Genomic DNA, 112,941 nt, shown 5'->3' on the forward strand with positions numbered 1-112,941 from the left:
CCCTTCTCCAATGTCGCACATTTTCCTGACACCACCCCCGGAGAGACTCCCTCCGGAACCCCTGTGCGCCGATCTCCGTATACGCACACGAGACGTTCCCGACACCCAGGCGCTCTTGCACAGGGTTCGCAACAGGTCAATCATCGCCCTGTGCATGTACCTGACGGATTCATCAACGCCCCCACCTCCGCGGTGGCGGGCGTCGTCGCGGCGGGCGCCGTCGCCGTGTCCCTGCGCGGGGCGCGCAAGGAGTTGGACGAGCGGACCGCGCCGCTGGCCGGGCTGGTCGCCGCGTTCATCTTCGCCGTGCAGATGCTGAACTTCCCGGTCGCGGCCGGGACCAGCGGGCATCTGCTGGGCGGGGCGCTGGCCGCGATCCTGGTCGGGCCCTACACCGGGGCGCTCTGTATCTCCGTGGTGCTGCTGATGCAGTCCGTGCTGTTCGCGGACGGCGGGCTGACCGCGCTCGGCGTGAACATCTCCACGATGTCGGTCGTCGGGGTCGTGGTGGCGTACGTCCTCTTCCGCACGCTGGTGAAGGTGCTGCCCCGGCGCCCCGGCTCGGTGACGGCCGCCTCGTTCGTGGCCGCGCTGGTGTCCGTACCGGCCGCCGCGCTCGCCTTCGTCGGGTTCTACGCGATCGGCGGCACGACCGATGTCCCGCTGGGGACGGTCGCGGCGGCCATGGGCGGGGTGCATGTGCTGATCGGGATCGGGGAGGCGGTCATCACCGCGCTCACCGTCGGCGCGGTGATCGCCGTCCGGCCGGACCTGGTGTACGGGGCGCGGGATCTGCGGCAGCCGCTGAAGCTGCGGGTGGGCGGGGAACTGGTCGACGCGCCGGGCCGGGAGCCCGAGCCGGTGGCGGCGGCGCCGCGCGCGTCCCGCCGCACCTTCCTGCTCTCCGGGCTGGTGGTCTCCCTGCTCCTGGCCGGTGTCGTCTCCTTCTACGCGTCCGCGAACCCGGACGGGCTGGAGCGGGTCGCCGAGGACAAGGGTTTCGCGGACTCCGCCGAGGAGCACGCCAACGCCGATTCGCCGCTGGCCGACTACGGCGTCCGGGACATCGACAACGCCCGGCTCTCCGGCGGTCTCGCGGGCGTGATCGGCGTCGGCGCCACGGTCGTCGCGGGCGGCGCGGTCTTCTGGGCGATCCGCCGACGGCGTACCGGTGACGACTCCGCCACCGCCACCTCGGCCGCCGGAAGTTCCTGACCCGATGGGAGCGGGACACGCGCACCGGCTCTACCGGCCCGGGCACTCGCCCGTGCACCGACTGCCGCCGCACACCAAGATCGCCGCCACCTTCGCCTTCGTGGTGGTCGTGGTGTCCACCCCGCGCGAGGCGATGTGGGCGTTCGGGCTGTACGGGGTGCTGCTCGCGGCGGTCGCCGGGTTCGCCCGCGTCCCGGCCGGGCTGCTGCTGCGGCGGCTGCTGATCGAGGTGCCGTTCGTGGCGTTCGCGGTGCTGCTGCCGTTCGTGGCGCGGGGCGAGCGGGTGGACGTCCTCGGCCTGTCGCTGAGCGTGAACGGACTGTGGGGCGCCTGGAACGTGCTGGCCAAGGGCACCCTCGGCGTCGCCGCCTCCGTCCTGCTCGCCGCCACCACCGAACTGCGCGCCCTGCTGCTCGGCCTCCAGCGGCTGAAGCTGCCCCCGCTCCTCGTCCAGATCGCCTCCTTCATGATCCGCTACGGCGATGTCATCACCGATGAGATGCGGCGGATGCGGATCGCCCGTGAGTCCCGGGGCTTCGAGGCGCGCGGCGTCCGCCACTGGGGGGTGCTGGCGAAGTCGGCGGGCGCGCTGTTCATCCGCTCCTACGAGCGGGGCGAGCGCGTCCATCTGGCCATGATCAGCCGGGGTTACACGGGGACGATGCCGGTCATCGACGAGGTGCGCGCGGACCGCGCCCAGTGGTCGTCGGCGCTGGCCCTCCCCCTGACGGCGCTGGTGGTCTGTCTGCTGGGATGGACCCTGTGACGGACCCTGCAACGGACCCTGTGACGGACCTTGTGAGCGACGACGACAGCACGGCCCCCGCCTCCCCGGCCCCCGCCTCCCTGGAGGTCTCCGGCCTCGCCTTCGCCTACCCGGACGGGCATCAGGCGCTGTTCGGCGTGGACTTCCGGATCGGGCGCGGCGAGCGGGTCGCGCTGCTCGGCCCGAACGGCGCCGGGAAGACCACCCTGGTCCTGCATCTCAACGGCATCCTGACCGGCGGCACCGGCACGGTCCGGGTGGCCGGGCTGCCGGTCGGGCGGGCGCATCTGGCGGAGATCCGGCGCCGGGTCGGGATCGTCTTCCAGGACCCCGACGACCAGCTCTTCATGCCGACCGTGCGCGAGGACGTGGCGTTCGGACCGGCGGCGGCCGGACTGACGGGGGCGGCGCTGGAGGCCCGGGTGGACCGGGCACTCGGGCAGGTCGGCATGGCGGAGTACCGGGACCGTCCGCCGCACCATCTCTCCTTCGGCCAGCGGCGCCGGGTGGCGGTGGCGACCGTCCTCGCCATGGAGCCGGAGATCCTGGTCCTGGACGAACCGTCGTCCAATCTGGACCCGGCCTCCCGCCGCGAACTCGCCGACATCCTGCGCGCCCTGGACGTGACGGTCCTGATGGTCACCCATGACCTCCCCTACGCCCTGGAGCTGTGCCCGCGCGCGCTGATCCTCAGCGAGGGCGTGATCACGGCGGACGGCCCCACCCGCGACCTGCTCTCCGACGAGGACCTGATGCGGGCGCACCGGCTGGAGCTGCCGTACGGTTTCGATCCGCGGTCGGTACCGGCGGCGGGGCGGGGCTGAGCCCAGCGAGCCCTGCGGGGGAATCGGTCGGCGGGGCGGGGCTGAGCCCAGCGGGGGAATCAGACGGCGGTGGGGGGCGGTTGCACCCACTGTCGACGGCGGCGAGGGCCGGGAACGGGAATCGGAACGGGGTGCGGGTGTGAGCGAGGGTGTGGAGATACAGGGCACGGTGGCCGAGGGGTTCGAGCCGGTCCGGGACGCCTTCGTCCGCAACTTCTCGGCGCTCGGCGACCGGGGCGCGGCCGTCGCCGTCTACCGGGACGGGCACCGCATCGTCGACCTGTGGGCCGGGACGCGGGACATCGACGGCACGGCCCCCTGGGAGCGGGGCACCGCCCAGATCGTGCGGTCGGCGACCAAGGGCGTGGCCGCCGCCGTCCTCCTGCTGCTGCACCAGCGCGGCGAACTGGACCTGGACGCGCCGGTCGGCGCGTGGTGGCCGGAGTACAAGGCGGCCGGCAAGGAGCGCACCGCCGTCCGGCACCTGCTGGCGCACCGGGCCGGGGTGCCGGTGCTGGACCGGCCGCTGACCCCGGAGCAGGCGGCGGACCCGGTGCTGGGGGCGCGGGCGGTGGCGGCGCAGGCACCGGCCTGGGAGCCGGGCACCGCGCACGGCTATCACGCGCAGACCTTCAGTTGGCTGACGGCGGAGCTGGTGCGCCGGGTGACCGGGCGGGGCATCGGGGAGTGGATCGCCGAGGAGATCGCCGGTCCGGTGGGCGCGGACTTCTGGCTGGGGCTGCCGGCGGCGGAGGCGGCCCGGGTGGGCCGGGTCGGGCGCGGCGACACCCCGGGGACCGGCCCCGGCGGGCTGCGCACCCGCCCCAAGCGGGCCGTCTCCGACGCCTACGCCGACCCGGACTCCCTCACCCGCCGCGCCTTCGCCGCGATCACCCCGCTGCCCGACGAGAACGACCCGGCCTACCGGGCCGCCGCGCTCCCCGCCTCCAACGGCATCGCGACCGCCGACGGACTGGCCCGGATCTACGCCTCGCTGATCGGCCCGGTGGACGGCGGGAAGCGGCTGTTCACCCCGGAGACGGTGGAGCTGGCGCGCGGGGAGCGCTCCGCCGGGCCGGACCGGATCCTGGTCGTCGGCACCCGCTTCGGCCTCGGCTACATGCTGCACGGCAGCGCGTCCCCGCTGCTGTCGGACGGCTCGTTCGGGCATCCGGGCCGGGGCGGCGCGCTGGGCTTCGCCGACCCGGAGTCGGGGATCGCCTTCGGCTATGTCACCAACGGTTTCCGCAAGAGCGTGACGGCGGACCCGAGGGCGCAGGCCCTGATCCGGGCGGTGGGGGTCTGCTCGACGGGCCGCTGACGGCCGCCCCGCATCTCGGGCCCGCCCCCGGCCCGCCTACTCCGGCGGCTACCCCGGCGGCTACTCCAGCGTCACGAACTCCGGCTGGTCCAGCACCCGCAGCCAGCTCCCGTCCGGCTGCCGCCGCGCCACCTGCGCCCGCGCCCCGGCGCCGTCCGCCGGAGGGGTGGCGGTGAGCGCGAGATCGCCGCTGACGAGGGTGGGCAGGGGCGGTTCGGGGGTGAAGCGGGGCCGGTCGGCGAGCACCTTCTCCCACAGTTCCCGGATCGCCGCCCGCCCCACGGTCGTCCGCCCCGGCGGATACGCCAGCACCGCGTCCTCCTCGTAGAGCGCGGCGACCCCGGCGGCGTCCCCGGCGTTGGAGCGCTCGACGAACAGCCGGGTGAGGTCCTCGGGCCGCATGGCCTTCTCGTAACCGATCTTCTCGTTGCCGGTCTTCTCGTTGCCGGTCATGGCCGTCACTCTGCCTCTCTGGAGGGGACTTCGGTCCCTCCAGCCTCCGCCCCACCCGATCAGAAGTCCAACAGCTACTCCTTCCGGAAACTAGAATCCCCAGTCATGGAACTGAGGCAGTTGGAGTACTTCGTCGCGGTCGCCGAGGAGCGGAACTTCACCCGGGCCGCCGAGCGGGTGCACATCAGCCAGTCCGGGGTCAGCGCGCAGATCCGGCGGCTGGAACGGGAGCTGGGCGCCGAGCTGTTCGACCGCTCGGGCCGTACGGCGACCCTGACCCCGGCCGGAAAGGCGGCGCTGGAGCACGCCCGGACCGCGCTGGCGGCCTCGGCGGCGGTCGGGGTGGCGGTGGCGGAGGTGTCCGGGGTGCTGCGGGGCCGGCTCACCGCCGGGATGGTGGTCGGCTGCACGGTCACCCCGCTGTTCGAGGGGCTGGCGGCGTTCCACCGGGCGCATCCGGGGGTGGAGATCGAGCTGCTGGAGGACAACTCGGAGAAGCTGGTGGAGCGGGTGTGGGCGGGCGGGTTGGATCTGGCGCTGGTCGGTACGGCGTCGGCACCGCCCGAGGGGCTGGAGTCGCTGGTCATCGTCAGTGAGCGGCTGGTGGTGGCGGTGCCGCCGGATCACCCGCTGGCCGCCCGCCCCGGCGTCACCCTCGCGGAAGTGTCCGCCCACCCGCTGATCTGCATGCCGTCGGGGACCGGGGTGCGGACGGCGTTCGACCGGGCCTGCGCGGCGGTCGGGCAGGCCCCCGCGATCACCCTCCGGGCGGGCGCGGCCGACGCCCTGGCGGATCTGGCGGCCCGGGGCCTCGGGGTGGCCGTACTGAGCGAGTCCCTGGCCGCGCCCCACACCGACCGGCTCGCCGTCCGCCCGATCGAGGACGCCCCGGCCCCGGCGCTGCTCTCCCTCACCTGGCAGGACGCCACCCGCAACCCGGCGCTGGCCGCCGCGCTCCCCCACCTCGGGCGGGCGTTCGGGACAGGGACGACACGGACGACAGGGACGACAGGGACGCCCTGAGGACGCCCTGAGGACACCCGTCAGTCATCTCAGTCATCTCCAGTCGCCTCAGTCGTCGAACCGCTGCCGGGCGCTCTCGATGTGGGTCAGATGCTCCTGGGTCCAGCCGCAGAGGGTGTCGACGGCGGCGCGCAGGGCGTGGCCGGGCGGGGTGAGGGTGTACTCGACGCGGGGCGGGACGGTGGGGTGGACCTTCCGGTCGACCAGGCCGTTGCGCTCCAGCATGCGGAGGTTCTGGGTGAGCATCTTGTGGCTGATGCCCTCGACCTCCTGGCGCAGCGCGCTGAAGCGGAGGGTGCCGTCGCCGAGCGCCTCGATGATCAGGAGCGCCCATTTGTTGGCGACGTCCGAGAAGATCTCGCGGGCGAGCGAGTCGGCGCGGCGCAGATCGGCGTCGGCCGGGAGGTCGTTGAGGAGCTGCTTGGTCGCCATCGGGTCCCCCGTCGCCAGAAAGTGCGTTCTTCCAGGTCAGGCTTCACTCTCTTACAGTTCCCGAGTAACCACAAGAGAGGGTCGAGGCGCCTGCTCTAACGGGGGGGTGTGTGCGGGGCCGGCTAGGCGTGGATGGGGCTGGAGATCCGGCCCGAGTCGGCGTCGATCTCGCCGTGCGCCTTGGTGAGCAACTGCATGGCGATCTCGTTGAGGGCGCGGGCCCCCGCGATCTCCTCGCCGACGCGTGGCTGCTGGGAGTCGGCGTGGTGGCGGGTGGCCCGGCCGTGGCCGCGGACCTCGGTGCCGTCCGGCAGCCGGACCAGCGCGGCGGCCCGGGTGTGCTGGTCGTCCTCCATGAACTCCAGCTCGACATGCCAGCCCACGGTGGTGTGCATCGCGGTCGGCGGGGTGGTGCGGGTCGTGGTGTGCGTCATGACGGTCACCTCCGGAAGACCTGCTTCCAGAGTGCTCCCGGCCGCCCGCGCCCGCATGCCCGTACGGCCTGGCCTGTACGACCCATGCGGCCCTCACGCCTCAGACGGCGTTGGCGGCGTCCTCGATCAGATCGGTGACCGGGCCCGGCTGCGAGGCGAGCGAGGCGTGGCTGGAGTCCAGCTCGATGGTCTTGCGGGGGTTCATCCGCTCGGCCATCCGGCGTTCGTTGTCCGGGTGGATCATGCGGTCGCTGCTGGAGACCTGGTACCAGACCGGCTTGGCCCGCCAGGCGGGGGCGCTGATGGTGTCGCCGAAGGTGGAGGCGAGCGGCGCCTTCTGGGTCACGCCCATGACGAGCCCCTCCTCCTCGGTCAGGTCCTGGCAGAAGCTCTCGTGGAACTTGTCCTGCTTGACCCAGAGGTAGCCGTCGGAGTCGGGCGCGAGGTTGTCGAAGGCGGCCGGGGGCTTCTCCTGGCTGATCCCGCCGGGGCTCTCCCCGGCGTCCGGCGCGAAGGCGGCGATGTAGACGAGCGCGGTGACGTTGGGCAGGTCACCGGCCTCGGTGATGACGGCTCCGCCGTAGGAGTGGCCGACGAGGACGACCGGGCCGTCGATCTGCTTGACCATCTTGCGGGTGCGTTCGGCGTCCTCGGCGAGCGAGGTGAGCGGGTTCTCGACGGCGTGCAGCTCGGTGAAGCCGCGGCGGTGCAGCTCGGGGATGACCTTGGACCAGTGGGCGGCACCGCCCCAGAATCCGTGGACCAGGACGACGGCGGGCTTGGCAGCCATGGGGGTTCCCTCCGGGGGGTGGGTTCCGCGCCGCGCGCCCGGCCACCGTGTCGGTTGTCGGTTGCCGGTGGTGGCGGCGGCGCAGACGGACGATCCCCCCTGGTCGGTCAGGATCAGGACACCCCGTGGCGGGTACGCCCGCAACCGGAGGCGCCGCGGACGGCCCGCGCGTACGGCCGCCCGGGGACGGGCCCCGGCCGACGGCGCGGCGCCCCAACTCCCGCCGCCCCGCCCGGAGTCATCCCGCACACCCCCTTCCCACCCCCACCCCATTTGCGCATGTTTAAAGTATTCCGGTGACTTTTGGAATGCTCTGCGCCCTGGGTGCCGCGCTCTGTTTCGGCACCGCGACCGTGCTCCAGGCGATGGCGGCCCGCCGGGTCGCGTACATGGGCCGGGGCGAGGACGTCGGCCGGGGCGGGGATGTCAGCCGGGGTGGGGACATCGGCCGGGGCGGGGACGCGGCGCTGCTGCTGCGCGCGCTGCGGCAGTGGCGGTACCTGGCCGGACTGGCCCTGGACGGACTCGGTTTCGTCCTCCAGATCCTCGCCCTGCGCTCGATCCCGATCTACGCGGTGGGCGCGGCGCTGGCGTCCAGTCTGGCGGTCACGGCGGTGGTCGCGGCCCGGTTGCTGGGGGCGCGGCTGACCGGGGTGGAGCGGGGCGCGGTGGCGGCGGTGTGCGCCGGGCTGGCGATGCTGGCGCTGGCCTCCGGCCCGGAGGGCGGCCGGCCCGGTCCGGCGGCGCTGCCGTACGCGATGGTGGTGACGGCGGTGGCGGTGGCGGTGCTGGGGATGCTGGGCGGGCGGCTGCTGCGGGGCCGGGTCAGGGGGCCGGTGATGGGGCTGGGGGCGGGGTTCGGGTTCGGGGTGGTGGAGGTGTCCGTACGGCTGATCGACGACCCGGCGCCGGAGGCCCTGCTGACCGATCCGGCGGCGTACGCCCTGCTGCTGGGCGGGGGCGCGGCGTTTCTGCTGCTGACGTCGGCGTTGCAGCGCGGTTCGGTGACGACGGCGACGGCCGGGATGGTGATCGGGGAGACGATCGGACCGGGGCTGGTGGGGGTGGTGTGGCTGGGGGACGGCACCCGGGCGGGCCTCACCTGGCTCGCGGTCCTGGGGTTCGCGCTGGCGGTGACGGCGGCGCTGTGCCTGGCGCGGTTCGGCGAGCCGCCGCCCGACACCCTTTGAGGCACTGAGGCACCCTGCGGCTCCCTGCGGCCCCTACGGCCCCTGTGGGCCCCTCTCACCCCGATCCCAGCATCAGCCCGGTCCCCAGCACCAGCAGCCCGGCCGCCACCACCCTCGGCAGTCCGAACCGCTCCTTGAAGAGCACGGCACCGAGGGCGGCGCCGACAAGGACGGAGGACTCCCGCAGCGCGGCGACCGGTGCCAGCGCGGCCCGGGTCTGGGCCCAGAGCACCAGCCCGTACGCGGCGACCGACAGGGCCGCGCCGATCAGTCCCAGCGCGGCGAACGGCCGCAGCCTCGCCATCGTCTCCCCGCGCCACCGCCACCAGGCGTACCCCGGGAGCACGGCCCCTTGCAGAAGCAGCAGCCAGCCGATGTAGCCGAGCGGGGAGCCTGCGGCGCGCACCCCGAGGCCGTCGACCACGGTGTACGCGGCGATGGCGACGCCGGTGCCGAGGGCGGCGCCGAGGGCGGGCCAGTCGGGGCGCCGGCCGCGCAGCCCCCACAGGGCGACGCCGGTCAGCCCGGCGCAGGACAGGGCGATCCCGGCGGCGGCCGGGCCGTCGGGCACCTCGTGGGCGAAGAGCGCGGCGAGGCCGGTGACGAGGAGGGGCGCGGTGCCGCGGGCGAGGGGGTAGACCTGCCCGAAGTCGCCGAGCCGGAAGGAGCGCATCAGCAGCAGGTAGTAGGCGAGGTGGAGGACCGCGGAGACGACGAGGTACGGCCAGGCCGCGGCGGCGGGGAGGGGCGCGAACGGCACCAGGGCGAGGCCGATGAGCAGCCCGCCCCCGGAGATGAGGCTGAACCCCACCAGCTTGTCGGTGATGCGGTGGGCGATGGCGTTCCACCCGGCGTGGGTGACCGCCGCCGCGAGCACGGCGGCGACGACCAGCGGTGTCACGCGCCCGGGTCGGACTCGCGCACGTCCACCAGTGTGGCTCCGGCGTGCGCGATCAACTCCTTGGGCTCCATCGGGAAGACGGTGTGCGGGTCCCCGGCGGCGGCCCACACCACGTCGTGGGCAAGCAGCGAGCGATCGGCGAGGACCCGGGTCCGGCCGCGGTGCCCGAAGGGCGGTACGCCGCCGATGGCGTACCCGGTGGTCTCGCGTACGACGTCGGCCTTGGCGCGGGTGACCTTCCCGGCGCCGAGTTCCTCCCGGACCCGCTCGACATCGACCCGGGACGCCCCGTCCATCAGCACCAGCACCGGGACGCCGTCCGCCGCGAAGATGAGCGACTTGCAGATCTGGCTCAGCTCGCAGCCGATCGCCGCGGCGGCCTCGGCGGCGGTGCGGGTGGCGTCCGGGAAGCGCCGCACCCGGCCCGCCACCTCCCCGAGACCGAGCGCGTCGAGGGCCTCGGCGAAACGGGGGTGCGCGGCGGAATCGGGGGAGGGGGACGGAGAGGGGGACGGGGAGGGAGGAGGGGAGGTCATGGGGGGCACGCTAGCGTCGCGTGCGGCGGACACGCGACCGGGTTGCCGAGGCCGTTTCCGGCCTTCCCCGGGCGCCGGGCATGCTGGACCATCTCCCCATGACAAGCCAACTGGGCCCGGCGGCAGGCTACTTGGCGGGGTTGCGAGACCGGCTGGCGGCCGACGGCTGCGAGGTGACCTCGATGCGGTGGCACGGCCACGAGGTGGTGGTGGGCATGCGGACCGACCGCAAGGCTCGCTGGCTGGGCAGCAGGGCACAGCTCTTCGTCCACGCCGCCGCCGTGCCCTCCGTGGACGACGTCGCACTCGCCGAGTTCACCGGCTGGGCCATGACCGCCGCCAGGAGCCGGATCCGCGGCCGTCTGCTCAACCGCAGCGCGGGGCTGGTGCTGCCGGCGCTGATCAGCGAGGATGTCCGGCCGTCCGCCGTCACCTGGGCGACGGCGGACATCCGCACGCTCGGCTTCACGATGACGGGCCGCCCGGTCACGGTCACCGTGACTGCGGACGGCCCTCGGACCGACATGTTCCGGGACTGGGTCAAGTGGGCCGGTTCCTTCACCGGCCATGTGCTGAAGAAGGCGGCGCTGTACTTCCCGTAGCCCGACCGGAAGAGCACGGCGCGCCGCCTCCTGCGACCGACCGGCCGACCGGCGCCAGCCGCCCCGGCGGGGACGGCCCCAGCCATACCGGCGACCGCCCTCAGCCCCCCCGGCGGAGGGCCCCAGCCCCCCCACCCGGCGACCGGCCTCAGTCGTCCTGGCGGACGGCGGAGCCGCTCCCCCGGCCCTCGTCCATCCCCAGATCCCGGTCGAAGGACGGCGGGGTGTCCGTCCACCGCCGCTCGACGATCGTGGTGTACGAGGTGGTCTCGCCCTCGGCCCAGCCGTCGTGGGCGCGGGTCGCGACGGTGAGGGTGCCGAGGGGGGCGCCGGTCGAGCGGTCCAGGATCAGCCGCAGCTCGGACTCGCCCTCGCGGGCGGGCAGGGCGACGCCGTTCCCCTCGCGTCCGCTCCGGTCCTCGACCACCCCGAGGTCCCGGACGCCGGGCTCCTGCGAGAGCAGCCGGTAGGCGGCGGCGCGGAGTTCGGCGTCGGCGGGCAGCCGGACGGCGATCTCGATGGCCTGCCAGACGACGATCCGGTCGGTGAGATCGTCCGGCGAGCCGTCGGCCGCCCGGAACCTGGCGTTCGCCAGTTCCACCAGCCGCTCCCGCAGCGCCCCCGGCTCAGTGGGCAGCGACTTGAGCTGATCGGTCGTCAGCTCCCCGATCGGGACGACATCGACGCCGTCCCCGGGGGCGTCCCGCTTCACGACCCCCGAGGGCTCGCGCCGTACGACATCACCGCCGGCCGATTCCGGCAGCGTCCACTCGTCCGGGGACCCGGCGGCCCGCCAGGCCCGCTCGTCGGCGGGGGACGCGGGGCCGGTCCCGGTGTCCTCGTACTCGGACCAGCGCCGGTCAGACCCCGAAGCGAGCCACTGCCGCCCGGTCTCCCGCTGATCGATGACGTACGCCCCCTCACCCTCACCCTGATCCCCATCCCCGTCCCCGGGAACGCGGTGCAGGGCGCCGAGGCGCTCCTCCTGGAACCAGTAGTCGCCGCCGGACCCGTCCCCCCGGGCCTCGACCTTCGCGGCGGCGGCGAGCAGATAGTCACTGGCGGTACCGCCCCCGGACCCGTCCCCGGACCCACCCCCGCCCCCCTGCACCAGGGTGACGGTGACGGCCACGGCGACCGGCAGCGCGGCCAGCGCCCACCGGGGCCGCCGCACCGGCCGCCACGGCTTCCTGCTCACGGGAGGAGTGTCGTGCCGTACGGCGGCGGCGAGTTCGCGCGCCCTGGTCACGGGGTCGGCCATCGCCCCGTCGTCCAGCGCGGCGGGCCGGGCGGCGGCCAGCCGCGCCATGACGTCCCGCTGCGCCGCACCGCCCCTGTGCCCGCGAACGTCCCCGTACCCACGATCCTCGCCCTGCCCTTTGCGACCCATGTCCCTCACGCTTCCTCTCACGCTTCCTCCTGCACGAACCGAACCCGGGGCCGGACGGGAGAGACGGGCGGCGGGGACGCACTCCCCAGCGCCTTGGTGAGCCGCTTGCGCGCCCGGTGCAGCCGCACCCGCATGGCGGCGGCCGAACACCCGACGACCTCGGCCGCCTGAGCGGGGCTGAGCCCCTGCCACGCGGCGAGAATCAGCACGTCCCGATCCTCGTCGGCGAGCGAGCCCAGGGCCGTCAGCAGGTCGTCCCGCTCGGCCACGTCCTCGGCGATGTCGGCGTCCTGCGCGGTGGTCCACACCCGCATCTCCGCCGCGAACGACTCCCGTCTGACCTCGGCCCGCACGGTGTCGCGCAGCACGTTCCGGGCGACACCGAGCAGCCAGGGCAGCGGGGGTTCGGGGACATCGGCCCGGCGCCGCCAGGCGATGGCGAAGGTCTCGCTCACCACTTCGTCGGCGACCTGCCGCCCGGCCCGGCTGACCACATAGGCCCAGACCCGCGCCCGGCAGTCGTCGTACATCGCGGTGAAGCGGGCCGACGCTCCATCGGCCTCCTCCGCACCGGCCATCCGATCCCCCACCGCCGCACCTCCGTCTTCCCGGTGTTCTCTGTCATGGAGAAGTGGTGGGGGGAGGGCCATCGTTACAGGGTGATCGGCTCGATGCTCAGTCGATCACCCGCACGGCATCCGGTCTGGGGAACGGCAGCATGGCCCAGCCGGAGGGCCAGCCCCGCTCGCGGCGGTCTCCGGCCTCGATCTCCAGCAGCCGGGGGAGGCGCCCTCTCCACCACTCGCCCGCCTCCTCCTCACCCCGGCCGGGCCACGGAATCGTTGCCGCGCGGAAACGCCGGTCGGTCTCCCACAGCTCCGCTCGCCGGACCGACCGGACGCGCGGGGGCAGCAGAGGCCAGACGCGTGCGAGCGCTCCGCGGCACCAGAGGTCGTTGCCGAGTTCCGGCGCGCCCCACGGGTAGCCCTCCTCCAGCTCTGTCACGACCGAGCGCCACCTCTCGAGCAGCCCGTTGAGCGTGCAGGGCCGGCCGTCGGCCCAGCATCCGGCCCCGGCCGAGACGGCGGCCCGCACCGCCGCGTACTCCCCGGGGGAGAGGGGCGTGTCATCGGCGGGCGAAGGCGTTCGGTCCATGCGGCGACTATCCACTGTTCGCGCGCATCGGGCACCGATTCCGCCCGGTCGGGCATCGCGTCCCGATCGCCCGGCGGGACGCACCCCGCCGCGCCTAGTTTCGTCGTCGTACGGAGCCCGCCGCCGCAACCGGCGGACGGCGGACGGATCCCGAGGGGGGAACCCATGCGTCCGAAGAAGACCCTGGCAGGAATCGGCCTCGCCGCCCTGTTCACCATCGGAAGCCTCGCGGCGACCGCGACCCCGGCGGCGGCCGAGCCCGGGACGAACACGGTCGTGGCGATCTTCCACGCGCCCACGTCCATCGGCGTCCAGCTCGAGTGCGGCATGGCCCGTACCAACTACAGCGGCCAGGACCCGTACGGGTACTACTGGTGCGACAACCTCCGGCAGGACAACAACGGGTGGGCGATGAACCTCTGGGTGACGCGCTGAGGTGAGCCCGCGCCCCCTGTCCGCACGCAGGGGGCGGCAGGCGGGGCTATGCCTCGCCCTTCTTCATCAGCTCCACCAGGGCGGAGAAGCTGTCAGCGGCGTGCCCGGCGTCCATGCCGCGCCGGAACAGCTCCACGACCGAGGCCGGGAGCGTGGTGTCGACTCCCGCGTCGGCGTGGGTGTGCCGGACGTGCTCGACGCTGGCCGTCCCCATGGCGAGGCGGTCCACGTCGCCGGTGTGCCGCCCGGCGTCGACGCGCTCGGCGTAGAAGGAGAAGAATCCCGGCAGCGAGTGCGCGGTCTCCACGGCGTGCGGCAGGATGTCCGCCGCCGACAGGCCGTTGGCGTCGGCGAGGGCGATGGCCTGCCAGTAGCTCAGCATGGAGGTCCAGAACATGCCCATGCCGATCTGGTACATGAGCGCCGCGAGCCCGGGGTCCTCCCCCCGGTGGTCGGTCCGCCCGGTGATGACTTCGAGCGCGGGCCGGTGCCGGTCGAAGACCTCACGCGGGCCGCTGTAGAAGGTCGCCGATTCGGCCCGGCCGATCCCGGACGGCGGCACGGTGACGCCCCCGGTCAACTGCACGGCACCCCGCTCGGCCGCCCAACGGGCCGCGGTCCGGGCCCTTTCGGGCGTGTCCGAACTGAGATTCACCAGAACCCGGCCGGTGAGCGCGGCTTCAGCCGGACCGAGTGCGGCGTACATGGCGTCGTAGTCCGTGAGGCTGAGGATCACCAGCTCATGGGAGGCAAGGGCCTCCGTCACGTTCGGTGCGAGCACCGCCCCGCGGGCGACCAGGTCGTCCGCGCGCGAGGCGGTGCGGTTCCAGACGGTGACGTCGTAGCCGCGGTCGAGGAAGGCACCGGCCATGGCCTGCCCCATGGGCCCGAGACCGATGACGGTGACCGACTGGGACTGGGACTGGGACTGGGGCTGCTCGGTGCTGCGCATGCTGGGTTCTCCATCCGTCCATCACTAAAACGAGCGCTCTATTTAGAGAGCACGGCAAGAAGGTACCACGGCTCTAGAACGAACGCTCTACCCAACGGGCCGCTACGGTGGCTGCATGCAGACCAGCACACGGGACCGGATCGTCGTCGCCGCCGCACGCCTCCTGCAACGGCAGGGCTATGTCGGCACGGGCATCAAGCAGATCGCCCAGGAGGCGCAGGCCACCCTCGGCTCCGTCTACCACTTCTTCCCGGGCGGCAAGGAGGCGGTCGCGGTCGCCGCGATCAAGCACAGCACCGAGGAGTTCGCGACGCTCCTGCGCAAGGCGCTGGACAGCGAGGAGGACCCGGCGGAGGCGGTGACGGCCTGCGCCCGGCAGCTCGGCGACGAGCTGCGCGAGTCGGGCTGGATCGACGGCTGCCCCGTCACGGCGGCGGCTCTGGAGACCCTCGGCACCGACTCGGAGATCCAGCGGGCGTGCGCCGACGCCCTGCGCGACTGGGAGCAGTTGGTCCACGACAAGCTGCTGCGCTCCGGCTTCCCCGCCGAGCACGCCCGGGAACTGGCGACCACTGTCATCTGCACCCTGGAGGGCGCCGAGGTCACCGCCCAGGTCAACCGAAGCGAGCAGCCGCTGGAGGTGGCGGGCCGACAGCTCGCGCGTCTTGTGCGGTCGTACGAGGGCTAGCCACTGCTAGGGACACGCCGTGGAAGTGCCGGTCCTCCGGGGGAGGTGCTGCGCCCGCCGTGGGAAGGCTGAAGGGCGAGGCCGACTGTCTCAAGCTGTCAGGCAGGGGTCGAAGTACCCCGGCGTCCGGAACAGGCCCGAGAAGGTGCCGGGTCCGTGTCGTTCGTCCAGCCATGCCCCCAGTTCGGTCAGGTGCCCGCTGATGACGGCGGTGAGAAGGCGTGTGTGGCAGTCCTGCTCCTCGCCGGGAGCGAATTCCGCGAGGAAGCGGGCGTACCGGCGGTTGACACCCTTCTCGTAGGCGGCGAGGGCCGCCATGTACTGCGCCTGCTCCCTGTCCTCCGGCCCGGCCACCGGGAGCCTGATGTCGGCTTCCGCCAGCGTGCCAGTCACGTCCCGGAAGGCGACGGCGTCGAGCGGGTCTCGGGGTTCCGCCACGCCGAGGCGTTCGACCGTCTCCCGGGTGAGGGTGCGGGCCTCTCTGTCGCAGGCGCCTTCCATGACGGTGCCGATGTTCCGGGTGTGATGGCTGCCCTGGCTGTCTGCGGCCGAGTAGGACTGTCCACCGGGGCGGCGGTAGTTGATTCCGTACTGGGTCCGTACCGGCGTACCCGCCACCTCCACGTACCGCCGGCGCGATCCGTAGTGGAGGCAGTCATGCGCGTAGGCGCGCAGCAGATCGAGCAGGACCAGCCGGGACGGCTCGGGATCCCGGCGGTGCAGGGGTCCGTACAAGGTGATGACGGCCGCCATCTGAAGGTGCCGGTATCCCTGATCGGGATGGTGGAATCCGCCGAAGGCCCCGGGACGCGAGGATGCGCAGCCGACCAGTACCCGTTCGAGGGGGAGCAGCTTCGCCAGCCCGAGTTCGGCGCAGCGCCGACCCGCCGCTGCCACGCCCGAGCGGAAGATCGTGGTGTCGATTCCGGCCGATTCCCATGCGGTGAGGACGTCCGCGAGGGGCCGGAACAGATGGGCGGGGTGCCTCGCCGTGAGCGGTGAAGGGTCGGCGCGCAGGGCTGCCAGCGCGGTTCGCGCCCGAGCGCCGGTCACCGACTCGTTCGGGGCGAGTCCCGCCAGGTCGGCGCCCCGGACCTGATGAGCCGGATGTGAGACTCCTGCATCCCCTCCGGGAGTGCATCCGGGCTGAACCATTTCGCCTCCAGGATCTCGAAGCCGTCGAGCTTGAGGGTGCCGCCCACGTGCAGAGCCTCGTAGGCGATCTCCACGCGGAGCTGGTAGCCGCTGGTCACCTGGACCAGCCGTCCGGGTACGACGTCGAGGCCGGTTTCCTCCCGGACCTCCCGGACGACGGTCGTCGGGAACTCCTCGCCCTTCACGGCGTAGCCGGTGGGCAGTCCCCAGGGGCGGTCGGCGGGCCACATGCGGTGCTTGAGCAGAAGCACCTGCCCTTGCTCGTTCCGCACGACACCGGTCACGCCGATCATGAACTTGGCGTGGGCGAACCAGAGGAGACGCCATTGCAGCGGGCCGCGCAGGAGTTTCCACACCCGGGCCACGATTCGTTTCATACGCGTTCTTTCAATGAGGGCGGGCGCGTGAACGGCGCCTGCGGTCCACCGCCTACGTTAGGGAGCGGGGGCGTCCGTCTCCCAGCGACGTGCACGGGGTTGCACGTCATCACCCGAGGGTGTCCATGGCCGAAGCGATCAGTTGCCGGGCCGGTCGGCCGTGCACGGCCAGCGCCGCCAGTTCCGCGAACGCCTCGGCGTACAGGGCCACATCGCTGGGCTGGGTGAGGGTGAGGTAGCCCGAGATCAGTTCGACGTTGACCTGGATGCTGTCGTAGATCCAGAATCCCTCGGCGGGCCAGCGTTCCCGTTCCGGGGACATGGGCACCACTCCCAGGCTGACATGGGGGAGCGAGGCGACCGAGAGCAGATGGTTGAGCTGTCCTGACATGACGCCGGTTCCGCCGATCCCGGACCGCAGCACCGACTCCTCGACCAGGAAGGCGAACCGGCGCCCTCTCTCGTGCAGGACGCGCTGCCGCTCCATGCGCGCGGCCACGGCGCCCGCCACGTCGTCCACCAGGCCGCGCCGCTTCTGCACCGCCCGCAGCGCCGCCGTGGTGTACGCCTCGGTCTGGATCATGCCGGGCACGAGCCAGGACGAGTACGAGCGGAAGCGGCGGGTGCGCCGGTACAGCGGCAGGCGTGCCTCCTGCGCCGCCCTGAGCCCGGCCCGCTCCATACGCCGCCAGCCCACCCACATACCCTCGGCCGTCCGCGCCATGGCGAGCAGGTCCTCCGTCTGGTCCTCGGCACCGCACGCCCGGCACCAGGCGCGGATGTCGTCGGCCGACGGAGGGGTACGGGCGTTGATGATCCGGGACGACTTCGACCGGCTCCACCCGCACCGCTCGGCGAGTTCCAGCCCGGACAGGCCGGCGTCCCGGCAGAGTTCCGCGAGACGGTCCGCGAGAGCCTGCCGGGCCTGCTGAGCACTGGAGGACGCGGATACGGCCATGGGGGGGTGCCCGGTGGCGTCAGCCAGGCCGGTATTCCGCGTGCGGAATCGCCCGCCCCCACGCCGCGTCGTACGCCGTCACGTACTGCGTCGCCAGCTCCGGGTCGTGGACGACCTCCATGCGCGGGCCGACCCACTGTCCGTCGCCGCTGAAGTGATGCAGGATCACGGTCTCCTCGTCCACCACCCAGCCGTCCAGTACGGGCAGCAGCAGGCCGCGCGCCCGCGAGCGCGGGAGCCAGCGGACGTTCTCACCCGCCGCGACATTCGTGAAGGTGCCGTCGTACTCGTAGCGGACATAGTCGCTGAGCGGCTCGGACACGACCCTCAGCCGTCGCATGGCCACACCCCGGCGGGTCGTCCCGGCCACCACGTCCAGCCACGGGCGCCACCACGCGTCGCGGTCGGCCGGGTCGTAGCGGTGCCCCTGCTGCCAGCGGATGAACTCCGGGTCGTCGCGCATATAGCCATCGCGCAGCTCAAGGTGCAGGGCGGAGCGCTGGGCCTTGGCGAGGGCCTCACGTACGGGTGTTGCCATGACCTGCCTCGCTGTCCGGGCGGGGGGCGAGTCTTGGGTCACCTATTGACCTGCGGCTGCGCCCCCTGTGCGGACTTGCAGGGGGCGCGGGTGGTCAGCGGGCGCCGGTGTGCGCGACGAACGCCGTCCAGGTGGACCGGGTGACGGTGAGGTGCGGCTCGGTCGGGGTCTTGGAGTCGCGGACGTGGATGGTGGCGGAGGTTATGGCGACCTCGACACACTCTTCAGGGCCGGTGTCGCTGAAGCTGCTCTTGAACCAGTGCAGTTCGGTGGCGCTCATAGTTCTCCTAGTCTGCGCTCAATGAAGGCTCGCGACTCCCTGGGCGGAAGCGCCTGGGATCGGATCACGCCGAGCCGCAGGTCCAGGATCCGGATCTGCTTGAGGTCGGAGACAAAGCGGCGATGACTGTTGGTCCAGGAATCGGTGCGCCCCAGCGAGGTGCCGTCCTCGAACTTCAGGACCTCGATCAAGCCCTGTGTCCCGGCGTGCTCTTCCCTGTCGGTCGGCATGACCTGAAGGGTCACATTCCGTAGCTGAGCCACCTCCAGAAGGTGTTCGAGCTGAGCCCGCAGCACCTTCCTTCCTCCCAAAGGCCGCTCCAGCGTGACCTGTTCCTGGATGAACGTGAGCGTCGGAGCGGGCTCCCGCTCGAAGATGGACTTCCGGGCCATGCGCCCTGTGATCTCCCGCTCGACCACGTCTTCCGGGTGCACGGGCTGCCTCATCTCGTACAGCGCCCGCATATAGTCCTGTGTCTGCAAGAGGCCCTGGATGTTGTGCGTGCTGTACTGGGTCAGTTCTGCGGCCCTGTCCTCCAGCGCCTTCAGCTCGCGTTCCTTCCTCGGATACTCCGCCTTCTCCATGTCCCCCATGAACGCCCGCAGATACCCGTGCGCCTGAAGGACGTCATCGGCCCGGTCCAGGAACTCCGGACGGGGAATCCGCACCCCCCGCTCGATCTTGCGGATCATGTCGGCGGTGTATCCCATGGCCTTCGCGAACTCCTCCACCTTCATCCCGGCCCGTCGCCGGGCCACCTGCACCAGGCGGCCGACCATCAGGACCAGCGAGGCGACATCGTCCTCCGGCTCCCGTCCGTCATCGGCTTCCGCCGCAGCTTCGTTGCTCATGACCCCCACCTTCGAGACGGGACGAGACAGCACGAGACAACGGTGAGACAGCACCGATACGCACCGCCACATCCGCACCTCAAGGCAACCACATCCCGCCACGCTGGGTGACATGAGCCACCAAACCGCCCCTTCCCCTCCGCAACCGACCGGCACCTTCCCCCACTTCACCACCCTCCACCCCCCAACCCCCCAAGCCGCCCGGGAAGCCCGCCTCCTCGCCCGTGCTCAACTCCTCTCCTGGGGCTGGCCCCTCGACCCCGCGGAGAACATCGTCGGAGAGCTGACCGCCAACGCCGCCACCCATGGGCGCGTCCCCGACCGGGGCTTCCGGCTCACCCTCTACACCGTCGGGGACACCCTCCGCATCGAGGTCACCGACACCCTCGGCGACCATCTGCCCAGGCTCACCCACCCTCGCCTCGACCATGTCTCCGGGCGGGGCCTCTTCCTCGTGGAGGCGCTGGCCGACACCTGGGGTGTCAGTGGTGGGCCGTATCCGCGGAAGACCGTCTGGGCCGAGGTCCGGGCAGAAAGAAGCCGGTGAGGGCAGCCCCGTCCCCACGGAAGCCCTCACCGGCTGGTCTCAAGCAGAGCCGTACGGCGTCGTCAGACGCGCACCAGCTCCTTCTCGTCGTCGGAATCGGAGCCGGTGGCGGCGGACAGGGTCTTAAGGCCCTCGCCCTCGACGTCGACATTGGGTACCGCCCGGTCCAGCCAGCGCGGCAGCCACCAGGCGCGCTTGCCGAGGAGGGCGAGGACCGCCGGGACGATGGCCATGCGGACCACGAACGCGTCGAAGAAGACCGCGATGGCGAGGCCGAAGCCGATCATCTTGACCATGGAGTCGGAGGAACCGATGAACCCGGCGAAGACCGCCATCATGATCACGGCCGCCGCGGCGACGACCCGCGCCCCGTGCTTGAAGCCGGTCACGACAGCCTGCGTCGGGTTCTCGCCGTGGACGAACGCCTCCCGCATCCGGGTCACGAGGAACACCTCGTAGTCCATGGCCAGACCGAACACCACGCCCACCATGAAGATCGGCATCATCGACATGATCGGGCCGGTCCCCTCGACCCCGATGACGTTGGCGAACCAGCCCCACTGGAAGACGGCTACGACCGCGCCGAGGGCCGCGAGGACGCTCAGGAGGAAGCCGAGCGCCGCCTTCAGGGGGACCAGGATCGAGCGGAAGACGAGGATGAGGAGGAGGAAGGCGAGGCCCACCACCAGCGCCAGATACGGGATCAGCGCGTCGTTCATCTTCTGCGAGAAGTCGATGTTCATCGCGGTCGTGCCGGTGACCAGGACGTTCGCGCCCGTGTCGGTGGCGATGTCGCCGCCCGCGTCACGGATCGCGTGGACCAGGTCCTCCGTCTCGACGGACGACGGCTTGGAGTCGGGGATGACGGTGATCGTGTAGGTGTCGCCCGCCTCGTTCGGGGTGGGGGGCGTGACCGTGACGACGCCGTCCAGGGCCTCGATGCGGTCCACGACCTGGTTCGCCGCCGCCTCCGGGTCGTCGCTCGCGCGGGCGTCCGTGACGATCATCAGCGGACCGTTGAAGCCGGGGCCGAAACCGTCGGAGAGGAGGTCGTAGGCGCGGCGCTGGGTGGTGTCGGTGGGCTGGGAGCCGTCGTCCGGCAGACCCATCTGCATCGAGCCGACCGGGATCGCGGCGGCACCGAGGCCGACGATTCCGACCAGCAGGACGGCCAGCGGGCGGCGGACGACGAAGCTCGCCCAGCGGGTGCCCATGTTCGGCTTGGCCTCCGCGGGGGCGGCCTCGGCCTTCTTCCGGCCCAGGAGCTTGCCCTTCGCGCCCGCCGGCTGGACCTTGCGGCCCGCGTAGCCGAGCAGCGCCGGGATCATGGTGAGGGCGATGACGACGGCCACCACGACCGTGCCCGCCGCCGCGAGACCCATCTTGGTCAGCATCGGGATGTTGACGACCGCGAGACCGGCGAGGGCGATGACGACGGTCAGGCCCGCGAACACCACCGCCGAGCCCGCCGTACCGACCGCCCGGCCCACCGCTTCCTCACGGTCGCGGCCCTCGGCGAGTTCCGCGCGGTAGCGGGAGACGATGAACAGGGCGTAGTCGATACCGACCGCGAGGCCGATCATCATCGCCAGGGTGGAGGTGGTGGAGCCCAGGTCGAGCGTGCTGGCCAGCGCCGTGATGGAGCCGACGCCGATCCCGACGCCGATGATCGCGGTGAGCAGCGGGAGCCCGGCGGCGATCAGCGAGCCCAGCGTGATGACCAGGACGATGGCCGCGACCGCGATACCGATGATCTCGCCGGTGCCGGTGTGCGGCATGGCCTGGAGGGCGTCACCGCCGATCTCCACCGTCAGGCCGGTGTCCCGGGCGTCGGCCGCCGCGGCTTCCAGGGCGTCCTTGGTGGAGTCCGCCAGCTCCATGCCGGAGACGTCGTAGGCGACGGAGACATAGGCCGTCGTGCCGTCCTGGCTCACCGCGTTGGCGGTGTAGGGGTCGGTGACCGAGGTGACCTCGGCACCGTCGGTCAGCTCCCGGACGGTGTCCTCGACGACGGACTTGTGCCCGGCGTCGTTCATCGACTCGCCCTCGGGGGCCTTGAAGACCACCCGGGCGGTGGCACCGTCGGCGGCGGAGCCGGGGAAGCGCTCTTCCAGCAGGTCGAAGGCGCGCTGCGCCTCCGTGCCGGGTATCGAGAAGGAACCGGAACCCGCGGCGGGGGCGCTCGCCGCGCCCACTCCGACGAGGGTCAGCATCGCCACCCATATCAGGACGACGAAGTGCCGTCGCCGGAAGGCGAGACGGCCGAGTTTGTAGAGGAACGTGGCCACGAGGGCGTACTCCCGGTCATGGTCGTGGGGAAAACATCGGGGCAGGGGTGATCAGCCCGGCGGCGACGCAGGGGTGATCGTCCCGACGACATGAGCGGGTGACGTCAGGTGCGGGGTGGGTGGTGTGAGTGGTGGTGAGTGGTGTTGGGTGACTGGAATCCTCGGCCCGGGGCTGCGGCCGGAGGCTCAGTCTTCGGTGGTGCGCAGGCCGAGGGCGGGGAGGACCACGGCGTCGATGTACGAGACGAGGAAGCTCTGCGTGGGCGGTTTGTCGTCCATCAGCGTGGTGGTGGCGAAGCCGCCGACCATCATGTGCAGCATGAACTTCAGCGCCGGGCAGTCCTCGCGGATCTCACCGCGGTCGATGGCCCGCTGGAAGATCTTGCGGAACTCGGCCATCTCGGGCTCGATGAGCTGCTCCCGGAACGCCTCGCGCAGATCCGGGTTGGAGTGGATCGCCATGGCGATCCCCCGCATCAGCGCCGCGTTCTGCTCGATGGAGCAGTCGTCCTCCGTGAGGGCCATCGCGTGCAGGTCACCGCGGAGCGAGCCGGTGTCGATCTCGTCCAGGTGATGGGGTTTGCCGTGCCGGAGCGCCCGGACGACCAACTGCGCCTTGCCGCCCCACTGGCGGTAGAGGGTGGCCTTGCTGGACCGGGTGCGGGCGGCCACGGCGTCCATGGTGAGGGCGTCGTAGCCGACTTCCCGGAGCAGATCGAGCACGGCCTCGTACAGCTCGGCCTCGCGCTCGGGCGTGAGCCGACTGCGACGCGCCGTTGCGACTTCAGTCATGTCCCTCGCCTTTCCTCTCCGGTGACGGACAGCGGTGTTCGTACACGACGAATATAGCGGCGCAACAAGCGAAACGAAACCGTTTCGTACGTGTGTTGGGTCACTTTCGTAAAGAATATCTAAAGAGGGCGACGGGCGACCCGCCCCGACACGGCCCGCATGGACGAGTTGCCCGCCCCCTCCCCCCGGAAAAACATGGGGAGGTGAGCTATCTGCGCATGCCCCATCTCCACGGCGATCTGCTGTGCTTCGTGACCGAGGACGATCTCTGGCTGGCCCCCCTCGACGGCACCGGGCGGGCCGGGCGCGCCTGGCGGCTGACCGCCGACCGGACCAGGGCCGGTCACCCCCGCTTCTCGCCCGACGGCCGCCACCTCGCCTACACGAGCTGGCGCAGCCTCGCCCCGGAGATCCATCTCGTCCCGGTCGACGGCGGGAGCCCCGCCCGGCAGCTCACCTACTGGGGCAGCGCCGACACCCGGGTCCGCGGCTGGACCCCGCCGGGGCCGGACGGCGAGGAGCCCGAGATCCTCGCCGTCGCCTCGCACGGCGAGCCGTTCTCCTACTTCACCTGGTCCCACCAGCTCCGCCCCGACGGCGACCCCGGCCGCAGACTGCCCTGGGGCCCGGTCTCGGACATCCAGGTCGCCGGTCTCGGCGCCGAGCGCCGCACCCTCCTCCTCACCGGCACCCCGCCGCACGAACCCGCCTCCTGGAAGCGCTACCGGGGCGGCGCCACCGGCCGCCTCTGGCTGCACGGCCGCCGTCTCCTCGAAGACCTCGGCGGGCATCTCGCCGACCCGGTGTTCCTCGGCGACCGCATCGCCTTCCTCTCCGACCACGAGGGCGTCGGCAACCTCTACTCCTGCGCCCACGACGGCACCGGCCTGCGCCGCCACACCGACCACGACGCCTTCTACGCCCGCAACGCCGCCGGTGACGGCACCCGCGTGGTCTACCAGTGCGCCGGTGACCTGTGGCTCGTCGACGACCTCTCCCCCACCGCCGTACCGCGCCGCCTCGACATCCGGCTCGGCGGGCCCCGCACCGGCCGCCGCCCCTACCAGGTCCCGGCCGCCCAGCACGTGGACGGGCTGTCGGTGGACGAGACCGGGCGGGCCGGCGCCGTCGCCGTGCGCGGCAGCCTGTACTGGCTCACCCACCGCGACGGCCCCGCCCGCACCCTCGCCGACACCCCGGGCGTCCGGGTCCGGCTGCCGGAGATGCTCGGCGCGGGCGGCCGGGTCGCCTATGTCACGGACGCGGAGGGCGAGGACGCCGTCGAGATCGCCTCCCTGCCCCGCGCCAGCGGCGACCGGCCCGCCCGGCGCCTCGCGTCCGGCGCGCTGGGCCGGGTCCTGGAACTCGTCGCCGACCCCCAGGGCGAACGCCTCGCCCTGGCCACCCACGACGGCCGCCTGCTGCTCCTCGACGCGAGAGAGGACCCCGACGACGGGGGCTCCGGCGGAGAGGTCACCGAGCTGATCCACTCCCTCAACGGCCCCGTCCGCGATCTCGCGTTCTCCCCGGACGGGGCCTGGCTCACCTGGTCCCACCCCGGTATCGGCCGCTCCCTGCGGCAGATCAAACTCGCCCGCATCAAGGACCGGCTGATCACCGACGTCACCAATGGCCGCTTCGAGGACGAGAACCCGGTCTTCACCCGCGACGGCCGCTATCTCGCCTTCCTCTCCTGGCGCGGCTTCGACCCGGTGTACGACGTCCACACCGGCGACCTCTCCTTCCCGCTGGGCTGCCGCCCGTATCTGGTGCCGCTCTCCTCCGCCACCCCCTCCCCCTTCGCCCTCTCCCCCGACGGCCGTCCGGCGGCGGGCGGCTGGGACCCGGTGGAGTCGGCGGAACCGGCCGTCGCGGAGGGCGAGGGCGAGGCGGACATGGGCACCGGCACGGGCCCGGTCGTCGCCGTGACCGTGGAGATCGAAGGGCTGGAGAGCCGGGTGACGCCGTTCCCGGTCGCCGCCTCCAAGTACTCGGCGCTGAGCCCGGTCGCGGGCGGCGGGCTGATCTGGCTGCGCTGGCCGATCTCGGGCGCCCTCGGCGAGACCTTCGCCAACCCCGCCGACACCACCGGCCGCCCGACCCTGGAGTACTTCGGCATCGCCAAGGCCCGCAAGTCCCCACTGGTGGACCATCTCGACTGGTTCGCGCTCAGCGGCGACGGCTCACGGGTGGTGGTGATGGACGAGGACGAGCTGCGCGTCGTCCCCGCGACCGAGGCGGCCGACGGCGAGACCACCACCTGGATCGATCTGCGCCGCATCCTGCACGAGGCCGACCCGGGCGCGGAGTGGCGCCAGGCGTACGCCGAGGCCGGGCGGCTGACCCGGGACTACTTCTGGGACCCCGGCATGAGCGGCATCGACTGGCCGGGGATCCTCGCCCAGTACCGGCCCCTGGTGGACCGGGTGGCGACCCCCGACGAGTTCGCCGACCTGCTGCGCGAGGTGCTCGGCGAACTCGGCACCTCCCACGCCTATGTCACCCCCGCCCGCCGCAACGAGGGCCCCCCGCACTACCAGCGCCGCCAGGGCCTGCTGGGCGCCGATCTGGTCCCCCGGGACGGGGCGTGGCAGGTCGGCCGGATCCTGCCCGGCGACTCCTCCGACTCCAAGGCCCGCTCCCCGCTGGCCGGGACGGGGATCCGCGAGGGCGCGGTCCTCACCCATGTCGACGGCAGGCCGGTGGACCCGGTGACCGGCCCCTACCCGCTACTCGCCGGGGCGGGCGGGACGACGGTGGAGCTGACGTTCACCCCGGCGGAGGGGGCGGCGGGTCCGGCCCGCCGGGTGGCGGTGATCCCGCTGGTGGACGAACGCCCGCTGCGCTACCAGGACTGGGTGACCAAGCGCCGGGCGGTGGTGCGGGCCCTCAGCGACGGCCGCTGCGGCTATCTCCACATCCCCGACCTGGGCGGCTCGGGCTGGGCCCAGTTCAACCGCGATCTGCGGATGGAGATGTCCCGCCCGGCGCTGATCGTCGACGTCCGGGGCAACTCCGGCGGCCACATCAGCGAACTCGTGGTGGAGAAACTGACCCGGACGATCCTGGGGTGGGACCTCACCCGGGACGCCCAGCCGGTGTCGTACGCGTCCACCGCCCCGCGCGGCCCCCTGGTCGCCCTCGCCGACGAGGCGACCTCCTCGGACGGGGACATGATCACGGCCGCGTTCAAACTCCTCGGTCTCGGCCCGGTGGTGGGCCAGCGGACCTGGGGCGGAGTCGTCGGCATGACCGGCCGCCACCGCCTGGTCGACGGCACGGTGATCACCGTCCCGATGAACGCGGCCTGGTTCGACGCGTACGGGTGGGGTGTGGAGAACCACGGCGTGGAACCCGACGTCCCCGCCCTGCGCACCCCCCTGGACTGGGCGGAGGGCCGCTACGCCCAACTCGACGACGCGGTGGCCCTGGCCCTCACCGCCCTGACCGAATCCCCACCGGCAACCCCCCCAACCTACGAGAACGTCCCGAACAGAGCCCGCCCCAAGCTCCCGAAGAGGGGGGACGCCTAAAGGCTTTTAGGGGCGCTGGGGACTTCCGCTTTTAGGGGCGCGGGGAACTGCGCGACCAGCCCCCACCCACCCGCACCCGGCAACGCACCCCGCACCCCCCTCACCCCTCCCGCCCCCGTTCATCCGCAACCCCACCCGCCCCCACCAACCCCGTCCCCACTCCCCCCAACCGCCCCGCGACCCTCCGCACCTCACGCAACCCCACCACCCCCACCACCCCCGGCAAGTACCCCCGCACCCCCTGCATCCCCCGCAGCCACCCCTGCGCGTACACATGCGCCCCCCGCCGCTCGATCCCGGCGACGATCCGGTCCACCGCCGGACCGAGCGGGTACGTCTTCCGCGCCGGCCACGGCAACCGCTGCCGCAGCTCCCGCAGCACCGCGTCCTGATCGGCCCCGCGCACCATGTCCGTGTCGGTCCAGGACAGATACGCGACCCCGACCCGCACCCCCTGATGCCCCACCTCGGCGCGCAGACAGTGCGCGAACGCCTCCACCCCCGACTTGGACGCGCAGTACGCGGTCATCAGCGGCGCCGGGGTGATCGCGGCGAGGGAGGCGATCTGGAGGAGATAGCCCCGGCTCTCGGTCAGCAGCGGCAGGAAGGCGCGCGCGGTGACCGCCGAGCCGATGAGGTTGACCTCTATCACCCGCCGCCACGCCCCCGGGTCGGAGCCGGTGAAGGGTCCGCCCGCCGCGACCCCGGCGTTGGCGACGACGATGTCGACCTTCCCGAACCGCTCCCGCACCTCCGCCGCGACCCGTGCCATGGCCTCGTCGTCGGTGACATCGGCGTACCAGTGGCCGCCCTCGCCGGGCAGTCGGTCCGCCACCCGCTTCAGCTCGTCCGGCTCCAGTCCGACCAGCGCGACCGTCGCGCCGCGCGCCGAGAGCCTGCGGGCGAGGAGTTCCCCGACGCCCCGCGCCGCCCCGGTGACGACGGCGACCTGTCCTTCGAGACCGACCCTGTTCATGCGCTGCTCTCCTCGGCGGGTACCGGACGGGGGGTGAGGTGGGCGGACACCAGCTCGCGGAGCCGCTCCGTGACGAGGTCGGGTGCCTCGACGGGGGTCATGTGGCCGACCCCGGGCAGTTCGGTGAGCCCGACGCACCGGGGCAGCCCGGCGGCCAGGGCCCGCGCGTGCACGGGCGGGGTGAGCCGGTCCCGGGTGCCCACCAGCACCGCGACCGGCAGCCGCAGTTCCGGTACGGCCGCGTCGAGGTCGAGGGCGGCGAGGACGTGGGACCAGTCGGCGCGTACCCGGCGGGGGCAGGCGTGCACGATCCGGGCGGCGGCGTCCACCATGGCCGGGGTGGCACCGGCACCCATGGCGGCGTACCTGAGCACCGCGCGCGCCACCGGCGTGACCGGTCCCAGTGGGGCGCGCGAGCCGAGGACGCGCCCGGTGAGTGCCGTGCGCAACCGGCCCGGCCGCAAGGGCAGGACCGTCGACCCGGCGACCAGCCGCCCGCTGCCGGTGCTGCACAGCAGGACCGCCGCCGTCCGCTCCCGGAAGCCCTCGCGCCCGGCCGCCGCCAGTACCGTCATCCCGCCCATGGAGTGCCCGGCGACGACGGCCCGCCCGCCCGGGGGCAGCGCGGTGCGCAGGACCGCCTCCAGGTCGTCGGCGAGTTCCGCCGTGCCGCAGCGCGGGTCGGCCGGGGAGCGGCCGTGGCCGCGCTGGTCGTAGGCGATGACGTGGTGGTCGGCGCGGAGGGCGCGGATCTGGGCGGCCCAGAAGGCGGCCGAGCAGGTCCAGCCGTGCGCGAGGACGACGGCGGGGGCGTCCTCGGGGCCGTGCGCCTCGACATGGAGCCGGGCGCCGTCCGCCGAGACGGCGGTCAGCTCGCGGGCGGGGACGGGGGCGTCGTACGGGCCGGGGGGCGTGCGGGTGGTGAGGCGGGTGGTGAGGCGGCTCACGCGGCGCTCACCTCCTCCCCCCGGGCACCCGGCGCGACGGCACCGGCACCGGCACCATCCCCGATCACGGCCCCGTCCCCGGCCCCGTCCCCGTCCCCGACAACCCCATCCCCGGCGCGCAGGACCTCGTACTCGGTGAGGTCCACCCGGCGGGTCGCCCGGCGGAACTCTGCCGTGGTGCCCGGCCAGACCGTGGTGTTGCGTCCGGCGGCGTCCAGGTACCAGCTCGTGCAGCCCCCGGTGTTCCACACCGTCCGCCGCATCCGCTCCTGGACCCGCCGGTTCCAGGCGGCGACCGCGCCGGGGCGGGCGTCGAGGGCGACCCGGCCGCCCAGCACGTCGAGCCGGCGCAGATAGTCGGCGAGGTAGGCCAACTGGGACTCGATCATCAGGATCATCGAGGAGTTCCCGAGGCCGGTGTTGGGCCCGATGATGCTCAGCCAGTTCGGGAACCTGGCGGCCGAGGCGCCCCGCAGCGACTCCATCCCGCCCCGCCACGCCTCGGCGAGGGTGCGCCCGCCGACCCCGACCACGCGCTCGGCGATCGGCAGATCGGTGACATGGAAGCCCGTGCCGAAGACGATCGCGTCGACCTCGGCCTCCGTCCCGTCCGCCCCGACGACCGTCGGGCCGCGCACCTCGCTCAGTCCGCTCGCCACCACCTCCACATTGGGGCGGGCGAGGGCCGGGTAGTAGGTGCTGGAGAGCAGGATGCGCTTGCAGCCGATGCGGTAGTCGGGGGTGAGGCGGGCGCGCAGGGCGGGGTCCTTGATGGCGCGGGCGATGTTCCGCCGCGCCAGGTGCTCCACGATCCCCAGTTCGTCGGGGTGCTTGGTGAACGCCTGGACCTGCATCTCCCGGATGCCCCAGAGCAGGGCGCGCCGGGCCCGCGCGGTCAGCGGCAGCGTCCGGTGCAGGCGGCGCTCGGGGCCGCTGATCACCCGGTCGACGCGGGGCATGACCCAGGGGGGCGTCCGCTGGAACAGCACCAGTTTCGCCACCTCGGGCTGGATCGCGGGGGCGATCTGGATGGCGGAGGCGCCGGTGCCGACCAGGGCGACCCGCTTGCCGCGCAGGTCGTAGCCGTGGTCCCAGCGGGCGGAGTGGAAGACCTTCCCGGGGAAGGTGCCGAGGCCGGGGATGTCGGGGACCTTGGGCTCGGACAGCGGCCCGGTCGCGGAGACGACGACATCGGCGGTCAGCGTCCCGGCGCCGGTCTCGATGACCCACCACAGCTCGGCCGCGTCCCAGGTCAGCCGCTTGACCTCGGCGCCGAACCGCAGATGGGGGCGGAGCCCGAAGACATCGGCGACCCGCTCCAGATAGGCGCGGATGTGCTCCTGCCCGGAGAAGGTGCGCGGCCAGTCGGGGTTCGGGGCGAAGGAGAAGGAGTAGAGGTGGGAGGGGACGTCGCAGGCGCACCCCGGGTAGCTGTTGTCGCGCCAGGTGCCACCGACGGAATCGGCGCGCTCCAGCACCACGAAGTCGGTGACACCCTCGCGCCGCAGTCGTACGGCCGCCCCGAGCCCGCCGAAGCCGGACCCGATCACGGCGACGCGCACATGCTCGCGCGGCGCCCCCTCCGGGATGTGCTGAGCCATCGGCCGCCTCCACTCATCACCGAGAACCACGCCAGTGAACACTGGCGCAATGGGGAGGGTAGGGGAGGAACGTACCGACGGGTAGGGGGCGGGAAGGGGAAAGTTACCCGGGGTACGAATTAGGGTGCGGGCGTGGCAGCAGATACGGAGACGGGGGCGGCCCCCCGGGAGTACCGCATGGCGGAGCTGGCCCGGCTGGCCGGGATCACCGTGCGCACCCTGCGCTTCTACCGCGAACGCCGGCTGATCCCGCCGCCCCGCCGCGAGGGCCGCATCGCCTGGTACGACGACCACCATCTGGCCCGGCTGCGCACCATCGCGGCACTGCTGGAGCGCGGCCACACCCTCAGCGGCATCGCGGAGCTGGCCGAGGCGTTCGAGCACGGGCGGGATGTCGCCGATCTGCTGGGCGTCGGCCCGCCCAGCGAGGAGACGCCGGTACGGCTCACCCCGGAGGAACTCGCCGACGCCTTCGCCGGCCAGGCCACCCCCGAGAACCTCGCCGCCGCCCTCGACCTGGGCTATCTCGGCACGGACGGCGAGGAAATCGTGCACATCAGCCGCCGACTGCTCGATGTCTCCCGGGCACTGGTCGCCGAGGGCATCCCGCTGTCGGAGGTGCTGGCGGCGGGCCGCCTGGTGCGCGAGCACGCCGACGCCCTCGCCACCCTCTTCGCCGACCTGATCCTCCGGCACGCCCCCGAGGAGGACCTCCAGCGCCTGCGCCCGCTGGCCAAGAGCGTGGTGGAGGCGGAACTGTCCCTGGCGATGGACCGCCGGGCGGCAGCGACCGAGAAGAGCCGACCCTAGAACCTACCGGTCGTACACCACCGTCACCGGCGCGTGGTCCGACCACCGCTCGCCATGGCTGGCCGCCCGCTCCACATACCCCTTGACCGCCTGCCCGGCGAGCCCCGGGGTGGCCACCTGGTAGTCGATCCGCCAGCCGGTGTCGTTGTCGAACGCCCGCCCCCGGTACGACCACCAGGAGTACGGCCCCTCCGCCTCCGGATGCAGCGACCGCACCACATCCACGTACCCGGCCCCCTCCGCGTCGAACACGGACGTCAGCCACTCCCGCTCCTCCGGCAGGAAGCCGGAGTTCTTGGTGTTGCCGCGCCAGTTCCTGAGGTCGGCCCGCTCGTGCGCGATGTTCCAGTCACCGCAGACCAGCACCTCGCGCCCGTCGGCGGCGGCCCGCTCGCGCAGCTCCTTCAGATAGGCGGCGAACTCGGCCATGAACCGGTACTTCTCGTCCTGCCGCTCGGTGCCCACATCGCCGGACGGCAGATAGAGCGAGGCGACGGTCACCCCGGGCAGCTCGGCCTCCGCGTAGCGCCCGCTGCTGTCGAACTCCGCCGACCCGAACCCGATCCGCACCCGGTCCGGCTCACGCCGGGTGTACAGGGACACCCCCGCGCGCCCCTTGGCGGCGGCCGGGGCGTGCAGCGCGTGCCAGCCCCCGGGGTCACGGACGTGCTCCGGCAACTGCTCCGGCTCGGCGCGCACCTCCTGGAGGCACAGCACATCGGCGTCGGTGGCGGCGAGCCACTCCACGAAGCCCTTCTTGGCGGCGGCACGCAGCCCGTTCACATTCACGGAGGTCACAGTGAGCACCCCGGCACCCTACCCGCACAATGGACCGAGTCCATTCACGCCGCGAAAGCCGGATGCCGCCCCCGCCCCACCTGAGGCACCCTTTCCCGGTGAGCAGCACCCCTGACGTCCCTGACACCCCCTACAGCCCCGACAGGACAGGCATGACCGACCTCATCGAGATACGGCCCCTCCCCTTCGACCACCCCGACGCGGTGAAGCTGAACGACGAGGTCCAGGCCGAGTACCACGAGCGCTACGGCGACGGCGGCGACGCGACCGTCCTGACCCCGGCCGACTTCCGGCCCCCGTACGGCGTCTATCTCATCGCCTACGACGGCACCGGCCGCCCCGTCGCCACGGGTGGCTGGCGCCGCCAGGACAGCAACGGCGAGGGCAACGAGGACGGCGACGCGGAACTGAAGCGAATGTTCGTGGTCCGCGACCTGCGCGGCCGGGGCCTGGCCCGCCGGATCCTCACCGCCCTGGAGGACGACGCCCGCGCGGCCGGACGCGTCCGCATGGTCCTGGAGACCGGCACCGAACAGCCGGAGGCCGTCGCCCTGTACGCGTCCAGCGGCTACGAGCCGTGCGCCAAGTTCGGCTACTACCGCCACTACGCGTCCAGCCTCTGCTACGCCAAGCCGCTGTAGCTCCGCCTCATGGGTGACGGGTCTCCTCGGCGAGCGCGGCCCGGCGCAGATGCGCGGCGAGCGCCTCCGCGGCCTCCGGCGCCGGGCGCCCCTCGACCCCCCGGGCCAGCAGATGGTGGCGGCGCGCCCAGGGCTCCCGGAGAGCGCGGACGTCGAGCGACTGGAGCGGGTCGACGGCCCGGCGGGGCACGACCGCGAGCCCGGCCCCGGCGGCGGCCAGGGAGATCAGGACATTGAGATCGGCGACGGTGGTGCGGTAGCGCACGGCGGGCGCGTGCGGTCCGAGGTGGCGCTCCATCCAGCGCCGCAGGGACGACCCGGCGTCCAGTCCGACGAGCGGATGCTCGGCGACCTCGCTGTAGGTGAGCGAGGTCCGCCCGGCGAGCACGCCCCCGGCCTGTCCGACGACCACGAGCGAGTCGTCGCCGAGCGGCTCCCGGCGCAGGGTGCTGTCCTGGGCCTCGTCGTCCAGGACGACCCCCAGGTCGGCCCGGCCCTCGGCGAGCATCCGCAGGGTGTCCGGGGTGCGGCTCTCGGACACGGCGACATCGACGTCCGGGTGGGCGCGCAGGAACGAGACCAGCGCCCTGGGCACCAGCCGGTGCAGCGAGGAGCCCCCGGCCAGCAGGGTGAGGCGGGCGGTGGGCGAGGCGGTGTAGCTGGCGACGGCGCTCTCCAGTTGGGCCGTGCGGTCCAGGACGTCACGGGCGTGCCGGGCGAGGGTGGTCCCGGCGGGGGTGGGGCGCACACCCCGGCGACCGCGGATCAGCAGGGTCACCCCGGCATGGTGCTCCAGGGCGCGGATCCGGGCGCTGGCGGACGGCAGGCTGAGGTGCATGAGCCGGGCACCGGCGGTGATGGAGCCCTCGTTCACGATGTGCACGAAGAGCCGCAGGTCGTCGAGGTCGTAGCGCACGCGGTCAGCGTAGCCCGGCAGCCTCAGTCCCTGACAGAGGCTGGGTGCGCGGATGGCACATGATGAACCCCTTGTGACCGGCGCCCGCGCCCGGCGATGCTCGGCGGATGTGGGAGCTGGTGCTGGTCGGTCTGACGGGTGTCGCCGCGGGCGTGCTGAACGCCATGGGCGGGGGCGGCACCTTCGTCGCCCTGCCCGCGCTGGTGGCCTGCGGGCTCTCCCCGGTGACGGCGAACGCGGTGTCCCGGATCGCCCTGGTCCCCGGCGCGGTGGCCTCCACCTGGGTGTACCGCCGGGAACTGACCCGGGTGGGGCCGGTGCCGACACCCCGGCTGACGGCGGTGAGCGTGGCGGGCGGCGGGGTCGGCGCGGTGCTCCTCCTCACCCTCCCGGCGTCCTCGTTCGACGCGGCGGCCCCCTGGCTGCTGGCCTTCGCCACCCTCGTCCTGGCCTTCGGCCGCCGCCTCTCCCGCGCGGTGGGCGGCACCCGGGACATGGGCGCGAGATCCCTCCTGGCCGGACAGTTCGTCCTCGCTGTGTACGGCGGATACTTCGGCGGGGCCGTAGGCATCATGATGCTGGCGCTGTGGAGCATCGGCCTGGGACTGGACGCGGCGACCACCAATCCGATGCGGATCGCCCAGCTCGCGGCGGTCTACCTCAGCGCGACGGCCCTGTTCCTGGCCGCGTCGGACGCCCTGCGCACCCCGCTCCTGCTGACCGCGATGCTGACCGGCGCGGTCCTCGGCGGCTACGCCGGCGCCCACCTGGCCCGTGCCCTTCCGTCCCGCGCCCTGCGAGCGGTGATCCTCACGACGGCGGTGGTGATGACGTGCCTGTACTTCTGGCGGGGGTGAGACGGGGGATGGGTGCGGTCGGGCCGGGCGCTCCCGTGGGAGGGGGCATCCTCACGCCGGGCACGGCCACCTTTACGCCGGGCGCGACCGAGGGAGGGGGCACCCTCACGCCGGGCACGGCCACCCTCACGCCGGGCGGGATCGTGGGAGGGGGCACCCTCACGCCGGGCGCGACCGTGAGAGGAGGCCGGTGGCGGCCATGACGGACAGCCCCGACGCCGCCCACGCCCGCGTCCTGATGTCCTACGCCGCGTGCGCGCTGTCCGACCTGGCGCGCGCGTCGGTCCCGTTCGCGCCGGACGACCTCGCTGCGGACGGCACCGCGACGGCCCCGGGCGCCGCCCTCGCCGACGCGCTCCGTGTCCTCGCCGCCGCGCATCGGCTGGTGGAGGCGACGGTCGTCTTCGAACGCCGGGCGGGCTCGGACTGGCCGTTCCTCGGCGACGCCCTGGACCTCCCCGCCCACGCGGCCCGCACCCGCTTCGCCCCGGCCGAGGCCACCTTCGTCACGGACCTCCACACCCCCCGGCCCCCCTCCTCCCCCGAAACCCCGCCCCTGCGCGCCCACATGACCCGCGAACCCCTGGAAACGGCCCTGGACCTGGACGACTGGCTCCACCACCACACGGACGACGAGGGGACGGGGCTGGGGACGGCACCGGTGTCGGGCGGGCTGCTGGGCCGGGGCTGAGGGACGGAAACCCCCGGGAACGACGAAGGTCCCCACCGACCGGAGTCGGTGGGGACCTTCGTCAATGTGCTGTGGACCTGTGGGGATTTGAACCCCAGACCCCCTCGATGCGAACGAGGTGCGCTACCGGACTGCGCCACAGGCCCTTGCAACGAGTGAAACCTTAGCACCCCGATCGGCGTGCTCGGAAATCCGTTCCGGGGCCGCCGCGAGGGCCCGGGTGGGCCCTTCCGGACCCGCGTGAGCCGGCTGCCTGCGTCGGCTATTCGTTGGCCGCGCGCGGCCGGTCGCCGTCCTCGTAGGGGTCGTACTGGTCGAACAGCGGGGTCCGGCCCCGCTCCCGGGCGCGGCGCGCGGACGCGGCGCGGCGGGCGTCGCTGCGGCCGTCGTCGTCGCTCCGGTCCTCGGCCGCGGGTTCCGGAGCCGGCGGTTCGGCGCCCGGCTCCCCCTCCTCGGCGCCCGGCTGCTGCTCCTGGTCACGGGCGACGGAGCTGGACCGGGCCGAACTCCACGCGTCCGGCGCGCCGAGGTCCACGTCGGAGGTGGCGCGGGGCGCGACCGGCGCGGTCACATAGGTCGGCAGCGGCACCGGCACCGGGTCCCAGCTCTCGCCCCGGCCCGGCCCGCGCTGCCGTTCCCGCTGCTGGTCGACCCACTCGGCGTGGTCGGTCTGCTCCACCAGCGCCCGGCGGTCCGCCGCGAGCGCCGAGAGGCCGGGGTCGGTGGCAGGCTCGGGGTCGGCCTCCGGTTCGTCGGGGTCGACGGCGGTCGCGGACGCCGACCGGCGCGGCAGCCGCTCGCGTTCCCGCAGCCGCTGCGCGGCGGCCTCGGCCCGCTGCCGGTCCATCTGGTACGCGAACCGGCGGCGCTCCTGGGAGCGCAGATAGGCGATGTACGCGCTGAGCATCACGGCGGGCACCCCCGGCGCCCACAGGAACGCCAGCCCCCCGACGGCCGCGACGATCGCGCCCACCGTGAAGGCGAGGAACAGGACGACGGTGGTACGGCGACGGCGGGCCAGCACCTTCGAACGCCGGGCGCGGGCGGCGGCGGCCTCGGCGGCGGGGGTGCGGGGGGCATGGGCGGCGCGGGCGGCACGGGGGGTGCGCCTGGCCTCGGCCGGGCGGGCACCGGCGGACGCCGGTCCGGATGCGGCCGGTGCCGGTGCGGTGGCCTGTGCGGGGGGCTTGGGCTGGGCCTGGACGCGGGCCTGCGCCTGCGCCTGTGCCTGGAGCCGGGCCTGCACCTGGGCCTGCACCCTGGCCTGCGCCTGCGCCTGCACCCGGGCCAGGGATTGCGCCTGAGCCTGGGATGGCGCCTGGGCCTGCTGGGGCGGGGCGGGGCGGTGGTTCCCGGCGGGGGGCATGGCGGGGGGCATGGCGAAGGCCCGGACGTCCACCGAGTCGGTGGCGTCGCCCGGGGCGGGGCCCGGCTCCGGCTCGTCGGCCGAGCGGGTCCGCAGGTCCTTGGCGTACCGGCGCTCCATGCCCGCCCGTCCGGACAGCAGCCGGATGGCGGTGCTGAAGCGTTCCGTCGGACGGGCCTCGTTCAGCTCGTCCTGCCTACGGAGCCACATAGGCACCAAGTAGGCGGCCCAGGCCCCGACAATGACTGCGTAGATGAGGCCGCTGCTGCTCACGCCTCACACGGTAGAGGGGTTTGTGTGAGGCCATCCGCCAATTGGGCCGGTGTGTCGCACGATCCGGCTGATGTTTCGAACTTTTTTTGTGATCGATGTGATCAGCGGCTCACAGGGAGCGCCGAATTCATTACCCCGATGTGATCTAATTCGAACATTTATTCAATTAGTGGTGGGGAAGGTGCCTGCGGGGGGGGCACCGGCGATCGCCCGGGGTGTTCAGGGGGATTCCCTGGGGTGTTCAGGGGGGATTCCCCGGGGTGTTCTGCCGGTCCCAGGGTCTGCTCGGCCGGTCCGGGGGCGTGCTCCGCTGGTCCCGGGGGGCCGTCCGCTGCTGGTCCGCGGGCCCGTCGTGCCGGTCGCGGGCCGCGCTCTCGGCGCGGGAGCGCCGCCAGCGGGTGAGGAGGCCCTCGGGGACTTCCTCGGCGGTGAGCGCGAAGACGAGATGGTCGCGCCAGGCACCGTCGATGTGCAGATATCGCGGGCGCAGGCCCTCCTCGCGGAATCCGAGTTTCTCCACGACCCGGCGGCTCGGGCCGTTCTCGGGGCGAATGCACACCTCGATGCGGTGCAGCCCGATCGTGCGGAAACAGTGGTCGGCGACGAGGGCCACGGAGGTCGGCATCACCCCGCGTCCGGCCACCGACTGGTCCACCCAGTAGCCGATGTGGCCGGAGCACATGGAGCCCCAGGTGATCCCGGCGACGGTCAACTGCCCCACCAGCCGCCCCTGGTACTCGATGACGAAGGGCAGCATCCGCCCGGCGGCGGCCTCGGCGCGCAGATGACGGACCATCTGGCGGAAGGTGGGGCGGTGGGTGACCGGGCCGCCGGGGGTGGGGGGCGGGATGGTGGCCTCCCAGGGGCGCAGCCAGTCCCGGTTGCGCCGGTTGACCTCACGCCAGGCCCGCTGGTCGCGCAGTTTTATCGGCCGGAGGACGACATCGCCGTCGACCAGCTCCACCGGCCATGACGGACTGTTCAGCGGGCACCCCCGGGGGGTCTGGATGTGTCGTCGGCCCGCGCGTGGTCCGCGGTGGGCCCGGGGTGGTCGCCGCCGCGGAGCTGGTCCACGGCGTGCCGCAGCAGGGGTTCCAGGACGGCCAGGCCGTCCCGTACGCCGCCGGTCGAGCCCGGCAGGTTGACGATCAGGGTGGCGCCCGCGACCCCGGCCAGGCCCCGGGACAGGGCGGCCGTGGGGACCTTGTCGCGGCCGTGGGCGCGGATCGCCTCCGGGATGCCGGGGACCTCGCGGTCGAGCACCGCGCGGGTGGCCTCCGGGGTGCGGTCGGTGGGCGAGACGCCGGTACCGCCGGTGGTGACGATGACGTCGTACCCGGCGCCGACGCCCGCGCGCAGGGCGGCCTCCACGGGGTCGCCGTCCGGCACCACGCGGGGGCCGTCCACAGTGAAGCCGGAGGCGGTGAGGGCCGCGGCGATCAGCGGGCCGCCCCGGTCCTCGTAGACACCGGCGGCGGCGCGGTTCGATGCGGTGACGACCAGGGCGGTGTAGGGCGGGGGCCCCGCGGGAGGGGTGCTCATGCCCGGCTCCAGTCGCCGGACATGCCGCCGGTCTTCTCCTCGACCCGTACGTCCGTGATGACCGCTCCCTTGTCGACCGCCTTGACCATGTCGATCACGGTGAGCGCGGCGACGGAGACCGCGGTGAGGGCCTCCATCTCGACGCCTGTGCGGTCCGTGGTGCGCACCGTGGCGGTGATCTCCACGGCGTCGTCCGCGACCGACAGGTCCAGTTTCACACCCGAGAGGGCCAGCGGGTGGCAGAGCGGGATCAGGTCGGGGGTGCGTTTGGCGCCCATGATGCCCGCGAGGCGCGCGGTGGCGAGCGCGTCGCCCTTGGGTACGCCCTCGCCGCGCAGCAGCTCGACCACCCGGGGCGCGACCAGGACGCGCCCGCTCGCGCGCGCCGTGCGCGCCGTCACGGCCTTGTCCGAGACGTCGACCATGCGGGCCGCGCCGGTGTCGTCGAGGTGGGTGAGTCGGTCCTGCGTGCTCATGGTGTGTCGCGCTCCCGGTCCGGGCCCGCCGCGCCGCAGGGGCCTGTTGTGCGCGACACGGTACCCCCACCAGGGGCGCCTCAGCCGAGCAGGACCACGTCGACCTCGGCGCCCGGCTCGACGCGCTCGGTGTCCTCGGGGACGACGATCAGCGCGTCGGCGTGGGCGAGGGCGGCGATCAGATGGGAACCGGATCCGCCGACCGGGGTGACCGTGCCGTCGGCGCCATGGGTGGCGCGCAGGAACTGTCTGCGGCCCTTGGGCGAGGTCAGCGCCTCGGGCGCGGTCACCCGCGCGCGGGTGCGGGGCCGGTGGACGTCGGGCAGGCCCATGAGCGTGCGGATCGCGGGGCGGACGAACAGTTCGAAGGAGACGTACGAGGAGACCGGGTTGCCGGGGAGGGCGAGCAGGGGGGTGTGGTCGGGGCCGATGGAGCCGAAGCCCTGGGGCTTGCCGGGCTGCATGGCGAGCTTGCGGAAGTCGATGCCGCTGCCCGCCTCGTCCTCGTCGGCCACATGGGAGAGGGCCTCCTTGACGACGTCGTAGGCGCCGACGCTCACCCCGCCCGTGGTGACCATGAGGTCGGCGCGGACGAGCTGGTCCTCGATGGTGGTGCGCAGGGTGTCGGCGTCGTCGGCGACGGCGCCGACCCGGTAGGCGATGGCTCCGGCGTCGCGGGCGGCGGCGGTGAGGGCGAAGCTGTTGGAGTCGTAGATCTGGCCGCTGCCGAGCTGTTCGTCGGGCTGGACGAGTTCGCTGCCGGTGGACATCACGACCACCCGGGGGCGGGGGCGGACCCGGACGGTGCCGCGGCCGATGGCGGCGAGCAGGGCGATCTGCGGTGGCCCGAGGACCGTACCGGCCTCCAGCGCGCGGGCGCCCGCCCGGACATCGCTGCCCTGGGCCCGGACATGGGCGCGGGGCGGGGCCTCGCGGTGGACGGCGACCTGGCCGGTGGCGCCCTCGGGGCCGAGGCTGCGGGCCCGCATCTGGGTGACGGGGCCGCCGCCGAGCCCGCCGTCGGTCCACTCGACGGGGACGACGGTCTCCGCGCCGGGCGGCAGGGGGGCGCCGGTCATGATGCGGGCGGCCTGTCCGGCACCCACGGTGAGCGGGTCGGCCCGGCCCGCCGCCACATCGCCGACGACCTCCAGGACGGCGGGGAACTCCTCGCTCGCGCCCGCGACATCCGCGACCCGGACCGCGTACCCGTCCATCGAGCTGTTGTCGAACGGCGGGAGCGACAGCGGCACGGTGATGTCCTCGACCAGGACGCAGCCCTGGGCGTCGAGCAACTGCAACTCGATGGGGTCGAGCGGGCGGACCGTGGCGAGGATGTCCTCCAGGTGCTCGTCCACCGACCAGAGGTGGTCCCGGCCGGCGGGGCGGGGCGCGGCGGTGCTCAAATGCCTACATCTCCTCGGTGACGTAACTGCGGAGCCAGGTCCGGAAGTCCGGTCCCAGATCTTCACGTTCGCACGCGAGTCTGACAATGGCACGCAAGTAGTCGCCGCGGTCGCCGGTGTCATAGCGGCGGCCCTGGAAGACGACGCCGTGCACGGGGCCGCCGACCTTCTCGTCCTGGGCGAGCTGCTGGAGGGCGTCGGTGAGCTGGATCTCGCCGCCGCGGCCGGGCTCGGTCCGGCGCAGTATGCCGAACACATGGGGGTCGAGCACATAGCGGCCGATGATGGCGTAGTGCGAGGGGGCGTCGGCCGCGGTGGGCTTCTCGACCAGGTCGTGGACCTTGACGACATCGCCCTCGTCGGTGGCGTCGACGGCGGCGCAGCCGTAGAGGTGGATCTGTTCGGGGGCGACCTCCATGAGGGCGATGACGCTGCCGCCGTGCTGCTCGCGGACGTCGATCATGCGCTGGAGGAGGGGGTCGCGGGGGTCGATCAGGTCGTCGCCGAGGAGGACGGCGAAGGGTTCGTCGCCGACGTGCGGGGCGGCGCACAGGACGGCGTGACCGAGGCCCTTGGGGTCGCCCTGGCGGACGTAGTGCATGGTGGCGAGGTCGCTGGACTCCTGGACCTTGGCGAGCCGCGCGGCGTCGCCCTTCCTGCCGAGAGCCGACTCAAGCTCGTAGTTGCGGTCGAAGTGGTCCTCCAGGGGGCGCTTGTTGCGTCCCGTGACCATGAGGACGTCGTCGAGTCCGGCGGCGACGGCCTCCTCGACCACGTACTGGATCGCCGGCTTGTCCACGACCGGCAGCATCTCCTTGGGAGTGGCCTTGGTGGCCGGCAGGAACCGGGTGCCCAGACCTGCTGCGGGAATGACAGCCTTGCTGATCCTGGGGTGCGACTGAGTCATGGCCGCAACCCTATCCGGTGCCTTTGTGCTGAATCTGTGGCTCCGGTTAATTGGCTCTCATATGAGCACAATTATTACAGTATGGGAGCAGGAATGAATCACTTCGAACGTACGCGTGACACTGGCAAACGAACATTGCGCAGGCATCTCCTGACGGTGAGGGAGAGGTTGCCGGGAGATGTCGTACGGGACGCGGGGCGGGCGCTGGCCGAACAGGCGCTCGAACTGCCCGAGCTGGCGCGGGCGCGCACGGTGGCGGCGTATGTCTCGGTGGGCAGCGAGCCCGGCACCATCGCCCTGCTGGACACCCTGCGCGCGCGGGGCGTGCGCGTCCTGCTGCCCGCCCTGCTGCCGGACAACGACCTGGACTGGGGCGCCTACGACGGCGAGGGCTCCCTCGCGCGGGTGCGGCGCGGCGGGCGGATGACCCTCTTCGAGCCGTCCGGCGAGCCCCTCGGCCCGGACGCGGTGACCGGCGCCGAGGTGGTGCTGCTGCCGGGTCTGGCGGTCGACGCCCGCGGGATGCGCCTGGGCCGCGGCGGCGGCTCCTACGACCGGGTCCTGGCCCGGCTGGACCGCGCGGGCGCCCGGCCCGCCCTGGTGGTGCTGCTGTACGACACGGAGGTCCTGGAGCGGGTCCCCACCGAGCCGCACGACCGCGCGGTGCAGGCCGTCGTCACCCCGTCGGGCGTACGCCGCTTCGGCGGATCCGCGCCCCAGTAGATCCGCACCCGAGTGATCGGCGCCCGAGACCGAAGGGCCCTCCACGCGCGCGTGGAGGGCCCTTCGGGAACCCGGGTCAGGGGTGGTGGCTCATGGCGTGAGGACCAGCGTGTCGCTGGTGGCGTCCGCCACCGCCTGCTCGGTGAACGCCCAGTCCAGCAGCTCGCCGTCGGCCCACATCTGGGTCTGGTCGGTGTAGTGCGCGTTGAAGGCGTGGCCGGAGGCGCCGGTGAGGTTGATCCACTTCGACTTGTCGAGGTCGTCGAGGTTGACCACCATCCGCATCGACGGCACCCAGACGACGCCGTAGCCGCCCGCCGCGTTCCAGCCGGTGGCGTTGACCGTGGCCTCGCCGCCGCCGAGCTTCCAGGGGCCGCGGTTGAGGGCGTACTGGAGGAAGCCGGGGCCCTCGGTGCCCAGGGTCTGGTTCTTCAGGAACAGCCGGTGCAGCCGGCCCCAGCTCCAGGTGTCGATGTCCTTGCCGAGCTTGGCCGTCAGCTCCCAGCGGGCGTCGATCATGGCCCGCCGCAGCAGTTCGTCACGGTTGTCGGCGGCCGGGCGGCCGTTGCCCGACTCCGGCGTGGTCCACCACTCGCTGTCCGGCTCCTCCATCAGATTGCGGACCACCTCGAACCAGCGGTCGCCGCCGTCGGGCTGCGCCTGGTCGGCGTCGCGCCGGCCGCACTCGCGGACCTTGGTGTCGTCGTCCACAGGACCGGTGTTCGCGATGGGGTCGACCCACAGGCACTGGCCCTCGACCCGCAGCTCCTTGGGCAGCTTGTTGCCGAAGGCGAGCTTGAGGATGTTGCGCCACACCGAGTTGAAGTAGGCCGCCGCCGCCGAATCGGCGTCCTGGGTGTAGTCCCAGCCCTCCAGGAGCTTCTGCGCCTCGCGGACGTCCTTGTCGTCGACGTCGATCTTCAGCAGCACCGGGACCAGCAGCCGGGCGATCTCACTGCTGTTGTCGAGCTGCATCTGGCGCATGTCGTCGGTGGAGACCTTGCCGCCGTCCTTGATCTTCGACTCGATCAGATCGGTGATGCGCTGGCTGCGGGTGCCGTATCCCCAGTCGGTGGTGAGGGTGTGCGGGTAGTCGTCCTCGTCCACGACGGCCTGGTTGGCGGTGACGAGGTAGCCGCGCTCCGGGTCGTACTCGTAGGGCAGTTCGTCCTGGTCGACCCAGCCGGTCCACGCGTAGTCCGGGTCCCAGCCGGGCTGCGGGATGGAGCCGTCGGCGTCCTCCCCGCGGGTGGGGATCTTCCCGGGCAGGGTGTAGCCGATGTGGTTCTCGGTGTCGGCGTAGACGAGGTTCTGCGAGGGCACCTCGAAGAGGGTCGCCGCCTCGCGGAACTCCTCCCAGTCGGACGCCTTGTTCATGGCGAAGACGGCGTCCATGGAGGTGCCCGGGTCGAGCGCCGTCCAGCGCAGGGCGACCCCGTAGCCGTCGCCGCGGTCCGGGGCGGAGGTGTCGACCCCGGCCCTCTTGCCGACCTGGACGAGTTCGTCGGCGCGGTCGGAGAGCAGGGGGCCGTTGTTGGTCTCGCGGACCACGATGGTCTTGGGCTCGCCGCCGACGACCTCGATGGTCTCCTCGCGGGTGGTGAACGGCTTGACCTTGCCGTCGTAGAGGTAGCCGTCGCCGGTGAGCTGCTCCAGGTAGAGGTCGGTGACATCGACACCGGAGTTGGTCATGCCCCAGGAGATGTCCTGGTTGTGGCCGATGACCACACCGGGCATCCCGGCGAAGGTGTAGCCGCTGACGTCGTACTGACAGGTCTCGGAGACCTCGCGGCAGTGCAGGCCCATCTGGTACCAGACCGAGGGCAGCGACGCCGACAGGTGCGGGTCGTTGGCCAGCAGCGGCTTGCCGGTGATGGTGTGCTCGCCGCCGACGACCCAGGAGTTGGAGCCGATGCCGTTGCCGTTCACCCCGACGGCCTCGGGGACGTTGTCGAGCAGGTCGTACAGGCCCGAGAGCTGGCTCTGGAGGCCCGAGGACCCGGTGGAGGTGCCGGTACCCGTCCCGGTGGCGTCGGAGGCGCCCGAGGTGCCGTCGGTGCCCGTGCCGAGGCCGGTGGCGGGGTCGGTCAGGCCGGTGCCGCTGCCGTCGGTGCCCGTGCCGGTGCCGCTGCCGTCGCCGGTGGTGGCGCCGTCGTCGCCGCCGTCGAAGGTCCCGGTCAGCTCGTCGTACTGGCCCTCCTGGACGATCGCCTGGTTGCGGTCGTAGGGGTACTGCGGGTACAGGTCGGCGATCTGCTGCGGGCCGAGCCTGCTGGTCATCAGGGCCCGGTCGATCTCGTCCTGCATGTTGCCGCGCAGGTCCCAGGCCATCGCCTTCAGCCAGGCCAGCGAGTCGACCGGGGTCCACTCCTGGGGCGCGTAGTCGTTGGTGAAGCCGAGCGCCGCGTACTCCAGGGAGATGTCCGCGCCGTCCTTGCCCGCGAGGTAGGCGTTGACCCCCTTGGCGTACGCCTGGAGGTACGACTTGGTCTCGTCGCTGAGCGTGGAGTCGTACTCCTCCTTCGCCACCCGGTCCCAGCCGAGGGTGCGCAGGAAGGCGTCGTTCTCGACCTGGCTCTCGCCGAACATCTCCGCCAGGCGCCCCGAGGTCATGTGGCGGCGCACATCCATCTCGTAGAACCGGTCCTGCGCCTGCACATAGCCCTGGGCCATGAACAGGTCCTCGTCGGAGGAGGCGTATATCTGCGGGATGCCGTTGCCGTCGCGTTTGACGTCCACCGGGCCCGCGAGACCGTCCAGGGTGATCTCGCCCGTGGTCTGCGGGAAGGAGGCGCGCACGGTACTGATGGTCCAGTACGCCCCGTAGGCGAGGCCGCCGATGATCGCCAGCACCAGGACCAGGACGAACAGCCGGGCCTTACGTCCCTTCTTCCTGCCGGATGTGCGACCCGTGGTGGCGGTGGTGTTGGGGGGCATCGCTGTCCTTGCTGTCCTCACGCGAGCGGCAGGGCGGGCTGTGCTTTTGACTGAACGCTGGAGCAACCATAGGCGCAGGGCCTGAGGGCACTTGACGCGGACCGGGGAACCGGCGCGCACGAGCGTTCGATCTTGTCCCGGATCCGCGTCAAGAAAGCGTCAAGAGTTAGGTAAGGTAACGAAGTAATAGGACCGGAGGGCGTTACGCCCGCCCCGTGTCCGGTGTACGGGTCTGCTCATGCGCGGGACACGCGCGTGGGCCAGGGAAGGGAACGGCCGCTGACTGTCCACGACCTCAACGAACTCCTGCTCGTCTGCTCGCTCGTCCTGCTCGTCGCCGTCGCGGCCGTCCGGATCTCCTCGCGCAGCGGGCTCCCCAGCCTGCTCGTGTACCTGGGCATCGGCGTCGCGATGGGACAGGACGGCGTCGGCGACATCCAATTCGACAACGCCGAACTGACCCAGGTCATCGGATACGCGGCCCTGGTCGTGATCCTGGCCGAGGGCGGGCTCGGCACGAAGTGGAAGGAGATCAAACCGGCCCTGCCCGCGGCCTCCGCGCTGGCCCTGGCCGGGGTCGCGGTGAGCGTCGGGGTCACGGCCACGGCCGCGCACTACCTGGTCGGGCTGGACTGGCGGCAGGCGCTGATCATCGGGGCCGTGGTGTCCTCCACGGACGCGGCGGCGGTCTTCTCGGTGCTGCGCAGGATTCCGCTGCCCGCGCGCGTGACGGGCACCCTGGAGGCCGAGTCCGGCTTCAACGACGCCCCGGTGGTCATCCTGGTCGTCGCCTTCTCCACCGCCGGGCCGATCGACCACTGGTACGTCCTGCTGGGCACGATAGCGATGGAGCTGGCCATCGGCGCCGCCATCGGCCTCGCGGTCGGGTTCCTGGGCGCCTGGGGGCTGCGCCACATCGCGCTGCCCGCCTCCGGTCTCTATCCGATCGCCGTCATGGCCATCGCCGTCACCGCCTACGCGGCCGGCGCGCTCGCCCACGGCAGCGGCTTCCTCGCCGTCTATCTGGCCGCCATGGTGCTGGGCAACGCCCGGCTGCCGCACGCGCCCGCCACCCGCGGGTTCGCCGACGGGCTCGGCTGGATCGCCCAGATCGGCATGTTCGTGCTGCTCGGCCTGCTGGTCACCCCGCACGAACTGGGCGACGACATCATCCCGGCCCTGCTCATCGGGCTGGTGCTGACCATGGTGGCGCGTCCGCTGAGCGTGGTGCTGTGCCTGGTGCCGTTCCGGGTGCCCTGGCCGGAGCAGGCCCTGATGTCCTGGGCGGGGCTGCGCGGCGCGGTGCCCATCATCCTGGCGACCATCCCCATGGTGAACGGCGTCGAGGGCAGCCGCACGATCTTCAACGTCGTCTTCGTGCTGGTCGTCGTCTACACCCTGATCCAGGGGCCGACCCTGCCCTGGCTGGCCCGCAAGCTGAAGCTCGGCAAGGGCGCCGAGGCGGCCGACCTGGGCATCGAATCGGCCCCCCTGGAGCGGCTGCGCGGCCATCTGCTGTCGGTCGCCATCCCCGAGGGCTCGCGGATGCACGGCGTCGAGGTCCATGAGCTGCGGCTCCCGGCGGGCGCCGCGGTCACCCTGGTCGTCCGGGAAGGAAAATCGTTCGTTCCCTCGCCGACCACGGTGCTGCGACGCGGCGACGAGCTCCTCGTCGTCGCCACCGACCCGGTCCGCGACGCCGCCGAGGCCCGCCTCCGCGCGGTCGGCCACGGCGGCAAGCTGGCGGGGTGGCTGGGGCAGAACGGGGTGCGCCCGGGGGCGGGGCCCGGGACGGGCCCGGGAGCGGGAGCCGGGCGCGGGCCGGGGTCGGGGTCCCGGCCGGGGCCGGGCTCCGGGGCGACGGGGGTGCGGCGGCGGTAGGGGGCACCTGCCGGTGGGGGTGTGTGTCTGGGCGGGGCGCCTGTGGGTGGGGTGCGTGCGTGTGGGCGGGGGCCCGCGGGTGAGGTGCAGGTGTCTGGGACGGTGGCCCTGGATGGGGTGCGGGTGTCTGGGACGGTGGCCCGCGGGTGGGGCGCGTGCCTCTGGGCGGGGCCCCGCGGGTGGGGGTCTGTGTTCGGGCGGGGTCTCCGCAGGTGGGGTACGTGTGCCTGGACGGGCCCGATGGGCCGGTGGGCGGCCGATCGGTCCGCACCCTTGTACGATGGGGACGGATCTGATCGAACCGACTCTGCCTGACGCAGAGCTGGCGCGACGACCGTATGGCGGCCGGAAGCACCTCGCAGTGGATGCCGGTATCTACCGCAGTTCCGCGCAAGAGGACAGCTCTCGGCGCCCCCCGCACGGGCGCGCTACCAGGCGGCAGAAAGGCACGGGGCCGTGGCATCCACGGTCACCGGCGAGCCGTCCGAGGACTCGCCGAACCTTTCCCGTCCGGGCTACGGACAACTGCTGCGCACCCGGGGCGCCTGGACGTTCCTGCTCCCCGGCTTCGCCGCGCGGCAGCCGTTCGCGATGCTCACCCTCTCCATCGTGCTGCTGGTGCAGCACACCACCGGCTCCTACGGCGCGGCGGGCGCCGTCGCGGCCGTCACCGGCGTCTCCATGGCGCTCTTCGCGCCCTTCACGGGCCGCCTCGCCGACCGCCACGGACAGCGCGCGGTGCTGCTCCCCGGGGTCCTGGCGCACGCCCTGTCCGGTGTCGCCCTGACCGCGCTGGCGCTGTCCGGCGCGCCCCTGTGGGCGCTGTTCGCGGCGGCCGTCCCCACCGGCGCCTCCGTGCCGCAGATCGGCCCCATGGTCCGGGCCCGCTGGGCCGCCCGGCTCCAGGGCACGCCCCTGATGAGCACGGCCGCCGCCTTCGAGTCCGTCACGGACGAGCTGACCTTCGTCGTCGGACCGCTGCTGGCGACCGCCCTGTGCACCACCGTCGACCCGGCCGCCGGGCTGCTCACCGAGGCCGGGCTCACCCTGGTGGGCGGTCTGCTGTTCGCCGCCCAGAAGAAGAGCCAGCCCCCGGTGTCCGCCACGCTCCACGCGCGCGTGGAGCACGCCTCCGCGCTGCGGGTGCCCGGCGTACGCGTCCTGATCGTGGCGTTCCTGGGCATCGGGGCGGTCTTCGGCGGGATGCAGGTCTCGCTGGCCGCGTTCAGCGAGTCCATCGGCGAACCGGGACTGAACGGCGTCCTGTACGGCGTCTTCGCGGCGGGCAACATGATCGCCGGCCTCGTCTGCGGCGCCGTCGCCTGGAAGTCCGCCCCGCAGCACCGGCTGGTCGTCGGCTACGCGGCGCTCGCGCTGACCGCGTCGGGTCTCTGGGCGGCGCAGTCGGCGCCGGTCCTGGCCGGGGTCGGCCTGCTGGTCGGCATGTCCATCGCCCCTGCCCTGATCACCGGGTACACCCTGGTCGACGGCCTGGTACCGGCCGGGGCCCGCACGGAGGCGTTCACCTGGCTGACCGGCGCGGTCGCCCTGGGACAGGCGGCGGCCGTGACCGTCGCCGGACAACTGGAGGACCGCTTCTGGGACGGCGCCGGGTTCCTGGTGCCGATGGGCGGGACCCTGCTGGCCCTGGTGACGCTCCTGGCCCTGCGCTCCCGGCTCACTCCGCGCCCCCGGGGCCGTACGGTGGCGCGTGGCGTGGGTCACCGCGCCCCGGTGGCGGTGGACTGATCCCGAGGAATACGTCACTATGGACCGTCGTTAGCACTCATCGAGTGAGAGTGCCAGGAGGAAGACAGTGCCGACGTACCAGTACCAGTGCACCGAGTGCGGCGAGGGCCTCGAGGCGGTGCAGAAGTTCACCGACGACGCCCTGACCGAGTGCCCCACCTGCGGTGGCCGCCTCAAGAAGGTGTTCTCCGCGGTAGGCATCGTCTTCAAGGGCTCGGGCTTCTACCGCAACGACAGCCGCGGCTCCTCGTCGAGCAGCGCGCCGGCGTCGAAGTCGGCCGCGAACGGGGACGCGAAGTCGTCGTCGTCCTCCGACTCCAAGTCGTCGACCTCGTCGTCTGAGTCCTCTTCCGCTGCCTCGTCTTCCTCTTCGTCGTCCTCCGACGCGAAGTCCTCGAAGCCGGCCGGCTCGGGCAGCTCCACCAGCAGCTCGGCGGCCTGACCGCCGCCCACCGGCTCCGCCCGCCCCGCCGTCCGCGCGACGACGGGGCTTTCGGCGTTCCGGGGCCGCGGGGTTGCCCGTGACGGGGTCCGACGGTCTCCCGCGTCCACCGCGCACGGGCCGCCCTCCGACTAATGTGCTGGGCATGGCGAACGCAGAGATCGGTGTAATCGGCGGCTCCGGCTTCTACTCGTTCCTCGACGAGGTGACCGAGGTCCAGGTCGACACCCCGTACGGGCCGCCCAGTGACTCCCTCTTCCTCGGCGAGATCGCCGACCGGCGGGTCGCCTTCCTGCCCCGGCACGGCCGCGGACACCATCTGCCGCCGCACCGCATCAACTACCGGGCCAACCTCTGGGCGCTGCGTTCCCTCGGGGTGCGCCAGGTCCTCGGCCCGAGCGCGGTGGGCGGCCTGCGGCCCGAGTACGGCCCGGGAACCCTGCTGGTCCCCGACCAGCTCGTGGACCGCACGAAGGGGACCCGGCCCCAGACGTTCTACGACGGGCTGCCGCTGCCCGACGGGTCCGTGTCCAACGTCGTCCATGTGTCCTTCGCCGACCCGTACTGCCCCGTCGGCCGGGCGGGGGCGCTCAAGGCGGCGCGCGGCCGGGACTGGGAGGCGGTGGACGGCGGGACGCTGGTCGTGATCGAGGGACCGCGCTTCTCCACCCGCGCCGAGTCGCTGTGGCACACCGCGCAGGGCTGGTCGGTGGTGGGGATGACCGGGCACCCGGAGGCGTCGCTCGCCCGGGAGCTGGAGCTGTGCTACTCGTCGCTGACGCTGGTCACGGACCTGGACGCGGGCACCGAGAGCGGCGAGGGCGTCTCGCACGACGAGGTGCTGAGGGTGTTCGCGGCCAATGTCGACCGGCTGCGGGACGTGCTCTTCGACACGGTGGCCGCGCTGCCGTCGAACGAGGCGCGGGACTGTCTGTGCGCGAACGCGCTGAACGGGGCGGATCCGGGGATCGCGCTGCCGTAGGCGGAGAGGTGGGGCGGGGATCACGTTGCCGTGGGTGGGGCGGGGTCAGGTGGGTTATGGAGGACGCGCGGGGGGGGCGGAACTCCTCGTTCGGGTGGCGGAGTTGTCCACAACCGGCGAGTAGGACACGGGCTCCGGCGGGGATCGGCGGAAAGCCTCATCGTGGGCTGAGCAGCCGATTCCGCTCGCTCTCCCTCCCGCTCACAGGTGGTGACCGCCGTGCCCGTTCCGCCCTCTCCCCTCTCCCTTCCTTCCCCTCACCGCCTCCCGGGTGACCCGACCCCGGAGCCGTGGCCGTCCGGCGGTGAGGTGCCGCCGCCCCGGGCGGTGCCGCAGTTCGCGCCCGTGCGGGTACGTGGTGTGCGGTACGGGCCGTGGCGGCGGCGGTGGGTGCGGCGGGGTGGGCGGGGGCTCGCCGCCGGGCTGGCGCTGATCGCCGCCGCCGTGGTCGTGATCGTGGCGGACACGGGGGGTGGTGGTGGGCGGGCGCGGGGGCATCCCGCCCCGGCCGGGGCGGGTGAGGAGCGGCGGGCCGAGCGGGTGACCGCGCCGGTACGGATCGCCGACGGTGCCACGGTCCGGTTGCTGCGGGCCGGTGACCGGGTCGATGTGGTCGCGGCCCAGGAGTCGGCGGCGGGCGGGGACGCGCGCGTGGTGGCGCGGGGCGCGCTGGTGACGGAGGTGCCGGAGCCGGAGCCGGTGGACGAGTCGGCCGGTGCCGGGGCGCTGGTGGTGCTGTCGGTTCCCCGGGCCACGGCCGCGCGGCTGGTCGGCGCGAGCACCACGGGACGGCTGGCGGTGACGCTGTGCTGAACCCGGCGGAGCGTCGGCGGCCGACGGGCTCCCCCTCGCCCCCACCCTTGACTCCGCCCTCGGATCACCTGTCAAGTCCCTCGTTTGGGGGAGGGGATTGGACAGAACGGCCGCGCCCTGACGTAGGTTGCGGACCGATCTGTTCCACCACTTCCCCTCTGCACGAAGGAAGGCTCCGAGGTGAGCGAGAAGAAGGAACCGGGCGTCTGGGACGGCTTCAAGGCCTTTCTGACACGCGGCAACGTCGTCGATCTGGCAGTAGCGGTGGTCATCGGCGCCGCCTTCACCAATGTCGTCAACTCGGTGGTGAAGGGCGTCATCAACCCGCTGGTCGGCGCGATCGGCACACAGAACCTGGACAGCTACAGCTCCTGTCTCAAGGGCCCCTGCGAGAAGGCCGCGGACGGCACGGTCAGCAGTGGCGTGATGATCCTGTGGGGTTCGGTGCTCGGCGCCGCGCTCAGCTTTGTGATCACGGCGGCGGTGGTCTACTTCCTGATGGTGCTGCCGATGGCGAAGTATCTGGCCCGGGTGGAGGCCCGCCGCAAGGCGAAGGAGGGCACCCAGGAGGTGATCGAGGTGAGCGAGCTGGAGGTGCTCAAGGAGATCCGGGACGCGCTGGTCGCCCAGCGCGGGTCGGGCCACGACGAACGGTAGGACAAGCGGCAGGACGGCCGACAGGACGGGCCGCGGCGCGGGCGATGGTGCGGGCGGTGGCGCGGAGGGTGTCCCGCTCCGCCGCCGCGCTTCACAGGTGGTGGGGCGGCTTCTCGTCCAGGAAGCGCTTGAGGTCGTCGGCGGCGCTCTCCGAAGGGGTTCGCTCGCCCCAGCCGCGGTCCGTGTCGTCCGAGGACCGGGTGTCCAGCGGATCGTCGAAGATCAGCGGGGGCTTCGGGGCGCGCGGCTCGGGGTCGGAAGCGGTACTCATACCTCCAGCGTACGGCCCCGGACCGGGGACCCCCGTGGGAGCGTCGGCGCAAGATTTCCGATCCGATGTGGGCTGTTATGGGAGGTATGACCTCCAGCCCGACACCGACTCCCCCGCCCCCGACCCCGCCTCCACCGGGCGCGCTGCGCCCGCTCACCGCGCGGGGCCGTGGCGAGGCGCACCGCGCCTCCACCCCCCTCGAACTCTTCTTCGACCTCTGCTTTGTGGTCGCGGTCGCCCAGGCGGGTGTCCAACTGGTGCACGCGCTGGCCGAGGGGCAGGTCGGCAAGGGGATCCTGAACTACGCCATGGTGTTCTTCGCCATCTGGTGGGCCTGGATGAACTTCACCTGGTTCGCCTCGGCGTACGACAACGACGATGTGCTGTACCGCGTGGTGACGCTGGTCCAGATCGCGGGCGTCCTGGTGCTCGCCGCCGGGATCTCGCGCGCCTTCGAGCAGCACGAGTTCCTGCTGGTCTGGCTGGGCTACGCGATCATGCGGGTGGCGATGGCGTCCCAGTGGCTGCGGGCGGCGAGGAACGCCGAGGGCCCGGAGCGGCGGTGCGCCCTGCGGTACGCGACCGGCATCCTGGTGTGCCAGATCGGCTGGCTGGGGCTGGTGGTGCTGCCGCCGGGGGCGCGGGGCTGGGTGTTTCTGGTGATGGTGGTCGCCGAGTTGTGTGTGCCGCTGCTGTCGGAGCGGGGTTTCGCCACGTCCTGGCATCCGCGGCACATCGCGGAGCGCTATGGGCTGTTCACCATCATCGTGCTGGGCGAGTCGATCGCGGCGGCGACGGTGGCAGTGAAATCGGGGGTGGACGAGAACGAGGCGGTGGGCGATCTGCTGCCGATCGCGGCGGGCGGGCTGCTCATCGTGTTCTCCGCCTGGTGGATCTACTTCGTGGTGCCGATCCACGGGCATCTGCGGAGCAACCGGCAGTCGTTCCTTTGGGGCTACGGCCACTATCTGATCTTCGCGTCGGCGGCGGCGATCGGCGGGGGTCTGGAGGTGGCGGTCGAGCAGGCCGTGCACGAGGCGCACATCTCCAGGCTGGCGGCCTCGGCGGCGGTGACCCTGCCGACGGCGCTGTATCTGCTGGCGGTGTGGGCGCTGCACTCACGCCACTTCAAGGCGGGCATCACCCAGCAACTGGTCCTGCCGACGGCGGCCCTGCTGGTGATCTGCTGCACCTTCCTCGGTCACTGGGCGGTCCTCGCGGCCGGGGTGGTGTCGGCCCTGACGGTGGCGGCCGGGGAGACGCTGACCGCGCGGGGACGGGGAAAGGGGCGGGGACGCACAGCAGGGGCTCCGGCGTCGGCAGCCTGAGACCGCCGGGACGAGACCACCGGCCTCCCCAGCCCACCTCACCCCGGGCCACCTCACCCCCGCCCACCTCTCCGCCGCCCATCCCTCCCCATCCACCCCTCCCCCATCCACCTCACCCTCATCCCGCCCTCACCTCCACCTCCGCCCCAACCCCCACCCGCACGCCCACCCTCACCCGCACCCGCACTCCCACGCGCATCCGCATCCCCACCCGCCAGACTGGGCGGTATGACAGTTGACGCTCTGACGGATGTGGCCGGTCTGCGGGTGGGGCATGCGACCCGGGCCGGGGACGGCCGGCTGACCGGGACGACGGTGGTGCTGGCGCCGGAGGGCGGGGCGGTGGCCGCGGTGGATGTGCGCGGCGGCGGCCCCGGCACCAAGGAGACGGACGCGCTCGACCCACGCAATGTGGTGCAGAAGGTCGAGGCGATCGTCCTCACCGGCGGCAGCGCGTACGGGCTGGACGCGGCGGCCGGGGTGATGGCCTGGCTGGAGGAGCGGGGGCGCGGGGTGCGGGTGGGCCCGGACCCGGCGCATGTGGTGCCGGTGGTGCCCGCGGCGTGCGTCTTCGACCTGGGACGCGGGGGCGTCTTCCGGGCCCGCCCCGACGCGGCGACCGGACGGGACGCCGTGACGGCGGCGGCGGCCGAACCGCTCGGGGCGCCGGTGGCGGAGGGCTGTGTGGGCGCGGGGACGGGCGCGGCGGTGGGCCATGTGAAGGGCGGGGTGGGCACGGCGAGCACGGTGACGGAGTCGGGGTTCACGGTGGCGGCGCTGGTGGTGGCCAACGCGGCGGGCGAGGGGGTGGATCCGGAGACGGGGGTTCTGTACGGGGAGTTGTTCGGCGGGCGGGTGACCTATCCGCCGGCGGAGGTGCACGAGCGGGCGCGCGCCAGGCTGGCGGAGGCGGCGGCCCGCAACTCCCTGCCGCCGCTCAACACCACGCTGGCGGTGGTCGCCACCGACGCGGTGCTCTCCAAGGCCCAGGCCCAGAAGCTCGCCGGGACGTCCCACGACGGCATCGCCCGCGCGGTCCGCCCGGTGCACCTCCTCAACGACGGCGACACGGTCTTCACCCTGGCGACGGGCGCGCGCCCGCTCCCCCCGGAGGAACCCCTGATCCTCAACGAGATCCTGGCGGCGGGCGCGGACACGGTCACCAGGGCCATCACCAAGGCTCTCCGCGCGGCCCACTCCGTGGAGACCGGGGGTGGCCTGTGGCCGTCGTACGGGGAGTTGTACGGGGCGGGGTGAGGGGGTCCCGCCCTGCCTGCGGGGACGGCGCCTGGCGCCGCGCGGAGGGGTGATCGGCCGATGGGTGCCGCCCTCTGTCCGGGGTCTGCCCGTTCCCCGGACAGAGGGCGCGGGTACTACGGGGTGCCGCGCGGGCTGCTCTCCGCGGAGGGTGCGTACCCGTCCGTCTCGTGGTCGGGGTCCCTGTACTCGAAGGTGTGGCAGCCCTGGTGACCCTCGTAGAGGATGCAGGCCATGTCCTCCGGGGTGGGGCCGCTGAGGGTGTTGCAGTCCGGCAGGACGGCGACGCGTTCGGGCACGCCGTCGTTGGGCCATTCGGCCCAGACCTCGCCGTGGCTGGAGTCGTCCAGTTCCCAGTGTCGTTCCTTGCGCAGGGCCATCTCGTCACGCCTCCCGTACGGCGAACCCGCGAACGTCGGGCTGTGCGCCCACGTCGGACAGGCAGCGCAGGCAGCGGCACGGTGGCCAGCGGTCCGAGACCAGCATCAACGGCCCCGGAACACCGCAGAACACCCGCCGCACGACAGGCCCCTTCCGCCTGCCGTCCGGGCCGACCCGGTACATCTCGATCGTCATCCGTGAGTCGCCCGACTCGGGGCGAGTACCGACGTTCACCGAGCCTGCTCCCCGCGCCGGGAACGGCAAGGGCAGGTGCAGCAGGGTGGTAGAGCGCTCAGGGACCTCGCAGAAACCCGGCGGACAATGTAGTGCATGTTGGCGCTCCTTTGCGGCGTCCGACCATGCCCCGGGGCCCTGCCAGGCCACCGGGGTCTTGTCTGAGTTGCCGACGCTAGGAGCGCGGAAGACAGGAAGGGGGCAGAGGCTCTACCCCCTTTCTGAGGGGTACGTTTCCTACCCCCGTTGTGTGGTCACACGGGCACGCACACGTCCCGTGCCAGTTTTTGCGCGTCCTCGCGGACCATGCGAGGACCGGACCTTGCGAGTTCCGGCAGCACGGCACGGGCGTGGAGGTTGTATGTGATCGTCTCGGGCGATTCTTCGTACGCCTTCTTCAACAGAGAGACCGCTGCGAGCCGCTCGCCGGACATTCCGTAGGCGCGTGCGGTTTCGATCAGGTGGTAGGAGCGACGCGTGGCCGACGGAATACGGCTGAGGTCGAGGGCATCCGCGACTTCAAGGGCCTTTGCAGGCTGCACCAGGTCGTTGTGCATGGTGATCGCATAGGCGTCGACGATGCCGCGCCCGAAGACCAGCCAAGGGTGGGAGTAGTCGTCGCCCAATGTTCGTGCGGCGGCATCGGCTTTGTCCCAGTAGTGCCATGCGTCTCCCGTCTGCCCTGTTTTCGCGAAGGACAAGGCGACCGCCAGATAGAGAAGTCCCTGGCGGGCGAGATGCTCCGGGTCCTCGCCGTCCGGCAGGAGCGCCACTGCCTGTTCGGCCAGGTCCACCCTGGCTTCCGCGGCTTCCCCCGCATCGCGGTGGACGTGGTTGACATACCACGCCGCTCCGGCGATCGCTCGTGGGCTGTCGGCATCCTGAGCTGCGGTCATGGCTCGATCGCTGGTGAGGGTGATCAAGTCCGGTACCGGCTGGAAGGACAGGAAGAGTTGGGAGAGGTGGTAGGTCTCGGTCAGGGCGACGAGCGCGCGTCGGCGTTCTGTCCCTTCCAGGACGCGCGCGCTGTGCTGTGTATCGCCGAGGAGTGAGGGCAGCAGGGCTCCGATGCGCGTGCGGTTACCTTCGGACCTGTCCCGGATGCCGGTGCGGCGGTCGGCCGAATGCCAGAGTTTCCATGCCTCGCGTACCCGGGCACCCAGGACCGCGACCGGCTCCGGCTGCCGGTCGGCGGGCTTCAGGCGGAAACTCGTCAGCGCCTGCTTGACGAGAGGGAGCGTGGCGTGTTCCGCCTTGGCATATGTGGTGGCGATGATCCTTTCGTCGCCGGTGAGTTCGGTGATGTCCTCGACACCCAGGGCATGGGCGAGACGGAGCAGTTTGGGAAAGCGCGGTATGCCGATACGGCCGGACTCGATGGCCTTCACCCATTCCGTCGACTGACCCATACGATCGGCAATGATCGGCCGAGTCTTCCCCGCTCGTATCCGTGCGCGCCGGACGCGCTGTCCAAAGGTGAGTGATGATGCGCTGTCGGTGGACTCAGACATGCTGATCTCCGTTCTGCGTCGACATCAGAACGGTACCCCTGGCACGGGGAGGGGAACGGCTATCGCTCCCTGCCGGGCAACCGCCCCGTCGCGGGCACGTTCCGAGAGAGCACCCCGCTCGCGGTGGGGATCGGAGTATTCGCAGGTTCGGTTCGTCGTACGGGGGCATCCCGTCCGACGAACCCGGGAACGTCCGGCTGTGCGCCCACGTCGGACAGACAGAGCGGGCAGCGGCACGGCGGCCAGCGGTTCGAGACCGGCGTCAGCGGCCCCGGAGCGGCACGGAACACCCGTCGCAGGACAGGCCCCTTCCGCCTGCCGTCCGGGCCGACCCGGTACGTCTCGATCGTCATGCGCGACTCGCCCGGCTCGGGTCGGGTACCGACATTCACCGGGCCCTGACCCCGCTCATGCCGGTACCGGGCGATAAGACGCCCAGCGGTCCGGCCGGAAGTGGGCGGATAGGCTTCACCATGTTGACCTGCTCTCTCAGGTTGGCCACGCCCCCGGACGTTCGCGCGTCGCGGGGGTCTTCTGTGTTCACCTCAGAGTGCCGATACAAAAGGGCCGGAACTATCAGACTCCATTGATAGCCCCGGCCATTGAATAACGTTACGTCACGTCACACTCCCAGCCATGCACCGAAATTGCCGAAGGTCTCCGGCATCCGGCGCTTGGCCGCCTCCAGTCCGGCGTATGTCTCGCGCACGGTCGGGTGGTAACGCGTCTGCTGCGGAGCCAGTTTGCGGGCCCTGAGAAGACTTCTGAACGCCGCGTCGGTGCGACCGGTCCACATTTCGGCCCGAGCGATTTCCGCGTGATGGTGCGCCAGACGGGAAACGGGCCAGTCATCAGGGGGCGTGATCTGCTGGGCCTCATGAACCGCCTCGGGATAGAGGTCGAGTTCCGCCAGCACACTCACTCGGTGCACACCGACATTGGTCGGGCCGAAGGACAGCCAGTGCACCTTCTCCGCCGGTCCGGTCTGTGCCGCGATGCGCGCCGCTTCGCCGAGATGGCCCTCGGCCGTGTCCCTGTCCTTGTCACGGCCCGCGAGCACCGCTGCCCCGAGGTGGAGTTGCCCCGTCACGACATCGCGTTCGCGGCCCGGCTCCGCCTGCTGCAAGGCGGCTGCGCCCAGCGCCACGAGGCGCTTTCCCGTCCGGTAGTCGCTGGCCCGCAGGTAGGCCAGGGCGCGGAGATACTGCCGCATGCCGCCGAGCAGTGGATCGGACGCCCGTTGCGCGGCCCAGTCCATGCGGTCCAGCGCCACGGTGCACAGGTCGGGGAACCCGAGCTTGGTCGTCACGTCGTAGGCGGTCCGATAGACGCTTGCGAGTACCCGCCAATTACGGGCGCCGGGGTGCACATGTGCCGCCGTCGTGGCCTCGCAGATCAAACCCGGGAGTTCGGCGGCCACCCGCTTGATGTTCGTCGCGCGCACCAGTGCGCAGAGATTCTCGGCGTGCTCCTCCAACTCCTCGACAGTACGCGGGGCCACGTCCGGATCGGGGCCGAGATCGTAGACGTTCAGCGCCTCGCGAATGGGATTGATCAGCCCGTCGAGATGGTCCTGCCGCAATTCCTCCAGGTAGGGCTGCCCGGTCAGTTCCGTGACCGGCACCGAGAGAGTCCGGGCGAGTGCGCCCATGACCGATGGGCTGGCGGGTATGGCGCCCTGTTCCACTTTTGTGAGCGTGCTGTAGGACACGTGCGAGAGATCCGCCAATTCCCGCTGGGTGAGATGGCGATTTTTGCGCACACGCGCAATGCGCGCGCCTGCGTGGTCTGCACCGTGCTGGGGCATACCGGTCTCCGTTCTGCGTCGACCTCAGAACGGTACCCCTGCCGCAGGGGGGCACAACGGCGCTCGTCCCGGCCGGTCAACCGCCCCCGGCGCGACCCCGTTCCGTGAGATTGTCCCGGTTCTGTCACGTGAGCGCCTTCGTTCCGGTCGGGCGGAACCCGGGGGCGGTGCCCGGCCCTCTCTCCTTGCGCAGGGGAGCGGATCACGGACATCACCGGAAAATGGAGTCACTCGTGGCAACGTCGGACATAGCAACGCGACGCGGAATCGTGGCCGTCGCGGCCCTGGTGGTCGGTGGGCTGGTGCTGACCGCGTGCGGGGGCAGCGCCAACGCCGATGACGACAAGGGGGGCAGCGGCGGGAAGGAATCTGCGCGGCCCGCCGGGGCGCGGATCGTCATCTCGGCGAAGGACGGTTCGACGGGGGCGTCGATCAACTCCACCGGGGTCGAGGTGACCGGCGGCAAGCTGACCGAGGTCACCATGACCGATGTCGGTACGGGCGAGGCGGTGGCCGGGAAGGTCGCGGGCGACGGGGGGAGCTGGAAGCCGGAGGAGCAGTTGGAGCGCGGCACCAAGTACCGGATCTCGGCGAAGGCCGAGGGGACCGACGGGCGGGCCACCGCCTCCGACTCGGTGTTCACGACCGTCACCACCGCCAACAGCTTCATCGGGACCTACACCCCGGACGGCGGGACCACCGTCGGCGTCGGCATGCCCGTGTCGTTCACCTTCGACAAGGCGATCAGCGACAAGAAGTCCGTGCAGTCCGGCATCTCGGTCACCTCCAGCAGCGGTCAGGAGGTCGTCGGGCACTGGTTCGGCGACCAGCGGCTCGACTTCCGGCCGGAGGAGTACTGGAAGGCCGGGTCGAAGGTCACCATGAAGATCGACCTGGACGGCGTCGAAGGCGCCAACGGTGTCTTCGGGGTCCAGAAGAAGAGCGTCACCTTCACCATCGGCCGCTCCCAGGTCTCCACCGTCGATGTGAACACCCAGACCATGACCGTCGAGCGCGACGGCAAGACGGTGAAGTCGGTGCCGATCTCCGCGGGCAGCGCCGAGAATCCCACCTACAACGGGCAGATGGTGATCTCGGAGAAGTTCGAGGAGACCCGGATGGACGGGTCGACGGTCGGCTTCGGCGGCGAGTACGACATCCCGGACGTCCCGCACGCCATGCGGCTCTCCACCTCCGGCACCTTCGTGCACGGCAACTACTGGTACCCCAAGGGCAACCCGCCCTTCGGCGTCCAGGGCACCAGCCACGGCTGCGTCGGCCTCGCGGACGTCCAGGGGGCGCAGGGCGCCACGGACGGCAAGTGGTTCTTCGACAACTCCCTGATCGGGGACGTGGTCGTGGTCAAGAACTCCCCCGACGACACCATCGCCCCCGACAACGGCCTCAACGGCTGGAACATGGCCTGGAGCGAATGGATCGCCGGCAGCGCGAGCTGATCATCCGGATCTCCAGCGCGGTCCCCACCATCCCCAACCATCCCGGACCGCCCCCAACTACCCTCAACCGCCCCCGGCCGTCCTCAACCGCCCCCGGCCGCCCCTGGCCATCCTCAGCGGTCCCGCGGCGATCCCCAGGCGGTTCCCCGGCGATTCCCAAGGTTGCCCCACGTTCCCCAACGATCCGCAAAGATACCCCCCAACCCCTTTCTGACCAGCCCTTCTTGAGGGACCATCAGGCCGCGCGGGAACTTCCCGCGCGGCCCGTGAGTTTTCTCTGCGTACGTTTTCTCGGTTCCCGGACATGATGTCCGACCGAGGGGCTACGGTATGCACCCACAAGGTGACACGCAGCAACGCCGGGAGAAACCTTGAGCGTTCCGTACGAGACCGCAGCGTACGAACCACCTGAGTCGCCGGAGTCTCCGGAGGAGCATCTCGCGCGACTGCTCGGCCGTGCCCTCAACTCCTTCGAGCTGCCCGACGACACCATCAGGCAGCTCGACTGCGCGCTGGCGCACGACACATCCCTGCACTCCGCGCACCACAGCGCGGGCCTGCACCGGGAGACGTACCGGCACACCTGGCTGCTGGCCGACGGTTCGGCCCGCACGCTCTGGGAGCTGGTGCACAACACCAGACCGGGCAGCGGCCCGCAGCACGAGGTGTATGTCGACGAGGAGGAGCTGCGCGCCGCCACCGGCCGCCTCCCGCTCCCGCCGGACACGCCCGATTTCGAGCTGCCGGTGCAGGTGCGGCTGCCGCCCGTCCCCGGACCCCGGCACGCCTATGTGCCGGACGACTCCGCGGACCACGCACGCCGGGTGCTGCGCCGCGCGGAGAACGCGGACCGGCCCGACCCGGCCACGGCGACGCTGCTCACCACGGCGTTCGCCCACCAGATCACCCAGGCGTTCGGGCGGCCCTGCCGGGCCGGGCGCGCGGGGCTCTGCTTCTCGCTCTACGAGCACGCGTTCCTGCTGCGCGACGGCCGGGAGATCTCCCTGTGGGAGGTCGAGCACACGGCCACCCCGGACGGCCGGCACATGTGCGAGGTCTATCTCACCGAGGAGGCCGCCCGGGACGCGATGGAGCGGCGGGCATCGCATTTACCCTGAGCACGGGCACGGGCACGGGCACAGATACAGGCGTGGGCACGGATACGGGCACGGGCACGGGCACGGATATGAGCACGGATACGGGCACGGGCACGGTTCGCGCTTCGGGGCGGGACGCCTCCGCCCCACCCCCTCACCGTGACTCCTCCAGGCCCCGTACCAGCCCCGCGAAGGCGTCCTGTTCGGCCGGTGTCAGTTCCACGGACTCCAGCGGCGGAGCGGACTGACGCCCCTGCGGAAGCGCCGCCAGGGTGTGCGCCCCGACCGGGCCGGAGTGCCAGAGGGCGTAGCCGGAGCGGCCGTCGCGCAGGATCCGCACCACGGCGACGACCCAGACGACCGCGCACAGCACGAGGACGGCGGTGCCCGCCCACTGGAGGGGCGTGAAGTTCTCGGGCATGCACCCCAGTAGACAGCACGGCCCGGGACTTGTGCCCCGGACCGTGATCTATCTCGCAGGCCACGCGAACGACTCACAGCAACCCACAGCCACTCACAGGTGCTCACAGTCACTCACAGCCACTCATAGGAATTCACAGGCTGCTCAAAGGGACGTATCTCCGTCCCCGCCCCGCGCTCCCCGCCTACGCCGCCACCGGCCGCTTCACCTCACCCGCCGCAGCCGCCGCACCCTCGCCCGGCGCGGTACCCGCCGCCCCCGGACCCACCGGCCCCCGCAGGCTCTTCAGCACCACCACCAGCACCGTCGTCACTCCCACCCCCGCCGCCAGCGCGATCAGGTACAGGAACGGGTTGCCGATCAGCGGTACGACGAAGATCCCGCCGTGCGGAGCGCGCAGGGTCGCGTCGAAGGTCATCGACAGCGCACCCGTGACCGCGCCGCCCGCCATGGACGCCGGGATCACCCGCAGCGGGTCGGCCGCCGCGAACGGGATCGCCCCCTCGGAGATGAAGGACGCGCCCAGCACCCAGGCGGCCTTGCCGTTCTCCCGCTCGGTCGGTGTGAAGAGCCGGCCGCGCACGGTCGTGGCCAGCGCCATGGCGAGCGGCGGGACCATCCCGGCGGCCATCACCGCGGCCATGATCTTCATCGCGGAGTCACTGGGCGCGGCGACCGCGATCCCGGCGGTGGCGAAGGTGTAGGCGACCTTGTTGACCGGGCCGCCGAGGTCGAAGCACATCATCAGGCCGAGCAGGGCGCCCAGCAGGACGGCGTTGGTGCCGGTGAGGCCGTTCAGCCAGTCGGTCATCGCGCTCTGCGCGGAGGCGATCGGCTTGCCGATCACCACGAACATCAGGAAGCCGACGACCGCCGAGGAGATCAGCGGAATCACCACCACCGGCATGATCCCGCGCAGCGAGGCCGGGATCCGGACCCGCTGGATCGCCAGCACCACCGCCCCCGCGATCAGACCGGAGGCGAGACCGCCGAGGAACCCGGCGTTGATGGTGAGCGAGATGGCACCGCCGACGAAGCCGGGCACCAGACCGGGGCGGTCGGCCATGCCGTAGGCGATGTACCCGGCCAGCACGGGGACGAGGAAGTTGAAGGCCACCCCGCCGATCTGGAAGAGCAGCGCGCCCCAACTGTCCGCCTGGGTCCAGGAGAAGTGGTCCATCACCGAGGGCGCCTGATTGATCTCGTAGCCGCCGATCGCGAAGCCGAGGGCGATCAGCAGACCGCCCGCGGCGACGAACGGGACCATGTAACTGACCCCGGACATCAGCCAGGTGCGCAGCCTGCTGCCATAGCCCTCGCCCGGCGCACCGGCCCGCGCGACCGGCGTACGGCCACCCGGGGTGCCGCCACCCGGGATGCCGCCGCCCGGCGCACGGCCCGGGTCGGACGCCCGGGTGCCGGTCCCGCCGCGCGCCGCCTTCTCGCGGGCCTCGGCGATCAGTTCGGCGGGGCGGTTGATGCCCGCCTTCACCCCGGTATCGACGGTGGGCTTGCCCGCGAAGCGGTCCTTCTCCCGGACGGGGACGTCATGGGCGAAGATCACGGCGTCCGCCGCCTCGATCACCGCCGGGTCGAGGCGGGTGAAACCGGCGGAGCCCTGCGGCTCCACGACCAGTTCGACGCCCGCGTCGCGCCCCGCGTTCTCCAGGGCCTCGGCGGCCATGTAGGTGTGGGCGATACCGGTGGGGCAGGAGGTGACGGCGACGATCCGGAAGGGCCGGTCACCACCGGAACCCTCATCGGCACCGGAACCCTCACCAGCAACGGCACCAGCATCGGCATCTGCGCCGCCCGGCTCCGGCTCCGGTGCCGGCTCCTCCCCCCGGATCAGCGCCGCCGCGCCCGCCGGGTCGCCCACCGCCCGCAGGGCCGCCGTGAACTCGGCGTTCATCAACTGGCGGGCGAGGGAGGACAGGATCGTCAGATGGTCGTCGTCGGCCCCGGCCGGGGCGGCGATGAGGAAGACCAGGTCGGCCGGGCCGTCCGGCGCGCCGAAGTCGATGCCGGTGGCGCTGCGGCCGAAAGCGAGGGTCGGCTCGGTGACATGTTCGCTGCGGCAGTGCGGGATGCCGATGCCGCCGTCCAGGCCGGTCGGCATCTGGGCCTCGCGGGCGGCCACGTCGGCGAGGAAGCCGTCCAGGTCGGTCACCCGGCCCAGCGCCGCCATCCGCTCGGCGAGGGAGCGCGCGGCGGCTTCCTTGGTGTCGGCGGACAGGTCGAGGTCGACCAGGTCCGCGGTGATGAGGTCGGTCATCGCGGGCTCCTTCGCACGCGTATCACCCGGGAGGCGGGCGGGGCCGGACGGAAGTCGGAGGAGAGGGAGAGGAAGAGGAGGAAGAGGAGGAACGGGTGGAGGGGGACGAGGAGAGCGAGGATCACGGCACCGGGCCCCTCGGCTCACGGCAGGCCGGCCCCTTCGGCTCACGGCAGATAGAGATCACGACACCGGCTCCCTCAGCGCGCGCCCCGTCGGGACATCCCCCGTCACCGTCACCGCCCCCGGATCGAGGTCCGCCGGGGACGGCATCACACTGCCGGGGAGCTGGACGGCCGCGGCGCCGTGGGCGACGGCGGAGGCCAGCGCGGCGGGGCCGGTGCCGCCCGCGATGAGGAATCCGGCGAGGGAGGAGTCCCCCGCGCCGACATTGGACCGTACGGCGGTGACCGGCGCGGACGCGAACCACGCGCCCCCCTCCGCCACCAGCACCTGCCCGTCGGCGCCCAGGCTGGCCAGCACCGCTCGGGCGCCCATCGCGCGCAGTTCCTCGGCCGCCTTCAGTGCGTCGCCGACGGTGGCGAGGGGGCGGTTGACGGCGGCGGAGAGTTCCTCGGCGTTGGGCTTGACCACATCGGGGCGGGCGCGCAGCGCGTCGAGGAGGGCGGGCCCGGAGGTGTCCAGGGCGATCCGCGCGCCCCCGTCGTGCGCCCGCGCGACCACCTCGGCGTACCAGGAGGGCGCGAGGCCGCGCGGGAGGCTGCCGCAGCAGGCGATCCACGCGGCGCCCGCCGAGCGCTCCCGGACGGTGGCGAGCAGCGCCTCCCGCTCGGCCGCCGACAGTTCGGGCCCGGGTGCGTTGATCTTCGTCAGGACGCCGTCGGACTCGGCCAGCGCGATATTGGAGCGGGTGGCTCCGGCGACCGGCACCGGGGCGACCTCGATGCCCTGCGCGTCGAGGAGTTCGGCGACCAGCGCGCCCGGGGCGCCGCCCAGCGGCAGCACGGCGACGGTACGGCGGCCCGCGGCGGCGACCGCCCGCGAGACGTTCACACCCTTACCGCCCGGGTCCATGCGCTCCCCGCTCGCGCGGATCACCTCACCGCGTTCCAGCGCGGGGACCTCGTAGGTGCGGTCGAGGGAGGGGTTGGGGGTGACGGTGAGGATCATGCCCGGACCACCTCCGTGCCGCCGCGCTCGATCGCGGCGGTGTCCTCGGGGCTCAGCGCGCTGTCGGTGATCAGCAGGTCCACCTGGTCCAGGTCGCCGAAGCGGGCGAAGTGCTCCTGGCCGTGCTTGGCGGAGTCGGCGAGCAGCACCACCCGGCGGGCCGCCGCCATCGCCGCCCGCTTGACGGCGGCCTCGGCGAGGTCGGGGGTGGTCAGGCCGTGCCCGGCGGAGAAGCCGTTGGCAGCCACGAACAGGACGTCCGCGCGGATCTCGGCGTACGCCCGCAGCGCCCAGGCGTCCACGGCGGCACGGGTACGGTGCCGGACCCGGCCCCCGACCAGATGGAGCTGGATGCCGGGGTGGTCGGCGAGCCGGGCGGCGATCGGGAGGCTGTGGGTGACGACGGTGAGGGAGGTCTCCAGCGGGACGGCCCCGGCCAGTTGCGCCACCGTCGTACCGGCGTCGAGGATCACCGTGCCGTCGGCGGGGAGTTCGGCGAGGGCGGCCCTGGCGATGCGGTCCTTCTCGTCGGCGGCGGTGGACTCGCGCTCGGTGAGGTCGGGTTCGAAGTCCAGCCGACCGGTGGGGATCGCGCCGCCGTGCACCCGGCGGACCAGTCCGGCGCGGTCGAGGGCCTTGAGATCCCGGCGGATCGTCTCCGCCGTCACCCGGAACTCCTCGGCCAGCGACAGCACATCCACCCGTCCCGCGTCCCGCGCGAGCCGGAGGATCTCCTGCTGCCGCTCCGGTGCGTACATGTCCGCCTGCCTCCCCTGCCTCGATGCCCGATGCCCGATGCCCGATCGTGTGGTTTTGGTTCCGTTACGCCGGAGAGTACGGGGCGATTTCCGTAAAGTAAACCCGTTCGGATCTCAAACGGACATGAACGGGCATTCGGTGCAGCGTTCGCGAGCACCCGCCCACGCCGAAGGACCCGGCGCCGATCACTCGGACGCCGGGCCCTTCCGGAGGAAACATGACAGACAGCGAGCCGCCCCTCAGGCCCCTCACACCCCTCAGGACACCAACTCCGGCTCCCGCTCGGGCTCCCGCTCGACCGCCACCGGCGCCCCGGCACCCCCCGCCCCCGCCCGACGCCCCGGCAGCGCGAACATCACCAGGAAGATCAGCACCAGCAGCCCCGCGACCCAGCCCAGCGCGTTCTGGAAGCCGTCCAGATAGGCGGCGCCCAGCCCCTCGGCGCCCGGCCCCCCGGCACCCGGCTCCACGGCGGCGCTCCCCCCATCAGCCATCCGCTCGTCGACGATCCCGAAGAACACCACCGAGACCAGCCCGAGCCCCAGCGCGTTGCCCATCTGCGTGACCGTGTTCATCAGCCCGGACGCGGCGCCCGCGTGCTCGCGCGGCACCTCGGAGAGCACCGCGTCGGTCAGCGGGGCGACGATCAGCCCCATGCCCGCGCCCATCACGATCAGCGGCAGCGCCATCTGCCAGGACGCGATGTCCATCCCGTACCGCCCGGACTCCCAGAGGTAGAGCAGCACGCCCGCCGCCATGATCGCCGCGCCCGCCTGGAGCACCTTGCGCCCGAACCGCGGCACCAGCTTCTGCACGGACACCCCGGCCGCCACCGAGACCGCGACCGAGAACGGCACCCCGGTCAACCCCGCCCGCAGCGCCGACCAGCCCAGCCCGATCTGCATATAGAGCGTCCAGACCAGGAAGAACACCCCCATCACCACACCGAACACGGTCTGCACGGCGATCCCCGCCGCGAAGCTCTTCACCTTGAACAGCGACAGCTCCACCAGCGGCGACCCGTCCCGCGCCGACTTGCGCCGCTCGTACGCCACCAGCGCCGCGAACACCCCGAGCGAGCCCGCCATCGAGACGAAGCCCCAGACCGGCCAGTCGTTCTCGCGGCCGTGGGTGAGCGGATAGACCAGCATCAGCAGCGCGGCGGTGACCAGGACGACCCCGACCAGGTCCAGGCGCAGCGCCCGCGGCGCCTTCGACTCGGCGATGAACCGGCTCCCCAGGATCAGCGCGGCCACACCCACCGGCAGATTGATCAGGAAGATCGGCCGCCACTCCAGACCGAACAGGTTCCACTCCGTCAGCAGCGCGCCCAGCAGCGGCCCGGACACCGCGCCCAGCCCCACGATCGCGCCGAACAGCCCGAAGACCTTGCCGCGTTCGTGCGCCGGGAAGGTGGCGTGCACGATGGCCAGCACCTGCGGCACCATCAGCGCGGCCGTGCCGCCCTGGAGGATCCGGGAGGCGACCAGCACCTCCGGGTTCGCGGCGAGGCCGCAGAGCGCGGAGGCCAGGGTGAAGCCGCCGACGCCGATCAGGAAGATCCGCTTGCGGCCGTAGATGTCACCGAGCCGTCCGCCGGTGATCAGCCCGGCGGCGAAGGCGAGCGCGTATCCGGCGGTGATCCACTGGATCTGGCTGAAGCTGGCGCCCTCGTCCCGCTGGATCGCGGGGACGGCGATATTGACGATGGTGACGTCGACGAGGTCCATGAAGGCCGCCGTCATCACGATGGCGAGCGCGAACCAGCGCCTCCGGTCCCCCGCCCCGCCCTGCTCCCGCCGGGTGTGCATGTGCGTTGTCTCGCTGGAAGTCATGAGAGCACGTTAGGACCCCAATAGGCCAGATCGTGTCCTAGTGATACGGCATGCTCGTCGGTATGACGACGGACACCCCGGCACGGCTGCTGACCCTGCTCTCCCTCCTCCAGACGCCCCGCGAATGGCCCGGCGGCGAACTCGCCGGCCGCCTCGGGGTCTCCCGGCGCACCATCCGCCGGGACATCGACCGGCTGCGCGAACTCGGCTATCCCGTCCAGGCCACCAAGGGCTCCGACGGCGGCTACCGGCTGGTCGCGGGCAAGGCGATGCCCCCGCTGGTCCTGGACGACGAGGAGGCCGTCGCCATCGCGGTCGGACTGCGGGCCGGGGCCGGGCACGCGCTGGAGGGCGTGGACGAGGCGTCGGTGCGGGCGCTCGCCAAGCTGGAGCAGGTGCTGCCGGGCCGACTGCGCCACCGGGTGGCCACCCTCCAGGCCGCCACCACCCCGCTCACCAGCGGCGACGGTCCCACCATCGCCCCCGAGACACTCACCGCCATGGCCGCCGCCGTGGCCGGGCACGAGCGGCTGCGGTTCGCCTACCGCTCCGGCGACGGCACCGAGTCCCGCCGCCTCACCGAGCCCCACCGCCTGGTCTCCACCGGCCGCCGCTGGTACCTGGTGGCCTACGACGTCGACCGCGCGGACTGGCGGACCTTCCGGGTCGACCGGGTCGGCGACCCCTTCGCCACCGGGGCCCGCTTCACCCCGCGCGAACTGCCCACCGGCAGCGCCGCGGAGTACCTGCGGCGCTCGATCAACCGCCGGAGCGCCTCCTACGACTTCGCCATCGTCTTCGCCGCCCCCGCCGCCGAGGTCGCCGCCCGGCTCCCGGCGTTCCTGGGCACCCCGCAGCCGCTCGGCGACGACCGCTGCGAGCTGCGCGGCACCACCGAGGACCCGGTGGAGTGGTTCGGGGTGCGGCTGGCGATGCTCGGCTTCGAGTTCACGGTCCGCGAACCGGCCGAACTCGTCTCCTACGTGGGGGATTTGGGGGCGCGGCTGGTGCGGGCGGCGGCGGGGGGGCGGGTGAGGGGCGGGCGAACCAGTGACAGGCGGACCGGTAACGGGCGGACTAGCGAGGGGCGAGTCGGCTCACAGCTCCTCCCAGCGGAACTCCCGCAGGGCCGCCAGGTTCCCGAGGGCCAGCGCGGCCGGGCCGCCGGAGCCGCCCGCCGGGGCATCACCGGCCGCCCACGCCTCCACGGCCACCCGGACGGCCACGCTGGCGACGGCTGCGGCGAACCGCAGCGCGGGGGAGGGGGGTGCCGGGGCCGCCGCCTCGTCGGCAACGTTGTCGGCAGCGTCGCCGGGGCCGCCGTGCCCGCCATCACCAGCCCCGGCCCCGGGGCCGGCGCCGGGGCCACCGTCGCCGTCCCCGCGTGCCGTCCGGGCCGCGAGCACCTCGGCGAGGTCCCGTTCCGAGGTCCGGCCCACCTCGGCCCAGACCCGGCCCAGGGAAGGGCTCGTCTCGGCCAGCCGGACCAGCGTGCGCACCCATTCCCAGGACGCGGCCGACACCCCGGCACCCGGGGTGAAGGTGTGCCGCACCGCGTACTCCAGCGCCTCCGGCACCGTCAGCCCGGCCGGGGCGTCCCGGACCGCCTGGGCCCAGCGCTGGGCTCCGGCGGCGTAGAGCGGGGCGACGGACTCCTCCTTGGTCGCGAAGTAGCGGTAGAAGGTGCGCGGGGCGATCCCGGCGGCCTGCGCGATGTCCTCGGCCCGGGTCGCCCTGAGCCCCTGTCCGGCGAAGAGCCCGGCCGCCGCGCGGGCGATCTCCATCCGGGTCGCCGCCTTCCGCCGCTCGGTCAGCGACCCGGCGGGGGAGGCCGGGGCAGCCGCACTCGCCGGAGGGGCGGGAGAAGCGGACGGCACGGGAGGGGAGGACAGCGCGGGAGGAACGGAGGGCTCGGGAGAAGCGGAAGGCGCGGGGGACGACGGGGAATCGGGGCGATTCTGTGCGGGGGTGGTGCTGCTCACTTCGGCAGGCTATGCCGCTGTGGCAGAATCTGCCATCCGGCGGGCCACCCCGGGGTTCAGGTTCGGGGTGCCCCGCCTTTCGCGTTTCTGCGGGTGCGGACAGAGAGGGAGCCGGGCTCCGACGCCAGGGGGGAGGCGCCGAGAGCCCGGCTCTGGGAAAGTCCCGGCGCCGGGGGGGGTTGTAGCGTCGGGACGTGGTCTCAGTTGTTGTCGTTGCCGTCGTCGTGGCCGCCGTATGGCCGTCTTCGTCGGGGTCGTGCGGTGCTGCCGTCAGGCGGGGCGGCCCGGTGACAGCGTCGACACCACCTCATGGTGAACTCGTGTGCCCGGAAGTTTGGTTCCCGATGCCACCCGATTCACCGCCGTGCCTCAGGCGACCGCGTCGAACCCGGTGTCCCGGGCCAGCTTCTTCAGCTCCAGCAGGGCGTGCTTCTCGATCTGCCGGATGCGCTCCCGGGTCAGCCCGTGCTCCTTGCCGACCTCGGTCAGGGTACGCTCCCGGCCGTCGTCTATGCCGTAGCGCATCTTGATGATCGAGGCCGTGCGCTGGTCGAGGCGGCCGATCAGGTCGTCCAGCTCCTCGCTGCGCAGCAGGGTCAGCACCGACTGCTCCGGGGACACCGCGGAGGTGTCCTCCAGCAGGTCGCCGAACTGGGTCTCGCCCTCGTCGTCCACCGACATGTTCAGCGAGACCGGGTCGCGCGCCCAGTCGAGGACGTCGCCGACGCGCTCGGGCGTGGAGCCCAGCTCCTTCGCGATCTCCTCGGGCTCCGGCTCCCGGCCCTGGTCACGGTTGAACTCGCGCTGCACCCGCCGGATCCGGCCCAGCTCCTCCACGAGGTGCACGGGCAGCCGGATGGTGCGCGACTGATCGGCGATCGAGCGGGTGATGGCCTGCCGGATCCACCAGGTGGCGTACGTGGAGAACTTGAAGCCCTTGCGGTAGTCGAACTTCTCCACCGCGCGGACCAGGCCCGCGTTGCCCTCCTGTATGAGGTCGAGCAGGGGCAGACCACTGCGGGGGTAGCGCCGGGCGACCGCGACGACCAGACGGAGGTTGGAGCGTATGAAGACGTCCTTGGCCCGCTCGCCGGCGGCCACCAGGGCCTCCAGCTCGGCGCGGCTGGCGTCGGTCTTCGTCTCCTCGAAACCCTCCAGGACCTGTCGCGCGAACACACCCGCCTCGATGGTCTGCGACAGCTCGACCTCTTTGGCCGCGTCGAGCAGCGGGGTGCGCGCGATCTCGTCGAGGTACATGCCGACCAGGTCGCGGTCGGCGATCTCGCCGCCAGAGGTGCGAACGCTGTGTGCCGCGTCGGAGGTCCCACCGGCGGTGGACTTACGACGGGCGACGGCACGGGTTGCCATGCGTGCTCCCTTGCGATGGTGGGGTCAGCGGGTGGTCCTGGAATGCCCGGCACCTGTCTTCCGTGTGCCCTGCACTCGATGGAATCAACGACTGGAAACCGGACAGAATTCCCCTCGCGTCCCCCAATTTTCTGATCATGCAGTACCCTGTGCCGCCGCATCGGGACGCAGGGTGCCCTCGGAAGGGACGACGATGCAGGTCGGACCGGTGACCGAGAAGGTCTCGACGCCCTCTCCGCAGCCGCCCTCCCGCCCGGCGGCCCGTCCGCACCCCTCCACCAGCCCTTCAGCAGCCCTTCTCCCTAGAAGACGGACCGCACCGCCCGATGGTTGCCACGGCGGCGGACTCACGGCGAATCCTTGGAAACGCCACATCCGGTTCTTACCCGCCCGAACCACTCCGCACCGCGCCCTGGCCCGCCCGAACCGCACCGCATGACGGCACACCCGCCGGAACCGCCCCGCGCCGCACCCCCTGAAACCCGGAGCCCGGAGCCCGGAGCCCGTAACCGGGGACCAGTAACCCGGAACCCGGAACCCGGAACCCTCCCCGCCTCAGCCGAACTGCACCGACCGCTTGGCCAGCCCCATCCAGAACCCGTCGATCACCGACCGCTGGGCGTCCAGCTCACCGGCCGCCTCCGCCGCCCCCATCGTCACGAACAGCGGGGCGAAGTGCTCGGTGCGGGGGTGGGCGTAGCGCCCGGCCGGGGCCTTGTCGAGGAAGTCCAGCAGGTCGTCCCAGTCCTGGGTGTCCAGGGCCCGGCGGCCCCAGTCGTCGAACTCCGCCGACCAGGTCGGCACCCCCGGCCCGGTGTGGCGCAGCGCGGCCAGATTGTGGGTGAAGAAGCCGGAGCCGACGATCAGCACCCCCTCGTCGCGCAGCGGGGCGAGCCGGCGTCCGACGTCCATCAGGCGCCGGGGGTCGAGGGTGGGCATGGAGATCTGGAGGACGGGAATGTCGGCGTCCGGGAACATCTCGACCAGCGGCACATAGGCCCCGTGGTCCAGACCCCGGTCCGGTATGTCCTGTACGGGCGTGCCGGGGGCGCGCAGCAGCTTGCGCACCGAGTCGGCGAGGGCGGGGGCGCCCGGGGCCTCGTAGCGGACCTTGTAGTAGTGCTCGGGGAAGCCCCAGAAGTCGTAGACCAGGGGGACGGGGTGGACCGCGCCGAGGGCCAGGGGGGCCTCCTCCCAGTGGGCGGAGACGATGAGGATCGCCTTGGGGCGGGGCAGACCGGCGCCCCAGGCGGCCAGTTCACCGGGCCAGACGGGGTCGTCGGCGAGCGGCGGGGCGCCATGACTGAGGTAGAGGGCGGGCATCCGCGAGGGGGCGGGTACAGGGGAAGCGGGTGCGGTGACCACGGGGACCCTCCGGTCGGTGGGGCGAGCGAGCAAGCGAGCCGAGTTGCTTGAAAGCTAAAGCATTATGAGCCACCACCGTACGACCTCTTTGTTCAAAGTTCAAGGAGATGGGTCGTAGAGTGGACCCATGACCACCTGGCTCAGCGCCGAAGAACAGCGCGTCTGGCAGGCGTTTCTGCACGCCACCACGTTGCTGGAGGACCATCTCGACCGGCAGCTCCAGCGGGACGCGGGCATGCCGCACATCTATTACGGGCTGCTCGTCCAGCTCTCCGCCGCGCCCGACCGGCGGCTGCGGATGACCGAACTGGCCCGGCACGCCAAGATCACCCGCTCCCGCCTCTCGCACGCCGTCGCCCGCCTCGAACAACGGGGCTGGGTGCGCCGGGAGGACTGCCCCTCCGACAAGCGCGGCCAGCTCGCCGTCCTCACCGACGAGGGGTACGAGGTGCTGCGCCGCACCGCGCCCGGCCATGTGGACGCCGTACGGCAGGCGCTGTTCGCGCGGCTCACGCCGGAACAGCAGAAGTCCCTCGGCGAGATCATGCGGATCGTCGCCGAGGGACTTCAGCCGAGCGAAGCGGGTGCGGACCTGCCCTGGCTCCGCTGAGCCGCTCTCCCGGCGGAGGCCGGGGCAGGTCCTTGAGTGCCGTACGGGGAGGCGTCCCCTCCTCCCGTGTACGGCGGTCCCGAGGGGCCGGACGGCGGGACGCGCGATGCACGATGCGCGATGCGCGCTGCCCGCGATGCGCGCTGCACGCGATCCCGATGCCGTCCGTTCATGACCGGGTACCCCGATGGGTCCCGGTGTGACCGGGTACCCCGGTCAGTGGGCGATCACCGGCACCGGTGCCTCGTCGTGGGCGCCCTCGCCGTCCTGCGCGCCGGAGGCCACCGTGGTGGAGCCGGGGCGTCCGGCGTTGACCATGACGAAGGCGATCAGCGCGGCGGCGACCAGGATGCCGACGGCGAACCAGATGGCGCTGGTGTAGCCCTCGACCATGCCACGGAGCTGGACCAGCTCCTGCGCGGAGCGGTTGGTGCCCGCGCCCGCGATGTTGTCCGCGATGTAGGAGGTGGTCGCGGAGGCGGCGATGGTGTTCAGCAGGGCGGTACCGATCGCGCCGCCCACCTGCTGGGAGGTGTTGACCATCGCGGAGGCGACCCCGGAGTCACGCGGGGCGACCCCCTGGGTGGCCAGCGACATGGCCGGCATGAAGGCGGTACCCATACCAAGGCCGAGCAGCAGCATCCCCGGCAGCAGTACGGCCGTGTAGGAGGTGCCGACCTCCAACTGGGTCAGCAGCAGCATGCCGACGGCGGCGACCAGGAAGCCCGGTCCCATCAGCAGCCGGGGCGCGACCCGGGTCATCAGCCGGGTGCCGATCTGGGTGGAGCCCACGATCATGCCCGCGATCATCGGCAGGAAGGCGAAGCCGGTACGGACCGGCGAGTACCCCTGCACGATCTGGAGGTAGTAGGTCAGGAACAGGAACAGACCGAACATGCCGATGACGGCGAGACCGAGCGAGAGGTAGATCCCGCCCCGGTTGCGCTCGGTGACCACGCGCAGCGGCAGCAGCGGGGCCTTGACCTTGGACTCGACCAGCACGAACGCCAGCAGCAGCACACCGGAGGCGACGAACATGCCGACGGTGAGCGCGTCGCTCCAGCCCTCGGACTCGGCGCGGGTGAAGCCGTAGACCAGCGCGACCAGACCCAGGGTGGAGAGGATCACACCGGGGACGTCGAGCGGCGAGCGGTTGCGCCCGCCCCCGGGCTCCCGGATCACGTACCAGGCACCGACGGCGGCGACGACCGCGAACGGGATGTTCACGAAGAACGTCCAGCGCCAGTTCAGGTACTCGGTGAGGAACCCGCCGAGGATCAGACCCACGGCACCGCCACCACCGGCGATGGCCCCGTAGATGCCGAACGCCTTGGCGCGCTCCTTGGCGTCGGTGAACATCACCGCCAGCAGGGACAGCGCGGCGGGCGCGAGCAGGGCGCCGAAGACACCCTGGAGGGCGCGGGCGCCGAACATCATGGCCTCGTTGGTGGCGGCGCCGCCCAGCGCGGAGGCCACGGCGAAGCCGACCAGACCTATGACGAAGGCGCGCTTGCGCCCCCACAGGTCCGCGATCCGGCCGCCGAACAGCAGCAGACCACCGAAGGCCAGGGCGTAGGCGGTGACGACCCACTGCCGGTTGCCGTCGGAGATGCCCAGGTCCTGCTGGGCGGAGGGGAGGGCGATATTCACGATGGTGGCGTCCAGGACGACCATCAACTGGGCGAGCGCGATGAAGATCAGGGCCTTCCAGCGACCCGGATCGGAGGCCGGCAGCCCGGAGGCGCCGGAAGCCTTGACGGCTGGTGCAGACATGGGTGTACCCACTTCGGGACTTCGTGACGGATATGTGTGACGGGACGGGATGAAGAAGATGAAGAAGATGAAGAAGGGGATGGGCGAGAAAGAGACGAGGGAGGTCCATGGCAGCGGATCTATCGAGATCTGCTGGAACCTGATGAAATTTCGGGCTTGTGGAGAGGAACGCCGAACACGCTCAGCGGGACGCGTGACGGATGTGGTTCGGGTGGGTGTGATGGGCGTGGTGAGGGTGATGGACGCGATGGACGTGATGGGTGTGATGGGCGTGGTGACTGTGGCCGGCGGCCGAACTCATCGCTGGGCTGTGCTCCGGCGCAGATCCTCCATGGTGACCGCGGCCCCCGGCAGCGCGGAGCGGGCCGGTGCCCGCATCCCGTCCAGGAACAACTGAAGATGACGGTGTACGAACGGGTCCACGCCCACGCAGACCGTGCCGGCCGGGGGCCGGCTGAGCTGGGCGACGGCGAGCATCAGATCACCGACCCCGACATCCGGACGGACCTGCCCGGCGGCCTTGGCCCGGTCCAGGGCCTCATCGACCAGTGCCTCGAACCGCATCCGCGCCGCTTCCAGATCGGGATGGCTGCGGTCGAAGCTGCTGGTCATCATCGGGCACAGGGCGCTGATCCGTTCGTCGGCGGCGGTGTGCGCGATGCGCTCCAGCACCGAGAACGGGTCCTCGCACTCCGCGAGCGCCTCTTCCGCGGCGCGGGCCGTGCGGTCGATGACCGAGCAGACCACCTCGCGGACCAGGGAATCGCGGTCCGGGAAGTTGCGGTAGACCGTGGCGTTGCCGACACCGGCGCGGCGGGCGATCTCGTCGAGCGGGGCGTCGCCCCCGTACTCCACGAACAGTTCCCGGGCGGCGATGACGATCCGCTCCCGGTTGCGCAGGGCATCGGCGCGGGGCCGGGGTGCCTTGCGGCGCACGGGGGTCGCGGTGTCCACGGAGGGCCTCCTCGGTGTCCGTCCGGCGGCGCGGGGTCCGGCCGGGCGTCGGTCTGCTGAGTGAACCGGGGAGTCGGTCCCCGGATCGTCGTACGCGTGGTTAAACGGGGACGGCGTCCCCGGTTATTTCCCGACCCGGCGAAGAATTCATATGACCTGGGTCACAACACTGACCGGCCTTGGGTCACCCCACTCGCGGACCCCGCACCCCCGGCAACTCCGCCACGGACCCCGCACCCCGGGCAACCCCGCCACGAACCCCGCACCCCGGGCAACCCCGCCACGAACCCCGCACCCCGGGCAACCCCGCCACGGACCCCGAACTCCCCTTCCGCAACACTCCGGCCGGGAAATTCCCCCGCCCGCCGCACCCGACCCCACGTTCGGCCCTCCCGGCGCGCGACCGGGGGGACTTCGACACAGGGTGGGCGAAAGGCAGCAACCGGTACCGGCCCTCCCCCGCCGCGCCCCGGGACGGTGGCTGCCCGGAGCGAAAGGCCCCCCATGCAGCCCTCCCGCAGCCGGATACGCCGCGGCGGCCGGATACGCCCCCGCCGCTTCGCCGCCCTCGCCTCGGTGACCGCGCTGACCTTCGCCGTCAGCACCGCCGCCGGCACCGGACGGCACACCGTCGGCTCGACGGCAGCGGGCGCCGCCGCCCTGTCCCGCTCCTCCGCGCAGGGCCCCTGCATGATCAGCGGCCGGGAGGAGGTGCTGATGTCCGAGGGCGTACCGACCACCGGCGGCTATGCCGCGTCCACCGGCACCGTGCGCGCGCTCAGCCTGATGGTCGACTTCCCCGACGCCCCCGGCCAGGGCAGCGCCCTGGACCGCTACCGGGAGTTCTTCCCACAGACCACCGACTGGTTCCGCACCAGTTCCTACGGCCGGCTCGACTACCGCTCCGAGGCCCCCGTCACCGACTGGCTGCGCATGCCCAGGACCTTCGAGGAGTACGGCATAGAGCGCGGCGCCCCCTTCGACCCGGGCTACCGGCACCTGGTCCAGGACCTGGTGACCGCCGCCGACCCCGATGTCGACTTCAGCCGCTACGACCTGCTGAACGTCCTGGTCACCCCCAACGCGGGCCCCTCGGCGCTGGACACCGTACTGTCCGTGACCTTCGCCGGGAACCCGGACGCGCCCACCGCCGACGGCGTCCCGGTCGCCAACGCGTCCTTCGTCTACTCCCGCCAGGACGACGGCTCCGGCTCCTACCGGCGCACCGGCTACCGCGTCCTCCCGCACGAGAACGGCCATGTCTTCGGCCTGCCCGACCTCTACACCCAGGAGGGCGGCGGCGCGGTCGGCCACTGGGACATCATGAGCGAGGACTGGGGCGCCAACAACGATCTGCTGGGCTGGCACAAGTGGAAGCTGGGCTGGCTCCGGCCCGCCCAGGTGGCCTGCGCCTCGGCCCCCGGCACCTCCGAGCACGCCCTGACCCCGCTGGCCCGGCCGGGCGGCCCCAAACTCGTCGTCGTCCCCGTCGACGCCCGCACCGGCTACGCGGTCGAACTGCGCACCCGGGGCGGCAACGACGAGACGGTGTGCCGCTCCGGCGTACTGATCTACAAGGTGGACGCCGACATCGACACCGGGCAGGGGCCGGTGCGGGTCCACGACTCCCGGCGGGACAGCGGCGGCTGCACCCGCTCGCCCAATGTCCACGCCGAACTCTCCGACGCGCCCTTCGTCCCCGGCGAGACCTTCAAGGACCCGGGGAACGGCATCACCATCGCGGTGACCTCGGCGGATCCGAACGGCAACCACACGGTGCGGGTGACCCGAACCAACTGATCTGCCCCACTACCCCACCTTGTATTCCCTGTATGAGGAGTTGGGGTGACAAGGCGTCGACGACTGCCCCAAAGGGCACATGTCCGGGCCGCGTCCGGGAAACGGGCCGTCTTCATGGCGATCTCTCAGGAACGGTTCCTAGCGTCCGGGCCATGGCAGACCACCAGCACCTCCCCATGAGCCGCCGCCATGTCATCGTGGCCGGCGGCGCGGGCATCACCGCGATCGGCCTGAGCGGCACATACATCGCCACCGCCAACACCGGCACCGGCACCGGCACCGGCACCGCAACCACCCCCTTAACCTCCTCCGCCGAAGACGTCCTGCCCCTCACCAAGGAGACCACCGAGGGCCCCTACTACCTGGACTACGACAAACACCGCGTCAACATCACCGAGGGCCACCCCGGCACCCCCCTCGACCTGCGCATCCAGGTGCTCGACGCCGAGACCGGCGACCCGGTGCCGGACGCCTCCGTCGACATCTGGCAGTGCGACGCGCTCGGCATCTACTCGGGGTACGAGGAGACCTCCGAGGCGATGAACGAGGGCGAACTCGTCTTCCCCGGCGCCATCCCCAAGCTCGCCCCGGACAGCACCACCACCTATCTGCGCGGCTTCCAGATGACCGGCCGCGACGGCTGGGTCCGCTTCCGCACGATCGTGCCGGGCTGGTACACCGGCCGGACCGTGCACATCCACACCAAGGTGCACACCCGGGGCGTCTTCCTGGACCAGGCGTACGCCGAGGGCCAGACCGTCCACACCGGTCAGGTCTTCTTCCCCGAGGAACTGATCGAGGCCGTCTCCGGGATCTCCCCGTACACCGGGAACGATCTGCCCCGCACCACCAACGCCACCGACGCCTTCTACACCGGCGACACCGCCGCCGACGGGCTGCTCACCGTCACCTGGAACCGCGCCGACCCGGCCCGGCTGGCACGGGCCAGCATCCGGATGGCCGTCGACCTGGAGGCCGTGAACCCGGGCCGGGCGGGCAACGCCCCGCCGCCGCCGGTCCGCTGATGCCGGACCCGGCCCGCGCCCCGCGCCGGGTGCTGGTCGCCGAGGGCGACGACACCCTCCGGACCCTGCTGGAGTCCGTGCTCCGCCTCACCGGCTACACGGTGACGGGCACGGGCTCCGGCCGGTGCGCCCTGCGGGACATCGAACGGACCTCGCCCGACGCGGTCCTCCTCGACGCCGCCCTCCCCGGCCTCGACGGCCTCCAGGTGACCCGCGCCCTGCGGGCCACCGGCGACGACACCCCCGTACTCCTGCTGACCCGGGGCCCCGGCGACGGCCCGGCCGGGGCACGGGCGGGCGCGGACGACCAACTCCCCAAGCCCTTCACCATCGAGGACCTCCTCCCCCGCCTGAACACCCTCCTGGGCACCCCCACTCCCACTCCCCCCACTCCCCCAACTCCCCCCACCCCCCTCCCCGACGACACCGTCCTCCTCTTCGCCGACCTGCGGCTCGACAGGGCGGCCCACGAGGTGCACAGGGCGGGCGAGTACATCCCCCTGTCCCCCACCGAGTTCAGTCTCCTCGCCTGTCTGATGGCCGACGCGGGCCGGGTGGTGCGCCGCCGCCGGATCGTCGAAGAGGTCTGGCACCCCGACTTCGCCGGGAGCACCCGCATCATCGAGACCTATGTGAAGTACCTGCGCCGCAAGATCGACCGCTTCGACCCACCGCTGATCCACACGGTGCGGGGGGTGGGCTACTGCCTGCGGCTGCCCCGCGACACACCACAGCCCGCCCCCACGGACGAAGGGATCCCGGCTCCCCGCTGAAGCCTCACCCGGACTCGCGCCACCCGAAGGAGTCGGCGACGACGAGTTCACAGACGGGCTCGGCTGCGGCGTCGGTGGCATCGGTGGCATCGGCGGTTAGGCGGTGCCACCGGTCCCGCCCGCAGACGGGGTGGACGGCGGTGAGGAGCGCCGGGGCGACCAGGGAGGCGGCGTCGATGCCGTCGTAGCCGGTGACGGCGAGGTCGCCCGGGACACCGAGCCGCCGCAGCGCGCGGGCGGTGCCGAGGACGCTGATGGCGATCAGGTCGTCGGCGCAGGCGATGGCATCGGGCGGGCGCTCCCGGGTGAGCGGCAGCTCGACGGCCTCGCGACCGGCGTCACGGGTGAAGCCGGTCGCGGACGACGAGGTCTTCGTCCACGGCACGATCACCCTCGCGGCCTGAGCACGGCGGAAGCCGATCCCCTTTCCGCCGCTGGACCCGAGGTGCCGGGTGCCACCGACATACGCGCCCCGACGGCGGGCCCTGCCCCAACCCGCGCCGGCTCACGCGAGGCTGCACAACGCCTGGCACGACCGATCCACCCTTTCCGGGGTGCCGGGGCGCCGGAGTGCCGGAGTTTCGGGGTGTCGGGGTGAGGACGCCCGCATGGGCCCCGCCCCCGCCCCTCTCCCCCACTCCCCCACTCCCTCACTCCCTCCGCCCGGTGACGGCGACGGTGACCCCGAGCCCGATCATGGCGAGCCCTCCCGCCCCGCCGACGGCGGAGAGCCGCCGGGGAGAGCGCGCGAACCAGTCCCGGGCGGTGGCGGCGGCCAGCCCCCACACGGTGTCGGAGGCGACCGCTATCGCGCTGAACACGAGCCCGAGCAGCAGCATCTGCGCGGCGACCTGCCCTTGCGCCCGGTCGACGAACTGCGGCAGCACGGCCGCGAAGAAGACAATGGTCTTGGGGTTGGTCACACCCACGGCGAACCCTTCCCAGAAGGTCCGCACCCCACCGCCGCCACCGTCGCCCCGCGCGTCCACGGCCTGCGCCAGCGCCCCGCGCTCCCGCCAGGCCCGAACCCCCAGATAGACCAGATAGGCGGCCCCGGCGAGCTTCAGCACGGTGAACAGCACGACCGACCGCTCGACCAGCGACCCGACCCCGAGCGCGACGGCGACGATCAGCACATAGGCCCCGACGGTGTTCCCCACCACCGAGGTGAGCGCGGCCCGCCGCCCCTGACTGAGGGCCCGCCCGACCACGAACAGCACACTGGGACCGGGCACCACGATCAGCAGGAACGACATGGCACCGAAGGCGAGCAACCTCTCAGGAGACACCATGAGCCCATGCAAACACGCACCGTCCCCCCGCCTCCACCCCTTATTTCCCCCACCCCCCGCCCCCGACTCCGCCCAACCCCGAAACTCCCACCCGCTACACTGACGTCGGCGGCGGCCCGCCCCACGGGCCCGTCCTGCATGAACGCCGCCTTCGCCTTCGTAGCTCAGGGGATAGAGCACCGCTCTCCTAAAGCGGGTGTCGCAGGTTCGAATCCTGCCGGGGGCACAGAGAGAAGGGCCAGCTCAGGAGGGATCCCCTCCCAGGCTGGCCCTTCGGCGTTTCAGGGGTCGTGCCACAGACGTGCCACTACGGGCCCGCAGGGTCCTTCTCGGAGGTCACTCCCCCACCACCCCGGATCATGGCACCGAGCCGGTCTGCCAGGGCGCGGTCCCGGTCGCTGGTCATGTGCTGATAGATCAGAGCGGCACGGGAGCTGCTGTGGCCCATGCGGGTCATCAGCTCGCGGGTGCTGGCCCCTGCGGTCGAGGCCAGCGTGTTGCCCGTGTGTCGAAGATCGTGGAAGTGCAGTTCGGCCGTGACGCCCGCAGCCTTCCGCGCCTTGACCCAGTCGTCCCGGAAGTTACTCCGCCGCAGTTGTCCGCCCTGGGGGCCGACGAAGACGTGCCCGTCACGGCCGGGAGCGGCGAAGTGCTCCAGGTGGTGCGTGACCGCATCGAGGAGTTCGGCCGGGAAGGAGACGGAGCGCACCCCCGCCGCGGACTTCGGCGCCTTGTCGAAGAGCCGGCCGTCCTGCAGCTCGGCCTGAGCGCGGCGCACAGTGACAGTCAGCGCCTCCAGGTCGATGTCCCGGCGCCGCAAGGCCGCCAGCTCCCCGAACCGCAGCGTGGTGAAGGCCGCGAGGAGGACGAGCAGCCGGTAGCGCGGCGCGATGGAGTCGGCCACGGCGAAGACCTCCGCCACCGTGAGGACTGGCCGTTCGGGCACGTCGTAACGGTCCGCGCCCTTGATGCGGCACGGGTTGCGCCGGATCAGCTCGTCATCCACGGCCGTGTTCATCAGGGCACGCAGCAGTTGGTATGCCTTGACGACGGACGGCTCGCCGACGCCAGCCGCCAGGAGCCTGCCGCGCCAACTCCTCACGCGAGGAGTCGTCACGTCGGCCACCGTTCCGGCCCCGAAAGTGGGCAGGATGTGCAGCCGCATCACCGACTCGTTCCGCTCGCGAGTGCGGTCGGCCAGCTTGCGGTCCCGCAGCCATGCGGTGGCGTAGTCGCCGAAGTTCACCGCCCCGGCGTCCGGGTCCGACCACTGCCCGCGCGCGATGTCCGACTCGATGTGTGTCAGGGCGACCTGAGCGTCGGTCTTGGTGGCGTACGTCTTCTCAGCGGGACGCAGTTGCCCTGTCTCCGGGTCTCGGTAGCGGACCTGCCAACGACCGGACGGAAGCTGTCGGACGGAACCGAAGTCTCGGCGCCTGCCTTTCTTGTTGGCCATCAGGCAACCCTCCGCAGGGAGCGGCCCCGATGACCGATCGCCTGCACCGTGTTGGCGTCGATGAAGGCCTTCAGCGCGCTCTCCGGAATGCGGACGTGACGGCCAACCTTGACGAACACGATGCGTCGCTCGGCAATCAGGCGACGCGGGAAGCGTTCCGTAGTGCCAAGGAGTTCGGCCACCTGCGCCACGGTCAGGTAGCGGTCAGCCATGAGTGGGTTCTCCTTCCGTTCCGGGAGCGGGTTCGAGGGATGCGGCAAGCCAGGCTTCGGCGTCGGACAGGCCGGTGCCAGCGAACACCCAGTGGGCGAGGACGTACGTCGTCTCGGTCTCGGGGCCGTTGAGTGCCGCCGCCTGTGCTCGGCGCCATTCGGCGCGTGCGTCGCGGAGGGCGCCGAGGGTCGTGGAGTAGCGGCGGGACTTGGTGGAGAAGTGGCCGCGAAAGCCGAGCATGTGGGCCCAGGCCCGCAGGCGAAGGTGTTCCAGGTCCTTGCGTGCGCCGAGGGTCCAGGCGGTTCGGATGAGGCGGCGGGCGTGGTCGCTGATGTCGAGCTGGGCGAGTTCGGCGGCGAACTTCAACGGCCGGTCCAGGGCGCCCGTGGCGGTCTCGGCCCCCTTGGTGGCGTACTTGGCGATGTACGCCGCTACGGCCCGCTCGGTCAGCTCCTGGCCGTCGTTGAAGTTGGTGGAGCGGATCGTGCGGACGTCGAGCTGGCGACCGAAGGTGAAGGTGTGGGCGCGGCCGTCGATGACCGGACCGTCGACACGGACCTTTGCAGCAGCGGCCTCGATGGCGTCGGTGAGGAGTTCGGCCGTTGCCCAGGGCGGGGGCGGGGTGTCTGCGCCGCTGGGGCCGTCGAGGCGGATCACGGCGTGGAAGTGGACGGCTCCGCGCTTCTGGTACTCGGCGACCTTGGCAAAGGAAACACGGGCGTGGTCGCGGAACCGCCGCTGTGACAGACCCGCCCGCTTGGCCACCTCACGGCGCAGGTAGACGGAGAAGCGCCGCCAGAGCTGCCCGGCGTGAGCGTTCCAGAGGACGGCCGCCTCGTAGTCGTAGGTGTCCGGGTCGAGCGCGGTACCAAGGGCGTCGTCGTCTTGGTCGTGGTGGGTGCCGCAGCGGCAGGGGCGGCTGTCGGTGCGGCGGTTGTGGACCGGGCCGAAGCCGGGGGCGGTGAAGGTGGCGAAGACGCGGGGGTGCGCAGCGACGTGTTCCGGGGTGCCCTTGCCGCCGCGCAGTCCGGCGGTGATGAGGTGGAAGGTGTCGCGGCGGTAGACCTCGGCGCAGGCCAAGCAGCGGGTGGTGCGGCGGTTGTTGCAGCGGACGAGGAGTTGGCCGGCCGGGAGGGCGGTCGAGTTGAGGTGGTGGAGGACGTGGCCGATCTCGCCGGTGGTGGTGTCGATGTCGTACTCGGTGCGGTGGCCGTCGAGGCGGATCGGGTTGGTGCAGCCGCCGAGCCCGGATAGCTGCCGGAGGAGACCGGGCAGGGTGCCGCCTTCGGCCAGCCTTGTGAGTTCCGGGAGCGGGGGCGGGGTGGTGCGGGTGAAGATGGCGGTCTCCTTCTGACTGGATCGGTCAGGAGTGATGGCCCGGGGCGGCCGGATGCTTGGCCGTGTCGTGGCCGCCCCGGGTGCGGTTCGGCTGGTCAGCGCCGGCACTGATCGCGGAGCAGGGAGCGCACGACGACAGCGGCGACGGCCACGGATATGGCCGTGACGGCGACGGCGGCCAGGAGCGCGGTTAGGACCACCCCGGCGACGAGCACCGTCGCGACCGTCTTCTGATCCACCGGGGCGACGGGAGGCCGCGTCGGGCGGGAGCCGGGTCGGCCGGTGCGTGGGTGTGGGCGGGCGGCGGGGTCGGGCTGTCCGGGTACTTGGGCAGGAACACAGCGGGCGTCTCCTTATCTACTCGTCTAGGCATGTGAGCCGTTTACGACGCTCACACCGGAGCGCGTGCCGGACTCGATGGCGGGAGCCAGGAAGGTGTGCGAGAGCCAGAAGCCGAACAGAGCGATCAGGACGACGATCCAGGTACGGACGCCGAGGAACTTGATCGCTCCCCAGGCGAAGAAGCCGAGGACGACGACGAGCGGCAGGCTGACGGTCACGGTTGTCCGGGTCCTTTCAGCGGACGGGGCAGCGGTGGGTGCGAGCGGCCAGTTCGGCGGCGGCGCGGCTGTCGTAGTCGGCGGAGAAGCCGCAACGCGGAGCCGTGCAGGCCGCGGTGTGCTTCTCACGGCCCCGGTTGTCGTAGGCGGTACCGACCTGAACGGGGCCGATGCGGGTGACGTTGCGGAAGCTGCGGTTGGCGGACACGCGGTCTCCTCTCAGAGGTGGGCGGCGATGGCCTCGGCCATCGGGGCCGGGACGCCCAGGCGGGCACGGAGCGTGAGGGTGTCGATCGGGACGCCAGTACGGACGTGGTGCTCGGCAGCGACCTTGCGGGCGTGGTCGACCAGGGCGGACGGGACGGGTACGGACGGGGGTTGCTGCGGTGCCTCGATGGCCGGTTGGGCAGGTGGCTCGGACGCGGTTTCGGGCTCGTCCTCCTGGTCCTCGGTGACCTCGGGTTCGGAGTCCGTCGTGGGTGCGGTGTGAGCGAGCAGGGTTCCGCCGAGGAAGGCGATTGCGGGCCAGCCCGCGACAAGGATGCGCAGCCAGGGCGGGACGTTGCCGAGGTCGAGAAGGCCGGCGGTGGCGATGTTGGCACCGAGGGAGGCGGCGAGTGCGATGACGAACCAGCACCAGGCCGCCGCTTTGCCGTGCCCGGAGCGCAGTCGACGCCAGGCGGCGACCAGCAGCAGGTCGACGGAGACGGGGTAGGCCCACGCCTTCCATCCGTCCTGTCCGGCGGCCACAGCGACGTCGTGGAGATGGGCGAAGGACAGCGCGGCGGCGATGAACGCCTGGACGAGCACCGCGTCGACGCGGGCCAGGTGGGCACGCATGATGCGGCTCCTTCCGGAGTCGGGCGGGGGAAGGTCAGTCGGTGACCGGGTGGGGCAGGACGACCAGCGGCGTGCTCTCGACCGGATGCTCGGGCACGTCGGGCCGGAAGCGCTTCAGGGCGGGGAGGTCGGGCACCAGGTGGGCCGACTCGCGGCAGGTCTCGGCAGCGTCGCCGAGGGAGAGGTACGGCGTGCGGATGCGGGACCAGCCGCCGGAGGTGTCGCCCGCCACGGCCAGGCCAGGCCGTTCCGGGGCGATGGAGCAAGCGGCGGAGACCGCTTCGGGGGCGATGTCGCCCAGGGCCATCTTGGCGGACGCTTCGTCGTTGACTCGGTGGCAGACACGGCCGGTGAGCTGGGCACGGAGCATGGTGGCGCCCTTGCCGAGTTCGGCGCCGAAGCGCTGGCCGCACACTTCCAGGTAGATGCCGGCGGCGCGGCCGAGCTGGGCGAGGCGGATGAGCTGGGTGACCATCTCGTCGCGCCATTCCTCGTCCTTCTTTGTGGCGACCATGAAGAGTTCGGCCACCTCGTCCACGAACAGCACTACCGGTACCGGGCGTTCGTGCTCCGGCAGACCCCAGATGTGGGAGGTGATTTCCTCGTCCGGGGTGCCGGGGGCGATGCCCTGCCGGGCCTTGATCAGGTCGTATCGGTCCTCCATTTCCTTGACCAGCACCGGCAACAGCTCAGCCGCCTGTTCCGGGTCGGTCGCGAGTGCGGAGAGCCGGGGCGCGAATGGCGCCAGCTCGACACCCCGCTTGCAGTCGATGCCGACGAGGGCGACCGGCTGAGGAGCGAGTCCGGTGATGAGGTGCCGCAGGTACATGGACTTGCCGGACAGCGTGGCGCCAAGGGTGAGTTGGTGGGGGATGGTGCGGTAGTCGCGGACGAACGGCGTGGCGTCCTCTCGCAGGGCGACCGGCACCTTCAGGAAGCCGCCCGCGATCTTGCGCGGCATGCGCACCCGCCGTAAGACGTCGTACCCCACGAGCCGCAGCTCGACGACCCCCGGCTTGACGGTGGTGACGTACACGGCGTGAACGCCCCACGCGTGCCGCAGCCGTTCGGCCGAGGCGGCGACGTCGGCGGGCTCCTGGCCCGGCGCCAGGCGGAGGCGTATCCGCAGCCCGGTCGTGGTGGGCCGGATGAGGCCCCGACGCGGCGGCACGGGCCGCACCTCGCGCTGCGTCATGGCCTTCACGGCGAGCACCCGCAGCCGGGAGGGCGCCACGGTCAGGCCACACGCCTCCATGACCGAGCAGTACGAGCTGAGCAGCCGGACCGTGGACACCGGCAGACCGACCGTGGACCAGTACGCCCCCGGGTGCTTGGCCCGGGCGTAGGCGGCCCCGCCGCCGAGTGCGGCGACAGGACCACCCACTTCCAGAAGCGTCGTCAGGTCGGACATCAGGCGGCGGCCCCGGTCGCGGCCGGGAAGGCGGCCGGAGTGACAGCGGCAGCGCGGTAGGCGATGCCGTGGCGCTGCTGGCCGTTGAAGACAGACTCCCACGGCCGGGCGACGAGGCCCGGCAGCGAGACCGGCGCGCCGAGAGTCAGCCCCTCGGAGATGCCGCCCTCCGGAACAGTGACCTTGATGAGCGACGACTCGCCGTCCTCAATGTAGACGACGCCGATGGTCATCAGCGCCTCACCGCTGTTGGCGTCCTTGGCGATCTCGCCGGTCTGCCGGTCGCGGACCTTCGGCTCGGGGGCCTCGGTGAGGAGGATCGTCGCTCCGGAGGTCTCCACGCGGATGGTGCGCAAGGCACACTCCTATCTACTCGTCTATACAAGATGGGTCCTGTGAGTCCCTTGATCGGGATCGCACACTCACCTTGCCACACAACTTGCCCACTCGTCTATACGAGTAAGCGTGTTGTGGTGTACGAGTTCGGAGAAGCGCCCTGCGGCCATGTCAGACCCACCCGCCAGAATCCACCCATGCTGATAGCGACCAACGGCCGTGGCTACGGGCTGAAGCGCCCCACGAAGCCGGCAGTAGGAACCATGCTCGCCAACCTGAGACGCGGCAACGAGTATTGATCCTTGAGCGGCGGGACGAGGAACGGGAGGGCGACTGGTACATCCAGGTCTGGTTCCGCGACAACAACACCTACCAGCTGGAATACCGCGACGGTGTCCCTGCGGAGCACTACCAGACCCGAACGGTGTCCCAGGAGAAGGTCTTGCAGGCTCTCCTCGGCTGGATGCTCGACAAGCCCGCCTGGCGAGAGAACTTCATGTGGACCAACATCGGCCACATGTTCGCATCGGCCGCCGACGGCGAGGACGAGCCGACCGCTTAGAGCTGTGCCGTCGCCCACCTGATCACGTGGCCGGAAGCTGGTACGACAGAACGTACGCGTCCGCCGCCATCACCGTGTCACAGACCTCGACGGCCCGACCCTCGGTGTCGAAGGCCGTCCGGATGAGGTGGATGACCGGCACGCCGGCGGCCAGCCGGAGCGTCTTCACCTCTGCGGGCGAGGGCATTCGGGCACGGATCTCTTCCTCGAAGTGGTCGAGGCGGTGACCCAGCTCTTCCAGGCGGGCGTAGATACCGCCGGGCCCGGGGTTGGGTTCCGCGATCGGGGTCCCGCGGGCGATATCGAGCGGGAGGTAGGAGGTGGCGAACTCCACCGGCCGCCCGTCGAGCAGGTACCGGCGCCGACGAGCCAGCACGCGCCGCACCGAGCCCAGCCGAGCGGAAACGTCCTGACTGGCCTTTTCCTCCTTGACCTCCAGGCTGTCCACCTGGGGGTGACTGCCGGCCGCGTCGGCCTCCACGATGAACGCGGACTTGCCCTGCTCCCTGTGCCGCCGCGCGAAGCGGTCCGAGGCGAGCCGCCGCACGGGCGGTCGTGGTCGTACGAAGACTCCCCTGCCGTGCTCGGCGTGCACCAGGCCCTCACCCTGGAGGATGGAGAAGGCGTTGCGGACCGTCATCCGGGAAACGCCGAAGTGGTCGACAAGGTCGGCTTCTGAGGGCAGCTTCTCGCCCTCGCGGAATCGCCCACGGTCGATGGCCTCGCGTAGCTGGTCGGCGATCTGCCGGAAGACCGCACGATCGCTCGTGGGGTCGAGATCACCGAGGAGGCCCGAAGGGAGAGGGCTCACGTGAGTACTCCTTTAGGTATCTAGACGAGTGGGCGAGTGTTGTTGCTACGGTGGAGAGCCTAGTCAGCCGAGAGGGCCGAGGAACGTGAGCACTGAACGCCCGCACTCCGTGAGCGTCGCCGGGGTCGTCGTGGACGACCAAGGCCGGGCCCTGCTGATCCAGCGCCGGGACAACGGCAAGTGGGAGCCACCGGGCGGTGTCCTCGAACGTGAGGAGACCATCCCGGAAGCCCTCCAGCGCGAAGTCCTCGAAGAGACCGGCATCAAGATCGCCCTTCCAGCGACCCTGACCGGCGTCTACAAGAACATGAAGGGCCTGATCGTCTCGCTGGTCTTCCGCTGTGAAGCCGCCGACGGTGTGCCCACCACCGGTGACGAGACCCGCGCACTGCGCTGGGCCACCCGCGAAGAGGTCACCGAGCTTGCCGACGAGGCGTACGCGATCCGCGTCCTGGACGCACTCGACGCAATGACCCCGCCGGCCATCCGCGCCCACGACGGCGTGAAACTCGTCTAGCCCGAACCCGCTGCACATGGCGGCCTACCAGCACCAAGGAACTTGTATGCACGAGTATATGAGTAAGCCCCGGGTCTGGGGACTGAGTTGCCCAGGATTCCCCGAAGAAGTGAGCCGGGCCCGCCGCTGGACCCGTGACATCCTGCGCGGCTCTCCCTTAGCCGAAGACGCCGAACTGATCGTGAGCGAGCTGAGCGCGAACGCGATCCTTCACACGGCCAGCGGTCGGGAGTACGGCAGCTTCCACCTGGCGGTCGCAGTCTCGGCTCAGGTGGTGGCGGTGTCGGTCACGGACGACGGCGGCACGGGAACGGCCCCGAAGGTCCAGCACCAGGACCACGACGCCGAGCACGGCCGAGGGCTGGGCATGGTCAGCGCCATCGCCCACCGGGTCGTCGTCCACGACAGCGACCAAGGCCACACGGTCACCGCGGAGCTGTACGCGGAAGAACTGCGGGGAGGTCATCCGTGCTGAGTCAGGAAGCCCGCCGCGGCTTCTGGTGCGAGTGCTGGACGGAAGACCTCACCGAGCAGCGAGGGCCGGCACTCCTGGCATCCTTCGATGCCTACTCGGCACCGCAGGCCGACCGATGGGTGGCGGTCGCACTGCGCACCATCTCACCGGCCTTGGACCCGGACGCTTCGGACGAGGCGTGGGAGTGGCTGCCCGACGGTCGCGCGGAGACCCGACGAGCCCTACTGCGGTCGGAGTCCAGCACGGTGTCAGTCACACACGCCGGCACCCGCGTCACTTGGACCATCCGACCGGTGACCTACCTGCCGCTAGCTCACCGAACAGAGCTCCCGCCCTGCGCCTACGAGTTCAGCCCCAGCCCCAGGGTGTCCCCTGTCAGCTGACACCGAAGGCCCGGCCTCGTACCTGAAGCCGGGCCTCAGGCATGCTCAGGCACATGAGCGCCTACAGCAGCGACCAGGACCTTGAAGGTCACCGACGCCACCGGCAACGGCGTTGAAGTGGACGTGGCAACGAACCTGCTGAACGGCACCGTGCGCCTGTCCGTGCTGTGGACCCAGGAGATCTACCTGCACCCAGACGACGCCGAACGGGTAGCCCAGTCACTGCTACGAGCTGCCGAACATGGCCGGCGCCTCGCGGAAGCCCGCAAGCCGGAGACTGATCAAACCACCAGCCCCAGCGACTGAGTTACAACTTTCTCTACTGGTTCAAGGCGGCTCGCTCCGCTCCCCGCGCGCGGCCCGGCCCCCGGCCGGGCCTGCGCTCCTGTCTCCGCCCCGCTCCAGCCCGGCCGGCGCCCGTGCCGCGCGCACAGCAATCAGCCACCTGATGCCAGAGAACGGGTACGTCGTGGCTGGGACGGTCGGCTCCACGGCTTTACGGAGCCACTTTGGCGCGAGCCTCGAAGATCACGGCCCCAACGTCGTGCTTTACCGGGCAGGTCCACAGACTGCCCGACGCGCCGGAAGCTTACGGGGCCATGATCACTCGCGCCAAAGCAGCGCCACCCCAAAGCCGCTACGCCGACCTAGGTGACATCGCCCCTTACGTCAGTCAGCGTCGTTCATTTTCAAGGCGTGTCAACTGCTTACCTGATATCTTGGCCCGAGGCTTGATTCACTAGGGGGAAGTAAATGCCTGAGCGGCCGAATTCACATGTGGTTGCTTCGCGGGCCGTCGCCGCCGTTACCGATATCTGGGCACAAACAGGTGCGGCCGTAGAAGAAGTAAAGAATGACTACGGCGAGGACCTAATGATCCAAACCTCATGGAAGGGAAATGTTGACGAATCCAGAATTTGGGTTCAAGTCAAAGGGAAGAGCTCCCTGGGAATTTCTCGCAAAACCGGCGCCCCAAAAGCTCTAACCGTACCCAAGGGGCACGCTCTGCGCTGGCAAAATATAGCCGACACCGTGGTTATCGTCGTCTGGGATATCGAGTCCAGAAAAGGGTGGTACGCACTACCTCAGGAACAGCTGGACAGGGCTGCACTTCTCATGTCGGAGACCCAAAGTGTCACCATCCGATTCAACGCCAACAATCAATTTACCCAAGCGTCCGCCGAGTCCTTGACGTGGCATTCACGATTTAGGCATGCAGACAGAGAAGTCGCCAACGTAAGGGCCGCGGTTGAGTTCTGGAAGACGCCAGAGAACTCAAGTAACGCTAATCTTCAATATCAGCAACTAATCGCCAGATGCTTCGAGTTTCTTCAGATGCTCGAAATATTTTCAGATGATGGCCCACTTCTCCCGGAATACGAGATGGGGCTCAGAAGATGTTATCAGGAATTCCGAGGCGCACCAGACTTCCCCACTCCCGAAAGAGCCTTCGATGGCGGTGCCCACATGGTCATATTGGCCGCCGCCGACAAAATCAGCATGGGTGTTCCGGTTCGTCTTCTCGCCGAATTGGCAGGAGCGATACAGGTACTTTACATCTCCATGTATGGAGACCTGAATAAATGGTTCTACAGCCCACCTCAAGCAGGCTGAAGGCGTCCATGAGGTCGTGCTTGTCCCGGTTGGCATGTGACTGATGGTCGGACGTTCGAAGATTTCACAGTTGCCACCGTTCTAGGAATACCGCTGACGATCTTCCTGTTTCGGTGATTGATCCTATTAGAACTATGTAGCACTTCAAGGAGACGTAGCGTGGGCGAGCCGACTTACCAAAACATCACCGCGACTGTGCGTCCACCCCGGTGCGCCATCTTCATTAGCAAGAATAGTGAATACTGGAAAACCGCAGCCAACGTGGCTATCGCCCAAGCGTCTCAAGTGTGGGGTGGTCGTTACTTTCTGATTGTGCCGACAGATGGCGAAAAGATTGAAGGCAAGTTTTGGGAGTTGCTTGAGGCCTACAGCCCTGACCATCTCGCAGTCTGCAATCTAACGTTCACGGACTTCGAAGAAGCCAACCCGGATCGATATGCGGAGATCAAACAGTTTCACAAAGATAGCGAGCAAACCAAAGACTGGAGTGACGCAGAGTTCGAGGATTGGTTTTCGGGTAGTGCTGCGCAGTCTCATGTGGATGAGCTCACCATCAGTGAAAGCCTAAATAAGGAGCTCATCTACCGACTGAGTCCGTTTCATCACAGTGATGCAGTCGACCAATATCTGACGAGCGCGTCCGGCTTCGGGTACCCCTTCACGAAGATCGCAAAGATCATCTCGGCGACTACCAGACACATTGGTTTCGTGAGGCTCCCCCCGGTAATTAGCGACCCAACGTTCAAGCTGCTCATCCATTCCGAGACGGGAGTAGGAAGCAGCGAGTATATCGACGAGATCAGTGCATCTGGCTTCGCGACGAAGCGATTGCCGGACACATACAAGCCGACAAACGTTTTGACTCACGTTCAAGGGTCGCAACGGCCATATTTTGGCGAACACGAAGAACCGCATCTAGATGAAACCTTCCTACCGAATACCCCGTTCGGTCTAAGTATGCTGCACCTGGGGCAGTACTACAGGGCTGACAATCATCGGCCAGATAAAGAGCCAGTGGTTCTAGTACTTGGCGACACAGTGGAGGACTTTTGCTTCTACTACTCATTGTCCCGCATGCATGAGGGCGTTAAGTGGCTTCCACAGGCCTGGCTGCGTTCTTACACTAAGGCACGAAATACAGCCAGGAAGCGCCGTGAGCAGGGACAAGAAGTAGAGCCACTTACGCTAGAGCAGCAATCCGGACGCGACCTTGTTAGTGTTGTGTCCTCCCTGATTCGCTACGGTCATAGCGCTAAGAGCGTGCAGTTGTGCAGCATGAGCCTTAGCCAACGACAACTCGTTTCCTATCGGACCCAGATCGGAAGGCTCTCGTATTTTGAGCCTGACAGGTTCGCTTCCAAGATTGAATGCGTTTCCGTCGAATCCGTCTCCACCTCATGTGTGCTTCGGGTCTACGAGACCGACAACTACGTCAACCATCGCAGTATGGTGTTTGTTGATGGTAAGAGTGTCAGTCCATTTGATACACCGAAGCCTAAGAGCTTCAACGCAATCAGGCTTCCCGACCACTATTGGCTGACGTCGCTACAAATCGAGGGCTATCAGCCGCCGTCGCTACCAACGCTGGGGCCGAAGATCGCCAATCTCCACAACTCGACTACTGAGTCTCGTGTGGCAAATGACGGCATTGCTTATCTGTGTCCCAACCCCATGATTTTCGGCAGTGACCTCGACGCTATTTTGGTTCGCCCAAAGATCGAGATGCTGGACACTATGACGCTCTTCGATACCTACTTTGAAGGTGTCGGTGTCAAGGTGCGATACTCAGATAAGGGAAACTACTTCAACGACACGCTCCGACGGTTTGGCGGCCTGGACGCTACCGGCAAGTTCATCAAGGCTGCCGCCACCAGGTCGATCCTGGATAAGTTCATGTCTAGGAAGGTGACCGAGGGCGGCAACATCATCTACCTGGAGAACGACCAGAGGGCCTACCTGAATCTCGACGCCATTGCGGGCAGCTTGAGTGACGAGAAGGCAGCTGCTGATCTGGTAGATGACCTTGTAGGAAATCGGGTGCTCCACCGTGGCTATATCTTCCAGTGTGAGCGGTGTCGTCTGATTTCCTGGTATGGAATCGACGCCCTGACGACAGAATTCACATGTAACCGCTGCTCATTGAGTCAGCAATTCACGCGAGTCCATTGGAGGAACCCGGTTTTACCTCACTGGTACTACAAGCTTACGGAGACAATTTACCAGTTCTACCGGAATAACTCACACCTCACTACGCAAGTTCTGTACAAGTTGAAAGGTGAGTCGAAGTCCGCTTTCCACTATGCCCCTGAGATCGATCTGCTCAACTTTCCCCGGAGTGGCAAGAGCCGGGAAATGGACGTAGCTTGCATCGTTGATGGTGCGATCGTATTCGGTGAGTGCAAGACTGACTCTTTGAAGGCCGAAGCTCTGGAAAAGTTTGCAGCCTTGGCAAAGATGCCTCTCAGAAATCCCGCCCGAGTCATCTTTGCAACAACGCAACCTGTCTCAGACGAGTTCAAGGAGCAGATGAGTAGAGTACCGAATGCCGAGCTAATGGTTCGCAGTGATTTGTACGACGACTAGTTTCACCTCGTCGCACTATGCAATCGAGACGCGTCAGGCGGCTTGGCCGGCTGCGGGTTGATGGTCACAATCTAAGCGGCTAGTTCGACGTCATAACTGCTGAGAGGTTCGACAGTAACGCTGACAGTTGGGTATGCCCTTACTGCCACTGACTCGCGACCCATCGTTCTCGCTCAGCCAAAAGCTCAGTCTTCGTGACCTTGATCGGGCTAAAGTCCACACCACCAAGCGGGAAGATCCACTGTTCCAGGGCAAGCCGTACATCCACTTGCGTCAGGTCGTTGCTGTATAGACCGGCAGCGCCCAACTTCTCCAGGATGCTTTTGTTGATCGCTTCAACCTTCACCCAGTGGGTGTCGTCGTCCAGAGATACGCCTTCCCACTCCTTGGCAATGATCTCCAGCCCCTCCTTGCTCGTGCAGCCGAAGCGATGCAGGGCAAGTGCCAGGTCGACCACCATGCTTGGCCAGGAGGAGAGCTTCAGGTCACTCAGCCTTGCTGGCGTGATCCAGGCGCTGTCACCCTCGCTCGTGACGTAGTCGACGTACAGACTCTCTTCACGATCTGCCTCAACGCGATTGCGGAAGGTCCAGTCAACATCGTTGGGACCGTCGAGATAGAGACTGTGGCGTAGGGACTCCGCGTAGCCGCGCACTTCTGCCAGATCTGCCGGTCGGCCTTCAACCAACCGCGCATAGATCCCTCGGGCCAAGTGGCTGTAGAAGATCCTCAACTGCCCCCGTACCGCATCGATGTCAGTCCAGCCCAGACGAACGACATCCCAGAGGATGAGCATCTTCGCCGCTTCCTCGCTGGCGAGACCGTCGATCACTGCTGCGCCTCGACTGCGCCCGGCCTCTTGAAGGTGGATGAGGTCATCCCGCAGCGTGCTGACGTGTTCGGCCAGCAGTTCAAGGCCCTCGGCAATGAGGTCAAACCGCTCAGCCTTGGGGACGTTGAGGACAGCAACGAGATCTCTCGGCTTCATCCCAGCAGGCTACGGCGCCGAGAACCGCTGGACTAGCGAGTAGTTGCCGACGTCGATCCGAGCGAAGCATCACTCGTAGATCACGTGGCCGGCGCCAAGTTGGTGATCAAGTTCTAGCTTGCGGGAAGGCTCGCACCTCAACTATCGGAAGGTAGTGGCTGCTCACCGGCTACGCGAACGACCCTGAAGATGGCGACAGTCCCCAGGAATGGCGATGGACCACCGGTAAGGGGGTAGTCGTCTGTCGTTGCGGCGTAGAGGGCAAGCCGCTTCTCGGCGAGCTCGTCCAGGATGGCAGTGATGCTTCGCTGTGCGTCCCGCACTGAGGAGCGAGAGAATTCGATGTCTCCTGAGATGTCGCTCCAGTCTCGGAAGCTTTGGACCGCACTGTCGATGAGGTCCTGCTCGTCGTCGGTACAGTCGTTTGGTTCCTCATGAGGCAACCATCCGAGGCAGTCTGAGAGGACTGGCCAGAGGTCACGCCCCGTCTTCATGTGTTTGAGCACTACGACTTCGAACTCTGGCTCGTCCACCGTGATGACGTCGATGATCCTTTCGACCTGCCCCTGCTTAAGCTTGCTGATCTCATCGGCGAGCGTCTTGAGTCCCCAGACCTCGATGGTGACATCGGGGTACAGGGGGCGAAGCGTGTTATCGATGAACTGGTCGACCTCGCCGGGCAACGTGTCATTGGTGAGGAAGCGCCACACCTTCACGTCCCGGTGCTCCTGGAGGCAGCCCTCCAAGTCACCGCGGATCTTGCCCTTGGTCTTGGTAAACGTCTCACCGCGAGTTGCATGCGCCGCGAAGAACACCCGGGCCTTCGGGCAGTAGCCGTCGTTCTTGGTGTCGCCCTTCGGCCCGGCTGCCCGCACGGGTTGGTAGTCGCCGGGGTACAACACGAGGCCGAGCCGATCCATGCAGTCCTGGAAGGCGTTGCCTTCCAGTCGAAGGAGCTGGCCTTCCACGAGCTTCCGTAGCGAGTTTTGATCCACAGCAGCCATTACCGCACAGCTCCTACGTCCTGCGCAGCTAGGTCGGACGGATCAAACGGCCGTAGCCGGCTGCTGGCTGATGGGCTCGGCCTACGCGGCGAGCGTGGTGTCCTCACCCCTGGTGTCTTTGACAGCAATGCTCGTGACAGGGGAGCTGTCCGAGCGCTGGCACCGACGCCGACGAGCCGCCCCGCGCCCAACGACCCTTTACCACACTACTTACGTCAACGTCTGGGGAATCGGAAAGTCTGCCCACGGTGCCCTCTTGTCGGCGATCCTGTCCCCTGTTAATGGCTTGTTAATAGGAAGGTGCCGTCATGGTGTATGTACGCACCAGCACGCTCAAATGGATTGAAGACACCGTCAACAGCAACAACGGAGCTGCTGTCATTCGAAACGCCTCGGTGCGTGACCGAGAAGGAATGGAACGGCTGAGACTGACGCGCCTTCAGGCCGTTCGAAATCTAATCGTACGCCGAGGGCTACGCACCTTCCCCGATCGCTTGCTTCACTCGGAGGAGAACTGGTCCTTCGTCGTCTACAGGCCCGAACTGCTTGTCGTTGACGTCGGCGTCCTCGCTGCCGACCCTGGAAAGCGCGCAGCGCTCAACTTCGTCATGGACGCCATCAACCAGAACGCCCACGGCCAGTTCTTCGTCAGTGAGCATCAGTTCCGGAACAAGCTACTTAAACTCGCGTCGGCACACCCTGAGATTCACTGGCAGTTTAAACAGCAGGATACGGCTGCATAAGCAGCGGCCTCAGCATCAACCCGGCCCCACGGCAACCGGCGATGGGTGCGCTGCACCAACCAGCCCACAACCTCCGTCAGCCGTCGACGGCTGAATGACCAGACGCCAGACCTCGATGACCTTCCTGCCAAGAGTTCGGGACGAAGAGGTCGCGTGCCACAGCCATGCCAGATGCGAGGGTCAATCACGGTCAACCCGAGTGCCTGGCGGGCACGCCTGTGCTCGGGAGCTCCACCAACAGAGCCGCAGGTCACCAGCAAGACGCCCCAGCCTCTCTCCTAAAGCGGGTGTCGCAGGTTCGAATCCTGCCGGGGGCACGCTACTGCGGTGCGCTGACTGTCCAAGTCAGCGCACCGCAGCGCGTTTCTCTGAGGCCGGACCAGTCGTACATTGGTCGACTTGGCATCGGGTGCACCCGGACGGCCAGGCGCGGTGATCGCTGCGGCCTCGCTGTGAGGACCAGGGCGGTCGGCACTGACAGGGCCTGAGAGAGGGATGATCAGACTGGTGCGTCTGATGCGCCTGCGCTAGATGTATTGCCCCGGGAGGTTGTGGTCGGGTGAGGCAGGTCTCGACTGACATGCCTTGATATGGGTGAGGGCCTTCCGGGTTCGGTGTGGATTGCGACATCTCCACCGAACAGCAGGAGGCCCTCATGCCCCACCGTAATGCACCCCTGACCGAGACCGGACGGCTGCGTCCGGCCCTGTGCGTGGTCGAGGACGGCTGGCCGCTCCGGCGGGCCGCCGAGCGCTTCCAGGTCTCGCCCACCACCGCCGGGCGGTGGGCAGCCCGCTACCGGACCATGGGTGAAACGGGAATGCGTGACCGCTCCTCCCGCCCGCACCGCAGCCCCCGCAGAACCCCGGACCGCACCGAGCGCCGGATCATCAAGGTCCGCGTCCTGCGCCGGTGGGGACCGGCCCGCATCGCCCACCTGCCGGGCCTGGCCCCCTCCACCGTCCACCGGGTCCTGGTCCGCTACCGACTCGCCCGGCTCACGCACCTGGACCGCGCGACCGGCCGTGCCGTCCGCCGCTACGAACGGGACCGCCCCGGCGAACTCGTCCACGTCGACATCAAGAAACCCGGCAACATCCCCGACGGCGGCGGCCACAGGGCCCTCGGCCGCCAGGCAGGCCGCAGAACCCGCTCCAGCGCGGGCTACAGCTACATCCACACCGCCGTCGACGACCACTCCCGCCTCGCCTACAGCGAGATCCTCAGCGACGAGCGCAAGGAGACCGCCACCACCTTCTGGACCCGCGCCCAGACCTTCTTCACCGACGCCGGCATCACCGTCGAACGTGTCCTCACCGACAACGGCGCCTGCTACAAATCCCACGCCTGGCGCGACACCCTCGCGGCGGCCGGGATCACCCACAAGCGAACCCGACCCTACCGCCCCCAGACCAACGGCAAGGTCGAACGCCTCAACCGCACCCTCCTCGACGAATGGGCCTACGCCCGCCCCTACCGCTCAGAACAGGAACGTCACGACGCCTTCCCCGACTGGCTCCACACCTACAATCACCACCGCGGACACACCGCACCCGCAGGCAAACCACCCGCCAGCCGCGTCCCCAACCTCACAGGGCAATACGCCTAGAGCGCGATCGGCTACGTGGCTGGGATCATGGCACGTCTCCGGGTGGCAGAGGATGGTGGCGCAGCGGCCGATTGACTGGATGGGGCAGCGGTGGGCGTGCTGGGACACGCCAGTGGGTGTCCCAGCACGGTGGTGTTGCGGTGGCGTCGGTGTGTCAGTAGCCGATGTCTGTCTCTACCTGGGTGGGGTCGGTCACGGATCCTGCCCACAGGCGAATATCGCTGATCCTGCCGGGCAGGTGATTGCCCCAGGCTCCGTCGAGATAGCCTCGACCGGCCGTGAACTCGCCGCTTCCCATGGCCACGGTGTAGGCGAGCGGATCCGCCTGCTGGTCGCTTCCGACATACAGGGTGATCGTCCGGGTGCGTGCGTTGTAGGCGGCGACCAGTCCCACCTCGCTACCGAGGACCGCCGTCTCCGTGCTGGCGACGGAGGTGCCGGTACCGTCCGCAGTGAGTCGGCCGAAATGCCAACGGGCGACCGGTACTGATCGGGTCATGGGGATGCCGTTCTCGTCCAGAACCGGATTGCCCTCGTCGTCAACCACTTCCTCGGTGCTCATACCGGTCTTCTCCACCCACAGACCCCACGACGAACCGGACCCCGTGCGCTGGCCGAGGATCTGGCCGCGATAGTTGTCGGGCTTTCCGACGAGGGCCTGGGTGTCGACGTCCACCGTGGTGGCAACGGTGAAGGAGCCCGAGTCAGAGACGAGGGGCCGTGCTGCCGTGGCCGCGCCGGTCGTGCCGTTCAGGACCAGGGCCTCACCGTCGAGGGTGGCTCCCGTGGCGGAGAGAGTGAGGTTGTTGCCGTAACCGGACAGGTCCGTCAACGTGGTTCCGCTCGCCCCCATGGGCCTGTAGTCACCGACGAGTTCGAGATACGCCTTGCCGTTGGCATTGACCGGGCTAGCTTCCTTCTCGACATCGGACGGGGGGCTCGCGTGCTGCCACACGGCGACCTCGTCGATCTCCCCGGGGAAGTGGTCGACGTAGCCGCCCTTGTACTTGACACGTCCGATCTGCAGCGCGCCGGAGGCTGACCAGTCACCGGTGGTGAGTGTGTCCGTACCCTGCGGCACGCCGTTGACGTAGAGGGTGAGGGTTCTGGCCGTGGTGTCGACTGCGGCGGCCAGATGAGTCCATACCTTGAGTTGAGGTGGCTCCAGGGAGTTCACGCGCTGGTTGTCCATGATAGTGGTGGGCGCGTCAGCGTCGGCCATCCGCAGGCACCAGCGGTTGGCCACCGAGCAGTAGCTGAGAAAGAACGGGCTGTAGTACGTGCCGTCCTGGCTGATGACCGTGGCAGTCATACTGGTGCTGTCCAGCCGCACCCATGCCGACACCGTGTAGGACGCCTGCGTCTCCAGTACCTTGCTGGCCGTCGCCGCGTACGAGGTGCCGCCAGTCTTGAGGGCCTTGTCCTGACCGGTGGTCGTACCGTCGGTGACGACACCGCGTCGGCCTGTGTTCACCCGGGTTGCATTCGTGATCGCCGCGTCGTCACGCAGGGCCGGGGTGCCGGCGGAGACGTCGACCGCAGGTCCGGATGCCTCGTTGAAGGTCCACCGGCCGACCGGGCCAGCACTCTCGCCCACCAGGAAGCGGACCTTGTTCTGTCCTATCCGCCCGGCCGAGTCCTTGGCCATGACCTCCAGGGTGAGGGTCCCGGAGTCCACCGGGGTGATGGTCTCGGTCACCGTCGCCCCGGTCCTCCACGGCCCCCAGGCGCTGTCCGTGGAGAGCTTATAGGCGTATGAGGTGTTCACATCGCCGGCAGCGGGGCTGAACGTCACCGTGCCCGGCTTGCCGGGTCCACCCGCCGGAGCGCAGGCACCCGGTTCACAAATGGAGTAAGTAGACGCGAAGGTGATCGTCGGGGGCTTGGGGGCACTGCTGTCGATGGTGAAGTAGCAGAACGGGGTGGCCGAGCCGCCCAGAATGCTGCTCCCGTTGTTGTAGTAGGAGCGGGTCCAGGCCCGGTACCGGTACTGTTTGCCGTCGCTGAGCTCATTGCTCCACGTCTTGTCGAGATCGTGTCCGTCTCCGACGAATCCGCTGGTCGGGCTCTCCGAACCGGTCGATGGCTCCGGCGCGTCCGACCAGGAGCCGTCCGTATTCTTCACATCCAGGTCGAAGTAGACGCGCAGGGTCGCCGAGGACTCGCCACCGGCCGCCGTCTGCGGCGTGGCCGCGAGGTTGGGCGTCGAGTCCGACCATGTCGTGGGGGCGCTGGCGGACTTCGAGCAGATCTGGTTGCTGCCGGTCTCCAGCCCGTACTCCGTGGGTACCGCGGGCTTGCCGACATACGTCACGTCGAGGACCGCGTCGTCGTCGAACCGCTTCCACGCGATCGGGTCGGATTCGTCCTTGGCCTTCAGCATCAGCGTCAGCGTGCTGAACTTGCCCGCCGCGAAGTCCTTCACCGTCGGCGTGAGGTTCTCGTCGGTCTCGGCCGGATTGTCGTTGAACTCGATCGCCGCCCTCGGCTGGGAAGGGCTGCACGCGCTGCCTCGGCCCGCCGAGACATTCCGGTCGCCCATCTGGTCCCACGAGTTGTCCGACTTCGGACCGCCCGGCCCGGGCCAGCGGGTGGACGACGAGATCCCGTCCGTGCGCTCCAGATCCACCCAGCGGGCGTCACAGGAAAAAGACCAGGTCTCGGTCACCGCGAACGTGGCATCCAGTACCTGCTTGCCCTTGAGCTTACCCGGCGTGAACTCGAAATACATCCGGTTGGTGTATGGGCTGCCGGTGGTGCACTGGTACAGGTATCCGCCGATCACCGCTGAGGCGCACCGGCCCACGCTCATACCGTTGTCGCCACCGGAGAAGTTGTAGAACGCGTCACCGTCGGAGGACAGCACGGTCCGCTCGGACGTGTTCAGCTCCACCGACGGATCGATGTAGAGGGGGAATTCAGCGCTGGTGGTATCTGCGATCAACACAGCGTCCGGAGTGACCGTGATCCGCGACGGCGACACCTCGACCTCCATGACCGCCGCCTCGTCGCCATCACTCGGACCGGCCAGCGCGTCCCCCTCGCCGACGGGCCCAGCGGGACGCCCGTCCTGGGACGTCGTGGAAGCGGTGGGCAGGGCATGCGGATCAGTGGCACGCAGCGGATGCGCCCCGAGGCTCTGGGTACTCACCCCACTGGGGCTCTCGGTGTCGCCCGCCGAATTCCACATCCGGGCAGACGGCGAACGGAATACGACCTGCCCGTTTCCATCCACCGCCTCCATGCTCCCGGCCCCGCCCTCACGGACACTCAGCCCTTCCGCGTGCAGCGAGTACTCAAGCGCCGCGAGCGCAGGGCTCTGTGCCGCCTGCGGTGTCTCCACCTCCAGGAGTTGCCGGAAACCCTCGACCGTGGCCGTCAGGATCAGATTCACGTCCGGGAGGACGTCCTCGTAAACCGCCCGGGCACCCTCCAGTCGCGGCTCCGGCAGAAGGCCCGGCCACCCCATCGTCACCGATTGCCCGTCCTCGGCAATCGTGACCAGGCTCTCGCCGTCACCCCCACCCGAGAACGTGAGGTCGACCGTGGTCGCCCTGGGCCCCACCGAACCATCGGCACGTGTCACCAGCGTCGTGTCAGGAGCGGCCCAGCCACCATCTGCCTCCTGCACCCGCACCGGAACGATCGACTTGCGCAGCAGGAACGTCTTACCGTCGGGGTTCGCGAACACTGTCTCACTCTCGGTCCGCTCCCCCACAACCTCCACCGGTTCACCTGTGTCAACCGCCCGCAACTGGGCCCGTTCCAAGTCCGACAGACCCTGCGCCGGTGCCGCCGCCGCCTCCTGCGCCGACAGGACGGGGGCACCCGCCAGAGCCCCCACAAGGAGGATCAGTGCAACGACCCAGGCCAGACGGGCTCGGTATCCGCCCGCTCCGCCGACCACAGACGGCAGTCCGCGTCGACCACCTGCACCGTTCCGTATGACACCGGCACACCACGTCCGCATTTGCCCCATAACCCCACCCCAGAGTCACATGATCAGCACAGTGGATTCAAGAGACAGTAATGAGCACGCCAACGTCAAGACGAAACACTGAAGCGGAACGACAACCTCCCGATGCCCGGAATCCAGACAGTCGCATCATGGGCACGCTGCAGGCCATCGGAGATCGCTGTGACGCAACGCAGCAATCACTCACCTGATCGGCGAAGATGGGGCCTTCGATTCGCAGCGGCAACCTGGCGCGCGGACCGCGGTCGGCACCCCTTCAGGCAGCCACGATCACCCGCCGTTCAAATGATGAAACGGCGGAAATCGAAGCCGGATGCACCTTGCGCTCGCTACGGGCCTCGCTGCATTCCTGCCGATCTGCCCCTCACCACGCCTGCCGAGGTTGCTGCCATCGGCGTTGTCAAACACCCTCGGGGCTAACCACGGCCCCGCAGAGCGGGTCCCAAGGTCCTCGCCCTGGACGAGCAGGACGCCCTCCAGCAGCCCGTCCCCTCGGCTCGCCGACCCTCCCGCCCGGCCCAATTTCTGAGGGGATATTGGGGGCACAACAACACGCGAGGTGCGCCCACCTCGCGTCTGGCTCTGGTATCAGACCCAAGTCAGCAGTGTGGCTTGATGGGTGGGGTACAGCGACGCATACATGTGCGTGGTCAGGTCGGCACATCCGCCGTCGTGGCTGACTGTCGTCGGCTGAGGTTCGTGCCACAACCATGCCAGATAGAGGAGTCGACGAGGGTCAACAGAGTGCCCTGCAGTCGAGTTACCTGTCACCCCACCGGCTATCGAAGGTCCAGGCGAGCTGCATAGTCCTCCACCCTCTCACCCAAAGCGGGTGTCGCAGGTTCGAATCCTGCCGGGGGCACAACGAGAAGGGCCGGCTCGCGGAGGTTTCCTCCGGGGCCGGCCCTTCACCGTTTCAAGCGCCGCACCAACAGCACATGCCCCACGGCCGCCTCATGGCATCGCCTCAGAGCAGTCGGCCCTGGCTCAACTCCCCACTAGAACACCACAGTTGGCTCGGTAAGAGCTACCCTTCGCGCCCCTGCCCGAATAGGATGAATCGACCAGCCACCTCCCCCGGAGCCACCAGGGTGAAGGGACGGTTCGATGCCATCGCGACGATCACCGGACCTGAGGCGCGTACGGGTGAGACCTCCGGCCTCGTACGGAGCGGGGCTGAGGCCGATTCTGCGCATCCTCCTCGTACCGCTGTGCTGCGGGGTGCTGGTCACCACGGTCCTCGCGAGCAGGGACACGGGCGACGACACCCCACCCATCGGCGATGCGGGCCAAGCGTCCGTCGAGGCGCTGCCCACCCCGTCGCTCCCGCTCGACATCACCGGGTTCACGGCGCCGGTGACCCCGCCGGAGGGGAAGGGGGAAGAGGGGGAGCAGGGGGACGAACCCCCGGCCGACGATGTCGTCCCTACCTTCGAGGAGGAGGAACCCCCTGCCCCCGAGGTGCCCTCCGACGATGCGCACACGGCCCGGGTGAACACCTGCCTCAGCGATGCCGCCGAGGAGGGCGTGTATCGATCGGTGCCGTGCCGGGCGGGTACGTATCGGCTGCTCGGGCGGTACGCGGCCGGTGCGTCGGGTGCCTCCTGCCGGGATGCCGGTGAGATGGCCCTCACCTATTCCGACCAGCTTCTGTGCCTTCGGTACGAGTACCTGGCGACGGCGGCCTACGCCGAGGTGGGCAACTGTGTGTACGGGCGGCCGGACGGCGACTCCTGGTCGTTGCAGACCTGCTCGACCGGAACCTTCCGGGTGATCGGCAGGTACTACACGACCGATACCGAGGTGTGCCCCGACGGGCCGATCCTCGGGTTCTGGTACCACACCGGTCGGGAGCAGGTGGCCAACGTCGTCCTGTGCTACGAGGCCGTCATGCCCGACCACGGCTATCTGGTCCAGGCGGGCGAGTGCGTGAGTGTCGAGCAGCTCGCGTCGGGCGCGACGCTGATCCATCGCGCCGGATGCCCCTCCGCGAACGGCGTCGTCACCGGACGGTTCTCCTACGGGCAGGAGGAGAAGTGCGGCGAACGCGATGGATACGTCCCGTATCGGTTCCCGGGCTGGCCGGAGCTGAGTTATGTCGTCTGCTGGCGCTACGGATGAGACAAGTGAGAGAGGGAAGGCGATGACCATCCATTCTTCCGGTGGCGACACCCGTACCGCTCCCCGGTGGAGCCGGCTGCTGCTGTGGCCGGGCAGCATCCTGCTGGTGGTGCACGCGGTGATCGTCATGTCGTTCGACCTGACCGATGTCGACGAGGTGAACACCATGGTGAGATTCATGGGCGCCGCGTCCGTCGTACCGATCCTGGCGCAGGCGTTGCTCACCGCCGGGCTCATCAGCCTCGTGCTGGAGGGGAGCCAGGCCGAGGAGTGAGGGGAGTGAGGGGGGAGTGAGGGGGAGTGAGGGGCTAGTCGGTCAGCGTGAGGCGGTACGTTCCCGTGCAGTCGTACAGGGGGAGGTCCACCAGTTTGCAGGGGCCGGTGACCACGATGCGGTACGACCCCGCCTCGCCCAGGGTCACGGCGGCCTCGTACGCGCCCTGGCCGCCGAGGTCGCCGAAGCCGCCGCAGTCGGAGTACAGACCGGCCGGCCGGTACTCCCTGTCCCCGCCCTCGATCTCCAGCGCCGGGTCGAAGGAGTTGGAGCAGTCGGTGATCCGTACCCGCACCGTGACCCCGTCCTCCCGGGTGCGGAACGTGTAGATGTCCTCGGATTCGTCCTCCTCGATCTCGCCCGCGCCCGCGCCCGGCCGGCCCGGACCGATGTCGTCGCCGACCGAGACGCTGAAGCGGTCCGGACGGGGGTCCCGGATCATCGAGATGACGTACGGGGCCACGACGACGGCCACGACGACCACGATGGCCAGCCAGAGGGACACCCAGAAGGCCGGTCCACGCAGCGGCAGCGGCGACCGGCGTCGCTGAGTACCGGGGAAGAGTTCCGGCATCCTGGTGGCGATGTCCCTGGTCGGGGTGGCGTAGAAGGTCCCCCCGGTCGCCAGATGGGGGTGGGTGCCGTCGGGCTGCTGCCAGCGCACCACGCCCACCGCCCGTTCCGGGCGGCCCACGAGCACGGGGCCGCCGCTCAGCCCGGAGAGGGCCAGCCCCGCGGCGGCCTGGTCGCAGAAGAGGGCGACGACCGGGGCGCCGTCCTCCGCTCTTCTGGTGTGCCCGGTGACCGTCCCGGTCACGACGCTGCGGTGCACCCCCCAGTTGGCCGCGGCGAAACCCACCGCCCGGTAGTGCTGGTGCGGTTTCGCCGCCGTACCGAGCGGGACGGGGAGCAGATGGGGCGGGGCGGGGTGGCCGAGGCGCAGCACCGCGATGTCCAGGTGGGGGTCGGAGCGGACGACGTGGGCGGGGAGTTCGAGGTCCGGGGCGGCCGGGGAGGGGAAGCGCAGGGCGATGGCCGGGGGGCCGGTCGGGTGTCCGCCGGGGGCGGGCATCAGCGGGGCCACGCAGTGCAGGGCGGTGAGCGCGTGGTCCGCGGACACGAGGAAGGCCGTCCCCAGCACGTCCCGGCCGCCCGGCGCGACCACCTGGCCGATACCCGTCAGCGGGTGGAAGCTCGCGGGCACGCTAGGCCCTCCACACCACTCTGACCTCGAAGGTCGCCGACCCCCCGGCCTTGATGACGACTCCGCCCTCGGCCTGGAGGGAGAACTGGAAGGACAGCTCGATCTCCTCGGGCCGGAACCCCTCGCGCCCCGCGCCGGTGTCGCCGGGGGCCGCGTCCCCCGCGGGCGGGCCGTCTCCCGGGGAGCCGCCCGTCGCGTCGCCGCTCCGGCGCAGGCGCTCGTCCATCCGGGTGCGGAACCGGTCGGCGACGGTCGCCACGGCGTCGGCGATCTCGGTGGTCCGCGCGAGCAGCAGTTCCGGTGGTGCCGGACGGCGCGCGGAGAGGTCCCCCGACGGCGGCGCGTCCACCTCGACCCATAGATCGCTCATGCTCGATCAACCCCCCGAAGCCGATTCCGCTCCTCTTCACTTCTCCGTCGCCAACTTACCTTGATACAGGGGAAGTTGAGGGAGTCGTGCGGGTATCGGGTGGTCATCGGATGGCTAGCGGGCGGTTGTCGGACGGCTATCGGGTGGCTAGCGGTCTTCGCGATCCGCGGCCGGTCGTCGGGGGGCGGCCGGGCGGGTCAGTCGCACGCCGGTGCGTAGTCCATTTCCGGCAGTACCGACCCCCACTCCTCCGCCCCCAGCGCCCCCGCGCTCGCCGCGCACACCTGGCGGATGGCGTCGTCGATGTCCAGGGGCCACAGGAGCAGGGGGCCGCCCCGGGGGGCCGTGGCCAGTACGGGGGCGTGCGGGGCGAACACCACGGGGCCGTCGGGGACATGGCCGGTGAGCGGGCCGCCCCGGGGCCGCAGGCGGGTGCCCTCCAGGTCCCACAGGCGCACCTGGTCGATCTCGCCGGCCGTCGCCACGACCCCGGTTCCGGGCTGTACGGCGACGGAGTCGACCGTGCCGGTCTGGGCGGTCGGGATCTCGTGAGGGTTGTCCGGGCCGGCGGGGCGGGCGGTGTCCCAGATCCACAGGCTGTCGCCGAGCCCCCGTCCACCGCGACGGCGAGCAGCCGGCCGTCCGGGGACAGGGCGAAGGCGGTCACCTCGCCCGCACCCGGATTGCCCGGCCGGAAGGCCGTTCCCGTGCGGCGCGGTGCGCCGGGGGTGCTGGTGTCCCAGAAGGCGACCTCACCCAGGCCGTCGTAGGTGATCAGGGTGCGGTCGTCCGGGGCGAAGACCCCGTCGGCGAGGTGGGGGGCGTCCAGTTCGGCGCGGAGACGGGGGCGCAGGGGGGCGGAGGTGTCCCAGAGCTGGAGCCGCTCGCCGAGGACCTTGAGGAGGAGCAGGTCGCCGTCCTGCCGGTAGGTGAGGGGGCCGCCCCCGCTGAAGTCGTCCGCCGTCGCCGGAGCCGTCGCCGGGAACCGCCACAGCCGTACGGTCTCCTCGTCCATGGTGGCCAGTGCGGTGCCGTCGGGGGCGAAGGCTAGCGCGGCGACGGGGGAGGTGTGGCCGGTCAGGGGTGGGCCCACCTCGTCCAGGAAGGACTCGCCGGCGTCCCAGAGCTGTACCTCCGGGCGGTCCGTGTACGCGGTGGCCAGGCGGCTGCCGTCCCGGTTGTAGGCGAGGGCGCCCACGCTCGCGGGCGGGTTGCCGAGGACGGTGGCCGTGGGCGGGCCGTTGTCCAGCCGCCAGACGCTCGCCCGGTGGCCCGCGAGGACGGCCACGGCCCGTGCGTCGGGGCGCAGCCGGAAGGTGTTCGCGCCCTTGCCGAAGGGTTCGCCGACCCGTTCGGGCGGCCCGTCGGGTCCGACACGCCAGAGCTGGATGCCGCTCGCCTCCCGCAGCGCCCCCGTCGCCAGGGTCCGCCCGCCGTTGGCCAGGGAGACGGTGTCGATCGCGGTGCCGGGCGCCCCGAAGGGCGGGGTCAGCGGACGGGGGCGGGCCGGGTCGGCGATGTCCCACACCCGGACGCGGGTCTCGTCCACGTTCGACAGCGCCTCGGCGTCGCCCCCGACATCCGCCACCGTCGCCATCACCGCGCTGTCCGGGGCGAACTCCACCGCGACCACCGCCGGGTCGAGGAGGGTCAGCAGGCGCGGGCGGGCCGGGGCGCGGGTGTCCCACAGGCCGGTACGGCCCCGGTCGTCGCGGACCGCCATCACCGGGACGGCCGGGCTCACGCTCATCCACCGCACCGGGCGCCAGTCCTCCGGCAGGGTCGCGGTCCGGCCCCGGCCCGGCCGTTCCTCGCCGATCCGCCAGGTGGCGACGGTGGTGTCATCGGCCAGCGGCAGCGCCTCGAAGCCGTAGAGGGTGCTGCTGTCGGCGCCGAAGGAGACCTGGTCCTCGCGGGACAGTTGCCAGGGCAGCGGCGCGGACAGGGGGTTCGCGGCGGCGGAGACCACCTCGGCCCAGGTGTCCTCGGCCGGGTCCAGCCGGTGCGCGGCGGCGTCGAGCTGGGCGGCCAGCGACATGTCGGCGGGTCTGACCCGGTCCGCCTCGAAGGCGATACGGGCCGCCAGCGCGCGGTCCCGCTCGTCCTGCGCGGCGGTGCGCTGGCGCAGCGCGTACACGGCGGCCGAGGTCGCGAGCAGGGCGAGGACGCTGAGCAGCGCGACGGCACCGCGCCGCAGCACCAGGCTTCTGCGGCGCAGCCGGACCGCGGCGGCCAGGAAGTCCCGGGCGACGGGTGAATCTGGGCCCCAGGAGGGGGAGGCGGGGGAGGAGGGGGAGGCGGGGGGTGGCTCCCGCAGCGGGTCACGCCGCGGTCCCGGTGTTCTCCGCGGGGGGCCCGGCACGCCGTTGCTCCGCAAGGAGTCCGGGACGCCGTTCCTCCGCAGGGGTCCCGGCCCGCCGCCCCTCCGCCCCCGTACCGGCGCACCGCCCCTCCGCCCCCGTTCCGGCACGCTGGCCTCGGCCGTCTTCAGCACACTGCCCCGGTAGAGGAGCGCCGCGTCGCGGTCGCGCTGGTGCCAGACGGCGGCGTCGTCCTCCAGCTTCTGGTGGACCAGATCGCGCGACCGTTCCTCCTGCGCCCAGTCCCGCAGCCGGGGCCAGGCGCGCAGCAGCACCTCGTGGGTGATCTCCACGGTGTCCTGGTACTGGGTCAGCAGGCGCTCGGCGACGAAGGCGTCCACCACCCCGGCCAGCACCTCCGCCCTGCCGCTGGCGGCGAACAGGGCGTCCCGGGTGACCCGGCGCCGGGTGTCGGCCTCGTTGCGGCCGACCCGGACCAGCCGCCGGAACAGCGCGTCCGCCTCCTCGCGGGCGGGCCCGTCCAGCCGTTCCCAGACCCGGTCCGCCGAGCGCTGGACGGCGCCGAGGATGCCGCCGGTGGTCTCGTAGCCCTTGAGGGTCAGGGTGTCGCCGGTGCGCTCGGTCCAGGTGGCGCGCAGCGCGTGGGCGAGCAGCGGCAACCGCCCGGCGTCGTAGCCGTCATAGCCATGGGGGCCGTCGTAGCCATGGTGGCCGTCGGGGCCGATCCGGACCGCGCCCGGCGCGGAGGGGCCGTCCAAGGGGGTGCCGAGGTCGGCGAGCAGGCGTTCCACCAGGCCGCCGTCGAGCCGGAGCCGGGGGCGGCCCCCGGCGGCGGGGCCGGTGATGGCCTCGCGGAGCTGGGCGGGGGTCATCGGGCCGACGGTGACGGGCTCGTCGGAGGCGGCCAGCAGGGCGGGGTGGGCGAGGAAGGGGGCGTAGAAGTCCGCGCGCAGTCCCACGACGACCAGGGCGGCCGGTGGTGTGCCGTCGGCGCCCGGGGTGGCGAGCCGGGTCAGGGCGTCGATGAAGCGGCGGCGCTCCGCCTCGGCACGGCACTCGGTGAAGAGTTCCTCGAACTGGTCGACGACGAGGACATGATGGGCGTCCGGGGCCCGGTCGCGCGCGTCGCGGTACCGGTCCAGGACCGCGCCCGGCGCGGCGGTCGGGGTGAGCACCACCGGGGCAGGCGGCAGCCCCTCCGTGGGCAGGGCCCCGGCGAGCAGCCTGGGCACCAGCCCGGCCCGCAGCAGCGAGGACTTCCCGGCGCCCGACGCGCCGATCACGAGCTGTATGCCCCCGGTCCTGGCCCGCCGGTCGAGCGCGCCGACCAGCCGGGCGATCAACTCGTCCCGGCCGAAGAAGAGTTCGGCCCGGTCCGGGCCGAACGCCGCCATCCCGGGGTACGGGCAGCCGTCCACGCCGGGGGCGGCGGCGCGGAGCGCGCGCTCACGCAGGGCGAGCAGCTCACCGGCGGGCAGCCCCAGGGCACGGGCGAGGGCGCGGACCGTGGCGGCGCTGGGCACCTTACGGCCGTTGAGCGCCTGGCTGACGGTGGTGTGCTTCAGCCCGGACCGCCGCTCCAACTGGCCGACCTGGAGGCGTCGGCCCGCCATCGCCTCGCGCAGGGTGTTCTTGAGCGCGTCGAGCGCGTCGACCGTACGCGCCTCGCTGTGCGCGTCAGGCGGATCGTCATCGTCGTCCCCGTCCCGCATGTCCCCGGCCCCCTCCCCTGCCCCCCTGCCCTGCCCTGGCGACGGCGTTCATTGTGTTCGCGGCGAACGTCGGCGAACACCGGAACGCCGAAAGTCGGGGCTCACCCCGTCCGGACCGCCCGGACGGCGGCTCCCGCCCCGGAGGCCCGCCATGCCCGCACCCGGCTCCCAGCCCTCCCCGCCCTCCCCGACCTCCCCGACCTTCCGGTCCCTCCTGGCGTTCCTGTCCTTCCCCTTCTCCTCGCTCTCCTCGCTCTCCTCCCTCCCCTCCCCGGCGCTGCTCGCCGCGCTGGTGCTGGTGCTGCTGGTCGTAGTGCTCGGCACCGTGCCGCGTGCCGGTGCCGGTGCCGCAACAGGAAAAGGGTACTAGCGGTACACCCCATCAGTACGTACACTCATTCTCATGACACCCCCACCCCTCCCCCGTTTCCACCGTCTACCGCCCGAACGGCAGGCGGAGATCCTGGCCGTGGCCCGTGCGCACTTCGCCGAGTACGGCACGCAGGACGCCTCGTACAACCGGATCATCGAGGCGGCGGGCATGTCGAAGACCGCCGCCTACCACTACTTCGACGGCCGCGAGGACCTGCTCGGCGCGGTGCTGGACGAGGTGCTGGCCCGCGTGCTGGCGGCCCTCGGCGTGTACTCCCCCGCCCCGGATCCGGCCGCCTTCTGGTCCCGGCTGGAGTCCGGCGCGGACGCGCTCACCCGGCATCTCGCCACCCACCCGGACGATCTGGCGCTCGCCGGCGCGGCGCTCGCGCGGGCCGGGGGCTCGGCCTGGCGGGGCTGGTTCGTCGCCCTCGTCGAGGACGGGCGGCGGCTCGGGATCGTCCGCACCGACATCGACACCGCGCTGATGGCCTCGGCCACCGCCGCCGTCCTGGGGGCGGCGGACGAGTGGGCGCTGCCGGAGCTGGCGGCGGGCCGCGCGTTGGACCGGGCCCCGGTGTGGCTGCTGCTGCGCGGCCTGTGGGGCGGCGGCTCCACGGAAGGAGCCGGGGATGCGCGCTGAACCGGGGGTTGCTGAACCAGCCGTCGCCGAACCGGTGATCGCCGAACCGGTCGTCGACTGGGCGATACCGCCGACGCCACCAGGACTGGCGGGCCGTCTCGAACGGTTCCTCGGTCCCGGCAAGACCCGGGCCGAGTCGGCGGTGGAGATCGGCGGCGGGCTGCTGTGCGCGGCGCTGCTGGTGGCCGGGCTGTGGTCACCGGCGGCATCGGGGACACGGGAGTCCTGGTCCGCCGTGCAGCTCACGATCGTCCTGGTCGCCGGGCTGGATCTGATCGGCGGGATCCTCACCAACGCCACCAACGCGGCCAAGCGCTGGTACCACCGGCGGGCCCCGGGCGCCCGGCGGGCCCGGCTGGTCTTCGTCGCGGCCCATCTGCTGCATCTCGCCGTGCTGGGGACGGTGGTGCTGGAGGGCGACCTCGGCTGGACACTGGGCAACGCGGCGCTGCTGCTGGCCGGGGCGGCGGCCGTGGAGTTCGCGCCGGTCCACCTGGCCCGTCCGGTGGCGGTGGGGGTCTGGACGGCGGTGGTGCTGGTCAATCTCTTCTGGCTGACGGTGCCGCTCGCGCTGGTGTGGTTCGCGCCGCTGTTCCATCTGAAGCTGCTGGTGTGCCATCTCGTCCCGGAGGCTCCGCTGCGGGCCGGTGGCGGTGGCGGCGATGCCTGACGGCGACCCCTTCGGCCCCGCGCGCGAGAACGCCTCGGTCGGGGAGTGCGCCGCCGTCCTCGCCGCCGCCTTCGCCCGGGAACCGGCCACCCGCTGGATCTGCGGCGATTCGACGGCGGTACGGGAGCGCTGGTTCGCGGCGACCCTGGCGACGCAGGCGACCCTGCCGGGCGCCCGGCGGACGGTCCTGGCCGACGCCGGGCGGGGGGCGTCGGCACCCGTCCCGCCGACCGCCGCCGCCCCGCGGCGGACAGCGGCACCGATACCCGTCGCCGCCGCCGTGCTCACCCCGCCCGGCGCCGAGCCCTCCGCCCGCGCCGCGACCGCCTGGACCCTGGCCGCCCTGCGCCACTGCGGCCCCCGCGCGCTGCTGCGCACCCTGCGCTATCTGCGCGTCACCGAGCCGCAGGCACCGCCCGGCGCGTGGACCCTGGAGTTCCTCGGTGTCGCCCCGCAGGCGCGGGGCCGGGGCGCCGGGGGCCGACTGCTCACCCACACGGTGGACACCGTCCCGGCCCGCGACGGGATCTTCCTCACCACGGCCGACCCCGCCAATGAGCCGTTCTACGCGCACCACGGCTTCGGGGTCCTCTCGCGCACCGCCCTCGGGGGCCTGACGGTGACGGCGATGTGGCGGCCGGGGCGGGGCGGCCACTGAGAGACCGGAGCGGCGCGGCGGCTGCCGTTCGCACCACGAGGGAGGTGAGAGATGGGTCACGGCGGACACCCCCGCCGCACTCGCTTCCCCGGTCCGGGCAGAAGCCTGTGCTAAAGTTTCGGCGTTGCAGTTGTGGTACCCATGAACCTATGTGCGCCTGACGGGAATGTTTCTCCTCAGGCGCATTATTTGTTTTCCGGCTTCTCCGGATGGGGCCTCTGCCTACAGAAGGAAAAGATCATGGCACAGGGAACCGTCAAGTGGTTCAACTCTGAAAAGGGCTTCGGCTTCATCGAGCAGGACGGCGGCGGTCCCGACGTCTTCGCCCACTACTCGAACATCGCGACGCGGGGCTTCCGTGAGCTCCAGGAGGGCCAGCGGGTCTCCTTCGATGTCACGCAGGGCCAGAAGGGTCCGCAGGCGGAGAACATCCTCCCCGCCTGATAGCCGGGCGCGTTTTCGCTCACCGGGGCTTGCACCGTCATGGTGCGGCCCCGGTTGTGTGTTTCCAGGAAGGCAGAGAGCCGTATGTCCCGCAGATCCCAGAGGCCGCCGTCGAAACGGCGTACCCCGTCGCCCCGCCCGACCGCGTCGGCGCCGCAGGAATTCCGGTTGCCGGAGAACACGACACCCGCTCTTCCCGCGGTCGAGGATTTCGCGGCTCTGGACATGCCCGAGGGCCTGCTGAAAACCCTCAGCGACCAAGGCGTGACCACCCCCTTCCCCATCCAGGCCGCCACCCTGCCCAATTCCCTCGCGGGCCGCGATGTCCTCGGCCGGGGACGCACCGGCTCCGGCAAGACCCTCGCCTTCGGGCTGGCCCTGCTGGGCAGGACTGCCGGACTGCGCGCCGCGCCCAAGGCGCCGCTCGCCCTGGTCCTCGTCCCCACCCGGGAACTCGCCCAGCAGGTCACCGACGCCCTCACCCCCTACGCGACCGCCGTGAATCTGCGGCTCGCGACCGTGGTCGGCGGGCTGTCGATCACCAAGCAGGCCGCGGCGCTGCGGCGCGGTGCCGAGGTCGTCGTCGCGAGCCCGGGGCGGCTCAACGACCTGGTCGAGCGCGGGGACTGCGTCCTCGGTGACGTCCGCGTCACGGTGCTGGACGAGGCCGACCAGATGACCGACATGGGGTTCCTGCCGCAGATCGTCAAGCTGATCCGGCAGGTCCGCGAGGACGGTCAGCGGCTGCTCTTCTCGGCCACCCTGGACCGCAACATCGACCGGCTGGTGCAGCAGTTCCTGACCGATCCCGTGGTGCACTCCGTCGACCCGTCGGCGGGTGCGGTGACGACGATGGAGCACCATGTGCTCCACCTCCAGGACGAGACCGACAAGAAGGCCGTCACCACCCGGATCGCCGCCCGCGACGGCCGGGTCCTGCTCTTCCTGGACACCAAGCGGTCCGCCGACCGGCTCGCCAAGCGGCTGCTCGCCGCCGGGGTCCGGGCCGCCGCCCTGCACGGCGGACGCTCCCAGCCGCAGCGCAACCGCACCCTGGAGCAGTTCAAGAACGGCCAGGTCACGGCCCTGGTGGCGACCAATGTCGCCGCCCGCGGCATACACATCGACGATCTCGATCTCGTCGTCAACGTCGATCCGCCCACCGACCACAAGGACTACCTCCACCGGGGCGGCCGGACGGCCCGCGCCG

The 112,941-nt window shown here is 71.0% G+C and carries 108 protein-coding genes, 2 tRNA genes and 3 pseudogenes (1 of these 113 running past the window's edge); 49 read left to right on the top strand and 64 right to left on the bottom strand.

From position 1 onward, the window contains the following. The first annotated feature begins 150 nt into the window (after positions 1-150). The 4 genes from AB0O01_RS06700 (at position 151) to AB0O01_RS06715 (ending at position 4,126) form a co-directional block, all read left to right on the top strand. The gene (locus tag AB0O01_RS06700) at positions 151-1,215 is read left to right on the top strand and encodes an energy-coupling factor ABC transporter permease (protein ID WP_365311395.1); all 1,065 of its coding nucleotides are present in this window, start codon (positions 151-153) and stop codon (positions 1,213-1,215) included. Positions 1,216-1,219: 4 nt separating this feature from the next. Then, a complete protein-coding gene (gene cbiQ, locus AB0O01_RS06705; protein ID WP_365311396.1) occupies positions 1,220-1,981 on the top strand; it encodes a cobalt ECF transporter T component CbiQ in 762 nt (253 codons plus the stop codon). After that, entirely contained in the window at positions 1,969-2,805 is an 837-nt protein-coding gene (locus tag AB0O01_RS06710; RefSeq protein WP_365311397.1) for an ABC transporter ATP-binding protein, read from the top strand. Before cbiQ ends, AB0O01_RS06710 begins: the two co-directional genes overlap by 13 nt. 151 nt (positions 2,806-2,956) lie before the next feature. Next, the gene (locus AB0O01_RS06715; RefSeq protein WP_365311771.1) at positions 2,957-4,126 is read left to right on the top strand and encodes a serine hydrolase domain-containing protein; all 1,170 of its coding nucleotides are present in this window, start codon (positions 2,957-2,959) and stop codon (positions 4,124-4,126) included. 60 nt (positions 4,127-4,186) lie between these two features. Here the strand turns inward: AB0O01_RS06715 and AB0O01_RS06720 are convergent, their stop codons facing one another. Then, positions 4,187-4,579 carry a nuclear transport factor 2 family protein gene (locus AB0O01_RS06720; protein ID WP_365311398.1) on the bottom strand — a complete coding sequence of 131 codons (393 nt, stop codon included), beginning with the start codon at positions 4,577-4,579 and terminating at the stop codon, positions 4,187-4,189. Between the two features lie 105 nt (positions 4,580-4,684). On the opposite strand from AB0O01_RS06720, the gene AB0O01_RS06725 reads away from it, so the two are divergent. After that, on the top strand, positions 4,685-5,602 hold the full coding sequence (locus tag AB0O01_RS06725; protein WP_365311399.1) for a LysR family transcriptional regulator: 918 nt from the start codon (positions 4,685-4,687) through the stop codon (positions 5,600-5,602). Between the two features lie 48 nt (positions 5,603-5,650). On the opposite strand, the gene AB0O01_RS06730 is transcribed toward AB0O01_RS06725, so the two are convergent. From AB0O01_RS06730 to AB0O01_RS06740, 3 genes are all read right to left on the bottom strand, one after another. Next, positions 5,651-6,034, bottom strand: a complete 384-nt coding sequence (locus AB0O01_RS06730; protein WP_365311400.1) for a helix-turn-helix domain-containing protein — start codon at positions 6,032-6,034, stop codon at positions 5,651-5,653. A gap of 122 nt (positions 6,035-6,156) precedes the next feature. After that, a complete protein-coding gene (locus AB0O01_RS06735) occupies positions 6,157-6,468 on the bottom strand; it encodes a DUF1876 domain-containing protein (protein WP_365311401.1) in 312 nt (103 codons plus the stop codon). Positions 6,469-6,568: 100 nt separating this feature from the next. Beyond that, on the bottom strand, positions 6,569-7,258 hold the full coding sequence (locus tag AB0O01_RS06740; protein ID WP_365311402.1) for an alpha/beta hydrolase: 690 nt from the start codon (positions 7,256-7,258) through the stop codon (positions 6,569-6,571). A 308-nt stretch (positions 7,259-7,566) separates the two neighbouring features. Here AB0O01_RS06740 and AB0O01_RS06745 point away from each other — a divergent pair, with 308 nt between their 5' ends. Beyond that, positions 7,567-8,448, top strand: coding sequence for a hypothetical protein (locus AB0O01_RS06745; protein ID WP_365311772.1), 882 nt, complete (start codon positions 7,567-7,569; stop codon positions 8,446-8,448). A 55-nt stretch (positions 8,449-8,503) separates the two neighbouring features. Here AB0O01_RS06745 and AB0O01_RS06750 read toward each other — a convergent pair whose 3' ends face one another. Together AB0O01_RS06750 and AB0O01_RS06755 are read right to left on the bottom strand one after the other, a co-directional pair. Further along, positions 8,504-9,349 carry an EamA family transporter gene (locus AB0O01_RS06750; RefSeq protein WP_365311403.1) on the bottom strand — a complete coding sequence of 282 codons (846 nt, stop codon included), beginning with the start codon at positions 9,347-9,349 and terminating at the stop codon, positions 8,504-8,506. Continuing rightward, positions 9,346-9,885, bottom strand: coding sequence for a YbaK/EbsC family protein (locus tag AB0O01_RS06755; RefSeq protein ID WP_365311404.1), 540 nt, complete (start codon positions 9,883-9,885; stop codon positions 9,346-9,348). Before AB0O01_RS06755 ends, AB0O01_RS06750 begins: the two co-directional genes overlap by 4 nt. Positions 9,886-9,983: 98 nt before the next feature. Between AB0O01_RS06755 and AB0O01_RS06760 the strand changes: the two genes are divergently transcribed. After that, positions 9,984-10,487 (top strand): hypothetical protein, encoded by a 504-nt coding sequence (locus AB0O01_RS06760; RefSeq protein ID WP_365311405.1) that lies wholly within the window; start codon positions 9,984-9,986, stop codon positions 10,485-10,487. Positions 10,488-10,635: 148 nt separating this feature from the next. Here AB0O01_RS06760 and AB0O01_RS06765 read toward each other — a convergent pair whose 3' ends face one another. From AB0O01_RS06765 to AB0O01_RS06775, 3 genes are all read right to left on the bottom strand, one after another. Beyond that, entirely contained in the window at positions 10,636-11,877 is a 1,242-nt protein-coding gene (locus AB0O01_RS06765; RefSeq protein ID WP_365311406.1) for a CU044_5270 family protein, read from the bottom strand. A 17-nt stretch (positions 11,878-11,894) separates the two neighbouring features. Further along, positions 11,895-12,467 (bottom strand): sigma-70 family RNA polymerase sigma factor, encoded by a 573-nt coding sequence (locus AB0O01_RS06770; protein WP_365311407.1) that lies wholly within the window; start codon positions 12,465-12,467, stop codon positions 11,895-11,897. An 85-nt stretch (positions 12,468-12,552) separates the two neighbouring features. Continuing rightward, a complete protein-coding gene (locus tag AB0O01_RS06775) occupies positions 12,553-13,032 on the bottom strand; it encodes a hypothetical protein (RefSeq protein WP_365311408.1) in 480 nt (159 codons plus the stop codon). A gap of 165 nt (positions 13,033-13,197) precedes the next feature. Between AB0O01_RS06775 and AB0O01_RS06780 the strand changes: the two genes are divergently transcribed. After that, positions 13,198-13,467, top strand: coding sequence for a hypothetical protein (locus tag AB0O01_RS06780; RefSeq protein ID WP_365311409.1), 270 nt, complete (start codon positions 13,198-13,200; stop codon positions 13,465-13,467). Between the two features lie 46 nt (positions 13,468-13,513). Here AB0O01_RS06780 and AB0O01_RS06785 read toward each other — a convergent pair whose 3' ends face one another. Beyond that, the gene (locus AB0O01_RS06785) at positions 13,514-14,419 is read right to left on the bottom strand and encodes an NAD(P)-binding domain-containing protein (RefSeq protein ID WP_365311410.1); all 906 of its coding nucleotides are present in this window, start codon (positions 14,417-14,419) and stop codon (positions 13,514-13,516) included. 115 nt (positions 14,420-14,534) lie between these two features. Here AB0O01_RS06785 and AB0O01_RS06790 point away from each other — a divergent pair, with 115 nt between their 5' ends. Further along, on the top strand, positions 14,535-15,107 hold the full coding sequence (locus AB0O01_RS06790; protein ID WP_365311411.1) for a TetR/AcrR family transcriptional regulator: 573 nt from the start codon (positions 14,535-14,537) through the stop codon (positions 15,105-15,107). A 90-nt stretch (positions 15,108-15,197) separates the two neighbouring features. Here the strand turns inward: AB0O01_RS06790 and AB0O01_RS06795 are convergent, their stop codons facing one another. From AB0O01_RS06795 to AB0O01_RS06820, 6 genes are all read right to left on the bottom strand, one after another. Continuing rightward, a complete protein-coding gene (locus tag AB0O01_RS06795) occupies positions 15,198-16,160 on the bottom strand; it encodes a hypothetical protein (protein WP_365311412.1) in 963 nt (320 codons plus the stop codon). Continuing rightward, positions 16,157-16,639, bottom strand: a complete 483-nt coding sequence (locus AB0O01_RS06800; protein ID WP_365311413.1) for an NUDIX domain-containing protein — start codon at positions 16,637-16,639, stop codon at positions 16,157-16,159. Before AB0O01_RS06800 ends, AB0O01_RS06795 begins: the two co-directional genes overlap by 4 nt. A gap of 109 nt (positions 16,640-16,748) precedes the next feature. Beyond that, positions 16,749-17,597, bottom strand: coding sequence for a helix-turn-helix transcriptional regulator (locus AB0O01_RS06805; RefSeq protein ID WP_365311414.1), 849 nt, complete (start codon positions 17,595-17,597; stop codon positions 16,749-16,751). A gap of 19 nt (positions 17,598-17,616) precedes the next feature. Next, positions 17,617-18,135 (bottom strand): DUF6879 family protein, encoded by a 519-nt coding sequence (locus AB0O01_RS06810; RefSeq protein WP_365311415.1) that lies wholly within the window; start codon positions 18,133-18,135, stop codon positions 17,617-17,619. 94 nt (positions 18,136-18,229) lie between these two features. Beyond that, the gene (locus AB0O01_RS06815) at positions 18,230-18,415 is read right to left on the bottom strand and encodes a DUF397 domain-containing protein (protein WP_365311416.1); all 186 of its coding nucleotides are present in this window, start codon (positions 18,413-18,415) and stop codon (positions 18,230-18,232) included. Next, on the bottom strand, positions 18,412-19,266 hold the full coding sequence (locus tag AB0O01_RS06820; protein WP_365311417.1) for a helix-turn-helix transcriptional regulator: 855 nt from the start codon (positions 19,264-19,266) through the stop codon (positions 18,412-18,414). Before AB0O01_RS06820 ends, AB0O01_RS06815 begins: the two co-directional genes overlap by 4 nt. Before the next feature lie 112 nt (positions 19,267-19,378). Between AB0O01_RS06820 and AB0O01_RS06825 the strand changes: the two genes are divergently transcribed. Further along, the gene (locus AB0O01_RS06825; protein ID WP_365311418.1) at positions 19,379-19,813 is read left to right on the top strand and encodes an ATP-binding protein; all 435 of its coding nucleotides are present in this window, start codon (positions 19,379-19,381) and stop codon (positions 19,811-19,813) included. 62 nt (positions 19,814-19,875) lie between these two features. Here the strand turns inward: AB0O01_RS06825 and AB0O01_RS06830 are convergent, their stop codons facing one another. Together AB0O01_RS06830 and AB0O01_RS06835 are read right to left on the bottom strand one after the other, a co-directional pair. Continuing rightward, on the bottom strand, positions 19,876-22,101 hold the full coding sequence (locus tag AB0O01_RS06830; RefSeq protein ID WP_365311419.1) for an MMPL family transporter: 2,226 nt from the start codon (positions 22,099-22,101) through the stop codon (positions 19,876-19,878). A gap of 186 nt (positions 22,102-22,287) precedes the next feature. Then, complete coding sequence (locus AB0O01_RS06835; protein ID WP_365311420.1) at positions 22,288-22,893, bottom strand: TetR/AcrR family transcriptional regulator; 606 nt, start codon at positions 22,891-22,893, stop codon at positions 22,288-22,290. Positions 22,894-23,096: 203 nt separating this feature from the next. Here AB0O01_RS06835 and AB0O01_RS06840 point away from each other — a divergent pair, with 203 nt between their 5' ends. Beyond that, entirely contained in the window at positions 23,097-26,426 is a 3,330-nt protein-coding gene (locus tag AB0O01_RS06840; protein ID WP_365311421.1) for a S41 family peptidase, read from the top strand. Between the two features lie 100 nt (positions 26,427-26,526). On the opposite strand, the gene AB0O01_RS06845 is transcribed toward AB0O01_RS06840, so the two are convergent. From AB0O01_RS06845 to AB0O01_RS06855, 3 genes are read right to left on the bottom strand one after another with little or no spacing between them, the layout of a single operon-like run. Next, complete coding sequence (locus AB0O01_RS06845; RefSeq protein WP_365311422.1) at positions 26,527-27,402, bottom strand: SDR family oxidoreductase; 876 nt, start codon at positions 27,400-27,402, stop codon at positions 26,527-26,529. Continuing rightward, positions 27,399-28,349 carry an alpha/beta hydrolase gene (locus tag AB0O01_RS06850; protein ID WP_365311423.1) on the bottom strand — a complete coding sequence of 317 codons (951 nt, stop codon included), beginning with the start codon at positions 28,347-28,349 and terminating at the stop codon, positions 27,399-27,401. The genes AB0O01_RS06845 and AB0O01_RS06850 overlap by 4 nt, the downstream gene beginning before the upstream one ends. Beyond that, entirely contained in the window at positions 28,346-29,950 is a 1,605-nt protein-coding gene (locus AB0O01_RS06855) for an NAD(P)/FAD-dependent oxidoreductase (protein WP_365311424.1), read from the bottom strand. The genes AB0O01_RS06850 and AB0O01_RS06855 overlap by 4 nt, the downstream gene beginning before the upstream one ends. 177 nt (positions 29,951-30,127) lie before the next feature. On the opposite strand from AB0O01_RS06855, the gene AB0O01_RS06860 reads away from it, so the two are divergent. Then, positions 30,128-30,760 carry a MerR family transcriptional regulator gene (locus tag AB0O01_RS06860; RefSeq protein ID WP_365311773.1) on the top strand — a complete coding sequence of 211 codons (633 nt, stop codon included), beginning with the start codon at positions 30,128-30,130 and terminating at the stop codon, positions 30,758-30,760. 3 nt (positions 30,761-30,763) lie between these two features. Here AB0O01_RS06860 and AB0O01_RS06865 read toward each other — a convergent pair whose 3' ends face one another. Then, positions 30,764-31,567, bottom strand: a complete 804-nt coding sequence (locus AB0O01_RS06865; protein WP_365311425.1) for an exodeoxyribonuclease III — start codon at positions 31,565-31,567, stop codon at positions 30,764-30,766. A gap of 155 nt (positions 31,568-31,722) precedes the next feature. Here AB0O01_RS06865 and AB0O01_RS06870 point away from each other — a divergent pair, with 155 nt between their 5' ends. Further along, the gene (locus AB0O01_RS06870; protein ID WP_365311774.1) at positions 31,723-32,199 is read left to right on the top strand and encodes a GNAT family N-acetyltransferase; all 477 of its coding nucleotides are present in this window, start codon (positions 31,723-31,725) and stop codon (positions 32,197-32,199) included. Positions 32,200-32,206: 7 nt separating this feature from the next. On the opposite strand, the gene AB0O01_RS06875 is transcribed toward AB0O01_RS06870, so the two are convergent. After that, a complete protein-coding gene (locus tag AB0O01_RS06875) occupies positions 32,207-33,115 on the bottom strand; it encodes a LysR family transcriptional regulator (protein WP_365311426.1) in 909 nt (302 codons plus the stop codon). Between the two features lie 107 nt (positions 33,116-33,222). On the opposite strand from AB0O01_RS06875, the gene AB0O01_RS06880 reads away from it, so the two are divergent. Beyond that, positions 33,223-33,972, top strand: a complete 750-nt coding sequence (locus tag AB0O01_RS06880; protein ID WP_365311427.1) for a sulfite exporter TauE/SafE family protein — start codon at positions 33,223-33,225, stop codon at positions 33,970-33,972. A gap of 199 nt (positions 33,973-34,171) precedes the next feature. Further along, the gene (locus AB0O01_RS06885) at positions 34,172-34,663 is read left to right on the top strand and encodes a hypothetical protein (protein ID WP_365311428.1); all 492 of its coding nucleotides are present in this window, start codon (positions 34,172-34,174) and stop codon (positions 34,661-34,663) included. Positions 34,664-34,735: 72 nt separating this feature from the next. Here AB0O01_RS06885 and AB0O01_RS06890 read toward each other — a convergent pair. The 7 genes from AB0O01_RS06890 to galU form a co-directional block, all read right to left on the bottom strand. Next, positions 34,736-34,809: transfer RNA gene (locus tag AB0O01_RS06890), tRNA-Ala, on the bottom strand. Positions 34,810-34,925: 116 nt separating this feature from the next. After that, a complete protein-coding gene (gene glpR / locus AB0O01_RS06895) occupies positions 34,926-36,302 on the bottom strand; it encodes a gephyrin-like molybdotransferase receptor GlpR (protein ID WP_365311429.1) in 1,377 nt (458 codons plus the stop codon). Between the two features lie 241 nt (positions 36,303-36,543). Next, entirely contained in the window at positions 36,544-37,287 is a 744-nt protein-coding gene (locus AB0O01_RS06900; protein ID WP_365311775.1) for a GNAT family protein, read from the bottom strand. Next, on the bottom strand, positions 37,284-37,844 hold the full coding sequence (locus tag AB0O01_RS06905; protein WP_365311430.1) for a MogA/MoaB family molybdenum cofactor biosynthesis protein: 561 nt from the start codon (positions 37,842-37,844) through the stop codon (positions 37,284-37,286). Before AB0O01_RS06905 ends, AB0O01_RS06900 begins: the two co-directional genes overlap by 4 nt. Continuing rightward, entirely contained in the window at positions 37,841-38,320 is a 480-nt protein-coding gene (gene moaC, locus AB0O01_RS06910) for a cyclic pyranopterin monophosphate synthase MoaC (protein WP_365311431.1), read from the bottom strand. The genes AB0O01_RS06905 and moaC overlap by 4 nt, the downstream gene beginning before the upstream one ends. An 80-nt stretch (positions 38,321-38,400) precedes the next feature. Further along, a complete protein-coding gene (glp, locus tag AB0O01_RS06915) occupies positions 38,401-39,726 on the bottom strand; it encodes a gephyrin-like molybdotransferase Glp (protein WP_365311432.1) in 1,326 nt (441 codons plus the stop codon). Between the two features lie 4 nt (positions 39,727-39,730). After that, positions 39,731-40,633 (bottom strand): UTP--glucose-1-phosphate uridylyltransferase GalU, encoded by a 903-nt coding sequence (gene galU, locus AB0O01_RS06920; protein ID WP_365311433.1) that lies wholly within the window; start codon positions 40,631-40,633, stop codon positions 39,731-39,733. Positions 40,634-40,726: 93 nt separating this feature from the next. On the opposite strand from galU, the gene AB0O01_RS06925 reads away from it, so the two are divergent. Next, positions 40,727-41,356 carry a 5-formyltetrahydrofolate cyclo-ligase gene (locus AB0O01_RS06925; protein WP_365311434.1) on the top strand — a complete coding sequence of 210 codons (630 nt, stop codon included), beginning with the start codon at positions 40,727-40,729 and terminating at the stop codon, positions 41,354-41,356. A 90-nt stretch (positions 41,357-41,446) separates the two neighbouring features. On the opposite strand, the gene AB0O01_RS06930 is transcribed toward AB0O01_RS06925, so the two are convergent. Then, the gene (locus AB0O01_RS06930) at positions 41,447-44,293 is read right to left on the bottom strand and encodes a penicillin acylase family protein (RefSeq protein WP_365311435.1); all 2,847 of its coding nucleotides are present in this window, start codon (positions 44,291-44,293) and stop codon (positions 41,447-41,449) included. Between the two features lie 255 nt (positions 44,294-44,548). Between AB0O01_RS06930 and AB0O01_RS06935 the strand changes: the two genes are divergently transcribed. The 6 genes from AB0O01_RS06935 to AB0O01_RS06960 all read left to right on the top strand — a co-directional run bounded on the left by AB0O01_RS06935 (position 44,549) and on the right by AB0O01_RS06960 (position 50,817). Further along, complete coding sequence (locus AB0O01_RS06935; RefSeq protein ID WP_365311436.1) at positions 44,549-46,174, top strand: potassium/proton antiporter; 1,626 nt, start codon at positions 44,549-44,551, stop codon at positions 46,172-46,174. A 456-nt stretch (positions 46,175-46,630) separates the two neighbouring features. Further along, positions 46,631-47,923, top strand: a complete 1,293-nt coding sequence (locus AB0O01_RS06940; protein ID WP_365311437.1) for an MFS transporter — start codon at positions 46,631-46,633, stop codon at positions 47,921-47,923. Positions 47,924-47,990: 67 nt separating this feature from the next. Then, a complete protein-coding gene (locus AB0O01_RS06945) occupies positions 47,991-48,365 on the top strand; it encodes an FmdB family zinc ribbon protein (RefSeq protein ID WP_365311438.1) in 375 nt (124 codons plus the stop codon). Between the two features lie 145 nt (positions 48,366-48,510). Then, positions 48,511-49,347, top strand: a complete 837-nt coding sequence (locus AB0O01_RS06950; RefSeq protein WP_365311439.1) for an S-methyl-5'-thioadenosine phosphorylase — start codon at positions 48,511-48,513, stop codon at positions 49,345-49,347. A 360-nt stretch (positions 49,348-49,707) separates the two neighbouring features. Further along, positions 49,708-50,160 carry a hypothetical protein gene (locus tag AB0O01_RS06955; protein WP_365311440.1) on the top strand — a complete coding sequence of 151 codons (453 nt, stop codon included), beginning with the start codon at positions 49,708-49,710 and terminating at the stop codon, positions 50,158-50,160. 180 nt (positions 50,161-50,340) lie between these two features. Next, positions 50,341-50,817 carry an MscL family protein gene (locus AB0O01_RS06960; protein WP_365311441.1) on the top strand — a complete coding sequence of 159 codons (477 nt, stop codon included), beginning with the start codon at positions 50,341-50,343 and terminating at the stop codon, positions 50,815-50,817. Positions 50,818-50,908: 91 nt separating this feature from the next. On the opposite strand, the gene AB0O01_RS06965 is transcribed toward AB0O01_RS06960, so the two are convergent. Next, on the bottom strand, positions 50,909-51,088 hold the full coding sequence (locus AB0O01_RS06965) for a hypothetical protein (RefSeq protein ID WP_365311442.1): 180 nt from the start codon (positions 51,086-51,088) through the stop codon (positions 50,909-50,911). Positions 51,089-51,174: 86 nt separating this feature from the next. Here AB0O01_RS06965 and AB0O01_RS06970 point away from each other — a divergent pair, with 86 nt between their 5' ends. Beyond that, on the top strand, positions 51,175-52,416 hold the full coding sequence (locus AB0O01_RS06970; RefSeq protein ID WP_365311443.1) for a low temperature requirement protein A: 1,242 nt from the start codon (positions 51,175-51,177) through the stop codon (positions 52,414-52,416). A 228-nt stretch (positions 52,417-52,644) separates the two neighbouring features. Next, entirely contained in the window at positions 52,645-53,673 is a 1,029-nt protein-coding gene (locus AB0O01_RS06975; protein WP_365311444.1) for a P1 family peptidase, read from the top strand. A 116-nt stretch (positions 53,674-53,789) separates the two neighbouring features. Here AB0O01_RS06975 and AB0O01_RS06980 read toward each other — a convergent pair whose 3' ends face one another. From AB0O01_RS06980 to AB0O01_RS06995, 4 genes are all read right to left on the bottom strand, one after another. After that, positions 53,790-54,053, bottom strand: coding sequence for a hypothetical protein (locus tag AB0O01_RS06980; RefSeq protein ID WP_365311445.1), 264 nt, complete (start codon positions 54,051-54,053; stop codon positions 53,790-53,792). A gap of 4 nt (positions 54,054-54,057) precedes the next feature. After that, a complete protein-coding gene (locus AB0O01_RS06985; protein ID WP_365311446.1) occupies positions 54,058-54,288 on the bottom strand; it encodes a hypothetical protein in 231 nt (76 codons plus the stop codon). A gap of 254 nt (positions 54,289-54,542) precedes the next feature. Next, on the bottom strand, positions 54,543-55,799 hold the full coding sequence (locus AB0O01_RS06990) for a transcriptional regulator (RefSeq protein ID WP_365311447.1): 1,257 nt from the start codon (positions 55,797-55,799) through the stop codon (positions 54,543-54,545). A 622-nt stretch (positions 55,800-56,421) separates the two neighbouring features. After that, the gene (locus AB0O01_RS06995; RefSeq protein ID WP_365311448.1) at positions 56,422-57,606 is read right to left on the bottom strand and encodes a helix-turn-helix transcriptional regulator; all 1,185 of its coding nucleotides are present in this window, start codon (positions 57,604-57,606) and stop codon (positions 56,422-56,424) included. A gap of 233 nt (positions 57,607-57,839) precedes the next feature. Here AB0O01_RS06995 and AB0O01_RS07000 point away from each other — a divergent pair, with 233 nt between their 5' ends. Together AB0O01_RS07000 and AB0O01_RS07005 are read left to right on the top strand one after the other, a co-directional pair. Next, entirely contained in the window at positions 57,840-59,063 is a 1,224-nt protein-coding gene (locus tag AB0O01_RS07000) for an Ig-like domain-containing protein (RefSeq protein ID WP_365311449.1), read from the top strand. A gap of 371 nt (positions 59,064-59,434) precedes the next feature. After that, complete coding sequence (locus tag AB0O01_RS07005; RefSeq protein WP_365311450.1) at positions 59,435-60,181, top strand: DUF6227 family protein; 747 nt, start codon at positions 59,435-59,437, stop codon at positions 60,179-60,181. Positions 60,182-60,314: 133 nt separating this feature from the next. Here the strand turns inward: AB0O01_RS07005 and AB0O01_RS07010 are convergent, their stop codons facing one another. The 5 genes from AB0O01_RS07010 to AB0O01_RS07030 all read right to left on the bottom strand — a co-directional run bounded on the left by AB0O01_RS07010 (position 60,315) and on the right by AB0O01_RS07030 (position 66,581). Next, positions 60,315-60,581, bottom strand: a complete 267-nt coding sequence (locus AB0O01_RS07010) for a hypothetical protein (RefSeq protein WP_365311451.1) — start codon at positions 60,579-60,581, stop codon at positions 60,315-60,317. A 184-nt stretch (positions 60,582-60,765) separates the two neighbouring features. Continuing rightward, positions 60,766-62,856 carry a fructose-specific PTS transporter subunit EIIC gene (locus tag AB0O01_RS07015; protein ID WP_365311452.1) on the bottom strand — a complete coding sequence of 697 codons (2,091 nt, stop codon included), beginning with the start codon at positions 62,854-62,856 and terminating at the stop codon, positions 60,766-60,768. A 183-nt stretch (positions 62,857-63,039) separates the two neighbouring features. After that, positions 63,040-63,987 carry a 1-phosphofructokinase gene (gene pfkB, locus AB0O01_RS07020; protein WP_365311453.1) on the bottom strand — a complete coding sequence of 316 codons (948 nt, stop codon included), beginning with the start codon at positions 63,985-63,987 and terminating at the stop codon, positions 63,040-63,042. Then, entirely contained in the window at positions 63,984-64,745 is a 762-nt protein-coding gene (locus AB0O01_RS07025) for a DeoR/GlpR family DNA-binding transcription regulator (RefSeq protein ID WP_365311454.1), read from the bottom strand. Before AB0O01_RS07025 ends, pfkB begins: the two co-directional genes overlap by 4 nt. 258 nt (positions 64,746-65,003) lie before the next feature. Then, a complete protein-coding gene (locus AB0O01_RS07030) occupies positions 65,004-66,581 on the bottom strand; it encodes an MFS transporter (RefSeq protein WP_365311455.1) in 1,578 nt (525 codons plus the stop codon). Positions 66,582-66,643: 62 nt separating this feature from the next. On the opposite strand from AB0O01_RS07030, the pseudogene AB0O01_RS07035 reads away from it, so the two are divergent. Further along, positions 66,644-67,603, top strand: a pseudogene (locus tag AB0O01_RS07035) (WYL domain-containing protein); the annotation flags it as partial. Positions 67,604-67,678: 75 nt separating this feature from the next. On the opposite strand, the gene AB0O01_RS07040 reads toward AB0O01_RS07035, so the two are convergent. The 3 genes from AB0O01_RS07040 to AB0O01_RS07050 form a co-directional block, all read right to left on the bottom strand. Beyond that, positions 67,679-68,458 (bottom strand): TetR family transcriptional regulator, encoded by a 780-nt coding sequence (locus AB0O01_RS07040; RefSeq protein ID WP_365311456.1) that lies wholly within the window; start codon positions 68,456-68,458, stop codon positions 67,679-67,681. A gap of 474 nt (positions 68,459-68,932) precedes the next feature. Beyond that, complete coding sequence (locus AB0O01_RS07045; RefSeq protein ID WP_365311457.1) at positions 68,933-69,931, bottom strand: sigma-70 family RNA polymerase sigma factor; 999 nt, start codon at positions 69,929-69,931, stop codon at positions 68,933-68,935. A 555-nt stretch (positions 69,932-70,486) separates the two neighbouring features. Then, a complete protein-coding gene (locus tag AB0O01_RS07050) occupies positions 70,487-71,254 on the bottom strand; it encodes a class III extradiol ring-cleavage dioxygenase (protein WP_365311458.1) in 768 nt (255 codons plus the stop codon). Positions 71,255-71,423: 169 nt separating this feature from the next. Between AB0O01_RS07050 and AB0O01_RS07055 the strand changes: the two genes are divergently transcribed. Next, positions 71,424-71,906, top strand: a complete 483-nt coding sequence (locus AB0O01_RS07055; RefSeq protein WP_365311459.1) for a MarR family transcriptional regulator — start codon at positions 71,424-71,426, stop codon at positions 71,904-71,906. A gap of 216 nt (positions 71,907-72,122) precedes the next feature. On the opposite strand, the gene AB0O01_RS07060 is transcribed toward AB0O01_RS07055, so the two are convergent. After that, positions 72,123-73,679, bottom strand: coding sequence for an MFS transporter (locus tag AB0O01_RS07060; RefSeq protein WP_365311460.1), 1,557 nt, complete (start codon positions 73,677-73,679; stop codon positions 72,123-72,125). A gap of 297 nt (positions 73,680-73,976) precedes the next feature. Further along, a complete protein-coding gene (locus tag AB0O01_RS07065) occupies positions 73,977-74,633 on the bottom strand; it encodes a TetR/AcrR family transcriptional regulator (RefSeq protein WP_365311461.1) in 657 nt (218 codons plus the stop codon). A 504-nt stretch (positions 74,634-75,137) separates the two neighbouring features. Here AB0O01_RS07065 and AB0O01_RS07070 point away from each other — a divergent pair. The 3 genes from AB0O01_RS07070 to AB0O01_RS07080 all read left to right on the top strand — a co-directional run bounded on the left by AB0O01_RS07070 (position 75,138) and on the right by AB0O01_RS07080 (position 78,231). Beyond that, positions 75,138-76,433: a M6 family metalloprotease domain-containing protein gene (locus AB0O01_RS07070; RefSeq protein WP_365311462.1), complete on the top strand. Its 1,296-nt coding sequence runs from the start codon at positions 75,138-75,140 to the stop codon at positions 76,431-76,433. Positions 76,434-76,585: 152 nt separating this feature from the next. Then, a complete protein-coding gene (locus tag AB0O01_RS07075; protein WP_365311463.1) occupies positions 76,586-77,458 on the top strand; it encodes an intradiol ring-cleavage dioxygenase in 873 nt (290 codons plus the stop codon). Beyond that, positions 77,458-78,231 (top strand): response regulator transcription factor, encoded by a 774-nt coding sequence (locus AB0O01_RS07080; protein WP_365311464.1) that lies wholly within the window; start codon positions 77,458-77,460, stop codon positions 78,229-78,231. The genes AB0O01_RS07075 and AB0O01_RS07080 overlap by 1 nt, the downstream gene beginning before the upstream one ends. 4 nt (positions 78,232-78,235) lie before the next feature. Here the strand turns inward: AB0O01_RS07080 and AB0O01_RS07085 are convergent. Both AB0O01_RS07085 and AB0O01_RS07090 read right to left on the bottom strand, forming a co-directional pair. Then, positions 78,236-78,697 (bottom strand): annotated as a pseudogene (locus AB0O01_RS07085) (substrate-binding domain-containing protein); the annotation flags it as partial. A gap of 184 nt (positions 78,698-78,881) precedes the next feature. Further along, positions 78,882-79,523, bottom strand: a complete 642-nt coding sequence (locus AB0O01_RS07090) for a LysE family translocator (RefSeq protein ID WP_365311465.1) — start codon at positions 79,521-79,523, stop codon at positions 78,882-78,884. 153 nt (positions 79,524-79,676) lie between these two features. Between AB0O01_RS07090 and AB0O01_RS07095 the strand changes: the two genes are divergently transcribed. Next, positions 79,677-79,749, top strand: a tRNA-Arg gene (locus tag AB0O01_RS07095). An 81-nt stretch (positions 79,750-79,830) separates the two neighbouring features. Here the strand turns inward: AB0O01_RS07095 and AB0O01_RS07100 are convergent. The 9 genes and pseudogenes from AB0O01_RS07100 to AB0O01_RS07140 all read right to left on the bottom strand — a co-directional run bounded on the left by AB0O01_RS07100 (position 79,831) and on the right by AB0O01_RS07140 (position 85,697). Beyond that, positions 79,831-80,979, bottom strand: coding sequence for a tyrosine-type recombinase/integrase (locus AB0O01_RS07100; RefSeq protein ID WP_365311466.1), 1,149 nt, complete (start codon positions 80,977-80,979; stop codon positions 79,831-79,833). Next, positions 80,979-81,191 (bottom strand): excisionase family DNA-binding protein, encoded by a 213-nt coding sequence (locus AB0O01_RS07105; protein ID WP_365311467.1) that lies wholly within the window; start codon positions 81,189-81,191, stop codon positions 80,979-80,981. The genes AB0O01_RS07100 and AB0O01_RS07105 overlap by 1 nt, the downstream gene beginning before the upstream one ends. Then, positions 81,184-82,485, bottom strand: a complete 1,302-nt coding sequence (locus AB0O01_RS07110) for a replication initiator (protein WP_365311776.1) — start codon at positions 82,483-82,485, stop codon at positions 81,184-81,186. The genes AB0O01_RS07105 and AB0O01_RS07110 overlap by 8 nt, the downstream gene beginning before the upstream one ends. A gap of 140 nt (positions 82,486-82,625) precedes the next feature. Then, positions 82,626-82,870: pseudogene (locus tag AB0O01_RS07115) on the bottom strand (SpdD protein). 25 nt (positions 82,871-82,895) lie between these two features. Continuing rightward, on the bottom strand, positions 82,896-83,090 hold the full coding sequence (locus tag AB0O01_RS07120) for a hypothetical protein (protein ID WP_184965503.1): 195 nt from the start codon (positions 83,088-83,090) through the stop codon (positions 82,896-82,898). A gap of 16 nt (positions 83,091-83,106) precedes the next feature. Continuing rightward, positions 83,107-83,298, bottom strand: a complete 192-nt coding sequence (locus AB0O01_RS07125) for a mobile element transfer protein (RefSeq protein WP_249457435.1) — start codon at positions 83,296-83,298, stop codon at positions 83,107-83,109. A gap of 11 nt (positions 83,299-83,309) precedes the next feature. Beyond that, on the bottom strand, positions 83,310-83,930 hold the full coding sequence (locus AB0O01_RS07130) for a DUF2637 domain-containing protein (RefSeq protein WP_365311468.1): 621 nt from the start codon (positions 83,928-83,930) through the stop codon (positions 83,310-83,312). A gap of 34 nt (positions 83,931-83,964) precedes the next feature. After that, positions 83,965-85,341 (bottom strand): FtsK/SpoIIIE domain-containing protein, encoded by a 1,377-nt coding sequence (locus AB0O01_RS07135; RefSeq protein WP_365311469.1) that lies wholly within the window; start codon positions 85,339-85,341, stop codon positions 83,965-83,967. Continuing rightward, the gene (locus tag AB0O01_RS07140) at positions 85,341-85,697 is read right to left on the bottom strand and encodes a hypothetical protein (protein ID WP_030790247.1); all 357 of its coding nucleotides are present in this window, start codon (positions 85,695-85,697) and stop codon (positions 85,341-85,343) included. The genes AB0O01_RS07135 and AB0O01_RS07140 overlap by 1 nt, the downstream gene beginning before the upstream one ends. A 275-nt stretch (positions 85,698-85,972) precedes the next feature. On the opposite strand from AB0O01_RS07140, the gene AB0O01_RS07145 reads away from it, so the two are divergent. Continuing rightward, complete coding sequence (locus AB0O01_RS07145) at positions 85,973-86,239, top strand: hypothetical protein (protein WP_365311470.1); 267 nt, start codon at positions 85,973-85,975, stop codon at positions 86,237-86,239. A 22-nt stretch (positions 86,240-86,261) separates the two neighbouring features. Here the strand turns inward: AB0O01_RS07145 and AB0O01_RS07150 are convergent, their stop codons facing one another. Beyond that, positions 86,262-87,050 carry a GntR family transcriptional regulator gene (locus AB0O01_RS07150; protein WP_028421051.1) on the bottom strand — a complete coding sequence of 263 codons (789 nt, stop codon included), beginning with the start codon at positions 87,048-87,050 and terminating at the stop codon, positions 86,262-86,264. A gap of 109 nt (positions 87,051-87,159) precedes the next feature. Between AB0O01_RS07150 and AB0O01_RS07155 the strand changes: the two genes are divergently transcribed. The 6 genes from AB0O01_RS07155 to AB0O01_RS07180 all read left to right on the top strand — a co-directional run bounded on the left by AB0O01_RS07155 (position 87,160) and on the right by AB0O01_RS07180 (position 92,622). Further along, the gene (locus AB0O01_RS07155; protein ID WP_365311777.1) at positions 87,160-87,567 is read left to right on the top strand and encodes an NUDIX hydrolase; all 408 of its coding nucleotides are present in this window, start codon (positions 87,160-87,162) and stop codon (positions 87,565-87,567) included. 46 nt (positions 87,568-87,613) lie between these two features. After that, on the top strand, positions 87,614-88,042 hold the full coding sequence (locus AB0O01_RS07160; protein WP_365311471.1) for an ATP-binding protein: 429 nt from the start codon (positions 87,614-87,616) through the stop codon (positions 88,040-88,042). Next, positions 88,036-88,425: a hypothetical protein gene (locus tag AB0O01_RS07165; RefSeq protein WP_365311472.1), complete on the top strand. Its 390-nt coding sequence runs from the start codon at positions 88,036-88,038 to the stop codon at positions 88,423-88,425. Before AB0O01_RS07160 ends, AB0O01_RS07165 begins: the two co-directional genes overlap by 7 nt. 81 nt (positions 88,426-88,506) lie before the next feature. Then, entirely contained in the window at positions 88,507-88,731 is a 225-nt protein-coding gene (locus AB0O01_RS07170; protein WP_365311473.1) for a hypothetical protein, read from the top strand. 447 nt (positions 88,732-89,178) lie between these two features. Then, complete coding sequence (locus AB0O01_RS07175; RefSeq protein ID WP_365311474.1) at positions 89,179-90,039, top strand: DUF4365 domain-containing protein; 861 nt, start codon at positions 89,179-89,181, stop codon at positions 90,037-90,039. A gap of 159 nt (positions 90,040-90,198) precedes the next feature. After that, positions 90,199-92,622, top strand: coding sequence for a hypothetical protein (locus tag AB0O01_RS07180; protein ID WP_365311475.1), 2,424 nt, complete (start codon positions 90,199-90,201; stop codon positions 92,620-92,622). Positions 92,623-92,761: 139 nt separating this feature from the next. Here AB0O01_RS07180 and AB0O01_RS07185 read toward each other — a convergent pair whose 3' ends face one another. Beyond that, positions 92,762-93,610: a hypothetical protein gene (locus tag AB0O01_RS07185; RefSeq protein ID WP_365311476.1), complete on the bottom strand. Its 849-nt coding sequence runs from the start codon at positions 93,608-93,610 to the stop codon at positions 92,762-92,764. Between the two features lie 137 nt (positions 93,611-93,747). Further along, the gene (locus AB0O01_RS07190) at positions 93,748-94,614 is read right to left on the bottom strand and encodes a hypothetical protein (protein WP_365311477.1); all 867 of its coding nucleotides are present in this window, start codon (positions 94,612-94,614) and stop codon (positions 93,748-93,750) included. Positions 94,615-94,922: 308 nt separating this feature from the next. Here AB0O01_RS07190 and AB0O01_RS07195 point away from each other — a divergent pair, with 308 nt between their 5' ends. Both AB0O01_RS07195 and AB0O01_RS07200 read left to right on the top strand, forming a co-directional pair. Further along, complete coding sequence (locus tag AB0O01_RS07195) at positions 94,923-95,357, top strand: hypothetical protein (RefSeq protein ID WP_365311478.1); 435 nt, start codon at positions 94,923-94,925, stop codon at positions 95,355-95,357. Positions 95,358-96,012: 655 nt separating this feature from the next. Beyond that, a complete protein-coding gene (locus AB0O01_RS07200) occupies positions 96,013-96,966 on the top strand; it encodes an IS481 family transposase (protein ID WP_365311479.1) in 954 nt (317 codons plus the stop codon). Positions 96,967-97,120: 154 nt separating this feature from the next. Here the strand turns inward: AB0O01_RS07200 and AB0O01_RS07205 are convergent, their stop codons facing one another. Continuing rightward, positions 97,121-100,657 carry a LamG domain-containing protein gene (locus AB0O01_RS07205; protein ID WP_365311480.1) on the bottom strand — a complete coding sequence of 1,179 codons (3,537 nt, stop codon included), beginning with the start codon at positions 100,655-100,657 and terminating at the stop codon, positions 97,121-97,123. A gap of 1,431 nt (positions 100,658-102,088) precedes the next feature. Here AB0O01_RS07205 and AB0O01_RS07210 point away from each other — a divergent pair. Both AB0O01_RS07210 and AB0O01_RS07215 read left to right on the top strand, forming a co-directional pair. Continuing rightward, positions 102,089-103,063, top strand: coding sequence for a hypothetical protein (locus AB0O01_RS07210; protein WP_365311481.1), 975 nt, complete (start codon positions 102,089-102,091; stop codon positions 103,061-103,063). A gap of 22 nt (positions 103,064-103,085) precedes the next feature. Further along, positions 103,086-103,337 (top strand): hypothetical protein, encoded by a 252-nt coding sequence (locus AB0O01_RS07215; protein ID WP_365311482.1) that lies wholly within the window; start codon positions 103,086-103,088, stop codon positions 103,335-103,337. A 34-nt stretch (positions 103,338-103,371) separates the two neighbouring features. On the opposite strand, the gene AB0O01_RS07220 is transcribed toward AB0O01_RS07215, so the two are convergent. From AB0O01_RS07220 to AB0O01_RS07230, 3 genes are all read right to left on the bottom strand, one after another. Continuing rightward, positions 103,372-104,541 (bottom strand): serine protease, encoded by a 1,170-nt coding sequence (locus AB0O01_RS07220; RefSeq protein ID WP_365311483.1) that lies wholly within the window; start codon positions 104,539-104,541, stop codon positions 103,372-103,374. A 1-nt stretch (position 104,542) separates the two neighbouring features. Continuing rightward, positions 104,543-104,911 (bottom strand): hypothetical protein, encoded by a 369-nt coding sequence (locus AB0O01_RS07225; RefSeq protein ID WP_365311484.1) that lies wholly within the window; start codon positions 104,909-104,911, stop codon positions 104,543-104,545. Between the two features lie 136 nt (positions 104,912-105,047). Further along, positions 105,048-108,944, bottom strand: coding sequence for a helix-turn-helix domain-containing protein (locus AB0O01_RS07230; RefSeq protein WP_365311485.1), 3,897 nt, complete (start codon positions 108,942-108,944; stop codon positions 105,048-105,050). 151 nt (positions 108,945-109,095) lie between these two features. Between AB0O01_RS07230 and AB0O01_RS07235 the strand changes: the two genes are divergently transcribed. The 6 genes from AB0O01_RS07235 to AB0O01_RS07260 all read left to right on the top strand — a co-directional run. Then, the gene (locus AB0O01_RS07235; protein WP_365311486.1) at positions 109,096-109,314 is read left to right on the top strand and encodes a hypothetical protein; all 219 of its coding nucleotides are present in this window, start codon (positions 109,096-109,098) and stop codon (positions 109,312-109,314) included. A 33-nt stretch (positions 109,315-109,347) separates the two neighbouring features. Beyond that, the gene (locus AB0O01_RS07240) at positions 109,348-109,959 is read left to right on the top strand and encodes a TetR/AcrR family transcriptional regulator (protein ID WP_365311487.1); all 612 of its coding nucleotides are present in this window, start codon (positions 109,348-109,350) and stop codon (positions 109,957-109,959) included. Beyond that, the gene (locus tag AB0O01_RS07245) at positions 109,949-110,629 is read left to right on the top strand and encodes a hypothetical protein (protein ID WP_365311488.1); all 681 of its coding nucleotides are present in this window, start codon (positions 109,949-109,951) and stop codon (positions 110,627-110,629) included. Before AB0O01_RS07240 ends, AB0O01_RS07245 begins: the two co-directional genes overlap by 11 nt. Continuing rightward, positions 110,622-111,287, top strand: coding sequence for a GNAT family N-acetyltransferase (locus tag AB0O01_RS07250; protein ID WP_365311489.1), 666 nt, complete (start codon positions 110,622-110,624; stop codon positions 111,285-111,287). The genes AB0O01_RS07245 and AB0O01_RS07250 overlap by 8 nt, the downstream gene beginning before the upstream one ends. A 240-nt stretch (positions 111,288-111,527) precedes the next feature. Further along, positions 111,528-111,731 (top strand): cold-shock protein, encoded by a 204-nt coding sequence (locus AB0O01_RS07255; protein ID WP_355746708.1) that lies wholly within the window; start codon positions 111,528-111,530, stop codon positions 111,729-111,731. A gap of 84 nt (positions 111,732-111,815) precedes the next feature. After that, positions 111,816-112,941 carry the 5' portion of a DEAD/DEAH box helicase gene (locus tag AB0O01_RS07260; RefSeq protein ID WP_365311490.1) on the top strand. It continues 614 nt past the right edge of the window, so only the first 1,126 of its 1,740 coding nucleotides appear in the window; it begins with the start codon at positions 111,816-111,818; its stop codon lies beyond the right edge, outside the window.

The organism is Streptomyces sp. NPDC093252, from assembly GCF_040683675.1.
Classification (GTDB): Bacteria; Actinomycetota; Actinomycetes; order Streptomycetales; family Streptomycetaceae; genus Streptomyces.

Coding starts and splice junctions, on each gene's coding strand:
- AB0O01_RS07130 (WP_365311468.1), bottom strand. CDS start 83,930: ATGCGTGCCCACCTGGCCCGCGTCGACGCGGTGCTCGTCCAGGCGTTC.
- AB0O01_RS06925 (WP_365311434.1), top strand. CDS start 40,727: ATGAATCACTTCGAACGTACGCGTGACACTGGCAAACGAACATTGCGC.
- AB0O01_RS07245 (WP_365311488.1), top strand. CDS start 109,949: ATGCGCGCTGAACCGGGGGTTGCTGAACCAGCCGTCGCCGAACCGGTG.
- AB0O01_RS06810 (WP_365311415.1), bottom strand. CDS start 18,135: ATGGCAACACCCGTACGTGAGGCCCTCGCCAAGGCCCAGCGCTCCGCC.
- AB0O01_RS07055 (WP_365311459.1), top strand. CDS start 71,424: ATGACCACCTGGCTCAGCGCCGAAGAACAGCGCGTCTGGCAGGCGTTT.
- AB0O01_RS06970 (WP_365311443.1), top strand. CDS start 51,175: ATGACCTCCAGCCCGACACCGACTCCCCCGCCCCCGACCCCGCCTCCA.
- galU (WP_365311433.1), bottom strand. CDS start 40,633: ATGACTCAGTCGCACCCCAGGATCAGCAAGGCTGTCATTCCCGCAGCA.
- AB0O01_RS06800 (WP_365311413.1), bottom strand. CDS start 16,639: ATGAAACGAATCGTGGCCCGGGTGTGGAAACTCCTGCGCGGCCCGCTG.
- AB0O01_RS06930 (WP_365311435.1), bottom strand. CDS start 44,293: ATGCCCCCCAACACCACCGCCACCACGGGTCGCACATCCGGCAGGAAG.
- AB0O01_RS06885 (WP_365311428.1), top strand. CDS start 34,172: ATGACGGACAGCCCCGACGCCGCCCACGCCCGCGTCCTGATGTCCTAC.
- AB0O01_RS06990 (WP_365311447.1), bottom strand. CDS start 55,799: ATGTCTGAGTCCACCGACAGCGCATCATCACTCACCTTTGGACAGCGC.
- AB0O01_RS07135 (WP_365311469.1), bottom strand. CDS start 85,341: ATGTCCGACCTGACGACGCTTCTGGAAGTGGGTGGTCCTGTCGCCGCA.
- AB0O01_RS07015 (WP_365311452.1), bottom strand. CDS start 62,856: ATGACCGACCTCATCACCGCGGACCTGGTCGACCTCGACCTGTCCGCC.
- AB0O01_RS06825 (WP_365311418.1), top strand. CDS start 19,379: ATGAGCCACCAAACCGCCCCTTCCCCTCCGCAACCGACCGGCACCTTC.
- AB0O01_RS06755 (WP_365311404.1), bottom strand. CDS start 9,885: ATGACCTCCCCTCCTCCCTCCCCGTCCCCCTCTCCGTCCCCCTCCCCC.
- AB0O01_RS07215 (WP_365311482.1), top strand. CDS start 103,086: ATGACCATCCATTCTTCCGGTGGCGACACCCGTACCGCTCCCCGGTGG.
- AB0O01_RS07195 (WP_365311478.1), top strand. CDS start 94,923: ATGGTGTATGTACGCACCAGCACGCTCAAATGGATTGAAGACACCGTC.
- AB0O01_RS07255 (WP_355746708.1), top strand. CDS start 111,528: ATGGCACAGGGAACCGTCAAGTGGTTCAACTCTGAAAAGGGCTTCGGC.
- AB0O01_RS06720 (WP_365311398.1), bottom strand. CDS start 4,579: ATGACCGGCAACGAGAAGACCGGCAACGAGAAGATCGGTTACGAGAAG.
- AB0O01_RS06745 (WP_365311772.1), top strand. CDS start 7,567: ATGCTCTGCGCCCTGGGTGCCGCGCTCTGTTTCGGCACCGCGACCGTG.
- AB0O01_RS07010 (WP_365311451.1), bottom strand. CDS start 60,581: ATGCCCGAGAACTTCACGCCCCTCCAGTGGGCGGGCACCGCCGTCCTC.
- AB0O01_RS06855 (WP_365311424.1), bottom strand. CDS start 29,950: ATGGCTCAGCACATCCCGGAGGGGGCGCCGCGCGAGCATGTGCGCGTC.
- AB0O01_RS06805 (WP_365311414.1), bottom strand. CDS start 17,597: ATGGCCGTATCCGCGTCCTCCAGTGCTCAGCAGGCCCGGCAGGCTCTC.
- AB0O01_RS06735 (WP_365311401.1), bottom strand. CDS start 6,468: ATGACGCACACCACGACCCGCACCACCCCGCCGACCGCGATGCACACC.
- AB0O01_RS07230 (WP_365311485.1), bottom strand. CDS start 108,944: ATGCGGGACGGGGACGACGATGACGATCCGCCTGACGCGCACAGCGAG.
- AB0O01_RS07190 (WP_365311477.1), bottom strand. CDS start 94,614: ATGGCTGCTGTGGATCAAAACTCGCTACGGAAGCTCGTGGAAGGCCAG.
- AB0O01_RS06980 (WP_365311445.1), bottom strand. CDS start 54,053: ATGGCCCTGCGCAAGGAACGACACTGGGAACTGGACGACTCCAGCCAC.
- AB0O01_RS06725 (WP_365311399.1), top strand. CDS start 4,685: ATGGAACTGAGGCAGTTGGAGTACTTCGTCGCGGTCGCCGAGGAGCGG.
- AB0O01_RS07240 (WP_365311487.1), top strand. CDS start 109,348: ATGACACCCCCACCCCTCCCCCGTTTCCACCGTCTACCGCCCGAACGG.
- AB0O01_RS07175 (WP_365311474.1), top strand. CDS start 89,179: ATGCCTGAGCGGCCGAATTCACATGTGGTTGCTTCGCGGGCCGTCGCC.
- AB0O01_RS06775 (WP_365311408.1), bottom strand. CDS start 13,032: ATGGACCGAACGCCTTCGCCCGCCGATGACACGCCCCTCTCCCCCGGG.
- AB0O01_RS06780 (WP_365311409.1), top strand. CDS start 13,198: ATGCGTCCGAAGAAGACCCTGGCAGGAATCGGCCTCGCCGCCCTGTTC.
- AB0O01_RS07075 (WP_365311463.1), top strand. CDS start 76,586: ATGGCAGACCACCAGCACCTCCCCATGAGCCGCCGCCATGTCATCGTG.
- AB0O01_RS06975 (WP_365311444.1), top strand. CDS start 52,645: ATGACAGTTGACGCTCTGACGGATGTGGCCGGTCTGCGGGTGGGGCAT.
- AB0O01_RS07090 (WP_365311465.1), bottom strand. CDS start 79,523: ATGGTGTCTCCTGAGAGGTTGCTCGCCTTCGGTGCCATGTCGTTCCTG.
- AB0O01_RS07105 (WP_365311467.1), bottom strand. CDS start 81,191: ATGGCTGACCGCTACCTGACCGTGGCGCAGGTGGCCGAACTCCTTGGC.
- AB0O01_RS07045 (WP_365311457.1), bottom strand. CDS start 69,931: ATGGCAACCCGTGCCGTCGCCCGTCGTAAGTCCACCGCCGGTGGGACC.
- AB0O01_RS07060 (WP_365311460.1), bottom strand. CDS start 73,679: ATGTCTGCACCAGCCGTCAAGGCTTCCGGCGCCTCCGGGCTGCCGGCC.
- AB0O01_RS07030 (WP_365311455.1), bottom strand. CDS start 66,581: ATGACTTCCAGCGAGACAACGCACATGCACACCCGGCGGGAGCAGGGC.
- AB0O01_RS06995 (WP_365311448.1), bottom strand. CDS start 57,606: ATGCCCCAGCACGGTGCAGACCACGCAGGCGCGCGCATTGCGCGTGTG.
- AB0O01_RS06790 (WP_365311411.1), top strand. CDS start 14,535: ATGCAGACCAGCACACGGGACCGGATCGTCGTCGCCGCCGCACGCCTC.
- AB0O01_RS06765 (WP_365311406.1), bottom strand. CDS start 11,877: ATGGGTCGCAAAGGGCAGGGCGAGGATCGTGGGTACGGGGACGTTCGC.
- pfkB (WP_365311453.1), bottom strand. CDS start 63,987: ATGATCCTCACCGTCACCCCCAACCCCTCCCTCGACCGCACCTACGAG.
- AB0O01_RS06820 (WP_365311417.1), bottom strand. CDS start 19,266: ATGAGCAACGAAGCTGCGGCGGAAGCCGATGACGGACGGGAGCCGGAG.
- moaC (WP_365311431.1), bottom strand. CDS start 38,320: ATGAGCACGCAGGACCGACTCACCCACCTCGACGACACCGGCGCGGCC.
- AB0O01_RS06950 (WP_365311439.1), top strand. CDS start 48,511: ATGGCGAACGCAGAGATCGGTGTAATCGGCGGCTCCGGCTTCTACTCG.
- AB0O01_RS07100 (WP_365311466.1), bottom strand. CDS start 80,979: ATGGCCAACAAGAAAGGCAGGCGCCGAGACTTCGGTTCCGTCCGACAG.
- AB0O01_RS07025 (WP_365311454.1), bottom strand. CDS start 64,745: ATGTACGCACCGGAGCGGCAGCAGGAGATCCTCCGGCTCGCGCGGGAC.
- AB0O01_RS06730 (WP_365311400.1), bottom strand. CDS start 6,034: ATGGCGACCAAGCAGCTCCTCAACGACCTCCCGGCCGACGCCGATCTG.
- AB0O01_RS06740 (WP_365311402.1), bottom strand. CDS start 7,258: ATGGCTGCCAAGCCCGCCGTCGTCCTGGTCCACGGATTCTGGGGCGGT.
- AB0O01_RS06845 (WP_365311422.1), bottom strand. CDS start 27,402: ATGAACAGGGTCGGTCTCGAAGGACAGGTCGCCGTCGTCACCGGGGCG.
- cbiQ (WP_365311396.1), top strand. CDS start 1,220: ATGGGAGCGGGACACGCGCACCGGCTCTACCGGCCCGGGCACTCGCCC.
- AB0O01_RS07070 (WP_365311462.1), top strand. CDS start 75,138: ATGCAGCCCTCCCGCAGCCGGATACGCCGCGGCGGCCGGATACGCCCC.
- AB0O01_RS06710 (WP_365311397.1), top strand. CDS start 1,969: ATGGACCCTGTGACGGACCCTGCAACGGACCCTGTGACGGACCTTGTG.
- AB0O01_RS06880 (WP_365311427.1), top strand. CDS start 33,223: ATGTGGGAGCTGGTGCTGGTCGGTCTGACGGGTGTCGCCGCGGGCGTG.
- AB0O01_RS07235 (WP_365311486.1), top strand. CDS start 109,096: ATGCCCGCACCCGGCTCCCAGCCCTCCCCGCCCTCCCCGACCTCCCCG.
- AB0O01_RS06815 (WP_365311416.1), bottom strand. CDS start 18,415: ATGAGCGCCACCGAACTGCACTGGTTCAAGAGCAGCTTCAGCGACACC.
- AB0O01_RS07050 (WP_365311458.1), bottom strand. CDS start 71,254: ATGCCCGCCCTCTACCTCAGTCATGGCGCCCCGCCGCTCGCCGACGAC.
- AB0O01_RS06965 (WP_365311442.1), bottom strand. CDS start 51,088: ATGAGTACCGCTTCCGACCCCGAGCCGCGCGCCCCGAAGCCCCCGCTG.
- AB0O01_RS07200 (WP_365311479.1), top strand. CDS start 96,013: ATGCCCCACCGTAATGCACCCCTGACCGAGACCGGACGGCTGCGTCCG.
- AB0O01_RS07185 (WP_365311476.1), bottom strand. CDS start 93,610: ATGAAGCCGAGAGATCTCGTTGCTGTCCTCAACGTCCCCAAGGCTGAG.
- AB0O01_RS06785 (WP_365311410.1), bottom strand. CDS start 14,419: ATGCGCAGCACCGAGCAGCCCCAGTCCCAGTCCCAGTCCCAGTCGGTC.
- AB0O01_RS07250 (WP_365311489.1), top strand. CDS start 110,622: ATGCCTGACGGCGACCCCTTCGGCCCCGCGCGCGAGAACGCCTCGGTC.
- AB0O01_RS06905 (WP_365311430.1), bottom strand. CDS start 37,844: ATGAGCACCCCTCCCGCGGGGCCCCCGCCCTACACCGCCCTGGTCGTC.
- AB0O01_RS07160 (WP_365311471.1), top strand. CDS start 87,614: ATGCACGAGTATATGAGTAAGCCCCGGGTCTGGGGACTGAGTTGCCCA.
- AB0O01_RS07225 (WP_365311484.1), bottom strand. CDS start 104,911: ATGAGCGATCTATGGGTCGAGGTGGACGCGCCGCCGTCGGGGGACCTC.
- AB0O01_RS06835 (WP_365311420.1), bottom strand. CDS start 22,893: ATGACTGAAGTCGCAACGGCGCGTCGCAGTCGGCTCACGCCCGAGCGC.
- AB0O01_RS06860 (WP_365311773.1), top strand. CDS start 30,128: ATGGCGGAGCTGGCCCGGCTGGCCGGGATCACCGTGCGCACCCTGCGC.
- AB0O01_RS07080 (WP_365311464.1), top strand. CDS start 77,458: ATGCCGGACCCGGCCCGCGCCCCGCGCCGGGTGCTGGTCGCCGAGGGC.
- AB0O01_RS06760 (WP_365311405.1), top strand. CDS start 9,984: ATGACAAGCCAACTGGGCCCGGCGGCAGGCTACTTGGCGGGGTTGCGA.